A 112,137-nucleotide genomic window follows, 5' to 3' on the forward strand; every position below is an offset into this window, starting at 1 on the left:
GGCGCGGTCGAGCGGGTGTACGCACTGCCCGCCGATGGCGCGCCCCTGGACGCCGCGGCCCTGGCCTCGGCGACGCCCGACGACCATGCCCGCTACTTCACGGCGTTCGTGTCGAGTCTGCTGTCGGAGTTCTCCCGCTATCTGAGCCGGGAGCGGATCGACTTCACCGCCGACGGAGTCGGCTACCACCAGCTTGTGCTCCACCTGACCGACGCGGAGCTGGCCACCTTCGCCGCCGACCTCAACCAGGTCATCGGTCCGTTGCTGAGCAACCAGCCGGGCGACGGGCGGGTCCCGCGCCTGCTGGCCACCATCTTGATGCCCGCCGACCAGCCGCCGGCCACCGACACCACGCAACCGAACCCTGAACGAGAAGAGCGCCCCAGCACGAAGAAAGGGAGTGCCTGATGGCAACTGTCACGATCACCAGCAAGCTGGTCGACATCCGGTTCACCGGATGGGAGCGGTTCTGGACCGGGCGGGAGAGGCTGACGATGCCGGTCGCCGCGGTGCGGCACGGACTGCTCGTGGCCGACCCGCTTCGGCTGGCACGCGGCGCCAGGCGTGGAATCGCGGTGTCCGGCATCGTCAAGATCGGCATCTGGGGCTTGTTCGGCGGCCCTCGGCAGCTGGTGGCGGCACGTCGAGGCGAGCCCGGGCTGCATCTGGTCCTTGACCGTGCGCTCGCCGGCGGCGAATTCGACGAGGTCGTGCTCTCCAGCCCGGCGGCGTCCGGCATCGCGGACACGATCGGGCATGCGATGGCGGCCCGCCGATGAGCGGTGACCGCCTCGCGATCGAGGTCTCCAACCTGACCAAACGGTACGGCGAGGTCACCGCCGTCCACGAGTTGACCTTCACCGTAGAACCTGGTCTGGTCACCGGGTTCCTCGGTCCGAACGGTGCCGGCAAGACCACCACGATGCGCATGCTGACCGGCCTGGTCACGCCGACCGCCGGCACCGCCACGATCGGCGGCCGGCCGTACCATCGGCTGCCCCGCCCGTCGGAGGCCGTCGGCGCGGTGTTCGACGCGAGTGCGTTCTACCCCGGCCACACCGCCCGCGACCATCTGCGCGTCTATGCCGCAATGGGAGGCTATCCGGACCGGCGGGTCTGCGACCTGCTGGACCTGCTGGGCCTCGCCGAGGCCGCCGACCGCCGCACCCGCGGGTTCTCCACCGGCATGCGGCAGCGGCTCAATCTCGCCACCGCGCTGCTCGGCGACCCCCGCGTGCTGCTGCTGGACGAGCCGGGCAACGGCCTGGACCCGGAAGGCATGCTGTGGCTACGCGGTTTCCTGCGCCGGCTGGCCGACGAGGGGCGCACGATTCTGATCTCCAGCCACGTGCTCAGCGAGATCCAGCAGCTCGTCGACGACGTGGTGGTGATCCGCCGCGGCCAACTCGTCGCCGCCGGACCCTGGTCCCAACTCGCCGGACCACCAGCGGTGCTGGTCCGCTCGCCCGACGCCGACCGGCTGGCCGCCGCTCTCGCAGCCGATCCGGCGGCCGGCCCCGTCTCACGCGTCGAGGCCACCGGAGCCGACCGGCTGCGGGTGCGCGGGCTCGACGCGCCGGACATCGCGGACTTCGCCGCCGCGCACCGGCTGCGGATATACGAGCTGGTCGCCGAGACTCCCAGCCTCGAGCAACTTTTCCTCCACCTGACCACGGACAAGGCGGCCGCCCGATGAATCGCCTGATCAAAGCGGAATTCCGCCGGCTGTTCGCCACCCGCATGTGGAGCGGGCTGCTGTTCGCCGCCGTGCTGCTCGGTGGCGGCTTGATGGGCGCGATGGCGCTGGTCGGGCCGGAGAACTTCGACCCGCCCGTGCCAGGACTGGATACCGAAACCGGTATCCGCTCGATCCTGGGGATTCTCGGCTATACCGCGTTCGTGCCGGCTGCCGTCGGCACCGTCGCCGTCACGTCCGAGTACCGGCACCGCACCGCCGCGGTCACGTTCCTGTTCGCGCCCCGCCGTTGGCAGGTACTGGCCGCCAAGCTCGCCACGTACGGCGTCGCAGGACTGGCGTATGGGCTCATCCTCGCCGGCACAGGCGCCGCGGCCCTGTTCACGGTCGCCGCCGCCCGCGGGGTCCCGCTCGGCCTGCCGACCGGTACCATCGTCGCGCTGCTTGCCCGCATCGGACTCGCCATGGTCGTGTACCTGCTGATCGGGATCGGCGTGGGCGCGTTGGTGCGCAACCAGATCGCGGCACTGGCCGTGGTGATCGGCTATCTCTACATGGGTGAAACGCTGCTCATGATGATCCCGGGCGTCAATCGGCTCTACCCGGTCCTGCCCGGGGGCGCCACCGCCTCTCTCACCGACTTCACCTACCTCGCCGACGCCATGTCGCAGGAACTCGGCAGCAGCGCCGTCCAACTGCTGCCGCCTGCCGCTGGTGCTCTTCTGCTCCTGGCATACGCACTCGCCGCCGCCAGCGTCGCCGTCGTCATTCCCATGCGCCGCGACATCACCTGACCAAGGGGGACAACCGGCGCACCCAGCAACAACACATGTGCAGGCTCAAGTGGGCGCCTCGAAGGAGCGACCGCGGCGAGGCGCGGTCTAGGTCGTTTGGGTCATCGGGCGGCGGGAGAGGGGCGACCGCCTCTTCGGGGCTCGTCGCCTCCCCGAGCAGCACGGCATAGCCCGACGAGTAGACCTGACAGGTCGGAAACGGGTAGAGCGCGCAGCCGCGGCTGGGCAGCTGCCGCGGGAACGATCAGCTGATCGCCTTGCCGCGTTCCCGGCGTCCGGTCGAGCAGGTGCCGCCACGCGGTCTCGCGGAGAGCTTTGTGGGCAGGGCGGGGTCGAACCGCCGACCTTCCGCTTTCAGATCAACGCAGCCGGGTGGTCGTGGCGGTGCCGGGCAGGGGTTGGGTCCGGAATGGCTCGCCGATGCGTGAGGTCGGGCGCGGCCGTTGCTACATGCGTTGCTACATGAGGCAGGTCTGATGCAGGCGACGCTCCCGAGCGCCGAGTGATACGGGCGCTTATGGTCAGCTTGCGATGTGAGCCTTCTCGTCCACATGTGGGTCTACGACAGCAACGAGCCCGGTGGTTATCGGATCCCCGATGCGCCCGAGGGGGTTTCGGAACTTGCCGGTCCCGAGTTCGCCCGGACGAAGCTGTGGGGTTCTGAACCCGCTCGCCGCCTCGGCGCGACGTTCTTGCCACAGCTTGCGGAGGGCGACCTGCGGGTCCAGCCGGGCGGCGTCGAAGCGTTCGCCGAGGAGTGTGCGGTGCTGACGGCCAACCTTGCCGTGTTGGCGGCGGCCTCAGGCTACGACGAGGACCGTATCGAGGGGTACTTGAGGAACTTCGTCAGCGCGGTGGATCGCGCACGTCAGGCCGGCGGAGGTGTCCTGATCTGGTGACGCCGACCGTCCGCCGTCTGGAAGACGGCCGTTGCTACATAACGATCTTCATAGCAGATGGTGGACTACAAAGACCCCGACCGGCGTTGCCGCTGGTCGGGGTCGGGCGGGGTCGAACCGCCGACCTTCCGCTGGACCTCCGGCGACGCACCAGATCAGGTGTCGGCTCGCACGAGCTGAATGCTGATGACCTCGTTCCCGTCGTGTGGCGTGACCACGTACCAGATGGTCACGCCGTCGGCGGGCAAGTGAAGTTCATAGGCACCCGGCAACGGATCGCCCGGCGGGAATGGGTCTGCGAGGGTCGGAACCGGCTCATCGAGGAGGTGGAAGATCGCACGCTGGACCGTCCATCGCAGTCGCTGAGGAAGCGCCTCTACCTGTTGCCACGCTTGCTCGGGAAAACGTATCTGCCGTTCAGGCACGAATTCCCCACGCCTCGGCCAGCTGTTCCCGCGTGAACACACGGACCTCGTCACCGGCTCCGGGACCGCGGTCCGCCCGCATCGTTGTCAACGCGACCTCGCGTGCAGCCTCACGGCGCAGACGCCTGAGCTCTGCCTGCATGGCATCGAACTCGACCCGGGGAATCGTGATCATCTCGGTCGCGTCGCTGGTCACGCTCTGCCTCCGCTCCCGCCAGGTCCTTGACTCAGCACCACCCAACGATACGCCCGCCCGAGAAGACTCCGGCAGGTCCGCGACCCGCCGGAGTTCGACCGTCCGCTTCCGGGCAGGTCGCCGTTGCTGCACGAATGGGCGTGGTGGCGGGCTGCGGACAGACAAAGACCCCGACCGCGTTTCCGCTGGTCGGGGTCTGTAAAGCCCGGCGAAGAGCTTTGTGGGCAGGGGCGGGGTCGAACCGCCGACCTTCCGCTTTTCAGCTCTGCGCAGCCCGGTGCTGACAGGCGATCCGGGCTGCGGTCTGGTCCGGCATAAGTCGTCGGCGAGCGCGGTTGTGCGCTGCCGTTGCTACACGCATTGCTACACGGCGCCTCGGGTCAGGCGATGGCGGTAATGTCGCCGTCCTCGAAGTAGATGGCTTGGTGGAGGCGGCCGCCCAAGGCGACGGCGTAGCGGGCGAGAACCTCCTGCCCCGAGACCTTGCCCTGCTCGATCTGCGAAACGCGACCCTTGGTGACTCCCATGCGGTCGGCGACCTGCTGCTGGGTCAGCCCGCGACCTCGGCGCGCCTCGGCGAGTCGGTGACCGGTGACCTCAGCCAGGAGCTCCTGCTTGCCAGCCGCGACCGCTTCCTCGCCGCCTGCCTGCTCGACGAGTTCGCCGCGGATGTCGCTCCAGCGCACGTAGCTGCTCATCGCTGGTCCCCCTCTTCCTTTGCCCGTTCTTTCAGGTAGACCTCGTAGCGCTGTTCCGCGAGTGGTATCGCCTCCCGGTACCAAGCGTCCCACTGCCCAGCCTTGTCCCCGGCGACAAGCAAGATGCTTGATCGCCAAGGATCGAAGACGAACAGGATGCGCATCGTCCCAGGTCGTAGCTCTTTGAGGTTGGCAAGCGACGAATGCGTGATGGTGTCGACTAGGGGGCGCCCAAGGCCGGGCCCGTTCTCCGCCAAGGCGTCGATCGCAAGCACGACCCTTGCCTTCGCTGACGGTTCCAACGAGTAGATCCATGCGCGGACTTCGTCGACAACGTAGATGCCCCACTCCGGTGTGGTCACGGAGACGAGTGTAGCGAAAGCTATACCGTCCCGACCGTCCGCTGCCGCCCAGAGCGCCGTTGCTACAGGGATGATCGCGATAACGGAGTACGGACAGACAAAGACCCCGACCGCGTTTCCGCTGGTCGGGGTCTGTAAAGCCCGGCGAAGAGCTTTGTGGGCAGGGGCGGGGTCGAACCGCCGACCTTCCGCTTTTCAGGCGGACGCTCGTACCGACTGAGCTACCTGCCCATAAACCCCAAAAGGGGTCGAGCGGTCCTGACGGGACTTGAACCCGCGACCTCCGCCTTGACAGGGCGGCGAGCACTCCAACTGCTCCACAGGACCTAGCTATACAACATGTACCACGTGCCCCCAACGGGATTCGAACCCGTGCTACCGCCTTGAAAGGGCGGCGTCCTGGGCCGCTAGACGATGAGGGCGGCCCCGCAATCATCGCATATTGCGCGAGTCGTGCGGTGTTGCTCCCATCCGGCCCCGCCGGAGGCTTTCAGAGCATACGTGACCCCTCCAGCGTTCTCCAAATGAGTATCCGCCCGTGGCGTGGCGGCGCCAGGATGCGCAGGTCAGACCGGCATTGCCACGAGCGTGAACTTGCCCTTCAGCTCCGGCAGGAGGGTCTTGTAGGCGGCCATCGTGGCGCTGCGGTCGCCTCCACCGTCGTGTGAAAGGACGATCGAGCCCGGCTTCGTGTTGTTCCTCACGTTCGAGCAGATGTGGTTGGTCATCTGCTGGCCGGACCACTTCTTGATGTTCCAGTCGGACGGGTCGACGCTCCAGCCCAGGGACTTCATGCCCAGCTCGGAGGCGATCTCGACCGCGGTGGGGGTGAAGTTGCCGCCGGGGTGGCGGAAGTACTTGATCTGGGCGTCGGGGACGGCCTTGTGGATCTCGTCGTTGGTCTTCTGCAGGTCGGCGCGGATCACGTCGGCCGACTTCTTGCCCAGGCTCTCGTCGTGCTTCCAGGTGTGGTTGCACAGCGTGTGGCCGTCCTTGACGATCTCCTGGACGTACTGCGGGTACTCCTGCACGTTCACGCCGATGACGCAGAACGTGGCCTTGATCCCCTGCTCACGGAGCATCGCGAGGATCTTCGGGGTGTCCGGGCCGGGGCCGTCGTCGAAGGTCAGGGCCACCGTGGAGTCGCCGGTGGTGCGGATGATCGACGAGGCCGGGGCGGAGGACGACGTCGACTCGGACGGGGAGGCCGGGGCCGAGGCCGACGGGGACGCCGAGGCGGAGGCCGAGGGCTTGGCGCTGGCGGAGGAACCGGTCGAGCCGCCGGCAGGACGTGCGCCCGGGTCGCCGCCGGCCTGGCCGGAGGCGCCCGGGTAGGACCCGGAGCCCGACTGCGCGTGCCACGAGGCCGCACGCGGAGTGGCGCTGGAGTCGCAGCCCGCGAGGAAGAGCGTGAACGCGCTGATCACCACCGCGGCGAGTCGTGCACGAGACATGAGGGGCTCCGAGGGGTCTTTGAGGTTTCTCTGACGGAGCCACACGTTACTGATTCGAGACCGTCGACGTCCTCCCGCGTTCGGCCCATGGCACGAACCCGGGAGTGGTGGCACAAGGGACTTTTACGTGGATGAGCGGTCGAGTACCGACGTCAGCATCCCGAGGGCCTCGCCGAGGGTGTCCGGAAGGACGACTCCCTGTGGTACGGACGGTCGCGGCCAGCCGGGGCCGCCGGCGGCGAGCACCAGGGGGCGGGCGCGCTCGGCCAGGATCGCCTCGAGCTGCTTCGGCGAGCCGGTGGACTGCAGCTGCGACCAGACGAGCACGGCCGCGGGGCCGGTGCGGCGCACGGCGGCCAGCAGCGCCTCGGAGGGCACGCGGGCCCCGAGCGAGCGGGCCGGCACCCCCTCGGCCGCCAGGGCCGCCGCGACCGCCTCGATCGGCAGGCTGTGCTGCTCGTCGTCGGCACAGGCCAGAAGAATGTCGATCGGTACTCCCGAAGGCGGCCGCGGCACCGCCCCGAGCACGGCGGAGACGCACCCCGAGACCAGGTGCTCGACCTCGACCAGTTCGCCTGTCACGGCGTGGCGATCCCCGATCCCGCACAGCACGGGCCGCAGCACGCCGTCCCACGCCGCGACCACCCCGAGCTCGCGAACGGACTCGGCGACGCGCTGGCGCACGGCGGGCGCGTCGAGGCGCAGCGCCGCCCGGTTCAAGCCGCGCACCGCCGCGGCGAGACCCGGGATCGGGCCGCCGGCCGGCGACGGGCGCGCCGTCGGGCGCCGGGCCCAGCGCGCCGCCTCGGCCGGGGCGACGCCCTCGACGATCAGGCGCTGCATGAGCTCGAGGCGCTGGATGTCCTGCTCGGTGTACCGCCGATGATGCCCCGGCTCGTGCAGCGACGGGCCCATCCCGTACCGCTGGTGCCACGTGCGCAGGGTCGTCACCGCGACGCCGAGCCGCCGGGCCACGGCCCCGGCCGAGTAGGCGGCGGCGCCGTTCATCTCGCGGCCGACCGCCAGACGTCGAGGACTCCGGCGAGCCACGGCGAGTAGAAGTCCGGGAACCGGCTGATCCGCTCGGCGAGCTCGTCCGGCGCCACCCACTCGGTCTCGGCCACCTCGGCCGGGTCGGCGTGGACCGGGCCCTCGAACGGGCCGGTGAGCACGTGGTCGTACTCGAACTCGACGCGCCCGGAGTCGGGGTCGGCGGCCTGGTACACGTACACCCCGACCTCCCGCAGTGGCGCGGAGACGCCCAGCTCCTCGTCCAGCCGGCGCGCGGCCGCGGTGACGACGGACTCGCCGGGGCCCGGGTGCCCGCAGCACGAGTTGGCCCAGCGCAGCGCGAACCGGGTCTTCACCGCGGCGCGCTGCTGGAGCAGGACCCGGCCGTCGGGCGCGACGAGCAGCACGGAGAAGGCGCGGTGGAGCCGGCCGGGGGCCTGATGGGCGGCCTCGACGGTCGCGGTGCCCTCGGCGCGGCCGTCGGCGGCGACGAGTTCGACCAGTTGCTGTTCGCGTGACAAGACTTCAGGACTCCCCCGTGACACGGCTCGCTGCGAGGCGGCCGGAGATGAGCACCATGGGCACGCCGACGCCGGGCTGCGTGCCCGAGCCGACGAAGACCACATTGGACAGTGTGGGGTGGAGGTTGCCCGGCCGGAAGGGGCCGGTCTGGCGCAGGGTGTGGGCGGCGGCGAACGGGGTGCCGGCGGCCATGCCCTGCCCGGCCCAGTCGGCGGGCGTGATGAACCGGGAGACCTCGATGGCGTCGCCGAATCCGACGTACCCCCGCTGCTCCAGCGTCTCGATGAGCTCGCTGCGATAGATGCCCGAGAGCGCGCCCCGCCAGTCGAGCAGCGGGGCGGTCAGGTTCGGCGTCGGGGCGAGCACGTAGTAGGTCTGGCGCCCGTTCGGGGCGAGCGACGGGTCCGTGCGCGTCGGGTTGGTGACGAGCAGGGACGGGTCGCTCATCAGCCGGCCCTGGTCGATGACCTCGTCGAAGGTCTCGCGCCACGACCGTCCGAAGTGGATGTTGTGGTGCGCGATCGCGCCGTAGGCCTGGCGCGAGCCCACGTGGAGCACGACGCAGGACGGCGAGTACCGCAGCGGGCCCAGCAGCGGGCTGCGCCATCGCGCCGGGGGCAGCAGGTCGCGGTACGCCACCGGAAGGTCGGGATTGAGCACCACCACGTCGGCGGGGAAGCGGCGGCCGTCCGAAGTGGACACGCCGATCGCGCGTCCGTTCGCGGTCTCGACGCGGCTCACCTCCGCGCCGTAGACGATCTCGACGCCGTGCTTCTCCGCGACCCCGGCGAGCGCGCGGGACACGGCGTGGATGCCGCCCTGCGGGAAGTAGACCCCGGCGACGGAGTCGAGGTAGGCGATGACCGCGTAGAGCGCGAGGGCCTGGTGGGGCGCGACGCCCGCGTACATCGCCTGGAAGGAGAAGATGCGGCGGGTGCGCGGATCCTTGAAGTACGAGTCCACCTTGGACTGCAGCCGGCCGAACCCGCCGCGGCGGATCAGCCGCCACAGGTTGGCCGTGACCAGGTCCCGCGGGCGGTCGAGGTTGCGGTCGATGAAGTCGTGGCGCTCCAGCTCCCACAGCTCGCGGGCGTGGTCGACGAAGCGGAGGTAGCCGTCGGCCTCCCGCGATCCGCAGACCCGCGCGACCTCGCCGGCCATCCGGGCGGTGTCCGCGATGACGTCCAATGTGGACCCGTCGGGGAAGTGGGCGCGGTACGCCGGATCGAGCTTCGACATCGGCAGCCACGCCGCGAGGTCCTCGCCGACGGTGCCGAGCAGGTCGGCGAGCAGCTCCGGCATGGTGAGCACGGTCGGGCCGGTGTCGAACTCGTAGCCGTCCAGGACGAGCCGCCCGGCCCGGCCGCCGGGCTGGTCCTCGCGCTCCAGCAGGGTGACGGTGCGCCCGGCGGCCGCGAGACGGATCGCCGCGGCCAGGCCGCCGAGCCCGGCGCCGACGACCACGACCCGATCCGTTCGGCCGCCAACGGTTCGCATGTCGTCCCCCAAGTGCGTTTCGGGTGGCTGTGCCGTCCAGCGTAGCGTAGGCTCGGGATTGCGTCGATTGCTGCGTCGATTTGGCGCACACCTGGAGGAAGTATGGATGCGTCCCTGGCCGCCGCCTACGAGCGGTGCCGCGAGCTGCACCGCTTTCACGGTCGCACCTACTACCTCGCGACGCGACTGCTTCCGGGGTGGAAGCGGCGGCACGTCCACGCGCTCTACGGGTTCACCCGCTACGCGGACGAGATCGTCGACCGCTGCGAGGGCGGCACCCCGCAGGAGCGCGCCGCCGAGCTCGCCGCCTGGTCGGCCGAGTTCCTGCGCGGGCTGCGCGGCGGGCACACCGACGACCCGCTGCTGCCGGCGGTGCTGCACACGATCCAGGTGTTCGACATCGACCTCGAGGACTTCCGCAAGTTCCTCGACAGCATGGCGATGGACCTGACCGTCACCCAGTACGAGACGTATGACGACCTCCTCGGATACATGGAGGGCTCGGCGGCGGTGATCGGCACGATGATGCTGCCGATCCTCGAGTCGTCCGACCGCGCCGCCGCCCGCGAGCCGGCCCGGCAGCTCGGCCTGGCCTTCCAGCTCACGAACTTCATCCGGGACGTGGCCGAGGACCTCGAGCGCGGGCGCGTCTACCTGCCCCAGCGCGACCTCGCCGAGTTCGGCGTCACCCGCGCCGACCTCGAGGCCGCGCTCACCGCCAGGCGAAGTTCGGACAAGATCAAGAGCCTGATTCGGTACCAGCTGAGCCGCGCCCGTCACCATTACGCGCTCGCCGCCCCGGGGATCCCGATGCTGGCGCCCACGTCGCAGTCGTGCATGCGCGCGGCGTACCGGCTGTACGGCGGAATCCTGGACGAGGTCGAGGCGCAGGACGGCGACGTGTTCGCGCGCCGGGCCACGGTGCCGAAGTGGAAGCGGCTCGCGGTGGCGCTGTCGTGCGTCCTGGCGCGCCCGGGCGCCCCGATGCCGGCTCCGGCCCCCGCGGAGATTCCGCTGCAGCGGGACGGGGCGGCGTTGCTGGATCTGCGCGGTACGGCCGCATGAACACGTGCGTCGTGCTCTTCACGCGCGACCTGCGCGTGCACGACAACCCGGCGCTCGCCCAGTCCGTGCGCGCGTTCGAGGCGGTGGTGCCGCTGTTCGTGCACGATTCCTCCCTGGCCGCCGGCGCACCCCGCGCGCGGTTCCTGCGCGGGGCGCTCGACGACCTGCGGGGCGCGCTGCGGCAGCGCGGCGGCGACCTGGCCGAGCTGCGCGGCGACCCGGTGCGCGAGGCCGTCCGCGTGGCCAGATCGGCCGGCGCGTCGGCGATCGCGGTCGCGGGCGACGTGAGCGGGTATGCGCGCTCGCGCGAGCAGCGCCTGGCCGCGGCCTGCGAGTCGGAACGCCTCGCGTTCAGAACCTTCCCCGGCGTGACCATCCTGCCGCCGGGCGAGGTCCGGCCGGGCGGGGGCGGCTCGCATTACAAGGTGTTCACGCCCTACTACCGCGCGTGGACGGCGGCCTCGTGGCGGGCCCTGGAGACCACCCCGCTGCGCGTGGTGCTGCCCCCCGACCTGCCGAAGTCCTGGTTCAAGAGCACCACGGGCTCGGACGGCGAGACGGCGGCGCGCGAGCGGCTGACGTCGTGGCTCTCGCGGCTGGAGTCGTACGCGGAGATCCACGACGACCTCGCGGCGGACCGCACGTCGCGGCTGAGCCCGTACCTGCACTTCGGCTGCCTCTCCCCGCGCGAGGTCGCGGAGCGGACCCACGGCCGCGAGGGAGCCGAGCCGTTCGTGCGGCAACTGTGCTGGCGGGACTTCTACCACCAGGTGCTGCACTCCTTCCCGGACCTGCGGCACAAGGCGTACCGCGCCGGCGCCGACGACCGCTGGCGCGACGAGAAGGACGCGCTGCAGGCCTGGCGGGAGGGGCACACGGGGATCCCGGTCGTCGACGCGGGGATGCGGCAGCTGCTCGCCGAGGGCTGGATGCACAACCGCGCCCGGCTCATCACGGCGTCGTACCTCACCAAGCACCTGAACTGCGACTGGCGGGCCGGCGGCGACCACTTCTTCGACCTCCTCCTCGACGGCGACATCGCGAACAACTTCGGCAACTGGCAGTGGGTCGCCGGCACGGGCAACGACACGAAGCCGTACCGCCGCTTCAACCCGATCCGCCAGGCCGAGCGCTTCGACCCGGACGGCGACTACGTGCGGCGCTACGTGCCCGAGCTCGCCGGCATCCCCGGCAAGGCCGTGCACGAGCCCTGGAAGCTCCCGGCCTCGGCGCATCGCGGCTACCCTTCCCCGCTGACGCTGGACGCACACTGACGCGGGTTGACGAGCCACCCGCGTGAGTTGTGATCGGCGCGCGCCCATCGGCTCGCGCGCAGGTCGACGCCGGCCGCGCGCAACGTGGCGCCGGGAACGCGCGTGGGCAGCAGCCCGTAGGCGTTGAGCGTCCGGTCGGCCGCGCTGCGGAACACGCACGGGAACACGTCCCGGCACGCCGAGCAGCGCTCGCCCGTGAGGGTCGGAAGGTGATGCCTGACGACCTGCTGCGCCGCCCGGACACCGGCCGCGGAGTAGCCCATGGTGTTGAACCACCTCTCGTGCGCGCACGTAGGTTGCGGTAGGAGGGCGGGCGCCCGAGCGGCCAAGGGTCAGTTGGCCGATCCGGACGCCCGCCCGTTTTCACCCGGCCGCGCGGACCCCTTGTCAGCACGCGGCCGGGGAATCGAGCGCTGCGCCGCATCACCAGGAACACCGGCGATCTTCCAACATGCACATGCAGAATCGCAATGACGTGTGGCCATAATGTGAGGTGAGCTGGACTCGCATCACCCGTCCGGGTGACGCCGGGGCCCCAAGTGCGCGACGGTCGACGGCCGCCTGCGCACGCCGCGGGTCGACAATGCCTGGGCGGCTGGCGGAGGATGTGGTTCCGCTCCTCGACGTCGGTAGGTGCCGTGACGATCCCCGAACCGCTCGCTGCCCCTGTCCCGCGGCAGCGACCGTCGGAGGAGCAGGAGCGCACCCCCTCCGTCTACGGCGGCGGCGCCCCCAGCCCGTGGTACCCCCCGCTCCAGCTCCCGCCCCAACCGGCCCGCGGCTACCTCTGGCCCATTCTCTCCGCGTTCCTCGTCGCCGCCACGCTGATCGCGCTCGCCGGGGCCGGCGCCACGGCCTGGGCGCTGCGCGGGCACGGCAACGCGCCCACCGCGGCCACCTGGGTCGGCGTCGACCCGGGCGCGATCGACGCGCTGCTGCGGCGGCGGGCCGAGGCCGTGCGCAAGCAGGACCAGTCCGAGTGGATGGCCGACGTCGACCAGACCGACGCGGGATTCGCGCAGCGGCAGCGGCAGGAGTTCGAGAACCTCACCAAGCTGTCGTTCGCCGAGCTCGGGTTCGAGCGAGCCGGTCAGCCGGCCGTGAAGATGGCGGCCTTCCTGCCGCCGGCGCTGCTCGAGCGGTACCACGCCGCCGTGAAGGTCGTGCCCGTCACCGTCCGGCATCGGATCGAGGGGGTCGACAGCAAGCCCGTGGCCACGCCCTGGCTGGCCGTGTTCGGGTACGCCGGGGGCCGGTGGCTCGTCGTCGGCGACGGGGTCGGCAAGGATCTGCCCACGGGCGAGGCCGGGCAGCCCTGGGACGCGTCCGGGCCGATCACCGTCGTGCGCAGCCAGCGGGTCGTGGCCGTGCTCTCGGCGGACAACGGCGGCGCCGGGCAGGGGCTGCTCGACCTCGCCGAGAACGCGCTGCAGCGGGTGGCCGTGGTGCGGCCGGGCGGGTGGGACGGGAAGGTGCTCATCACCGCCGTCGGGGACCGGAAGATCTTCGACACGTACTTCGCCGAGTCCCAGGACCGCATCGGGCAGGTCGCCGCCATCGCGGTGCCGTACTACTCGACCGTCGCGGAGTGGACGAACCGGCCGGCCTACGCCACCACGCGCATCGTGTTCAACCCGAGCGAGCTCACCGCGGCCAAGGCCGAGCTCCAGCACGATCTGACCCACGAGTTCACGCACGCGGCCATGGGGCCGGTCACCGGGCCCTACACGCCGCGCTGGGTGGTGGAGGGCTTCGCGGAGTACGTCGCCTACAAGGACGGGCGGTTCAGCGCGTCGGGCATCCGGCAGGCGCTCGGCGGCCTCGCGATCACGACGTTCCCGGACGACAAGCAGTTCTACGACGAGCCGCGCAACTACGTCAGCGGGTGGCTCGCGTGCCGGATGATCGCCGACAAGTACGGCCAGGACAAGCTCATCGCCTTCTACGAGGGCTTCCAGGGCATGTCCGAGGTCGAGTCGGTGGCCCGCTCGGTGCTCGGCGTCGGCCGGGTGCAGCTCGAGCAGCAGTGGCGCGACTACGTGGAACAGCAGCGGCGCGGGTGAACCGGTCACCCGCGCCGCTCCGCACAGAAGAACTAGGCCGGGGGCAGGCCGCCGTCGCCGTCGACGACCTCGTCCGGCGTGCCGTCCTGGTCGAGGTCGCTCATCGTGATGTCGACCTTGCCGTCGCCGTTGGTGTCGAACTGGAACAGGTCCGCCTTGCCGTCCCCGTCGGTGTCGATTGCCCACAGGTCGGGCTTGCCGTCGTTGTTCGTGTCGCCGACGAGAAGCTCCACGCGCTCATCGCCACGGGTCTCGACGGTCTCGTTGTCGGTCATCTGGTGGGTCCTCTCACCTGACAAAGGGGCAATCCGGTTCACCGTAGGCCTTGCGGCACCGACGCGCGAGCCCAGAACGTGACACCGTCAGGCCTTGACGCCCGAGGTCACCAGCGACTTGATGGCCATCGCGGACTCGTCGAAGCCGACCACGAGGATGCCGGTGGCGCCGAAGCTCTTGATCTCCCCGGCGATCGGGTCGAAGAGCTTCGGACCTTCCGATTTGTCGTACTTGTCCTTCGCCTCGTACTTCTTGACGAGAATGTTCTCGGGCCGGATGCCGGCGGACTGCAGGTCGGCCTTCACGCCCTCGGCCAGGCCGCTGCCGTAGTTGTCGTCGCGCGCGATGATCGCGACCTTGGTGTGCCCGTCGCGCATGATGATGTCCGCGACGGCCTTGGCCTGCAGGGTGTCCGGCGGCGAGGTGCGGAAGAAGAAGCCCTTGTCGTCGACCTTGGTGAGCGCGTCCGACGTCGCCGACGGCGAGATCATCACCCGGCCCGCCAGCGCGACCTGCGGGATCACGGCCGCGCTGACGCCCGAGGCGCCCGCGCCGATGATCACCGCGACGCCCTGGGCGATGAACTGCGCGGCGGTCGCCTTGGCGATCTCCGGGTTGGTGCCGTCGTCGCCCTCCACGACCTGCACCTGCTGCCCGAGCACGCCGCCGGCCTCGTTGATCTCCTTGATGGCGAGCTTGGCCGCGGCGAACATCGGCGGGCCCTGGAACGCGAGCGCGCCCGTCTTCGGCAGCAGCAGGCCGTACTTCAGCGCCGGCTTCTGCCCCTTCCCGCCCGCCGTGGACGAGGGAGCCGGTGGCGCGGTCTTGTCCTCGCTGGCCTGATCGCCCGCGCCGACGAACTCGGTCTTGGCGTCGTCGATCTTGTTGCTGGTGCCGAAGTTGAGCACGCCGTACATCGCCGCCGACGGCTCCCCGACGCTCGTGAAGCCGCTGCTGCGCATGGAGACGCCGCGGTACTTGAAGTCCTTGCCCGACTTCGCGGCGGCCAGGCACGCGGCCACCCCGTCGCAGGTGTTCTCGCCCGTGGTGACGCCGATGATCTGCTTGGCGATGACGGCCGGGTCGGCCGACTTGCCGGTCTCGGCGGCCAGGGCGGCGATGACCACGGCGTCGTAGGACTCGCCCGCGTAGTTGAAGTCGGTCAGCGTCGAATCGATCGCCTTGACGCGGCGCTTGAAGTCCTCGCTGAGCGGCGTGAGCGGAGTTGTTCCTTTCATGCCGTTCAGGACCGCCGGGGAGTCCTTGAGCGCGTCTCCGAACGAGTTGGCCATGTTGCCGTCGGTGCCGTACAGCCGGATGTCGGCCGCGGCAACGGCGTCGTCGTCACTCTTCGTGCCGGAGGCGCAGCCGGATGCGGCGAGCAGCACTCCTATCGCCGTGATCGCTCCCACGATGGCGGTGGCCGACCGTGCGCGCATTGGCGTCTCCTCCCCAAAGGCCTCCCCAAAGATGCCGTGCGCACCTTAGCGCGGGCAACCCCCGGGTTTCAGCGGGGGCGCGGGTACGCTCCCGGGTATGGCTGATCAAGAATCCGTGACCACGAGCGAGACGCCGGGCGGCCTTTCGATGGAGGGTCATCTGCCCGAGCGGATGGGGATCGTGATTCTGGAGGCGTCGCCCGAGCGGGTCGTGGCGACCATGCCGGTCGACGGCAATACTCAGCCGTACGGCCTGCTCCACGGTGGCGCCTCGGTCGTCCTTGCCGAGACGCTCGGCTCGATCGGGGCCGCCATGCACGCGGGCCGCCTCTACAACGGGGTCGCGGTCGGCATCGAGGTGAACGCGACCCACCACAAGTCCGCCAAGCGCGGGCTGGTGACCGGCGTGGCCACGCCGCTGCGGCTCGGAGGCCTGATTGCCAGCTACGAGATCGTCGTGACGGACGAGGACGGCGAGCGCATCTGCACCGCGCGGCTGACCTGCGCGCTGCGGCGGGGATGAGCCCGGGGTCACCCCGCGAATCCCTCCAGGTGCACGCAGGGGCTTGACGGCGCGACATACGGTTGCGGCGTGGATGACCCGGGAGACGAGACGTATCAGGACGCCGCACAGGTCCTGGCCTCAGCACTCGCGGGCGACGAGGACGCGGTGACCAACACCTTCGACTCGGTGGTGGACCGGCGCGGCATGAGCGCCGCGTACGACGTCGCGTGGCGCCTGGCCGGCGAGATGGTGGGCGACAACCTGGCGCGCGGCCCGTGGCGGCTGGACTTCCCGGACATCGACGATGCTAACTACGACAAGCGCTGGGTGGCGCGGTTCGTGAGTGCGTACGTCAACGAGGACGCCCCGAGCGCCACGGCCCTGTTCACCGTGGCGCTGGTCGACGGCAAGCTGCCGGAGTGCCTGCTGACGCTGGCCGGCTCGGCCGTGGCCACCCTGAAGCGGCGCGGCGCGGCCTGACGGTTGTGCTCGAACCGTGCTCAGCCGCGGGTCGAGAGCTCCGCGGTCAGCACGTTGGAGAGCACGGCGCCGTCGTTGCGGACCTGCCGCAGGTACCACCGCTGCAGCGGCGTGCGGGTCTGCGTGAACTGCCACCCGCCACGGGGGCTGTCGATCTGGCCCAGGCGCCCGATGGCCGCGTTGAGCTGGAACGAGTCGAGGTTCTTGGTCGCGTCCGTGATCGCCTTGTCCAGCACGGCGGCCGCGTCGAAGGACGACATCGCGAACGTCGAGGGCACCGAGCCGAACGCCTTCTGATAGTCGGCGATGAACCGGCGGTTGGCCACGTTGTCCAGGTCCGGCGAGTAGTTGAGCGCCGTGTAGATGTCGCGCGCGGCGTCGCCCTGCTGCTTGAGCACGTAGCCCTCGGTCAGGCTGCCGGTGCCGAGGAGCTTGAAGTCGGCGGGGAAGTGCATGTTGCGGTACTGCTTCACGAACTCGATCGCCGCGGCGCCGTTGAACAGCGCGTACATGCCCTTCGCGCCGGACGTCTTGACGGCGTTCAGCATCGCGGTGAAGTCCTTGGTGCCGTAGGCGACCGTGCGCGCCTGCCCCGCGATCTGACCGCCGACGCTCTTGTACGTCTCGACGAAGCTGGCCACGTCCTCGTCGCTGCCGGCGGGGTCGGTCTGCCCGCAGATGGCGAGGCCGCCGTCGACGTTGCCCGCGGCCCACCGCGCGATCGCGGTGCCGGGCTCGTCCGACACGAAGGACGTGCGCCAGATGTACTTCGGGCCGAGCGTCTGCAGCGCCTTCGGCGACGCGTTCGACCCGATGAGCGGGATCTTCGCGTTCTCGATGTCCTCGCGCATCGCGAGCATCGCGGCCGGGTTGGCCACGCCGGTGATCGCGAGGACCTTCTCGTCCTTGATGAGCTTGTTCGCGGCGGCCTTGCCACTGTCGGCCGTCTCGCCCTCGTCCGCCTTCACGAGCGTGACCTGACGGCCGCCGAGCTTGCCCTCGTGCTGCTGGAGATAGAGGCTGAAGCCGTTGTCGAGCTCGTTGCCGAAGTCCTTGAACACACCGGTCTGCGGGACGATCATGCCGATCTTGATCGGCGGGCCGCTCGGCACGGCGGTGCTGTCGGTCGAGTCGTCGGAGCTGCTGCAGGCGGACAGGAGCGGCGCGGCCATGCCCGCCGCACCCGCGGCCGCGAACAGCCGGAGCGCCTGGCGGCGGTTCAGGTGGGACACGTGCTTTTCCTCCCCGGGACCCCGCGCTACGCGGGCGTCGACTGGCCCGCGCTCCTCGCGAGCCACGAGCCTACAACCCACGGTGCGTTCTACCGCCATCGCGCCGGACAGTCAATCGCCGTGCGCCGCCCCGCCCCTGGTCAGGGCCGCTGCTTCGCCGCCGGTGTCCTGTTTGCGTCGCCGTCGCCGGCCGCGTCCCTGGTCAGCGCCGGTCAGTCGCCGCCGTTGGACTCGCCCCTGGTCAGTGTGCCGAAGGCGGCCAGAACCGCGGGCCAGGCCCCGGACCGGGGATCGATGACGCCGAAGTGCTCCACGCCGGCCAGCTCGACGAGGGTGGCGTCGTCGCCGGCCCGGCGCGCAGACCGGCAGTAGTCGCGCGACAACTCCACGGGCACGATCTCGTCGAGCGTGCCGTGCACGACCACGGTGCGCACGCCCGAGGGCAGGTTGCGCATCGGATCCGCCGACCGGTACGCCTCCGGCACCGCGTCGGGCGCCCCGCCCAGCAGGTCGGCCACGGCCCCGGAGTCGAGATCGAGCTCGTACGCGCGGGTAAGGTCGGCCACCGGCGCCAGCGCCACGACTCCGCCGACGGCGTCGGGGGCGACGGAGGCGTACCACAGCGCGAGGTGCCCGCCCGCCGAGTGACCCGCGAGGATCGGCCGGTCGACCGACACGGGCAGCAGGCCCCGGTGCGCGACCTCCTTCGCCAGCTGGTCCGGCACCGCCACCGCCGCCGCGGCCACGTCGGAGAACGTGCCGGGCCATCCCCCGCCGGGCTGACCGATGCGCCGGAACTCGATCGTCGCGACGGCATAGCCGCGGGCGGCGAGGTCGGCGGCGAGCGGCCCGGCGTGCGCGCGATCCCACTCGTGACGCCAGAACCCACCGTGTACGAACAGGACGAGGGGCGCATCCGGCACGGCCGGCAGGCGCACATCCGCGACATGATCCGGGTGCTCGCCGTAGCGCAACGTGAAGTCCGGCGCCGGGGCGGGGCGGCTCAGCACGTCCCGGGGATCGCTCGTCACCGGGAGACGTTATCGCGTCACGAAGGGTGGCAACAGTGGCCGGATCGGCACCCCTTCTTGGTTGCCCCCGGAGGGCGTGGGTAAGACTTGGAGCCATGGCAGAAGAGGCGCAGGACGAGTCGCGAACCGTGCTCGTCGTCGGCCCGGACGGGCGGCCGCTGGGCACGATGTCCACCGGCGACGACGACAACGCGGAAGACCCGAGCAAGCTGATCGAGCAGCCGGCCAAGGTGATGCGCATCGGCAGCATGATCAAGCAGCTGCTCGAGGAGGTCCGCGCCGCCCCGCTGGACGAGGCCGGCCGCCAGCGACTCAAGGAGATCCACCGCCGCTCGATCACCGAGCTCGAGGACGGCCTGGCCACCGAGCTGCGCGAGGAGCTGGAGCGGCTCTCCCTGCCCTTCGACGACGACACGACCCCGAGCGAGGCCGAGCTGCGCATCGCCCAGGCCCAGCTCGTCGGCTGGCTGGAGGGGCTCTTCCACGGCATTCAGGCCGCGCTGGTCGCCCAGCAGATGGCGGCCCGGGTCCAGCTCGAGCAGATGCGGGGCCGTCCCGCCCTTCCCGGGGCACCGGGCGTCCCGCCCGGCCAGCCGGGCAGCCCTTCGCCGTCGGGGACCGGGCAGTATCTCTGATACGGCTCTTCGCGGGCCCGACCGACATCCGGTCGGGCCCGCTTTTCGCTGCTCGGGCGGTTGGCGCGATATGTCGGGCGCTTCGCGCCCCGACATATCGGACTTATCGCCTGACGGGGTATGCGCGTCATAGGCCCGAATTCACGGCGCGCGGCGCACTGGTTGAGCAGATCGGGGAGCCGGCGTCGTGGCCGCGCGAAGGCCGCCGGAGGGCAGCTGAGAGAGCGGCCGGCGGATTTGGTCGGGGCGCCGGTGGGGCTTGAAGATGCGCATCCGCGGCGGTCGGAAGCCGCGAGTGCTGAGCCCGCCGGCGAGCAAGGAGCACAACGCCGGCCCGCCGCCGCGCTCCGCGCGAGACTCCCGGAGTGCGGGGCTCCCGGAGCGCGGTTTCAGAAGCTGAAGACGCGCTCGAGGTATTCGGCGACGCCGTCGTCCTCGTTGCTGTGCTTCGTCACGTCCGAGGCCGCCGCCCGCACCATCGGGTGGCCGTTCGCCATCGCCACGCCGCGGCCGGCCCACGTCAGCATCGGCAGGTCGTTGGGCATGTCGCCGAACGCGATCACGTCCGCCGCCTCCACCGAGTGCGTCCGGGCCACCAGCGCGAGCGCCGAGGCCTTCGTCACCCCCGCGGCCGACACCTCCACCATCCCGCTCGACGACGAGTTCGTCGCCTCCGCGAGGCCGGCCAGGCATGCGCCGACCCGGGCCGTGAACTCGTCGGGCGACTGCACCCCGGCGCGGACCAGCAGCTTCGCGGCCGGGCGGGTCAGCAGCTCCTCGGGGGTGCACGGCCCGACGGACTCGTGATCGGCCTCCCACGGGCCGACCGGGAAGCCGGGCTCGTGGCGCATCTGCCGGCCCCCGTCGCGCTCGACGGCGAAGACCACCCCGGGCACCTCGGCCCGCAGCCGCGCGCAGGCCTCGGCCAGGACGTCGGCCTCGAGCGGCTCGCTGTGCACGATGGTGTCGGTGGCCGGGTCGTAGGTCGCGGCGCCGTTGGCGCAGATGGCGAGGGCGGGGACGCCCAGCTGGGAGTACACAGGGAAGATCCAGCGGATCGGGCGACCCGTCACGAGGACGATCGCGACGCCGGAGTCGTGCAGGCGCCGGAAGACCGCGACCGTGCGCGGGCTCACCGTGCGGTCGTGGCGAACCAGCGTTCCGTCGAGATCCGTCGCGACCAGTCTCACGAGTTCAACATAGCGTCGCGACCGGGCGCGACGCCGTCCGCGGTGAGCGTCGTCTCGTCGGCGGCCCGTCTCACAGCTTCAACATGGCGTCGAGATACTTCGCCACGCCGTCCTCGTCGTTGGTGAGCGTGGTCTCGTCGGCGATCGCGCGCAGCTGGGGGTGGGCGTTGCCGACGGCGACCCGGCCGAACCCGGCCCACCGGAACATCGGGATGTCGTTGGGCATGTCGCCGAAGACCAGCACGTCGCCGGGGTCGATGCCGAGCGCGGCGGCCACGATCATGAGCCCGGTGGCCTTGTCGACGCCGGGCGGGCAGATCTCGATGTACCCGAGGCCGGCCTGCGTCACCGTGGCCATGTCGGGCGGGATGAGCCGCTGCGCGGTGGCGAGCAGGTCGTCGACGTCGCACGCGGGGTGGCGCGCGAAGCCCTTGATCACCGGGCCGGTCAGGCACTCGGCGCGCACCCGGGCCTCGACGGCGTCGTAGCGCCAGTTCGGGTCGGTGTCGCCCCACAGCGGAGCCTCGTGGTGGTCGCCGGCCTCGACGAGCACCGACAGCGTGCCGAGCTCCCGCTCGAGGCGGCCCAGCACGTCGGCGAGCACCTCGCCGTCGAGCCGCTCGTCGCGCAGGATGACCGGGTGCTCGGGGTCGCGCATGTCCAGCACCCGGCTCCCGCCGCCCATGACCAGGAAGTCCGCGGCCGGGATGTCGTGGCGCACGAGCTCGGTGAGCCGGGGGCCGCGGCCCGTCGCGCCGACCACGTGGATGCCGGCCGCTCTGGCTCGCTCGAGGACCTCGCGCGTGTATGGGCTGACCGTCTCGTCGCTGCGCACCAGGGTGCCATCGAGGTCGGTCGCGATCAGCTTGGGAAGGCTCGAACCGCGCATTGTTGCTGCTCCTTCCGCTTGAGCGGGGCAGCAACCGTACCTCTCGGATCCCGACCGGTGACAGGCTGCGAATAAAACTCGACCGAACGTTTACTGGAACGTCGTCGGTACGGGGGTCACCGTGAGCCCTGCCCGACCGACACCGCGAGACCGAACGCTCACTGGAACGTCGTCGGCACGGACGTCACCGTCAGCTCCAGCGGCTCGCCGCTCCGAGGCTCGTCGGCACCGCGGCGGGACCCCAGCGACACCGGCCGCACCGCGAGCACGAGCGCCGCGGCGAGCAGGACGAGGGCGGCGAAGGCCAGCGGGTACCCCGGCCCGGTCTTCGTCTGCGGGTTGGCCACGAGCAGGAACGAGAAGTCGGAGTTGCCCATGTGGTCGATGACCGTCTTGAACCCGACCAGCACCAGCAGGTTCGCGGCGAGCAGACCGCCGGCGACCGCGGCCGCCACCCGGCGCACCCCGGCGCCGCGCACCGCCAGGACCACGGCCAGCGCGGTCAGGGCGCCGGCGAGCGTGAGGAGGTAGACGGTGACGTGGGCGGCGCTGAGGTACGTCAGCGGCACGTCGACCGACCGCCGCACCGTCGAGTCCGGCGCGAGCACGAACTCCTCGTCCGTCGTGCCCGACCGGGAGCCGAGCGAGAACGACCCCCAGGGCATGTACTGCGCCGAGATCGCCAGCCCGAACCCGACCGCGAGCAGCCCGAGCGCGAACACGTTCGGCCGGCGCCGCTCCTCGACGGGTGCCGCGGCGATCGCCCTCGGCGGGTCCGCGGGCACGGGCGCGAGGATCTCCGGCATGGAGCTGGGCTGCTCAGGCATGCCCCGCATCGTAAGGGCCGGAGGTGTCCGACGGCAGCCTCGACAGGGCGCCGGCCCGGCCGATGGCGATCAATCCGCAGGCCAGGCCCATGAGCGGCAGCGACACGAGCCCGAGCCAGCCGCCCGCCGCCACGGCCGTGTCCGTCACCCGGCCCACCGCGGGCGCCTTGCCGTCGAAGGTGGTGATGAGGCCCACGACCACGAACGCGGTCACCAGCGACAGGATCGGGCCGGCCACCCCGGCGAGCTTGCGTCCCCGGTCGACGCCCATGGCAGCGGTACCGACCAGCGCGAACAATGAACCGAGGAACAACACGTACCAAAGACCGTGCGGCAGGTTCAGGACCGTGACGCTCTCCACGCGCGACTCCGCACGCCGCCCGGAGCCGGTCACGACCAGCTGCCGCATCCACGGCACGAAGATGGACGCGCCCCCGCCGACCAGGCCGAACAGCGCCATCACCCCGCCGATCCGCACCAGTTTGCGTCCCATCGACTTTACCCCCATCCGTCTGCCGGGCTCGTCCCACGAGGGACACGGGATGGGCTAGCGTCTGGTTCATGCCTACTCGCACTTCATCTGCTCGCTGGGAGGGAGACCTCCGGTCCGGCTCCGGCACGGTCTCCACCGGTTCGGGCACCTTCCAGGGCAACTACTCGTTCCCGTCCCGTTTCGAAGAGGGCAAGGGCACCAACCCCGAGGAGCTCGTGGCGGCCGCGCACGCCGCGTGCTACTCGATGGCGCTGTCCAACGGCCTCGCCAAGGCTGGTTTCACGCCGACGTCGGTCGAGACGTCCGCGGCGGTGCAGTTCGGTGCGGTCGAGGGCGGCTTCGCCATCACCCGGATCGACCTGACCACCCGCGGCGACGTGCCCGGCATCGACGCCGCCGAGTTCGAGAAGCAGGCCCAGGACGCCAAGGCCGGCTGCCCGATCTCCAAGGCCCTCGCGGCCGTCGAGATCACGCTCGACGCTCAGCTTGTCTGAGCCTTTGCGCAAACGTTCTTGAGAGGGTCCCCGTTTTCGGGGACCCTCTTCGCATGCCGGTGCAGATGAGCAAGGAGCGCTTCGAGGAACTCGTCGGGGAGGCCCTCGACGAGGTGCCCGAGGAGCTGCTCGATCTCATGGACAACGTGGTGATCCTGGTCGTCGACGACGCGCCCCCGGAGGATCCGGACCTGCTGGGGCTCTACGAGGGGCACGCGCTGACCGAGCGCGGGTGGGACTACGCCGGCGTTCTGCCGGACCGGATCTCGATTTTCCGCAAACCGATCCTCGCCATCTGTGACGATGAGGATGACGTGGTGGACGAGGTCGCGATCACCGTGGTGCACGAGATCGCGCACCACTTCGGCATCTCCGACGAGCGGCTGCACGCCCTGGGCTGGGACTGATAACCGACGGAACACCCGGCCTCGATGGCCCCGTTTGCGTCAACCATCTACCGTCACTGTGCGGTTCAAAGTACGTCTCCGAGAGGACTACTCACGATGCGCAGTGCGCTGTTCGCCGCCGAAAACATGGAGAAGGAGTCGCAGCAGCCCGGCCTGCGGCTGCAGAACTCCAAGCTGCTCAAGGCCGAGCTCAACGGCGAAATCATGGCCCGCCAGGGGGCGATGGTCGCCTACCAGGGGCAGGTCCAGTTCAAGGCGCTCGGCTCGGGCGGCATGGGCAAGTGGCTCAAGTCCAAGCTGACCGGCGAGGGCGTGCCGCTGATGTCGGTCTCGGGCCGCGGGGACGTCTTCTTCGCCGATCGGGCGGCGGACGTACACCTCATCGACCTCGACCAGGGCGACGCGATCTCGATCAACGGGGCGAACGTGCTCGCCTTCGAGAGCTCGCTGCAGTACGACATCAAGATGGTCCAGGGCATGGGCATGATGTCCTCGGCCGGCCTCTTCAACTGCGTCTTCACCGGCCGCGGCCGGCTCGCGATCACGACCAAGGGCACGCCGGTCGTGCTCACCGTGGACCAGCCCACCTACGTCGACCCGCAGGCCGCGATCTGCTGGTCGGCGAGCCTGCAGACCGGCTACCACCGCGCCGACCAGATCGGGCTCGGCACCCTGATCGGCCGCTCCACCGGTGAGGCCTTCACGATGAGCTTCGCCGGCCAGGGTTTTGTGGTCGTGCAGCCCTCCGAGGAGCCCCCGCCCGGTGCCGGCCAGCAACAGCAGCAGCAGGGCGGCGTTCTGGGCGGCCTGCTCGGCAGCTGACACCAGCTCGATAACGGCCCCGAGACCAGCAGGTCGCGGGGCCGTTGTCGTTCGCTACGCTGCCCGTCGTGCGAGGTGACATCTTCAAGGCCGAGAACATGGCCCAAGCCCCTACCCAGGCAGGCATGAGTCTGCAGCACTCCAAGTGCGTCAAGTACGCCGTCAACGGCGAGGTCCTGGCCCGCCAGGGCGCGATGATCGCGTTCCGCGGCAACCTCGGCTTCGAGGTCAAGAGCCAGGGCGTCGGCAACTTCCTCAAGCGCGCGGTCACCGGCGAGGGCGTATCCCTCATGGCGGTGCGCGGCCAGGGCGAGGTCTGGTTCGCCTCCGGGGCGGCCGACTGCTTCATCCTGGACATCGAGCCCAACGACGCCCTGTCGATCAACGGCCGCAACGTGCTGTGCTTCGACCCGTCGCTGCGCTACGACATCCAGATGGTCCGCGGCGCCGGGATGTTCGGCGGCGGCCTCTTCAACTGCGTCTTCACCGGCCAGGGCCGGCTCGCCATCGTCTCCGAGGGCGCGCCGCTCGTGATCCCGGTGACCCCGCAGGCGCCGGTCTGCGTCGACACCGACGCGGTCGTGGGCTGGTCGAGCAGCCTGCAGACCACCATCCAGAAGAACCAGAGCCTCAAGTCGATGCTGCGCGGCGGCTCCGGCGAGCTCTTCCAGCTGGCGCTGCAGGGCCAGGGCTTCGTGATCGTGCAGCCCAGCGAGGGCAAGCCGGCCCCGGCCCAGTCCAGCAGCGGCGGCGGCCTGCTGGGCAACGTCCTCGGCGGCTGACCCCCCGCAACGCGACAGCACCTCGCGCGGCGCCGCGTCCCTGAGGGACGCGGCGCCACCGCGCGAGGGGGCTAGGAAGTCTCGCCGAGCCGGACCCGCGACAGCCAGGAGGCGGCGTCGGCGAAGTCGGCGTCGGACAGCCCCGCGGCCGGCCGGGGCGGCGGGTCGCTGTGCGGGGCCCGCGCATACGAGCCCAGGAAGCGCACGTCGGCGCAGATCCGCCGCAGCGCCTGCAACGCCTCCCCCATCTGCAGATCCGCGACGTGCCCGCCGCAGTCGAGGAAGAAGACGTACCGCCCCAGCCGCTCCCCCGTCGGGCGCGACTCGATCCGGGAGAGGTTGATGCCCCGGACCGACAGCTCGGTGAGCACCTGCAGCAGCGCCCCGACGCGGTCGTGGGCGATGTAGACCGCGAGCGTCGTGAGATCGTCCCCGGTCGGCGGGGGCGGCGGCCCGGGCCGGGACACGAGCGCGAAGCGCGTCATCGCGTCCGGGTTGTCGGCGATGTCCGTGGCCAGGATGTGCAGCCGGTAGCGCTCGGCCCCGATCTGCGCACAGACGGCCGCGTCGAACTCGCCCTCGGCCGCGCCGATCGCCGCCGTCGCGTTGGACAGCACGTCGACCACGGTCGCGTTGGGCGTGTGCGCGCGCAGCCAGTCGCGGCACTGCGTCCCGGCCTGCGGGTGCGCCGCGACCGAGCGGATCTCGACCAGCGGGCGGGCCTCCCGGGCCGCGAGCACGAACTGCACCGGCAGGACCACCTCGCGGGTGATCACCAGCGGCTCCCCGGCGGCCAGCTCGTCGAGCGTCACGCCGACCTGGCCGCCGATCGAGTTCTCCAGCGGCACGAGCGCCGCGTCGGCGTCGCCGCTGCGCAGCGCGTCGAGGCACTCGGGGACGCTGCGGGCGGGGCTCAGCACGCCGCGCTCGGCGGCCGGAATGGTCTTGAGCGCCTGCTCGGAGAAGGTGCCCTCCGGACCCAGGAACACGAACCGCGTCGGCGGTACACCAGGCATACGACCAGCCTAGTTAATGCCGGTCAGTTGCAGTCGACCGCATCGAGGAATGCGACGGGCGCCGTCGCGCGCACCTCGACCCTGCACGGGCCGGTGCCGACGGCGAGCGAGTCAGTTGCAGTCGACCGCATCGAGGAATGCGATGGGGGCCGTCGCGCGCACCTCGACCGTGCACGGGTCGGTGCCGACGGTCACGACGGTGAGCGAGCTCGGGCTGCCCTTCGTGATCACCCGCAAGGGCTCGCTGTCGGTGACGCTCAGGATGGTAAACTGCCACACCCCCGCACACACCGGCTCCGTCTGCACCTTCACGGCGCCGCCGGAGGGCAGGTTCGGCCGCGCCTTGCGCACCGCCGCGAGGACCTGGGCCCCGCTCGGCCTGCCGTTGCAGTAGCTCACCTGCGTCTCCGGGAACCCGGTCGGGCTCGGGCTCGAGTTCGGCGACGTGAGGGGGTCGGCCGGCGCCGTGGTGGTCTCGGGGGTCGGCGGCAGCACCGGGACGAGCGGCTGCTGGCTGAGCAGACTCGGCTTGACGGTGGGCGCGGCCGGGGGCTCCTCGTGCCGGCAACCGGCCAACAGGCATCCAAGGCCGACGATCGCCAGCAAGGCCGCCGGGGTTCGCATGCGCCCATCGTAGGAGGGCCCGCGCGGGGCCGGAAGGAGCGGGCCCCGGTCAGGTTCGATCTTCGCGAGGCATCAACGAATCTGACTGGATGCTCAGGTGGTCACGCGGTGCCCGGCCGCGCCCAGGGCGGCCAGCGCCTCGTTCAGCCGCACGGCCGGGACCAGCAGATAGTCGGTGTCGAAGGTCGAGAAGGCGAAGATGTTCACCCGCGCGTCCGCCAGTGGCGAGATGATCGACGCGAGGATGCCCGTCAATGCCAGCTGCACCGGTCCGGCCACCCGGAGGCAGCGCCACGGCGTCTCGACGGTCGCGCCCGGGGGCACCCGGTCGGCCGGGCAGAGGATCGACACCTCCTCCGGGGTCCACGTCACCGAGAGGACGGCATCGCCGGACATCGCGGCCTCGGCGAACCCGGCGGGCATGGCGGATCCGGCCGGCAGACGGCAGATCGCGTAGTCGCCCGGAAGGAGCGCAAGGTCCAGCATGACAAGAGATTACGGTCTGAACGCGCTCCGTGGCGGCGTGCGTGACGACAGTAACTCCGTATTGACGACTCCTCGCCGCAACCGGCAGTGAGCTCAGTTGATCAGCGAGAAGAAGGTGAGCGACCCGACCGTCTTGCCGCCCTCGGTCAGCGGCGTGGCGATGGCGTCGAAGGTGCACGGCCCGGTGGCGCACTCGATGCGGATCAGCCCGCGCGCGAGGCGGCCCGAGATCAGCGCCAGCACTATGGGCATGCGGGCGACCTCGGTCTGCTCCAGCGGCTTGCCGTCGGCGAAGTCGAGCAGTCGCAGCACCCCGTCCTCCGCGAGCAGGGGCCGGTTCACCGGAGACTCGGTGAGGCCGAGCATCTGCTCGAACGACGCGGACATCGCCACCACGACCTGCTCGGCGTCGATCACCAGGCAGGCCTCGGCGGCACCGTCCACGGTCGAGCCCCAGCGCTCCAGGCCGGGTTCCGCGGAGGGAAGATCGGAGATGGAGAATTCGACGTGCTGCGGCACAGCGCCTCCTCAGGCACCGGTCGTGCGAATGCGAGCAGCCGGCAACCAAGCCCGATCGTGAATCTTCATCGCATCGCGTCCGGCCACCTCGAAGAGGCTACTCCGAGTGACCTCGCTTGTCAGTGCCCACCTGTTCACCGTCGCGGTACCACCGGTAGCCCTCGGCCACCGCGTCGTACCCCGGCTGGAACCAGGTCGCGGGGTGCACGGCCAGGTCGAACACCTTGTCGACGGTCTCCGCCGCGAGCCGCTGCCCGCGGGCGTTGAGCACGCGCGGAAGCTCGTGGTAGGCGGTGACCAGGCAGCCCTTGGGAACGCCGTAGAAGCTGATTTTTCCGCTACCGGCGAACGCGAGGACGGGCATCACGGGGATCGAGACCCCGGCACTGCGGGACAGCGCCTCGGTGGCGGCACGCGCCTCGCGGCGGGCCTCCTCGACGTAGCGCGGCCGCTTGCCGTCGATCTGGACCACGTCGCCGGCGAACGCGACCCGGCTGCGTCCGTGGTCCTTGACCGTGACGGCGAAGACGCCGCCCGGCCCGACCGCCAGGAAGCCGGTGCGCTCGGCCCCGCCGAGCTCGCGGAGGTCCAGGACGTGCCACTCGTCGCCGAGGTGGCCGATGAGAGAGCCGATCCGGCGGTACTGACGGCTGTGCGCCGCCTCTTCCCGGCGCGTCTCGCGCTCTGCCCTGCGAGTTCGAACCCAGTCGATGGGGGTCGGCCGGCCCGCGTCGACGATGACGCGTTCTTCGAACCCTTCGGGCTGCGAATCTTGACCGCGGTACAGGACGTCGGTCATGTCGCACACCTCCGATGTCGCCGCTTCGGTTGCGTGTGTGTCCAAACACCGTACGTGAGGGCCCCCACGGTCGGCATCATCTAGTGGTCGGAATGACATGGAGTGACTGGGATGAATGCCGCATTCACGACCCTTCATGAATTTCACATAGCGACAACCAGACGATATCGGATCGACCGTTAGGGTGACCCCATGAGTGTCGACACGGAGGTCGGGCGCCTGGTCACGGTGCTGTTGCACCGCCCGGGAGCGGAGCTGGCCCGGCTGACGCCGCGCAACAACGACTCGCTCCTCTTCGACGGCATTCCGTGGGTCGGCCGGGCGCAGGAGGAGCACGACATCTTCGCCTCCGCATTGCGCGCACACGGCGTCGAGGTGCTCTACGTGGCGACACTGCTCGCCGAGGCGCTCACGATCGAGGCGGCGAGGGCCGAGGTGAGCGCCGCGGTGCTGGCCGACTACCGGCTCGGCGACACGCTGCGCGAGCACGTCGCGGCCCACCTGTCCGACCTTTCGCCCGCGGAGCTGGCCACCACGCTGGTGGCCGGGCTGAGCCGCGCCGAGATGGGCCTGGACGGGCGCGACGGCGGGCTGGTGCACGCGCTCATGGAGCCGGGCGAGTTCGTCATCGACCCGCTGCCCAACCTGCTGTTCACGCGGGACTCATCCGTATGGGTCGGCCCGCGGGTGGCGGTCACGAGCCTGGCGATGCACGCGCGGAGCCGCGAGACCACGCTCACGCACGCGATCTATCGGCACCATCCCCGGTTCGCCGGCACGGAGCTGCTCTACGACCCGTCCCTGGAGCACCTGGAGGGCGGGGACGTGCTCCTGCTCGCCCCGGGCGTGCTGGCGGTCGGCGTCGGCGAGCGGACCCGCCCGGCCGGCGCCGAACGGCTCGCCCGGCGCTGCTTCGCCGCGGGGCTGGCCCACACCGTCCTGGTGGTGCCCATCGCCCAGGAGCGCGCCACGATGCACCTGGACACCGTGTGCACCATGGTCGACGTCGACGCCGTCGTGATGTACCCCAACGTCGCCACCAGTCTGCGGGCCTGGACGGTCACGGCCGAGTCGTGCACCGGCCCGGCCCCGTTCCTCACCGCCGCGGCCGCCGCGATGGGCATCGACACGCTGCGGGTGATCGACACCGGCCTCGACCCGGTGACGGCCGAGCGCGAGCAGTGGGACGACGGCAACAACACGCTCGCGATCGCCCCGCGGCTGTGCGTGGCCTACGAGCGCAACGTCGAGACCAACGCGCAGCTGGAGCGCCACGGCATCGAGGTCATCCGCATCCCGGGCTCGGAGCTGGGCTCGGGGCGGGGCGGACCGCGCTGCATGTCCGCCCCGATCCACCGCGATCAGGGGCTGTGAGGCCTACCGGAGGGGCTGCTGGCGCCCGATCAGGCCCTGCTTGGCCCGGCGCTCGGCGGAGGTCAGCGGGTCGGTGACCGCGAGCGCCTCCTGATAGCGCTTGGCGAACTCCGCCACCGGCGCCTCCCAGTGCTCGGCCGGGGTCTCGAACGGCAGGTCCCACACCGGGGCGAGGAGCCCGTGCGCGCGGAACATGCCCGCGAACTTGGTGTCGTCGCCGAGCAGCAGCCCGCCGCCGGCCGACAGGCGCGACAGCGCGTCCAGGGCGCGGTCCTCGTCGTCGCCGAGCACCAGGCGCACGTGCGAGCGGTCGGTGACCTGGCACCAGTAGGTGGCCGGGGCGGCGGCCAGCTTCACGGTGGGGAAGATGCTCGCGTTGGCCCGCTCGAGCGAGGCGCGCACGTTGGGGTCGTCGGCGGCGTTGTCGTCGAGCCAGAACTCGAACCCGGTGTGCACCGTGATCTCGAGCGGGGCGTTCTCGATGACGTCCTGGAGGCGGTCGCCGAGGCCGGGCAGGGCGGGGATGTCGACGGACTGGCCGCTCGGGGTCTCCAGGCCGCACTGCAGCGCCACGGCGAGGTCGCGCGAGACGTCGCCGGACTGCACGTGCCGCTGCAGCCCGATGAACACGCGCCCGTCGGGCTTGGTCATGGCCGGCCACGCCATCGGCAGGACGGTCGCGAGGGTGACCTGGCGCTCGCCGTACTTCTCGGCGAACGCGGGCGACAGCTTCAACGGGGCCGAGGCGGCCGGCACCAGCTCTCGCAGGGCAACCCACTCGGGCTCGTCGGCCAGGCCCTGGAACGGACGGCCGACGTACACGTCGCGGATCTTCTCGCGCTTCTCGCCGCCGGCGCGGCCACGGGGGGTCTTCGCACGCTTGCTCACGGCGATCCAGCCTAGGCCTTCACGCACCGCGACGCGCAGACACACCCACTACACGCGCATCACTCACCCGCGCAGGTCCCACAAATCCGGCATATCGGACGGTCAGAGGGTCGCCCAGACGCATTGACCGAGGCCGTCGCGCTCGACGCCCCAGCCGGTGGACAGGGCGGCCACGATCGTCAGGCCGCGGCCGTCGATGGAGTCGGGGCCGGCCACACGCAGCTGCGGGCCGGCGGGCGAGCCGCCGTCGGTCACGCGGATCTCCAGGGTGCCGTCGACCAGGAGGCGCCAGGCGACCCGGATGACGTCGCCGGGCAGCGGGGCCGCGTGCCGGACCGCGTTGCCGACCAGCTCCGCGGCGATCGCGATGGCGTCGTCGAGCCGGTCGGCGGGGACGAGGGCGTCGAGCTCGTCGGCCAGGCGGTGCCGGGCGACGTGGGCGCCGCGGGCGTGGTGGGGCACCACGACGCACCAGGCGCGCGGTTCCGCGACGGTTGTGGACACGCTCTCAAGCCTCCCCGGGGCCGTCGGCGTCAGCTCGGGGCAGTCGCACCTCGGCGACGGTCCCTCCCCCTCGACGTGGTCGCAATGATACCCATCCATGTTGACGCTCGACGATCCGGCGAACCAGGTACAAGCCCAGGCCAACCCCGCCACTCGTGCGCTGGTCGCCGGTCTCCAACTGCCAGAACCGGTCGAAGGCGCGCTCGACGTGCTCCGGCCTGATGCCGATACCCCGGTCGGACACACGAAACCAGACCGTTTGCGGGTCGGCACCCGCTGTCAGCTCGATCTGTACCCAGTTCGGGGAATACTTACCAGCATTTGTCACCAATTCCGCCAGTACGGTGGCCAGGCTCGCCCGGTCCCCCCTCGTCTTGGGCAGCACGGCGGGCACTTCCACGCTCAGGTGCCGCCGCTGGTCGGTGTTGAGCTCCTCGACCGCGGCGACGAGCGACTCCACCAGGTCGAAGGGCAGCAGGGTGGTCGACTCGACGCCGGAGCCGTCGTCGCCGACCGCGTTGAGCAGACGGTCCACGAGCCGGCTGAGCTCGCGGGCGCGCTGCCCGACGACCTGGATGGCCTCGCGGCGGGCGTCCTCGGGCAGGGACTCCCAGTGGTCGACGAGCGTGTCGGCGTATCCCCGGATCACCGTCACCGGCGTGCGCAGCTCGTGGCCGGTGAGCGCGATGAACAGGTCGCGGCCGTCGGGCGGCTGCTCCGGGCGGGCCCGGAACGACACCGAGAGGTCCTCGGAGCCGGGCACGCGGGCGGTGCGGATCTCGATCCAGACGCCCGAGGGCAGCTTGTGGGCGATCGTCGCGTCGCCGGCCGGCAGCGGGAACGGCCACGGCTCCCCGAGCACCGTCTCGGCGGGCCGGGAGGTCAGCAGGGCCGCGGGCGGGTTCCAGGAGCGCACCCGGTGCTCGGGGTCCAGCAGCGCGAACGGCTCGGCCGAGGGGGTGACCGCCGGGCCGTCGGTGTAGACGGGCAGGCCGCGGCCCAGGCCGTACTGCAGCGCGATGAACGACGCCAGGAACCCCAGCGCGGCCCGTTGGCGCTCGTCGGCGGCCCCGTCGGCATCGGTGTAGCTCACGAAGAGCACCCCGGCGCCGGTGCCGTTGGCGGTGACCTCGGAGGCCATCACGCGGTGCAGGCCCCGGCTGTCGAGCTGCTGGCCGCCCGCGGTGCCGATGAGGCTGCTCGGGAACTCGCGGACCCGCGTGCCGAACTGCAGCAGGGCGCGCACCGCGGGGTGAATGAGGTCGATGGGGCGCCCGAGCGCCCACTCGAGGTCGCCGGCGGCCGCGACCACGCGACCGCTGTCGGCCGCGTATTCGATGAACGCCGCCCCGGCCGCGTCGGTGACCTCGGCCGCCACCTCGACCGAGCGCTGCAGGCCCGGAAGGCCGCCGCCGCCGGAGTTCAGCGCCTCCGTCACCTCGGCCAGGCCGGTGAACGCGCGACCGCCGGGGACGAGACCGCCGGACCCTTCCGCGGCAGCATCGACCATGGTGCGAGTCTGCCTCGCATCCGCCGGACGCGAAAGGTCGAGCTCTAAACTTGTCCGACTCAAGTCAGGCGGAATCCGTGGTCAAAGCCGAGGTCAGGGCCTATGTCCGGCCTCGCGCAGGCGCTCGATCACGTAGGCCGGGCGGTCGGAGATGATGCCGTCGACGCGAAGCTTCATCACCAGGTCGACCTCGTCCGGCTCGTTGACGGTCCAGACGTAGACCGGGTAGCCGCGCCGGTGCAGCCGCTCGACGAGCTCCGGCGAGGCGCGCAGGAGCCCCACCCCGGGGCCGCCGATCGAGCTGGCGGGCGGCAGCCACCCGATGCGGCTCGGCACCGACCAGACGTCGATGAGCATCACGGTGGGCAGCCCCGGCGCCCGCTGCCGGACGCGCTTGACGGCGTTGGCCGAGAACGACATCACGGTCACCTGCAGGGCGCGCTCGGGATCGGGGCGATCCAGGCCGTACCGCCGCAGCAGTCGCAACAGCGCCAGCTCGACCGCCCCGCCGTAGCGCACGGGGTGCTTGGTCTCGATGAGCAGGCGCACCGGGCGCCCCGCGTCGGTCGCGACACCGAGCAGCCGGTCGAGCGTGAGCAGCCTGCTCCGCCACTTGTCGTCGACCTGGGAGCGGTCGACGATCAGCCCGTCGGGCGACTCGGGCAGGTCGGCGCGCCAGGACGAGAAGTCGAAGCGGTCGAGCTCGGCGAGGGTCTGGGTGCTCACCCGGCCGCGCCCGTCGCTGGTGCGGTCGATGCGCGAGTCGTGCAGGCACACCAGGTGGCCGTCGCGGGTGAGCCGGACGTCGCACTCGAGCCCGTCGGCCCCCTCCTCGATGGCGAGCAGGTATGCGTCCAGCGTGTGCTCCGCGTGCCGGTGCGACGAGCCACGATGCGCGAAGACCAGCGGCCGCCAGGAATCCGGCGGCTCAGACGACGCGGGGAGCACCGCCGTCCTCGCTCACCATGGCGCGGCCCGCCGCGGCCCAGCTCTGCATGCCGCCGTCGAGATTGATCGAGCGGTCCAGCCCGTTCTGGTGCAGGAACGCGACCACCTGCGCGGAGCGGCCGCCGACGCGGCAGACCACGACCACGTCGCGATCGGTGGGGAGGTCGCCGAGCCGCGCCGGGATCTCCATCATCGGCACGTGGACGGCGCCCGGCGCGTGGCCGGCCGCCCACTCGTCGTCCTCGCGCACGTCGAGCAGAAAGGCCTCGTCGGGAACATCTCCGGCCGCGACGGCCGGAATGGAGCTTCGCCTGAACACCAAAACAGGCTACATGTGGTTGACCCACGTGGGGTTTTCGACCGCCCAGGAGTCCAGCAGGTCGTCGCGTATGGCCGTGTAGAGCCCCTCGGACTCGGGCAGGGCCACCACGTAGGAGATGCCGCCGATGTCCTGCGGCTCGGACGGCACCTGCAGGCCCATCAGGTTGCCGGGCCGCACGTTGCGCAGCGCGAACATGAGGTCGGCCAGCGAGACGCCGTTGGTGTCGACGGTCAGCGCCTGACCGATCGCCCGGATGAACTTGTCCAGCGCGATCGGGTTGGTGGTGAGGTCCTTCTCCTGCGCCTTGTCGAGCATCGCCCGGATGAACTTCTGCTGGTTCTTCTGGCGGTCGTAGTCACCGTTGGCGAGGCTCTTGCGCTGCCGCACGAGGTCCAGCGCCTGCCACGACTCGAGGTGGTGGCAGCCGGGCTCGTAGACGGCCGGGTGACCGCCGTTCGCGGGCGAGAGGTAGTTGCCCTTGTCGTCCCAGCCGAGGTGGATCGAGGTGACCTTCTGGTCGATGCACATGTCGACCCCGCCGAGCAGGTCGACCGCGGTCTTGAAGCCGTCGAAGTCGACGATCGCGGCGCCGTCGAACCGGATGCCGAGCACGTTGTGCAGGGTCTCGGCGAGCAGCTGCACGCCGCCCTCGCCCCCGCCGCCGTGCTGGAACGCGCCGTTGATCTTCTCGTGGGACGAGCCGCGGAAGCCCGTCGGCGCGAAGGCGGGGATCGGCACCCGCAGGTCGCGCGGGACCGAGAGCAGGTAGGCCCGGTCCATGGTGGCCGGGATGTGCAGGATGATGATCGAGTCGGAGCGCTGGCCGTCCTCGGGATCGAGGGCGCGCAGGTCCGAGCCGAGCAGCAGGAAGTTGAGCGGGCCGTCGATCGCGGTGTGGCGGGTCTCGTCGGGGTTGCCGGCGCGCGAGCTGTCGCCGAGCAGCGTCTTCTGGTTGATGCTCGCCGTGTAGCGCCGGTTGAGCACGTTCACCCCGACGACGGCGGTGGCCGAGAGCAGCACGACCACGAGTCCGAAGGCGATGAGCAGCCGGGCCCAGATGGGGTCGCGGCCGGGGAGCTTCACCCTGTTGGGTTTCCCGGCTCGCTTCGCCGCAATCGGGGATTCAGATGGCGCGGATTCGGAGGATTGCGCGCTTTTCGGGGTATTCTCACTCGCGGCGGTGACGGCGTCATCGGTGGACATGCCGGCCTGACCGTCGAGTTCCTGCTGCATTCGCTGCCCCCGAGCCAACCCGCCCGCGCGTCGGCGGGAATTCATTCGAGTCTACGTTCGCGGCCCCAGGCCCGCTGACCGAGCCACCCGGGCGTGGTCCCCTGTGTGGCCATCGATGGGCGATTTCTACTCGTTCACTCGGCATTCGGGCAATGAGATCTAGACGACAGCCCGGGCATGCAACCCCACTCACGGGGAGACATGCCCGGGCTTGCCCGATTTACGCGGTCTACTTGGTCTTGGTCGACGGCGCCGTCGAGGGCTTCGGGCCGTTGGTCGCCATCCAGTCGGACATCTTGTCGGTGCGGACGGCCTCGTAGAGCGAGGTCGCCTTCTCCTTGTCCGGCACCACGACGTCCTCGCCGCCGATCTTCTTGCTGCCGTCGTTCGGGCTCACCATGAACGTGAGGTCGTCGCTGCGCAGGTTGCGGAACTGCAACGCCATGTCGGCCAGCGAGAAGTCCTTGTCGACGGTCATCGCCTTGGTGACGGCCTTGAGGAACGAGTTGAGCTTCGATGGGCTGGTCACCGTGCCGGAGCTGACGGCCTTGTCGAGGATGGCCTTCATCATCTCCTGCTGGTGACGCATGCGGGCGAAGTCGCCGTCGGGGAACTGGTAGCGCTGGCGCGCGTAGTCCAGGGCCTCGTCGCCGTTGAGGTGGTTCATGCCCTTCTTGAACTGCCGCTTCGGCGGGTGGATCGAGGTGATGTCCTTCTCGATGTTCATGTCGATGCCGCCGAGGGCGTCGATCACCTGCTTGAAGCCGCCGAAGTCGATGAGCAGCACGTGGTCCATGCGGACCTTGGTGTACTCCTCGATGGTCTGCACGGTCAGCGGGGTGCCGCCCCACGAGAACGACGCGTTGAGCTTGGCGTTCGTGTTGCCGTACTGCGTCGTCTTGCTCTTGGGGATGTGCACGTAGAGGTCGCGCGGCATCGAGATCAGGTAGGCCTTCTGGTGGTCGGCCGGGATGTGCATCATGATCATCGTGTCGGTGCGCCACTCACCCGGCTTGCCCTTGTTGTCGGGGTCGCGGGAGTCGCTGCCGAGCAGCAGGATGTTCAGCGCGCCGTCGGCCACCTTGGGCGGGCGGCCGTCGGTGATCTGCGAGAACGGGTCGTCGCGGTTCAGGCCGGCGTCGACGTTGCGGTAGTAGATGTAGCCGCCGACGCCGGCCAGCAGGGCCAGCACGACGATGCCGGCGCCGGCGACGAGCGCGATGCGGCCCCAGCGCGGACGGATCTTCTTGCGGCCGGAGTACTGGCCGCCGTTGCCCGGGGTGCGACCCGGGCGGTTGGGCGGCGGCGGCGAACCCGCCCGGCCGTACACGCCTGGCGACGCGGGGCTGGTCGGGGCGTTGGCTGCGGAAACTCGGGCGCGGGCGCCCGACGTCGGAGCGAGCGCGCCGGGCACCGAGGCGCGACCCGAGGAATTTGGGCCGCGTGAGGCAGGCGTGGTGGGCATAACACCACGATACGAACCTGGCGCCCTCGCGCCACGTAACCGCGACGGGCGCGGCACGAACCGGGGAGTGTCAGCGGCTGCGGAAATACTCGACCGTGCGCGCGAGTCCCTCCTCGGGCCCGACGACCGGCTCGTATCCCAGCAGCTCACGCGCCTTGGTCAGGTCGGGCCGGCGCCGCTCGGGGTCGTCCGCCGTCCGGGCGACGAGCGCCACGCGGGAGGAGCTGTCGCAAATCCGCACGATCGTCTCGGCGAGCTCGAGCATGGTCATCTCGTGCGTGGTGCCGCAGTTGATCGGGCCGGTCTCGTGGGAGTCGAGCAGCGTCAGGATGCCGCGCACGAGGTCGGAGACGTAGGTGATCGAGCGCGTCTGCGTGCCGGTACCGTGCACGGTGATCGCCTCGCCGCGCAGCGCCTGGGAGATGAAGGTCGGGATCGCGCGCCCGTCGTCGGGGCGCATGCGCTCGCCGTAGGTGTTGAAGATCCGCACGATGCCCACGTCGACCCCGCGGCCGCGGTGGTAGCCCATGACGGCCGCCTCCGAGAAGCGCTTGGCCTCGTCGTAGACGCTGCGGATGCCGATCGGGTTGACGTTGCCCCAGTAGGACTCCGGCTGCGGGTGGACCAGCGGGTCACCGTAGGCCTCGGACGTCGAGGCCATGATGAACCGGGCCCCGTCGGCCGCGGCCCGCTCCAGCAGCTGCAGGGTGGCCAGCGAGCCGACCCGCAGGATCTCCACCGGCAGCGACGCGAAGTCGGTCGGGCTGGCCGGGGAGGCGAAGTGCATGATCGCGTCGAAGCGCGCCGTGAGGGCGTCGACGGCCGGCAGCGGCTCGGTGACATCCGCCTCCACCAGGGTGAACTTGGGGTTCTCCTGGAGGTGCGCGACGTTGTCCTTACTCCCCGTGATGAAGTTGTCGACAACGACGACCTCGGCCCCTCGGGCGACCAGGGCATCCGCGAGGTGGGACCCGACAAACCCGGCTCCACCCGTCAGAAGGACGCGGTGACCCTCGCCGTAACGCTGCGCAACGACCATGACCGACAGCCTAGCGTGTCCCGGTGCGGGGCCCGGGGGCTCGGCGGCGCCCCCGGACCCGGCACACTTCGGTGAACTTCGTCAGTGCGCGCCGGCGCCGGTCATCGACCGGGCCTCCAGCTCGCTGTACTTGTCCGGGTCCCGCTCCTTGCTGGTCATCGCGCCGATGGCGGCGAAGATGAACCCGAGCGGGATCGAGATCAAGCCCGGGTTCTCCAGCGGGATCGGCGCCGCGGTGGTGCAGCTGAACAGCGCCGTGGCGTTGGACACCTCCTTGGAGGTCTGCGCCACCCCGCAGTCCTTGGCCTGGGACGCGGTGAGCGTCGCCGGGGTGCGGGCGTCGCTGACGCCGCCCCAGGAGATCGGGCTGAGCAGCACCACGCCGACGGCCGAGATGAGGCCGGCGTAGATGCCCCAGGTCGCGCCGCGGGTGTTGAACCGCTTCCAGAACAGCGAGAACAGAATCGCCGGCAGGTTCGCCGACGCGGCGATCGCGAACGCCAGCGCCACCAGGAAGGCGACGTTGAGGTTGCGGGCCACGATGCCGAGCACGATGGCCACGGCGCCGATGACGAACGCCGAGTACCGCGCGACGACGACTTCCTGCCGCTCGTCGGTCTGGCCCCGCTTGATCACGTTGGCGTAGAGGTCGTGCGCCAGCGACGAGGACGAGGCCAGGGTGAGCCCGGCGACCACGGCGAGGATGGTGGCGAAGGCGACGGCGGCGATGATCGCCAGGAGCAGCGATCCGCCGAAGTCGCCGCCGAGGTACCGCTTGCCCAGTTCCTGTGCCAGCTGCGGGGCCGCGGTGTTGCCGGCCGCGTCCTGCGCGACGATCGCCTGGCGGCCGACCAGCGCCGCGGCGCCGAAGCCCAGCGCCAGGGTCATCAGGTAGAACACGCCGATGAGGCCGATCGCCCAGACGACGCTCTTGCGGGCCGCCTTGGCGTTGGGAACGGTGTAGAACCGGATCAGGATGTGCGGCAGGCCCGCGGTGCCGAGCACCAGCGCGAGGCCGAGCGAGATCAGGTCCAGCTTGCTCACCAGCGTCGCCGTGGCGTTGCCGGCGAACTCGCGGCCGTAGCGCAGCCCGGGCTCGAGGAACGCGTCGGTCGGGTTGCGGCCCGACTTCGCCGCGGCCTCGCCGAGCAGGCTCGACAGGTTGAACTTGTAGTGCGCGAGGACGAGCAGGGTCAGCACGAGCGCGCCGATCATCAGCATGAACGCCTTGACGATCTGCACGTAGGTCGTGCCCTTCATGCCGCCGACCGTGACGTACACGATCATCAGCACGCCGATGAGCGCGATCGTGACGATCTTCGCGGTCTCGGCGCTCATGCCCATGAACGTGTCGCCGGCCTTGATGCCCAGCAGCAGCGCCACGAGCGCGCCGGCGCCGACCATCTGGGCGAGCAGGTAGAAGATCGACACGATGATCGTCGAGATGCTGCCCGCGGTGCGCACCGGCGCCTGCCGCATGCGGAACGCGAGCACGTCGGCCATCGTGTACCGGCCCGAGTTGCGCATCAACTCGGCCACCAGCAGCAGCGCGACGAGCCACGCGACCAGGAAGCCGATGCTGTAGAGGAAGCCGTCGTAGCCGTTGAGCGCGATGATGCCGGCGATGCCGAGGAAGCTCGCCGCCGACATGTAGTCGCCGCCGATCGCCATGCCGTTCTGGAAGCCGCTGAACGAGCGCCCGCCGGCGTAGAAGTCGGCGGCGGTGCGGTTCTGCCGGCTCGCCCAGATGGTGATGCCGAGCGTGACGCCGACCAGGATGACGAACAGCGTCAGGGTCAGCGTGCGCTGGGTCGTCACCGACGTCGCGGCGAGATACACCTGATCAGGCATCGCCCTCTCCCTCCGTCGCCGCGGCGGCCGCGGTGCCGGCGGCCGGCGCGCCCTCGATCTTGGCCCGCAGGTCGTCGGCCAGCGGGTCGATGCGACGCTCGGCGTAGCGCGCGTAGAGCCACGCGATCAGGAACGTCGACACGAACTGCAGGAGCCCGAAGATCAGGGCGACGTTGATGTGCCCGACGACCTTGGTGCTCATGAAGTCGCGGGCGTATGCGGACAGGAGCACGTAGAGCGCGTACCAGATGAGGAACGCGGCGGACACGGGAAAGACGAACTTGCGCAGCGTGCTGCGCAGGGCGTCGAACTCCGGCGTGCGGGCGACGGCGACGTAGCGGTTCTCGCCGATCTCCTCGGAAGCCGGGGTCTCGGTGCTCATGGTTGATCACCACCTGCCATTGGGGGGTGTGGTGCGGGTAACCGCGCACGGTAGGAACCCGGCAGGCATCTATAAAGATCTTTACCCGGCACCGGTACCGCACGTGCGCCGAACGGCACCGCCCGTGCGCCCAGTGACACCCGTCACACCGGTTACCGGTGGTATCGAAACGTTCTCAGCGGCGGTAGCGGCCGCGCTCGTGCACCAGCGGCTCCCCGTCGGCGTCGAGCAGCTCGACGTGCTCGATCTCCGCCTCCACCAGCAGCGACCAGCCCTTGGGCGCGGCCCCGGCCAGACGGCACCCGGCCCAGCTGCGCCCGAGCGGCACCGGCCCGAAGCCGGTGCGCTCCCACTCGCCGGTGGCGAAGAGCCCGCCCGGCGCCGGCATCAGCCCCGCGAAGCGGTCCGCGAGCTGCCGGTCGTCCGCGGCCAGCAGGCTCACCGCGAACCGCCCGCTCTCCTCGGCCGCCGCCCACAGGTCGCTCTCGTCGTCGACGAGCCCGAGCACCCGCCCCGGCTCGCCGTCCACGACGAGCAGCGACGAGACGGTCAGGCCGCGCTCGCCGTGGCGCTCGCTCGCGGCGGTCCACAGCGTGACGGCGGCAGGCAGCCGCCCGCGCAGCCGCCGGACGGGTGACTTGAGCTCGTCCGGCGTGGCGAACGGGTCGGAGGCGTGGATGCTCACGCCCCCATTGTCGCGAACTTCAGGCCCGCTTCGGGGTCACCGCGGCCAACACCTCCGGGGCGCGCCGCTGCAGCAGGTTGCCCGCGATCCGGGTGCCGACCCAGGCGATCGCGGAGCCCCACGCGAGCCCGATCGGCAGCACGACCCAGGTGAGCCCGTCGGGCAGCAGCGCGAACGCGGCGGCCACCGGCGCGGTCAGGATCCAGGTGCTGAACATGCTCACGAATGACAGCAGGCCCTTGGCCCCGCCCCGGCCGCTGTTCATCGCGAACGGGTTGGTGGACTCGGGCATCGGGTAGGGCGCCAGGACGGACGTGATGCCGGCGGCCCCGACCGAGATGCCGAAGGCGCACAGCCCGACCCCGACGGCCGCCGGAAGCTCGGCGGCGTGCCCGCTCAGGATCGAGGCGGCCACGGTACCGACCAGCAGCAGCGGAAACGCCAGGACACCCACGGCGACGGCGCGGGCCGCGAGCTCGACCTGACCGGGCACCTCCGTGAGCATGTGCAGCGCGTAGGCCGTGCCGTCGTTGCCGAACTGGTTCACCAGCACCAGGCCGACGAACGCGCCCGCGAACATCAGCGAGAACACGAGCGCGTGCTCGCTCAGCCCGGGCGTGCCCGAGCGGCCGCCGTTGGCGCCGAAGGTGAACGCGAACGGGATGACCACCGACGCGGCCAGCAGCGAGATGAGGCTCGCCCGGCGGCGGGGGTCCCGCAGCCAGTAGCGCATCTCCCGCGACAGCAGCGCCGTGAACCGCCCCGCCGGCAGGAACCGCACGACCCGCGGGATGAACGCGCGCACCGGGGCCTCGCCGGTCGCGGCCCGGCGGTTGGCGCCCGGGCCCGCGGCGCTGCCGATCATCGCCGACTCGATCGTCTGCTGCCACCACCACAGCAGCAGGACGATCCCGGCCACCCCGATGAGCAGCCGGACCGGGACCAGCGCCCAGTTGCCGTCGATGGCGTCCACGTACGCCACGTAGGGCGCCGCCAGCGGGGTCCACGACAGCACCTCGCCGACCAGCGTCGCCTGCCGCGACTCGCCGCGCTGGACGAGCGCGAAGACGAGCTGGAACAGCGGGTTGCACGAGATGCCCAGGAGCGCGATCAGCAGCGCGGCCAGGTCGCGGACCCGGCGCGAGCGCAGCATCCGCGCGAACGCGCTCGTCACCGCCCGGCTCGCGGCCACGCACACGCCGATGCCGACGACCGCGCCGAGCACCGCGACGATCGCGGGCGCGAGGCCGCCGTCGTACGCGGCTCCGATGACCGAGCCGAGGGTGGCCAGCAGCGTGACGGTCGGCGGGATGCCGACGAACGCGGCGGCGAGCATGCCGCCGATCAGCGTGCGGCGCGGCACCGGCAGCAGCGCGAAGCGCGCCGGGTCGAGGGTCTCGTCGACGCCGAAGAACAGCAGCGGCACGAAGACCCAGGCGAGCACGACGGCGGCCCCGGCGAACGCGGCCACGGTCGGGCGCAGGTGCCCGGTCGCCAGGCTGCTGGCCGCGAACGCGGCGAAGCCGCCGAACGCGGCCCAGAGCCCGAACAGCGCTCCGAGGATGAACAGGATGAGCCGCGAGTGCCGGCCGAACCGCTTGCGCGCCGAGTCGGCCGGGTGCGAGCGGCCGGGCCGCAGCGAGTTGCCCAGGATGCGCAGCTTGAGGCGGACGAAGTACGAGATCCGCGGTCGGCCCGTCGCGATCGGCTCGTGCGGGCGCAGCGTGGGCGCGTCGGGCGGTGCGGGCCGCGGTGCGGGCACGCCGACGGCGGCCGGGTGCGCGGTGTCCGGGTGCGCGGTGCCCATGTCCGGCCACAGCGGTCCCGAGTCGGCGCCGGGGCGGGGCTGCGGGATCGGGGCGTCGGAGCCGCCGGTCACAGCCACGACAGCTCCGCGCCCGTGGAGACGCGGCCGCCGACGATGTCGACGAAGACGTCCTCGAGCTCGCGGCCGCCGCGCACCTCGTCCGTGGTACCGACGATCTTGATCTGCCCGTCGGCCAGAATCGCGATGTGCGTGCACAGCTTCTCGACCACGGCCATGACGTGGCTGGAGAAGACGACCGTCCCGCCGTTGCGCACGTAGCGGATCAGGATGTCCCGGATGAGCGCGCCGGAGACCGGGTCGACGGCCTCGAACGGCTCGTCGAGCACGAGCAGCCGCGGCGCGTGCAGCAGCGCGCAGGCCAGGCCGATCTTCTTCTTCATGCCCGCGGAGTAGTCGACGACCAGGGTGCGCCCGGCGTCGGCGAGGCCGAGCACCTCGAGCAGCTCCGCGGCCCGGGCGTTGACGACGTCCTGCGGCAGCCCGCGCAGCAGCCCGGTGTAGGCCAGCAGCTCGCTGCCGGAGAGCCGGTCGAACATGCGCGCCGAGTCCGGCAGCGCGCCCAGGCGCCGCTTGGCCTCGACCGGGTCCGACCACACGTCGTGGCCGAGCACGTAGGCGTGCCCGGCGTCGGGGCGCAGCAGCCCCACGGCCATGGACAGCGAGGTGGTCTTGCCGGCGCCGTTCGGGCCGAGCAGCCCGAAGAACGATCCCGTCGGCACGTCGAGGTCGACTCCGGCGACCGCGACCTTGTCATCGAAGCGTTTGGTGAGCCCCCGCAGCGCGAGAGCCGAATTCGGCCCGCCTGTCACATTCTGAACGTAGGTCACGCTGTCCACCCTCGCCACTACAAACGCAGCGCATCGGGCGCGTGCAGGCGAAGCATGATCGCTCCGACGCCCGCGGGCAAACGGTGCCTTGTCAGCAGGGAGACCAGAATCATGACCAGAAAGGCTAAAGGCACCGACCATGCGGCCGGTTGGGTCGTGAGCACGCCGGCCCAGCCCTCCAGCGGGCCGCCCAGCACGGTGAGCAGCACCGCGGTCGCGGTCGCCCCGCCGCCGACGACGATCCCGGCGGCGGCGCCGATCGCGGTGAGCCCGCGCCACCAGATGCCGAGCACCAGCAGCGGGCAGAAGCTCGACGCGGCGACGGCGAAGGCGAGCCCGACGACCTGGGAGACGTCCAAGGTCGCGACGAACAGGGCGAGCAGGAGCGGTACGACGCCGGCGACCAGCGCGGAGCGGCGGAAGTCGCGGACCGAGCCGTGCCCGAGCACGTCCGTGGACAGCACCCCGGCGACGCTGGTGAGCAGGCCCGAGGAGGCCGAGAGGAACGCGGCGAACGCGCCGGCCGCCACGAGCGCGCTCAGCAGCCGGCCGGTGACGTCCCCGCCGAGCGCGGCCGAGGGCAGCAGGAGCACGACGGCGTCGGTGTTGCCGGTCATGAGCAGCTGCGGGGTGTAGATGCGGCCGAGCGCGCCGTACAGGGTCGGGGTCAGGTAGAACACCCCGACCAGGCCGAGCACGACGAGCGTGGTGCGGCGGGCGGCGGCGCCGTCGGCGTTGGTGTAGAAGCGCACGAGCACGTGGGGCAGGCCCATCGTGCCCAGGAACGTCGCCAGGATGAGCGAGTAGGTGCCGAACAGGTCCTGCGCGGACTCGCCCGGGCGCAGCCACTCGAGCGGGGAGTCCGCGGAGACGGCGGCCACCCGCGGTACCGCCGCCGCCTGGTCGAACACGAGAACCGTGCCCTCGGTGACGGTGTGCTCGCCGGGGGTGAGCACGAGGACGCCGTTGGTCAGCACGCCGTCGACGAGGCCGTGGCCGGTGACCGTCGTCGGCTCGGCAACCGTCAGCCGGGTGTCGTGGTCGATGCCGACGGTCGTCACGGCGGGGAAGCGGGGCCCGTCGGGCGCGGTCAGGGCGGGGCGGCCGTCGTGCTGCCACTGCATGATCAGGAACACGAAGGGCACGGCGAGGGCGGTGAGCTTCAGCCAGTACTGAAACGCCTGCACGAACGTGATGGAGCGCATCCCGCCGAGGGCCACGTTGAGCGTCACCACGACCCCGACCAGCAGCGCACCCAGGGCGTAGGGCGCGCCGGTCACCGTCTGCAGGGTGAGCCCGGCGCCCTGCAGCTGCGGCACCAGGTAGAGCCAGCCGATGAACATCACGAACGCGGTCGCGAGCTTGCGCAGCCGCTTCGAGCGCAGCCGCACCTCGCAGAAGTCCGGCAGCGTGAACGCGCCGGAGCGGCGCAGCGGGGCGGCGACGAAGAGCAGCAGCGCGAGGTAGCCGGCCGCGAAGCCCACGGGATACCACAGCAGGTCGACGCCGTGCTTGAGCACCAGACCCGCTACGCCCAGGAAGCTCGCGGCGGAGAGGTACTCGCCGCTGATCGCGGCCGCGTTCCAGGTCGGGCTGACCATGCGGGAGGCGACCAGGAAGTCGGACGTGGTGCGGGCGAAGCGCAGGCCGTAGAGGCCGATGGCGACGGTCGCGAGCGTGACGAGGACGACCGCCGTCACCGCGTAGGAGCTCACTTCTGGCCGCGGTCTTCGACCAGGGCCACGAACTCCTGCTCATTGCGCTCGGCCAGGTGCACGTAGACGGCGCCGACCAGGTAGAGGAACGGATACGCCAGCACGCCGAGCAGCAGCCACGGCAGCGACACCCCGAAGAGCCGCGCGTTCGCGACCGCCGGCACGACCGCGAAGAGCAGCGGCAGCCCGCCGAGCCCGATCGCGACCACGGCCGAGAGCCGCACGGCCACGGACAGCTGCGCGCGCACCAGCCCGCGGGCGAGCGCGGCGCCGACCGGGCTCTGCTCCTCCAGCTCCGCGCGGGCCCGCGCGGGGTGGATCGGGGCCCGGGAGACGTCACCGAGCACCACCCGGACACGCGGTGTCGACGGCTCCATGGACCGCAGTCTCGCAACGCGCGCGAAACAAAAGCAAGGGCCGACATCCCCCGTTTGAATGTCGGCCCGTGCCCCTTTTCTGGTATTTCCTTCAGTACCGCCGGTAGCAGGGGTAGTCCCCCGGCCCGATCGGTTCCGGAACGATCTGACGCGCGCGGGCCCGGCCGAGGTTCCATCCCCGCCAGTCGTCCCCGTCGTCGGCGAGGTCGCCGGAGATCCCCGACAGCGCGCACTCGCGCTGACCGGCGGGCAGCCGGTCGAGCTCGGGCGTCGCGTCGGCGGAGAGCGTGCTGAGGTACCAGATGTCGGCGTTGCTGCGATTCGCCCGCTCGACGTTGTGCGCGGCGATGAGCCGATCCGGGTTGAGCACCGCGAGCCCGAGCAGCACGACCACCCACAGCGCGACCCCGGCGCGGCCGAGCCACCTCGCCGACGGGGTGAGGCCGGCGACCATCACGAGCACGAACAGCGCGCCCAGCCACAGCTCGACGGCGCTGACGAAGACGCGCAGCCGCGTGAACCCGTACGCCTCCTCGTACACGTTCATCCGCCACAGCGCCGAGCCGACCACCACCAGCGAGCACAGCGCGAGCAGGCCGAGCAGCAGCCGGAGCAGCCCCCGGTCGCCCGGCGGCGCCTTGCGGACGGTCACACCCATGACGCACAGGGTGAGCAGGGTGATGACGAGGAGCTGCCAGAAGCCCTTGCGGGCGTATTCGGCGAACGTCAGCCCGACGGTCCGCATCACGTACCCGCGGTCGCCGAACAGCACCGTGAGCTGGACGGCCACGAAGACCGCGAAGAGCGCCAGCAGGGCCCCGACCGGCACCAGCCACTCGACCCGGCGCACGGGCCGGGCGTTCGCGTCCCGATCGCCGATCGCGGACGGGTTCGCCACGAGGAACGCCCCGCCCAGCGAGAGGCCGGCGGCCGCTGTCGCGACGAGCGCCCACCGCACGACGGTGCCGGCGTCGATCGACGGGATGACCGCGTCGACGACCTTGGCGAAGCCGGGATCGGCGCTGGCGAAGAGGGCGCCGAACACGATGACGAGCGCCACGCCGATGCCGATCGACAGGAGCAGCCGCAGCCCGTTGTTCCCGGCCCGCACCGCTTGAGGCTCCGCGGGCTTGGCGGGTTTGGCAGGGGCGGCCGGGGCGGCGTTGGCGCGCGGGCCGGGGCGGGTCACGCCCGCGGCCGACCAGGGCAGCGCCCGGAACGCGGCGAAGATCAGTGTGAACGGTGCGGCCAGGACGGCCGGGATGCGGCGGTGCCGGCCGACCGCGAGCGCCATGCAGCCGAAGGCGGTCAGCGCGCTCAGGGTGAACAGCCAGCCCGCGGCCCGGAAGAGGCCGACGCCGAGCAGGACCAGCGCGGCCGCGCACCACAGCACCGCCTCGATGCGGGCCCCGAGCCGGGCCGGCGCGCGGGTCACCAGGAGCAGGGCCAGGGGAAGCAGCACGCCGAGGCCCGCGATCGGCCAGCCGATGCCGGGGCGGTCCGGCGGGAGGGCGGCCGCGGCGATCACGGCGGCGGTGAGCGCGCCGTAGAGGACCGGGGTGCCGGCGGCGGGGGTGCGCGTCGGCCACGCCCGCTGCCACAGGGTGGGCGCCGGCGGGCCGAGGAGAACCGGGCTGATCAGGGCGGGATTCGGCAGCAGCGGCGTGATCGGGCGCGGAGGCGGGGGCGGGGGCGCCAGGGCGACCTGACCCGGCTGTCGGCTCGGCGGTTGACTCGGCTGTCGGCTCGGCGGTTGACTCGGCGGTTGGCTCGGCGCCGCGAACGCGCCGGGCTCGGCCCGGCCGGGTGTTCGAGGCCCGTCGGGAGTGCTTGGCGGGTCGGCCGGCTTTGAAGGCTGCTCAGGGGTTTCGGACATAGTCGGCTCCTGAAAATGCGCAAAAGGCGTAAATCACTGACAAGCGGGCGCGCGACGTTGCGCGGCCGGGGCTGGTGCCCGGTCACGAGAAAGGGAAGCGGAGCGTCAGGCGGGCAGAGTCACGCAGGCAGGGTCACGCGGGCAGAGTCACGCGGGCAGAGTCACGCGGGCAGAGTCACGCGGGCAGAGTCACGCGGATTCGGCAGCCCGGGAGGTTGTCCGGCTGCTCGACGACCGCGATGGTGCCGTCGTGCAGCTGGGTCAGCCACTGGGCGATGGCCAGGCCGAGGCCCGTGCCGCCGCCCGAGGGTCGGGCGCCGCGGGTGAAGCGCTCGAAGACGTGCTCGCGCTCGGCGGTCGGGATGCCGGGGCCCTCGTCGGCGACCTCGATCATGACGCGGCCGGGCTCGCGGCGGCCCACGATGGTCACCGTGCCGCCGTCCGGGCTGTGGCGCGCGGCGTTGTCGACGAGGTTGGTCAGGACGTGGTGCAGGCGCGCGCGATCGGCTTTGACCAGCGCGTTCTCCGGGAAGGAGCAGGACAGGTATTCGACCTTGTGCCCGGCCGCCACGGCCTTCACCTCGGCCTCGGCGACGACCTCGTGCAGCAGGTCCTCGATGTGGAACAGCTCGCGGTCCAGCGGCACCACCCCGGCGTCCAGCCGCGAGATGTCCAGCAGCTCGGTCACCAGCCGCCCCAGCCGCTCGGTCTGGGCCAGCGCGGTGCGCAGCGTGGCCGGGTCCGGCTCGGCGACGCCGTCGACGATGTTCTCGAGCATCGCCTGGAGCGCGGAGATCGGGGTGCGCAGCTCGTGCGAGACGTTGGCGATCAGCTCACGGCGCTGCTGGTCGGCCGCGGCGAGCTCGCCCACCATCTGGTTGAAGGCGACCGCGAGCTGGCCGACCTCGTCCTTGGACGTGGCGCGGACGCGGGTCGAGTAGTCCCCGCGGGCCATGGCGCGGGCGGCGGCGGTCATCTCGCGCAGCGGGCGCGTCACCCCGTGGGCGAGCACCTGGGAGGTGAGCAGGCCGGCGGTCAGCGCGATGTACGTCGTGTTCGGCGGAATCCACCCGATCCCGATCCAGAACACCCCGAGCCCGGCGCAGGCCGAGGCGAGCAGCAGCACCGCGAGCTTGAGCTTGATCGACCGCAACGGGTCGAGCGGCCGCGGGAGGAGGTCGACGATCGTCTTCAGCTTCATGCGGACTCCAGTGCGTAACCCACACCGTGGACCGTGCGTATGAGGTCGGCGCCGAGCTTGCGGCGCAGCGCCTTGATGTGGCTGTCGACCGTGCGGGTGCCGGAGGCGTCGGCCCAGCCCCACACCTCGGCGAGCAGCCGCTCGCGGGGCAGCACCGTGCGCGGCCGGGCGGCGAGGTTGACGAGCAGGTCGAACTCGGTCGGCGTCAGGTGCGCCTCGACGCCGGCCCGGGTGACGCGCCGCTGCGCCCGGTTGATCTCGAGGTCGCCGAGGACGATCGGGGTCTGGTTCGGGTCGGGCTGCACCTGGGCGAGGCGCTCGAGGCGGCGCAGCAGCACGTGCACCCGCGCGGCCAGCTCCCGCATCGAGAAGGGCTTGGTCAGGTAGTCGTCGGCCCCGACGGCCAGCCCGACGAGCAGGTCGTTCTCGTCGTCGCGGGCGGTCAGCATCAGCACGGCCACCGGCCGCTCGGCCTGGATTCGGCGGCACACCTCGAGGCCGTCGAAGCCGGGCAGCATCACGTCGAGCACCACGAGGTCGGGGCGCATGAGCCGGGCGGCGGCGACCGCGGCGGGCCCGTCGTGGGCCGTGTCGACGGAGAAGCCCTCGGCCCGCAGGCGCACCGCGATCGACTCCGCGATCATCCGCTCGTCGTCCACCACGAGCACGCGCCTGCGCTCCCCAGCTGTCATAAAGAGGAGCGTAGGGCCCGCACGTGCAGGCACTCAGTCGGCAATGTGCAGGAATTGTGGAGAACCTCAGCTCCAGGACTTCGCCGCTCGCACCAGGCGATCCTTCAGCTCCCGCGTGTGACGCCGGGAAACGGGCAGCTCGTGCTCGTCGATCAGCACGACATAACCGGTGTTGGTCATGCGCAGCTCGGTGATGAGCTTGAGCTGCACGAGGTACGACCGATGGATCCGAACGAACCCGGCATCCGCCCATCGCTCGGCCAGCGTGGCCAGCGAGACGCGCACGAGGTGCGAGGCGTCCGCCGTGTGCAGGCGCGCGTAGTCGCCCTGCGCCTCGACCCACCGCACCGACGAGCGCGGCAGCATCCGGGTCGTGCCCGCGAGCTCCACCGGAATCGTCGGGTCGTCCTGCCGGTCCCGGCGCGCGGCCACGGCCGGATGGGCGGGGACGAGCCGGGTGGCGAGCACCCGGCGGATGGACTCGGCGAGGCGGTCCGCGCGCACGGGCTTGCGCACGTAGTCGGCCACGCCGAGGTCGAACGCCTCGGCGGCGCGGTCGTCGTACGCCGTCACGAACACGACCGCCGGCGGCTTCGCGAACCGGCCCAGGACGCGGGCGAGCTCCATGCCGTCCAGCCCGGGCATGCGGATGTCGAGGAACACCGCGTCGACGTCGGCGTCGCGCAGCACGCGCAGCGCCTCGGTCGCGTCCCCGGCGCAGTGCAGGCGCCCGACGCGGGGGTCGGCGCGCAGCAGGTAGGCGAGCTCGTCGAGGGCGGGCACCTCGTCGTCGACGGCCAGCACGCGGAGAAAGCCGTGCTCAGTCAGAGTGCTCAATGACGGAGGCTTTGCCTCCGGTCCGAATTCGTTCAGCCTCAATGCGATGTCACCCCCGGGTGGAATTTGGGCACGCGCATGCTGACCTTGGTACCGGCGTCGGGCGCGGTCTCGACCACGACGCCGAAGCCGTCACCGAAGACCGAACGTAGCCGATCGTCGACGTTGCGCAACCCCACGTGCTGCCCGGCGTCGGTGGCATCGTCGGCGTTGAGCAGCGCGGCCGGGTCCATGCCGACGCCGTCGTCCTCGACGGTGATGTGGCACTCGGCCCCGGCGTCGCGGGCGACGATGCTGACGGTGCCCATGCCCGGCTTGCGCGAGAGCCCGTGCCGCACGGCGTTCTCGACCAGCGGCTGCAGGCAGAGAAAGGGCAGGGTCACCGGCAGCACCTCGGGCGCGATCTGCAGCCGCACCTGGAGCCGCTCGCCGAAGCGGGCGCGTTCGATGGTGAGGTACCGATCGATCGAACGAAGCTCCTCGGCCAGCGTCGTGAACTCCCCGTGGGCGCGGAAGCTGTACCGCGTGAACTCCGCGAACTCCAGAATGAGCTCCCGGGCCAGCTCGGGGTCGGTGCGCACGAAGCTCGCGATGGCGGTCAGCGCGTTGTAGATGAAGTGCGGGCTGATCTGCGCCCGCAGCGCCCGCACCTCGGCCCGGGCCAGCCGCGCCCGCGAGGTGTCGAGCTCGGCCAGGGCGAGCTGGGTGCCGACCCATCGGGCGGTCTCGGCGGTCGCCTGCACCAGCCCCGGCGCCGGCGGCCCGTCGGAGAGCGCGACGAGCGCGCCCGCGCGCTGGGCCAGGGGCACCACCACCGCGCCCCGGATCGGACAGTCGACGAGGTCGCAGGGCAGCTCCCGGCCGCCGAGCACGGTCGGGCGGCCGGCCGCGACGGCCTTGACCGCCGCGGCGGCGGCGTGGTCGCGATGGTGCTCGCCGACGCCGTCGAACGCGAGGACGCTCCGGGCGTCGGTGAGCGCGATGCCCGCGGCTCCCGTGAGCGTGCGCAGGTGCCGGATGGCCTTGCCGGCCGCGGCCTCGGTGAGCCCGTTGCGCAGCGGCTCGGCGGCGAGTTCGGCGATGTGCAGCACGTCGTACGTCGCGCGCTGGGCCGCGGTCGCGATGGCCCGTCGGCCCCGGTGCCTGATCACCGCGTAGACGGCCCCGCCGAGCGCGCACACGAGCACGACGACGATGAGTCCGGCGGCGAGGTTGGCACCCACGCGGACATCGTGGTCCACCGGGCCGCTCGAGCGGAAGAGCACTCAAGAACCGGGCGAATACCCGGACGGGGTATAAGTCCGAAAAGTCCGATCACGCAGTGTCGGACTTTTCGATCACCGTCCCCGAGGAAGCGCAACGGGAGAGGCGGTCGCTCAGTAGGCGCCCTTGCGGAAGACCACGACCCAGATGGTCCGCCACATCGTGTGGACGTCCATCATCAGCGACCAGTTGTCGACGTAGTACAGGTCCAGCCGCACGGCGTCGTCCCAGCTCAGGTCGCTGCGCCCGGAGACCTGCCACAGGCCCGTGATGCCCGGGCGCACCAGCAGCCGCCGGCGCACGTCGCCGAGGAAGTCGCCGTCCTCGGCGGGCAGCGGCCGCGGCCCGACCAGCGACATCTCGCCCATCAGCACGTTGATCAGCTGCGGCAGCTCGTCGACCGAGGACGCGCGCAGCCAGCGGCCGACCCGGAACACGCGCGGGTCGTTCTTCATCTTGAAGAGCAGCCCGTCGCTCTCGTTCTCGTCCTTGAGCGTCGCGAGGCGGTCCTCGGCGTCGACGTACATCGTGCGCAGCTTCCAGACCCGGAACGTCTTGCCCTCGCGGCCGATGCGCGGCTGGCGGAAGAAGATCGGCCCGGGGTCCGACAGCTTGATGGCCAGCGCGATGAACGGGAAGAACGGCAGGACGAGCAGCAGGCCGAGCAGCGCGAGGATACGGTCGATGATGTTCTTGAACAGCCAGCCGACGCCGGAGAGCTTGGGCTCCTCGACGTAGAGCAGCGGGATGCCCTCGATCGGGCGGATGTGCACGCGCGGCCCGGCGATGTCGGTCAGCTGGGGCGCGACGGCGAGGTCGATGCCGGTGCCCTCGAGCTGCCAGGCGAGCCGCCGCAGCTCCACGGGCTCGGAGCTGGCCGAGCCGCAGACCGCGATCGTGTCGGCGTTGAGCTCGCGGACGAGGGAGAGGATGTCGCGGCCGGCGTGCACGGGCACCGGGGTGACGGTGCTCGGGCGCGGCGCGTAGCCCTCGGTGAGGTGGATGCCGACCGGCACCAGCCCGGAGGCGGGGTCTCGCGCGATCGCCGCGTGCACCTCCAGCGCCTCCTGTAGCGTGCCGATGAGCAGCATGCGATGGGTCGCGAGGTGGAACTTCGTGCGGGCGAAAGCCAGGCCGCGGCGTGCTATGTAGCGGAACACGAGCACGAAGATCAGGCCGAGGACCAGTGCGGCGCCGACCGAGAACCGGGACAGCTGGATCTTGAAGGCGAACGCGGCGAAGGCGACGATCGCCACGACGGTCCAGGACGCGCGCACGACCCGCTTGAACTCGTCCGTGCCGGTGCCGAGGTAGCGGCGGTCATACGCGCCGTGGCCCCACAGGACGCCCAGCCACACGGCGGGCAGCAGCACGTAGACGATGAGGCCGAAGAGGCCCGGCTCGTCCTCGAAGCCGACGTTGGCGTTGGCGAGGGTCGCCTGGGCGATCAGGGAGGACAGCGCCACCGCGCCGACGTCGAGCAGAACCAGGATGGCCGCGTAGGGCCGGTGCCACCGCGCCGCCCGTTTGGTCCGCTGCCAGCCCGATCGCGGCACACCGTTCGGACCCACGGGAGCCGCGGCATGATCGGGAAGAATCTCGAAGCTGTCGAGTTCACCCAAGGTCGATCTCCGGCTCGGCGGGGTGGCCGGACGTTGGAGACTAGCGGTCACCTCAGTGCGTCCTCTCGCGCCGCGACCCAGAAGGCGCGGCACAGCTCTGCTCGGCCGGTTTCGACAAAGTCCGTGGTCGCTGCTGGTTCACGGACACCGGAAAGCACGTCCAAAGTGTCCCATGGCAGCCGGAGCAACCGATGACGACCGGCCGACACTAGTTGCTGAACGTATTCGCTGTCGAGAGCACTGGCGTAGGCCGGACAGAACTCCGCGTGACAATCACCCCGAGTAGCGCAGCACCCACCAAAGCACACAGAAGCGGCACGAGACTGCCGAGCGGAGGGGTCCAGGCGCCGCCGAACGGGTCGAGACCCGCGGAGATCCCGCGCTCGAAGCGGGTCATCACGCGAGCCAGGGCATAGAGCTGCATCGGTACCGTGAGCGCGGCGGCGACGAGCACCACGCGTTCCCGCCAGGGTGAGGCCGACAACCACGCTGAGTAACCAACCGCCGCCGGAGCGAGGAGGACCACGCCGACGCCGAGGGGCATCACGTAGCGGCCGTGGGCGAAGTGGCCGACCTTCGGCGCGAAGTACAGCTCCAGCGCCACCAGCAGCGCCGCGCTGCCGAGGAAGGCGGTCCCGATGCCGAGCCGCAGCCGCCGGTCGCCCAGCACGAGGGCGGGCAGGACCAGGGCGGCGCACAGGAGGTACCACAGCCCGATGACGGCGATCGAGATCGTCGTCTCGCCGTAGTTGAACTGGCCCACGATCTGGCGGGCCCAGAACTCGGCGCGGTCGTGCGCGATGTCGGACAGGATCGCGCCCGTGCTCGTCGGCGGCACCGGCCGGCCCGGCACGAGGTCGCTGCCGCGGGACGCCACGGCCGCCCAGAACACGGCGAACGCGGCGCCGAGCGCGGCCGGGACGGCGAAGGCCCGCCGCAGCAGCACCCGCGGATGCTGCCGGGACACGAGCAGCGCCACGGCGATGGCGGCCAGCGCGAAGAACGGGCCCAGGTCCCGGACGGTGAACAGCAGCAGGGCCCCGACCCCGGCGAGCGCGAACCGGCGATGCAGCAGCGCCACGAAGAGCAGCACGGCCGCGGCGATCTCCAGCCCGTTGGGGTTGATGGAGCCGGCCAGGTTCGCGAGCATCGGGGTCACCACGAGCACGACGGCGAGCCGCTCCAGCCGGCCCGGCGCGATCGCCAGCGCCGCGGCGAGCAGGGCGGCCGCGAGCGCGGCGGACAGCAGCCGGGCCCAGATCAGGCCGGTGCCGTCGGGGCTGATCCGCAGCGGGAGGCCGACGAGGGCGTAGTAGACCGGGCTGTACCGCGCGGCCGCGCTCGGCACCAGCGTGTCGGCCCGGTCGCCGGTGGCCACCAGGCAGCTCGCCGGGTGGTAGTCGGGCTTGTCGATCCAGGTGCAGTCGGCGTTGTCCGGCAGCAGGCTGCGCGGGCCGGTGAACGCGCTGGTGTCGATGCCGCTCGCGTCCGTGGCCCGCTCGTGCGGCAGCCACTGGCCCGTCCACACCGCGTAGGCGCGGACGAGATGCTGCTTCTCGTCGTAGGTCCCGTTCACCGGCAGGGCGAGAGCCCAGGCCGCACCGAGGAGGAAGAACGCGGCGAAAGCCACGAGAAACGCACGACGCACGCCGGTCAGCGTACGAGCTTCGACAGGCGACGGTCCGCCAAGGGCTTCCCGTTGGTCTGGCAGGTGGGGCAGTACTGCAGCGAGGTGTCCGCGAACGAGACCTCCCGGACCGTGTCCCCGCAGACCGGGCACGGCAGCCCGGTGCGCGCGTGCACGGCCAGCCCGGAGCGCTTCTCGGACTTGAGCGTGGCCGCCTTCTGCCCGACCGAGCGCGCGACGGCGTCGGTGAGCACGGTGCGCATCGCCGCGTGCAGCCGGGCCATCGCCTCATCCGTGATCTTGTTGGTGAGCGCGAACGGGGACATCTTGGCGGCGTGCAGGATCTCGTCGGAGTAGGCGTTGCCGACCCCGGCGAGGATCGTCTGGTCGGTGAGGACGCCCTTGATCTGGCCCCGGCGCGAGCGCATTGCCGCCGCGAACTCGTCCTCGCTCACGGCCAGGGCGTCGGGCCCGAGGCGGGACACGCCGGGCACGAGCCGGGGGTCGGTCACGAAGTAGGCCGCGAGGCTCTTCTTCGTCCCCGCCTCGGTCAGGTCGAAGCCGGACTCGTCGTCGAGGCGCACCCGCAGCGCGATCGGGCCGGACCCCGGCTTGAGCGGGGTCTTGGCGTTGAACGTGTCGCGGTAGTGCAGCCAGCCGGCGCGGGCCAGGTGCGTGACCAGGTGCAGGTCCTCGCCGACGTGAATGTCGAGAAACTTGCCGTGCCGGGAGGCGCCGGTGATCGGCTGTCCGGCCGCGGCGGTGATCGGCGGGTCGAAGGTCTTCAGCGCGCTGAGCGAGGAGACCTCGATGCGGTCGATGATGTGGCCGGCGGCGCGCTCCCGCAGGAACGCGGCGAGCGCCTCGACCTCGGGAAGCTCGGGCACCCGTACAGTCTGCCTCACCCCGGGGTCCGTACGCTTTGTTCACCATGAAGGTCGTCGTCGCCCACAACCGCTATGCGTCCGGTCAGCCCTCCGGCGAGAACGTGATCGTCGACGCCGAGATCGCGCAGCTCGGCGCGGCCGGGGTCACCGTGCTGCCGTTCCTGCGCAGCTCCGACGAGATCGGCACGTTCTCCACGGCCCAGAAGGTGCTGCTGCCGCTGTCGCCGATCCGCAACGGAGCGTCGCAGAAGGCGCTCGCCGAGCTGCTGAAGAGCGAGAAGCCGGATGTCGTACATCTTCACAACCCGTATCCACTGCTGTCACCGACGGTGGTGAAGACGGCCCACGCGCACGGCGTCCCGGTCGTGCACACGGTGCACAACTACCGGCAGGTGTGCGCGCCCGGCCTGTACTTCCGCGACGGCCGCATCTGCACCGAGTGCCGCGGCAAGGCGTTCCCGCTGCCGGCCGTGACCCACACGTGCTACCGCGGCTCGAAGGCCCAGTCGGCGGTCATGGCGGCGACGCTGGCCTACCACCGCGGCACGTGGAAGCAGGTCGACCACTTCGTCGCGCTCACGGACCGCATCGCCGCGCACCTGGCCGACTTCGGCATCCCGGCCGAGCGGATCACCGTCAAGCCCAACGGCATCCCCGACGCGGGCGCGGCCCCGGATTCCGGCGAGGGGTTCCTCTACGCCGCCCGGCTCAGCCCCGAGAAGGGCCTGGAGCTGCTGCTGGACGCCTGGTCGCGGCACCCGGACGGGGCGCTCGGCCCGCTGCGGATCGCGGGCGACGGCCCGCTGCGCCCGCTGGCCGAGAAGGCCGCCGCGACCCGCGCGGACGTCACCTACCTCGGCGCCGTCGACAACGCGGCGGTGCGCGCCGAGATCGCCCGGGCGGCGTGCGTGATCGCCGCCTCCACCTGGCACGACGTGCTCCCCACGATCGTCCTCGAGGCGCTGTCGGGCGGGCGGCCGGTGCTCGTCACCGACCGGGGCGGCCTGCCCTACCTGGCCGGCGACGCGGGCTGGGTGGTCGAGCCGGAGCCCGCCGCCCTGGCCGACGGGCTGCTCAAGGCCCGCGAGGGCGCGGCCGCGCTGGCCCCCGTGGCGCGGGCCCGCTTCGAGACGCAGTTCGCCCCGGACGTGCTCATCTCGCGGCTGCTCGACGTGTACCGCGGCGTCATCGGCTGACCAGCGGGTCAGACGTTCTGCGGGGCGGCCGGCCTGGACGGGGCCGGGGTTCCGGCGGGCGGGCCGACCCAGCGCAGGGCGTACATGTAGAGGATCACCATGCAGATCAGCCCCGCGGTCGAGCCCGTCAGCAGGCCCCACGCGGCGCCGTGCAGCCCGCCGTAGTCCGCGCCGAGCGTCAGGCCGCTCAGGGAGACGACGGCGAAGACGACGTACTGCAGGAACAGCATCCGCGCCCGGTGCATCCCGCGCATGGCCGCCGTGAACGGCACCTGCAGCAGGTAGACCGCGCCCTGCAGCGCGATGGGCAGGGCCAGCGGGGCGGCCTCGGAGAACTTGTGGGTGTGCACGAGGACGAAGGACACGATCGGCCAGATGATCAGCACCATGAGCGCGCCCAGCACCGCGAACGCGGTCGCGAGCGTGCGGGTCTGACGGCGCAGGGCGGCCGCGGCCTCGACCCCCTCCGGGCCCGGCTTGGCCGCGTCGGCGGCGTTGCGCGAGGCCCTCGGCACCAGCAGGCTCTGGACGGCCGTGATCAGGTTTTGTACCGGCTGCAGCTGCACCGTCTGCACGAAGCGCAGGTTGCCCAGGTCGACCTTGGACAGGCGCCCGGCGACCACGAAACTGATCGCCAGCACCTGCACCTGGGCGACGATCGCGGTGATCGTGAACCAGCTCGAGAGGTGGCGGGTCTCCGCCAGCCAGGCGAGCGGGCTGCCCTGCCACGGCAGCCGCTTCTCGCGCAGCAGGTAGACCGTGATGCCCGCTGTCGCGCCGAGCCCCCAGACCGCGAGCAGGCCGCCGGCGCTGGAGCTGTGCGTGACGATCATGATCGCGACCATGACCGCCTGGGTGCCCGCCCACACGAGGTCGATGCCGAGCGCCTTGTCGGGCCGCCGGTCGGCCAGGTAGTCGCAGCGGGCGGTGTCGTGCAGCATGATCGGGATCATGAACGGGGCAAGCCAGATGAGATCGTGCAGGTCGATCTCGCCCCGGTTCGGCCACAACGCCCACAGCACCGCGAAGACGACGGTGGTGATGAGACCGGAGCACAGCGCGGTGGCCAGGCCGTTGCGGGCCAGGCGGATGCGCGGATCCCCGTCGTAGCGCGACGCGAGCGCGAGCAGGACGTCGCCGACGATGGCTCGGTTGAGGTACATCGCGAAGTATCCGACGGCGAGCGCCAGCGCCAGGGCGCCGAACTGCTCCTTCGGCAGCAGAATGCCGCCCAGGAGCGTGTTCGCCGAGTTGGCCGCGGCGATGACGACCTGGTCGAGCAGTCCCGCCCCGACGAAGCGTGACGCGCCGCGAAGACCCTGCAAGCGGCGCAGCAACGGCCGTGGCGTCACAAGCCGAGGGGGTCGCGAGCGAGGTTCACGACGTGCACCTTACGTGACCTACGGGACACCGGACCATCCGGTCTTTGAGGTAATTTTGAGGGTTTACCAGCTAACATCGAGAGGTTTGCCCTCGGCGTAGCCGGCCGCGCTCTGCACACCCACCGTGGCGCGCGCGGCGAACTCGGCCAGGTCCGCGGCGCCCGCATACGTGCACGCGCTGCGCACGCCGGCCACGATCTCGTCGAGGATGTCCTCCACGCCCGGGCGGCGCGGGTCGAGATACATCCGCGAGGACGAGATCCCCTCCTCGAACAGTGCCTTGCGGGCCCGCTCGTAGACGCTGTCGTCGGCGGTGCGGCGGCTCACGGCCCGGGCCGAGGCCATGCCGAAGTTCTCCTTGTAGAGCCGGCCGTCGGGGTCGCGCCGCGGATCGCCGGGCGACTCGTGGGTGCCGGCCAGCCACGACCCGATCATCACGTTGGACGCGCCCGCGGCGAGGGCCAGGGCCACGTCCCGCGGGTGGCGCACGCCGCCGTCGGCCCACACGTGCCCGCCGTGGCGCCGCGCCTCCTCCGCGCACTCGAGCACCGCGGAGAACTGGGGCCGGCCGACGCCGGTCATCATCCGCGTGGTGCACATGGCGCCGGGGCCGACGCCGACCTTGACGATGTCGGCGCCCGCGGCGAGCAGGTCGGCGGTGCCCTCGGCGGTGACCACGTTGCCGGCGACGATCGGCACGGACGGGTTGAGCGCCCGCACCGCGCGCAGGGTGCTGATCATCCGCTCCTGGTGGCCGTGGGCGGTGTCCACGACGAGCACGTCGACCCCGGCGGCGAGCAGCTTGTCCGCGCGGCCGGCGGCGTCGCCGGTGATGCCGATGGCGGCGCCGATGCGCAGCCGGCCCTCGGCGTCGACGGCGGGGGAGTAGAGCGTGGCGCGCAGGGCGGCGTTGCGGGTGAGGATGCCGACCAGCCGGCCGGCCGAGTCGATCACCGGGGCGAGGCGGTGGTGCCCGGCCGCCAGGCGGTTGAACGCCTCCTCGGGGGTCACGTCGTGGGGCAGGGTGAGCAGGTTGCGCGACATGACGCCGCCCAGCTGGCTGAAGCGGTCCACGTCGACGCAGTCGGCCTCGGTGACCACGCCGACCGGGCGGCCGTCCTCGACGACGATCACCGCGCCGTGGGCCCGCTTCGGCAGCAGGTCGAGGGCGAGCGAGACGGTCTCGGTCGGGCCGAGGGTGATCGGGGTGTCGTGCACGAGGTGGCGCTGCTTGACCCACGACACCGCCTCGCCCACGACGTCGATCGGGATGTCCTGCGGGATGATCGCGATGCTGCCGCGGCGGGCCACGGTCTCGGCCATGCGGCGCCCGGCGACGGCGGTCATGTTCGACACGATGATCGGGATCGTGGTCCCGCTGCCGTCACCCGTGGTGAGATCTACCTGCATCCGCGACTCCACGGCCGAGCGACTCGGCACCATGAAGACGTCGTCGTAGGTCAGCTCGTGCCCGGGCGTCTGGTCGTTGAGAAACCGCACGTTGCGCAACTGTATCTCCCCGCACCGGCGAGTGAGCGGGTCTTGAGACTTCGCGCCCGGCACGGGATCATGTGGCGTAACCGTGCCCTTGCGAGGAGTGATCACCATGCAGGTACACGAAGCGATGTCCACGGCCGTCGTGCAGCTCGGCCCCGACCACACCCTGCGGCAGGCCGCGGCGCTCATGGCGCGGCGGAAGGTCGGCTCGGCGATCGTCGCCGATCCCGACGGCGCTGGCATCGGCATCATCACCGAGCGGGACATTCTCAACGCGATCGGCACCGACCTCGATCCCGACGTCGAGCGCGCGGCCGACCACATCACCTGGGAGGTCGTCTACGCGAGCCCGTCGTGGACGATCGAGGAGGCCGCGGCCGCGATGGTCCGCGGCGGCTTCCGTCACCTGGTCGTGCTCGACGGCGACGATGTGTTGGGAGTCATTTCCGTGCGCGACATCATGCGAGTCTGGGTCCAGACGACGATCTCGGCGTGAATCTTGGCGCGCCGGGGCTCTCCGGCCGCAAGAACCTCGGAAACGGCCGGCTCACACCCCAGGTGGAGGGCGGGAACTCGGCTGAACGGCCAGCGGTCGCGTGCGTAGGCTGCCAGGCATGCAGCTGATTTCTTTCGCTCGTGGCGCGCCCAGTCTCGACATCATCAACGTCGACGGGCTCAAGGCCGCCGCGGTCCGCGCCTTCGAGACCGACCCGGCCGGCATCACGGCCTACGGCACGTCCGTGGGCTACCTTCCGCTGCGCACGTGGATCGCCGAGAAGCACGGCGTGGAGGCCGACCAGGTCATCGTCACCAACGGCTCGATGCAGGCCGACGCCCTGCTCTTCGAGCAGTTGGTGAAGCCGGGCGACGCCGTGATCGTGGAGAAGCCGACGTATGACCGCACGCTGCTGAACCTGCGCAACCTGGGGGCCGAGGTCCACCCGGTGACGCTGGAGGCGGACGGCATCGACGTCGCGGAGCTGCGTGCGCTGCTGGAGAGCGGGGTCCGCCCGGTCCTGGCGCACATCATTCCCAACTTCCAGAACCCGGCGGGTGTCACCCTGTCGGCGGAGAAGCGCACCGCGCTGCTGGCGCTCGCGCAGGAGTTCGGCTTCACGATCTTCGAGGACGACCCCTACGCGGAGATCCGCTGGCGGGGCGAGAAGCTGCCGTCGATGCTCGAGCAGGACACCGCGGGCGTCGTGGTGCACGCAAGCTCGTTCACCAAGACCATCGCGCCGGGCCTGCGGGTCGGCTACCTGGTCGGGCCGAAGGCGACGATCGGCGGCATCGCGAAGCGGGCCACGACGATCTACATCTCGCCGAGCATGGTGGCCGAGGCCATCGTGCACCAGTTCTGCGCCAGCGGCGACGTCACGCGCTCGATCGAGAAGGTCAGCGCGACGCTGGGCGAGCGGGCCCGCCTGCTGGGCGAGAGCCTGCGCAAGCACATCCCGGACGCCACCTTCGTGGAGCCGGACGGCGGCTACTTCCTCTGGGTGGAGCTGCCGGAGGACATCGACACCACCGAGCTCGAGAAGGTGGCGGCCAAGGACTTCGGCGTGGCCGTGGTCAAGGGCTCCGACTTCCTGCTCGACGGCGGTCGGCACTCGGTGCGGCTGGCCTTCTCGGCGGTGCTCAACGACGAGGTCGACGAGGGTGTCCAGCGCTTGGCCGCGGCGATCGAAGCCGTGCGCAAGTCGGCCTGAGGCAGCACAATCGCGCAGAAATACCCGTTCCAAGGAACCTGACACCAAACCGTGATGGTGGGGGTGGTTCCGCCGGCGGTACCGGATGGATCAAAATCCAGCCCGGCGCGCTTTCCAAAGCGAGCGCCGCAGGCATCACCCCCCGCCCCCCAACGGCACCGGGTGGGCCGACCGCGCCCCCACCCCCCCCACCTGCGGTCGGTCCGCCCGGTGCCAACATCGCGCGGGCCGGCCCCTCGTCCCACCCGGGAGGTCGAGATGGCCGACGAACAGCACCCCAACTCCGGTCCGCTGCAGCGCGCGCTGTCTCGGCCGGTGCGGGCGATGTCGCGGATGCTCAACAACTCCGCCCCGCCGGCGGCCAAGCCCGCGGCCGCGCCGGGCCACAGCGCGATCGTGGACTGCGCGCTCTACGTGGACGGCATCCGCCAGCCCGGCGAGCGCACCTACGCCGAGGCCCTGCACGCCGCCCGCCGGCACCGGGGCTTCGTGTGGATCGGGCTCAAGGAGCCGCAGGCCGCGGAGATGGCGGCGATCGCGGAGACGTTCCAGCTGCACGAGCTCGCGGTCGAGGACGCCGTGCAGTCGCGGCAGCGGCCGAAGGTCGAGCGCTACGGCGAGATGACCTTCCTGACCATGCGCACGGCCCGATACGTCGAGCACGACGAGCTGACCGACACCAGCGAGGTGGTCGAGACCGGCGACGTGCTGATGTTCATCGGCGAGCACTTCATCATCACCGTGCGGCACGGCGACGCCAGCCGCCTCGCGCCGGTCCGCTCGGGGTTGGAGCGTCGGCAGGAGGTGCTGGCCCGCGGCCCGTGGGCGGTCGCCTACGCGGTCGCCGACAGCGTGGTCGACACGCTCGTCGACGTCGCGCAGAACATCGAGGAGGACGTCGCCGCGGTCGAGGACCAGGTCTTCAGCCCCCAGGGCAACCGGGGCCGCCGCAGCGCCGACCGCATCCAGCGCGTCTACCAGCTCAAGCGCGAGCTGATGGAGTTCAAGCGGGCCGTGCTGCCGCTCCAGCGCCCGATGAACGGCCTGGTCGCGAGCCAGGTGGCCGATCTGCCGGACGAGATCCGCAGCTACTTCCGCGACGTGGCCGACAACCTGGCACGGGCGGTCGAGCAGGTGCTCTACCTGGACGACGTCATCAACTCGGTGCTGGCGGCCCGCCTGGCCCAGGTGAGCGTCGACCAGAACAACGACATGCGCAAGATCGCGGCGTGGGCCGCCATCGCCGCGGTGATCACGTCGATCGCCGGCATCTACGGCATGAACTTCGACTCCATGCCCGAGATCCACTGGGAATTCGGCTATCCGGGCGTGATGGCCCTGATGGTGGGCAGCAGCGGCGCCCTGTTCTGGGGCTTCCGCCGCAGCGGCTGGCTCTAGAGATACACAGGTGGCCCGTCCCCCGTGGCCGGGGACGGGCCAGTCCATGTGCGATCAGGCCGTGCTAGGAGCGGCTGTTCTTCGAGGCGGCGTACTCCCCGCCGCTCGTCGGCCCGTCGTTCGGGCTCTTGTGGCCGATCAGGTCGGAAGCGCGATCCTTCGCCTGCTCGCCCATCGTCTTGGCCTTGTCGATGCCGGCGTCCATCGTGGACTTGGCGGCACCGAGCATCGACCCCGTGTCGCCGGTCGTGCGCGTCGAGCCGTACTCGTCCCAGCTCTGCTCGTTGCGCCGGCGACGCATGAACGCGGCCGCGGCACCCACCGCCGCCCCGGCGACCACCAGGCCGCCGATCGCCATCGGCATGCGCCGTGACGACTTGCGCTCGTTGCGCGCGATCTTGTTCCGGCCCTTGCGGCTCATCTTCTCGGCCTTGCGCCCGGCCTGCTTCCCGCGCTCGCGCGCGATCACTATGACCGACTCCATGCCGCCCATGGCCCGGTTGACACCGCTGTCCAGCCGCGGCTTCACCGCCTTGCGAGCGGCGTCGACGCGTGGCGCCAAGGCGCCCGAAGCGCCATCGGCGGCATGCGCCGCGGCCATCCGCAGGTGATCCAGGCTCTCCCCGATCTCGTCCCGCATGAGCCGGGTGTGCGACTGCACCTGACGACGTCGAAACACTTGCTCCACCTCCCGAGGCGCGAAATCCCGTCCTTCCCCGGTTACCCCGATCCGACCAGGGGGAACCTCACGACCAGGACCGCTGGTGTTGATCCTGCATCGAACCGGGGGTCCGTACACCCCGAACCGGCAGAATCCCCGTCGGATACCGTGATGACGGAATGTCACCAAGGAAAGGGAGAACTGGTGGCCGAGCAACTGTTCGCGACGCTGCACACGAATGTCGGCGATATCCGGCTTGAGCTGTTCCCCACCCGCGCCCCGAAGACCGTGCGCAACTTCGTGGAGCTCGCCGAGGGCACCAAGGACTACACGGACCCCCGCACGGGCGAGGCCGGCAAGGGCCCGTACTACGACGGCGTCATCTTCCACCGCGTGATCAGCGGCTTCATGATCCAGGGTGGCGACCCGACGGGCACCGGCACCGGCGGCCCGGGCTACAACTTCAACGACGAGATTCACCCGGAGCTGCAGTTCAACCGGCCCTACCTGCTGGCCATGGCCAACGCCGGCGTGCGCTTCGGCCAGGGCACCAACGGCTCGCAGTTCTTCGTCACGGTCGGGCCGACCCCGCACCTCAACGGCAAGCACACCATCTTCGGTGAGGTCACGGACGAGGCCTCCCGCAAGGTCGTCGACCAGATCGCGACCACCCAGACCGGCCGCATGGACCGCCCGGTGAACGACATCGTGATCAACAGCGTCACGGTCGAGCGCACCAGCTGAACGACGCGCCGACGGACGGGACCGCGCGCCGCCGGGCATCGGGTGAGTGCTGGCTAACCTTGTCAGCATGACTCAGCCGCCGGCGAACGTGGTCCCCGTCTGCTACCGGCACACCGATCGCGAGACGTATGTCCGGTGCACCCGGTGCGACCGGCCGATCTGCCCCGACTGCATGAACGAGGCATCGGTCGGTTTCCAGTGCCCGGACTGCGTCCGCGAGGGGAACCGGACCCAGCGGCAGGCGCGCACGGCGTTCGGCGGCACCCAGGCCGGCACGGCCGGCACGGTCACCATCACGCTCATCGTGATCAACGTGCTGGTCTTCATCATCGGGATCATCAGCGCGGGCCGCGGCGCCGCGGGCGGCCTCGGCGGTGGCGGACTGGGCGGCCTGCTCGGCGGCTCGACACCGCTGCACGAGTGGGGCGCCGAGGTGCCCTACTTCACCGCTCGCGGCTCCGACATCCGGCTGCCCGGCCGCAGCGTCGCCGACGGTGACTTCTACCAGATCTTCACGTCCATGTTCCTGCACTTCGGGCTGCTGCACCTGGCGATGAACATGTGGGCGCTGTGGATTCTGGGCCGGCCCCTGGAGGCGGCGCTCGGACGGATTCGCTTCCTGGCGTTGTACCTGCTGTGCGGCCTCGGCGGCGGTGTGCTCGTGTTCCTCCTCGCCGCACCGAACTCACAGAGCGCCGGCGCCTCGGGCGCTGTCTTCGGCATGTTCTCGGCGCTCATCGTGATCCTGCGCAAGCTCAAGCTCAGCATCGCCAGCGTGGTGCCCGTGCTGATCTTCAACCTCGTGGTGACGTTCAGCTTCAGCAACTACATCTCCTGGCAGGCGCACGTCGGCGGGCTGATCGTCGGGGCGGTGGTGGCCGCCGGGTTCGCCTACGCCCCACCCAAACAGCGCACGGCCATGCAGGTCGCGACGGTGGTGGGCACCGTGCTGCTGCTCGGCGCGCTCATCGGCATCGGCCTGGCCCAGGTGCCGGCCGTGGGAACGGCCTAGGCGCGCCAGACCCGGCCCTGCAGCAGCGCGTCGGCGCCGACCCAGACGAAGTTCATCATGCGGGTCGCGGTGTGCTCCGGGTCCTCGTCCGCGTGGTCGGCGAGCCAGTCCGCGAGCGACTCGGCCGCGCCCACGTAGGCGAAGGCCATCGCGAGGAAGTCGTCGGCCACCGCGGTGCGGTTCGCCTCGGCCTGGGCCCAGGCGCCCTCGAGCAGCCCGGCGACGACCTCGACGATCCGGGTGCGCATCGCCGAGAGCTCGGCGGCGAAGGGCGGCTCGCTGCGGGCCTGGCGGTAGAGCACCTGCCAGCCGTCGCGGTGCGCGCCGACGAAGGCGAAGAACGCCCGCAGCCCGTTCCACAGCTGCTCGTCGGGGCGGGCGGTGGGCACGACCCCGGCCGCGACCGCCTCCATCAGCCGGGTCGCCTCGCGCTGCAGGCAGGCCAGGAACAGCTCGTCCTTGGTGCCGAGGTACGCGTACACCATCGGCTTCGAGATGCCGGCCACCTCCGCGATCTCGTCCATCGACGCGGCGTGGAACCCGCGCCTGGAGAAGACCTTGACCGCAGCGTCGAGCATCTGCTGCTCACGCACGACGCGGGGGAGCCGTTTCAGCATCTTGCCACCTTACCTACTCGTGCGTAAGGTTACGCACGAGTAGCTTATTCAGACGGAGGGTCCATCCATGTCCGACCTCGACGCCCTGGGCGACTTCAACAACGTCGACCCGAAGCAGTTCGCCGCCCTGGTCAAGGGCGCGCCGGACGCGCAGCTGGCCGACATCATGAACAGCCCGCAGCGCAAGACGATCCTGGACACGATCTTCTCCCGGTTCCCCGAGCTGTTCCGGGCCGACCGCGCGGGCTCGACCAACGCGATCATCCACTGGAACATCACCGGCGCCCCGGACGGCGGCACCGACTCCTACGAGCTGGTCATCGCGGACGGCGCCTGCAGGCTCTCGCCGAGCCCCGACCAGGAGCCGAAGCTCTCGATCACCGTCGGCCCGGTCGACTTCCTCAAGGTCGTCGCCGGCGTCGGCAACCCCATGATGATGTTCATGACCGGCAAGCTCAAGGCCAAGGGCGACCTCGGCCTCGCCGCCAACATCGCGAACCTGTTCGACATCCCCAAGGCCTGATGATCATGCCCGAGTTCTCGCTCGACCTGAACGAGGAACAGCGGGACCTTCGCGACTGGGTGCACGGCTTCGCCGCAGAGGTCGTGCGCCCGGCCGCCGCGGAGTGGGACGCCCGCGAGGAGACCCCCTGGCCGGTGATCCAGGAGGCGGCGAAGATCGGCCTCTACGGCTTCGAGTTCCTCGCCAACGCCTGGGCGGACCCGTCCGGCCTCTCGCTGTGCCTCGCCAACGAGGAGCTGTTCTGGGGCGACGCCGGCATCGGCATGGCCATCTTCGGCACCAGCCTGGCGGTGGCCGCCATCTACGGCAGCGGCACGCCGGACCAGATGGTGGAGTGGGTGCCGCAGTGCTTCGGCGACGCCGACGACCCGAAGGTCGCCGCGTTCTGCACGACCGAGCCCGAGGCCGGCTCCGACGTCGGCTCGATGCGCACCCGCGCCCGCTACGACGAGGCCGCGGACGAGTGGGTCATCAGCGGCCAGAAGGCCTACGCGACCAACGGCGGGATCGCCAACGTGCACGTGGTGACCGCCAGCGTCGAGCCCGAGCTGGGCTCGCGCGGCCAGGCCGCGTTCATCGTGCCGCCGGGCACGCCCGGGCTCGACGGTGCCAAGAAGCTCAAGAAGCTCGGCCTGCGCGCCTCGCACACCGCCGACGTCTTCCTCGACGACGTGCGGGTCCCCGGCGAGCTGGTGCTCGGCGGCCGGGAGGCGCTCACCGAGCGGCTCGCCCGGGCGCGTGAGGGCCGCAAGGCGCAGGGCCAGGCGGCGATGCGCACGTTCGAGCTGTCCCGCCCCGCCGTCGGCGCGCAGGCGCTCGGGGTGGCGCGGGCGGCGTACGAGTACGCGCTGGAGTACGCCAAGGGTCGCGTGCAGTTCGGCCGCCCGATCATCGAGAACCAGGCCATCGCGTTCGCCCTGGCCGACATGCGCATGGAGATCGACGCCGCCCGGCTGCTGGTGTGGCGGGCCGCGTGGATGGGGCGCAACAACCGCGTCTTCGAGGCCGGCGAGGGCTCGATGAGCAAGCTCAAGGCGGGCGAGGTGGCCGTGGCGGTCACCGAGAAGGCGGTGCAGATCCTCGGCGGGGCCGGGTTCCTGCGCGAGCACCCCGTCGAGCGCTGGTTCCGCGACGCCAAGATCTACACCATCTTCGAGGGCACCAGCGAGATCCAGCGCCTGGTGATCTCCCGCGCGATCTCGGGTACGTACATCCGCTGACCTCGCGCGGCTTCGGTCAGAGGGGTAGGTTTCGGACTTACCCCTCAAAGCCGAGCAATCATGAACGAGGAGTTCACCGCCGATGGACGCCGGATTCGTACTGCGCACGCTCGCCAAGCGCAAGGTGCTCAACCCGGCCGGCCCGGGCCGCGTCATCCGCCAGCTCAACGCGCTGCGCCGGTGGGGCTTCGGCCTCTACGGCGAGATGCGCTCCGCCGCCGCCCGCGACCCGGGCCGCACCGCGGTGATCGACGAGCGCCGCCAGGTCACCTACGGCGAGCTCGACCTGCGCGTCCGCCGCCTCGCCAACGGGCTGCGGGTCGAGCTCGGCGTGCGCCCGGGCGACCGCGTCGGGCTGCTCTGCGAGAACTCCGCCGCGATGATCGAGGCGATGATGGCCGTCGTCGCCCTCGGCGCGCAGGCAGTGCTCGTCAACACCGGCCTGGGCAACGCGCAGGTCGAGTCCGTCGCCCACGACCAGGGCCTGCAGCTGCTGCTGCACGACGAGGTGTTCCTCGGCATGCTGGCCGCGGTCCCGCCGACCCTGCCCCGGCAGTCGACCGAGCGGCTCGAGGAGCTGATCCAGCGCGCACCGGCCGAGGAGCTCGCCCCGCCGGCCGAGCCGGGCTCGATCGTCGTGCTCACGAGCGGCACGACCGGCACGCCCAAGGGGGCCCGGCGCCGCAACCCGGCCGGGCTCGGCCCGCTGGCCACGGTCGTGTCACGCATCCCGCTCAACGCCGGCGAGCGGATGTTCGTGGCCGCCCCGCTCTTCCACACCTGGGGGCTGGCCGCCCTGCAGCTGTGCCTGGCGCTGCGCGGCACCATCGCGCTGAACCGCCGCTTCACGCCCGCGAGCGCCCTGGCCTCGGTGAACACCCATGGCTGCACCTCGCTGTTCGCCGTACCGGTGATGCTCCAGCGCATCCTGGAGGCCCCCGCGACCGAGACCCCGACGCTGAAGGTGGTCGCGGTCTCCGGCTCGGCCCTGACCGGCCCGCTGGCGACCCGGTTCATGGACGTGCACGGCGACGTGCTCTACAACCTGTATGGCTCGACCGAGGCGTCCTGGGCGTCGATCGCGGTGCCGAAGGAGCTGCGCGCCGCGCCGGGCACCGCCGGGCGGCCCCCGCACGGCACGCGCGTGGCCATCCTGTCCTCCGCGGGCGCGCCGCAGCCGACCGGCGCCGTGGGGCGGATCTTCGTCGGCAACGACATGCTCTTCGAGGGCTACACCAACGGCACCGGCCGCGAGTACTACGGCGACCTCATCGCCACCGGCGACCTCGGCCACCTCGACGAGAACGGGCTGCTCTTCGTCGACGGCCGCGAGGACGACATGGTCATCTCCGGCGGCGAGAACGTCTACCCGGCCGCGGTCGAGGACGTGATCGCCGACCTGCCGCAGGTGCGCGAGGTGGCCGTGGCCGGCGTGCCCGACCCGGAGTTCGGCCAGCGCCTGGCCGCGTGGATCGCGCTGCACCCCGGCGAGCAGCTCGACGCCGACGCCGTGCGCGAATACGTGCGGCACCGGCTGGCCCGTTTCTCGGTGCCGCGGGACGTCTACTTCGTGCCGGCCCTCCCGCGCAATGCCACCGGCAAGATCGTTCGCCGTCAGCTTTTTCCCAGCTAGAGGCGTTATCGTCAACCGTCCAATGGACAACGTCTGGTTCGAACTGGCCCTGGTCCTCCTCCTGACTCTGCTCAATGCCGCGTTCGCCGGCAGTGAGATGGCACTCATCTCCCTGCGCGAGGGGCAGCTGCGCCGCCTCGAGCGCCGCGACGGCGCCGGCCGTGCGCTCGCCAGTCTCGCCCGCGACCCGAACCGCTTCCTGTCCACCATCCAGATCGGCATCACGCTCGCCGGCTTCCTGGCCTCGGCCACGGCCGCGGTCTCCCTCGCCGAGCCGGTCGAGCCGCTGCTGGGCTTCCTCGGCGGGGCGTCCGGCCCGCTCGCGATCGTGCTGGTCACCCTGGCGCTCACCTTCGTCACCCTGGTCATCGGCGAGCTCGCCCCCAAGCGGATCGCGATGCAGCGCGCCGAGGGCTGGGCGCTGGCCGTGGCCCGGCCACTGCGGGTGATCTCCATGCTGCTGCGCCCGGCCATCTGGGTGCTCGCGTCGGCCAGCGACCTCGTCGTCCGCGCGGCCGGGGCCGACCCGCACCGCCGGCAGGACGAGATCGGCCCGGAGGAGCTGCGCGACCTCGTCGCCAGCCAGCCCACCTTCACGCGACAGCAGCGCGAGATCATCTCCGGCGCGGTCGAGATCGCGGCGCGCAGCCTGCGGGCGGTGCTGGTACCGAGGCCGATGGTCTTCGCTCTTCAGACCGGAACGCCCGCCGCGCAGGCCGCCACCGAGCTGGCCGCGTCCGGCCACGCCCGCGCCCCGGTGATCGAGAACGGCGACCTCGACAGCGCGGCCGGGATCGTGCACTGGGCCGACCTCGTGCGGGCCGCTCCCGGCGCGACGGTCCGCGACGTCATGCGCCCGGCCCTGCTGCTGCCCGAGACGCTGCCGGTCGCCGACGCGCTCCAGCGGTTCAAGGCCGAGCGGCAGGAGATCGCGCTGGTCGTGGACGAGCGCGGGGCGATCGACGGCATCGTGACCCTCACCGACGCCGTCGCCGAGGTGGTCGGCGCGCTGCCCGGCCCCGACGCCGGCTCACCGGTGCGCCGCAACGCCGACGGCAGCGTGCTGCTGCCGGGCACCTTCCCCATCCACGACCTGGACGACGTGCGCATCCCGCTCGAGCTCGGGCCGGACGCGCCGTTCACCACGGTGGCCGGGCTGGTGCTGGCGCGCCTGGGCAAGCTGCCGACCGGCCCCGGCGAGACGGTGACCGTCCAGGACTGGCGGTTCACCGTCTCGCAGGTGCGGGGCCGGGCCATCACCGCGGTGACGGCCGAACGGATCGCTCAGGGCACGGTCGGGTAGAGCGTCATCTCCGGCGCGGTGGCCAGCTTGATCGCCTGCGCCTCGCTGATGAACGGCACGTTCGCGCTGCTGCCGGCCGCCGAGGACTCCACGGACAGGAGGATCTCCGTGCCGTCGGGCCGGGAGACCAGGACCCGGGGGCCGGAGGTGATCATCACGGGCAGGCCGTTCACCGTTTCGCGGCGGCAATCGCTGTCACACGGCACGTCCAGCCACTCGGCCTTGTCCTTCGGGTTGGCGTAGAGCCACACGCTGAGATTGAAGGCGTGGCCGTCCCGGTTGTAGTCCCACGACGCGAGGTAGGACACGGAGGCGGCGGTGGTGCGCACGAATCGCGGCGTCTGCCAGTCGTTGCCCAGCTCGTCCTGGAGGTTCCCGCCGAAGGTGGCGGAGAGCCGGGAGGTGGCCTGCTCGCAGGTCTCGGTCACCGGGTGCAGCGGCGGGTCGCCGTCGCCCCGCTTGACGTCGCACGGCGGCCGGGTCGTCATCGACCGCGAGCCGGAGGGCACGGTCGAGTGGGTCGGCAAGGCGCCCACCGGCGGGGCCAGGCTCTCGCCGAAGTAGCGCGGCAGCGTCGTCGCGCCGAAGGCGAGCACGGTCACGACGGCGGCGGAGCCGGCCACCCGCAGGCCGCGGGCGCGCCGGCGTTCGCCGGTGACGATCCGGTCGACGTCGATGGCGGTGGGCGGCGGGGCGTCGCTGGCGTCCCGCATGGCCTCTCTCAGGTCCACAACGCTTCTCCCTCGCTGAGGTGGGCCCGCAGCGACTCCAGCGCCCGGGCCGTCTGGCTCTTGACGGTCCCCTCGGTGCACCCGAGCGCCTCGGCCGTCTCCTCGACGGAGAGGTCGCAGAAGTACCGCAGGACCAGCACGGCCCGGCGGCGCGGGGGCAGCGAGCCCAGCAGGGAGAGCACGGCCAGCCGGCGATCGGCGTCGGGGCCGGGCGCGGACACGTCGGGCAGCACCTCGGTCGCCGTCTCCCGGCGCCAGGGCCGGCGGCGCTCGTCGAGCCAGGCGCGCATGAGCATGCGGCGGACGTACGCGTCCAGGTGCTCGAAGCGCGCGGCCCGCTTCCAGTGCCGGTACAGCTTCACCAGTACCGTCGAGACGAGGTCGTCGGCGGTGTGCCAGTCGCCGCACAACAGAAACGCGGTCCGGCGCAGGCGCTCGAGATTGCCGCCGACGTACTCGCGATAGGAATGCTCCGGCGTCATCCGTTTCCTCCCGTGTGGGTACGTGGAGGAAACGGCGGCAGCGACGGCCCGGGTTGCCTATGGCAGGGCGATTCTTCCCTCCGCCGCGGCGAGGGCGATGTCGGTGCGGAACTGCGCGCCGTCGAAGGAGATCCCGCGCACGATCGCGTAGGCGGCCTCGCGCGCCTCGGCCAGCGACTCGCCCAGCGCCGTGCACGCCAGCACGCGGCCGCCGGCGGTGACCAGCGCGCCGTCCGCGCGCCGGGCGGTGCCGGAGTGCAGCACCCCGGGCACGCCGTCGGCACCGGTGATCACGTCGCCCTTGTGGGCCGACTCGGGGTAGCCCGCGCTCGCCATGACCACGCACACGGCCGCGCCCGGGCGCCAGGCCAGCGGCGGGTCCTCGGCGAGGCGGCCGACCGCGGCGGCGTGCAGCACCCCGGCGAGCGGGGTCTCCAGCCGGGCCAGCACGGCCTGGGTCTCGGGGTCGCCGAAGCGGCAGTTGAACTCGATGACCTTCGGGCCGTCGGCGGTGAGGGCCAGCCCGACGTACAGCGTGCCGCTGAACGGCGCGTCCCGCTTGCGCATCTCGGCGAGGGTCGGCTGGACCACGCTCGCCATGACCTGCTCGACGAGGTCCGGCGGGGCCCACGGCAGCGGCGTGTAGGCGCCCATGCCTCCGGTGTTGGGGCCTTCGTCGCCGTCGAAGATGCGCTTGAAGTCCTGGGCGGGCTGCAGCGGTACGGCCGCCACCCCGTCGGTCACCACGAACAGCGACACCTCGGGCCCCGCGAGGTACTCCTCGACGACCACCCGCTCGCAGGCCGCCCCGTGCGCGAGCGCCACGGCGACGTCCTCGGTGACGACGACGCCCTTGCCCGCGGCGAGCCCGTCGTCCTTGACCACGTACGGCGGCCCGAACTCCTCCAGCGCCGCGGCGAGCTCGTCCGGCGTGGTGCAGACGAACGAGCGCGCGGTGGGCACGCCCGCGGCGCGCATGACGTCCTTGGCGAACGCCTTCGACCCCTCCAGCTGGGCCGCCGCCTGCGACGGGCCGAAGCAGGCGATGCCCTTGGCCCGCACCGCGTCGGCGACCCCGGCCACCAGCGGCGCCTCCGGCCCGACGACGACGAGGTCCGCGCCCGACTCGACGGCGAGCGCGGCCACGGCGCCGGGGTCCAGCGGGTCGACCGCGGCCAGCTCTCCCAGCGCGGCCATGCCCGGGCTTCCGGGGGCGCAGATGAGGGCGGTCACGGCCGGGTCGGCGGCCAGGGCGGCGGCGAGCGCGTGCTCGCGGCCGCCCGTTCCGATGAGGAGTACGCGCACCCGGACAGCCTAGATCAGCGGGTGCCGCACCACGTTTTCGTCCCGGCCCGGACCCACCCCGACGATGGACACCCGCGTGCCGGCGAGCTCCTCGATGCGCTCGATGTAGGCGCGCGCGTTGGCCGGGAGGTCCTCGAACGAGCGGGCCTGGGAGATGTCCTCCCACCAGCCCGGCAGCTCCTCGTAGACCGGGGTGGCGTGGTGGAACTCCGTCTGCGTCATCGGCATGTCGTCGGTGCGCTTGCCGTCCACCTCGTACGCCACGCAGATCGGGACCTTCTCGAGGCCCGAGAGCACGTCGAGCTTGGTCACGACCAGGTCGGTGATGCCGTTGAGCCGGGTGGAGTACTTCGCGACGACCGCGTCATACCAGCCGGTGCGCCGTTCGCGACCGGTCGTCGTGCCGTACTCCCGGCCGACCTTGCGCAGGTGCACGCCGTTCTCGTCGAACAGCTCGGTCGGGAACGGCCCGGATCCCACCCGCGTGGTGTAGGCCTTCGTCACCCCGATGACCTGGGTGATGGCGGTCGGCGGGATGCCCGCGCCCACGCACGCCCCGCCCGCGGTCGGGTTGGACGACGTCACGAAGGGGTAGGTGCCGTGGTCCATGTCGAGCATGGTGGCCTGGGCGCCCTCGAGCAGCACCGTGCGGCCCTGCTCCAGGCCCTTCCAGAGCACCTGACGGGTGTCGGTGATGTAGGGCCGCATGCGCTCGGCGTAGGTGAGGTACTCCTCCACCACCGCGTCGACGTCGATCTCTTTGCGGTTGTAGACCTTGAACAGCACCTGGTTGCGCTCGCGCAGCACGATCTCGAGCTTCTTGCGCAGGATGCCCGGGTCGAGCAGGTCCTGCACGCGGATGCCCATGCGCGCGACCTTGTCGCCGTAGGCCGGCCCGATGCCGCGGCCGGTGGTGCCGATCCGGGACGAGCCGAGGTAGCGCTCCACCACCCGGTCCAGGGCCCGGTGGTGCGGCATGATGAGGTGTGCGTCACCCGAGATCATCAGGCGGGACACGTCGACCCCGCGCTCGGCCAACCCGTCGATCTCCGTGAGCAGCACCTTGGGGTCGACCACGACCCCGTTGCCGATCACGATGGCCGCGTTGGGCCAGAGCGCGCCGGACGGCATGAGATGCAGGGCGAACTTCTGCCCGTCCGGCGTCACCACCGTGTGACCCGCGTTATTGCCGCCGGAGTAGCGCACGACGTAGTCGACGCCGCCGCCAATCATGTCGGTAACCTTGCCCTTGCCCTCGTCGCCCCACTGTGCGCCGATGAGCACGATCGCTGGCATGTCTGCTCGCCCTCCAAGGTCGGGCGACCCGCGTTCGCCCGGGGTGCCAGGCTAACAACCTTCGGAAAGGCAGGCTGACAACGGTGGTCGACATCGTGCTGCTAGCGCTCGGCGAAGACTCGCAGTGCGGCTGCGAAGGCGGCGCGTGCGGCACCCGTACTCCCATTCTTGCCTGCCGCGACGCCCTGCGCACGGCAAGTGCCGAGGTCCGGACGGTCGTGGCCCACGACGACAAGGAGATCGACGCTGCCCTCGCCGCGCTGCCCGAGGCGCGCGTGATCGTCGCCACTGCCGCCGACGGCCAGCTGCGGGCCGTCATCCGCCGGCTGGTGCGGATGTACGCCCCGGCGCCCAGCAAGCGCCCGGAAGACCTGCCGGGCGACCGGACCATCCCCGACCTCCCGCCGATCGGCGTGCTGCCCCTCGGCCCGGACGCGACCGACCTGGCCACACGGCTGGGCCTGCCCCGCTCGCCGGCCGACGTGGCCGCCGCGGTGCTGGGCGGCAACGTGCGCCGGCTCGACCTGCTGCGCAACGACGGCGGCTCGGTCACGCTCGACGGCGCCCTGATCGGCGGGGTCACCGCGGGCGGGACGGCGGGCACCTACCTGGCCCGCGTCGAGGTCGACGACGCCGTCCTCGCCGACGGGACCGAGCCCGTGCTCGTGTCCGTGGTCGCGAACGCGGCGCGGTACGCCACCGTCGACGGCCTGCCGCTGGTCACCGCGCCCGCCATGGACGACGGCGTGCTCGACGTGGCCGTCGCGGTCCCGGTGGCCTCGCGCCGGCTGTTCCGCCGGTCCCGCATGGAGATCCAGGTCCGCCGCGCCCACGGCCGCGCGGTGGCCATCCACCCCCGCGCGGACCTGCCGTTCGTCGACGACGGCGTCGAGGGCACCCTCACCCGGAAGCGATCGTGGTGGATGGAGCGCGGCGCCTGGGGCGTGTACGTCCCATAAGGCCTGTTTCATAGCTGAGGTGGGAGCGAGGCGGAGTCCAGATTTCGGCTGCGTGTGCCCCGCGGAGGCCTGGCTACCGGTGTTGTAACCCGGCCTTCGCGGGGTGCGCGCAGCCGGAATCTGGGCCCGCCGCAGCCCCGCCTCAGTTATGAAACAGGCCTTATGGCCCCCTTCTCCCGCTCGATCTCTCACATGTGTCGCAGTTCGAACTCGTCGCATACGGTGGTAGTGCACCGCGGGGAGGGATTCGAGCGTGAACGACATGGTCTGGCCGCCGGACGAGAACATCGACGGACGGCGGGGTGAACGCCCGGCATCGGGCGGGGGCGCCGCCGGGTCCGACCATGGCGGATCGCCCTGGTCGCAGCCGCCCGGCGCGGTCGACCCGCTGGCGTGGCCGCCGCCACCGCCGGGCGGCCCGAAGCCGGCGGACGAGGACGAGGGCGGGCTGCAGCACGGCCGCCCGGTGACCCACACTCCCGCGGGCGGCGAGCCCGTGTCCACGCCGGGCGGGGGCGGCATTCCGCTCCCGGGCGGTGGCATTCCGGTCAGTGGCGGCAACGGCATCCCTGTGGCGGGCGGCATTCCGGTGGGCGGCCCCTTCCAGGCCCCGCGCCCGCCCGTCTCGGGCCCTCCGTCGCACATCGCGGGCGCTCCCGGCCCGGTCTCGAGCCCTCCGGCCCCGCCCGTCTCGGCTCCTCCCGCGCCTCCGACTGCCTCCGCGCCCCCGGCTCCTCCGGCTGCTCCTCCCGCGCCTCCGGCTCGCCCTGCTGCGCCTCCCGCGCCTCCCGCGCCCCCTGCTGCGTCTCCCGCGCCCCCGGCTCCTCCGGCTCCCCCGGTTGCTGACGTTCCGACCCCGCCGCCCGCTCCTCCGGCGCCCGGCCCCTTCACGGCTCCTCCAGGCCCGCCTCCGGGCCCGCCGCCCAACGTCTACGGCCCCCCGCCGATGCCCGGGCCGCCACCTGGACCTCCGCTACCACCTCCCGGTCCGTGGCCGATGAACGGTCCGCCGCCGGCCGCACCCCCCATGCCACCGCCGCCGCACCAGGGTCCACCGCCGGGCATGCCGCCTGGTCAGATGCCACCTGGGCAGATGCCGCCTGGGCAGATGCCGCCGCCTCCTTACGGAGCGCCGATCGGTCACGCCCCGAACCCGAACGTGCCCCCGCTCCCGCCCCTGCCCCAGGAGAACTGGCACGACGGCAAGACCCCGACGGCCGAGGAGTTCGCCCGCCGCCGCCAGGCCAAGCCCGCCGACCCGATCGCGTCCCGCGGCGTGCGCGGCGCGCTCGCCAAGGGCACCATGGGCCTCGTCTCCGTGGCCCCCGGCCGGCGCGAGATCGAGTACCGCCAGGAAGTCGAGATGGTCCGCCGCAACTTCGGCGGCCTGCGCCAGGTCACCGTCGTCAACCCCAAGGGCGGCGCCGGCAAGACCGTGGCCGTGCTGCTGCTCGCGATGACGTTCGGGCAGAAGCGCGGCGGCTACGTGCTGGCCTGGGACAACAACGAGACCCAGGGCACCCTGGGCATGCGCGCCCAGCAGGACTTCCACCACCGCACGGTCCGCGACCTCATGCACGACCTGAAGAACTTCCACGGCTCGCAGGGCCGCATCGGAGACCTGTCGCAATACGTGCGGGCTCAGGGCGAGGGCATGTTCGACGTGCTCGCGTCCGACGAGTCGGCGACGGCGGGCGAGATGCTCACCGCCAACGCGTTCGGAGAGATCCGCGACGTCGTCAGCCGGTTCTACAAGCTGATCGTCGTGGACACCGGCAACAACGTGCGCGCCGAGAACTGGCAGGCCGCGATCGACGCGACCGACCAACTCGTCGTCACGATGTCGGCCCGCAACGACTCGGCCGAGACCGCCTCGCGGATGCTCGACCACCTCGAGCAGCACGGGCGGCAGCGGCTCGTGCGCCAGGCGGTGACGGTCGTGTCGATGCCGCCGAGCCGCAAGCACGTCCAGGTGCCCGCGATCACGCAGCACTTCGCGGCGCGCACGCGCACCGTGCTGATCGTGCCCTACGAGAAGTTCATCGACTCGGGCGAGCCGATCCGCTACCCGGGCCTGACGAACGCGAGCCGCGACGCCTGGCTCAAGGTCGCCGCGGCCGTGTCGGAAGGTCTCTGAACCAGCTGGGTCTCTGAATCAGCTGAGGGCGGCCACGGCGGCTGGGTCGCTGTCGCGCAGGAACGTCGCGCAGCGCTCGGCCTCCTCCGTCTCGCCGATCGCCCCGGCCGCCTGCCCGAGCGCGTGCAGCGCCCGCAGGAAGCCCTGGTTCGGCTCGTGCGCCCACGGCACCGGCCCGGCCCCGCGCCACCCGTTGCGGCGCAGCTGGTCGAGGCCGCGGTGGTACCCGGTGCGCGCATACGCGTAGGCCGTCACCGGCTCGCCGGCCGCGAGGGACAGCTCGGCCAGGCGCGCCCAGGCGGCGCTGTAGGCCGGGTGCTGCGCGGCGACCGCCTTGGCGGTCTCCTCGGAGTCGGACTCGGCCAGCTGTGCGGCGACGTGCGGCTCGGCTGGCAGCAGGGTGGGCGCGGGCTCGGGCAGGAGGTTCTGCATGCCGCAATTACACCAGAGAGGGCCTGACTGAACGGTTGAGCCCGCGTGACGCGCACGGAGGGTGTGACGGCGCGCGGGGACGGACTACAACTGGAAGTCCGGAGCCTCCCCAGGACCCGGTTCGCGATGGCCCGCTCCTTCCCGGATCGGGCCATCGCTCTTTGCGGGGGTTTGGCAGGATATGGGCGTGCCCACCCCGCCACCGCCCGATGTCGTCGCGCTGCACGATCACTCCCCGGATGAGATCGAGTCGCTCGAGGAGCTGCAGTTCCACCTGCGCCAGGGCACCATCGCCGGCAAGATCGTCCAGGGTCTCGACCTCTCCGCCGTCGACCTGGCCCGCATCGACGTCGCCGACTCGCTGTTCATCGGCTGCCACTTCGCCGCGCTCGACACCGTCGTGGACCTGCTGCTGCGCCGGGCCGTCGTGGTGCCCGAGTTCGCCGGCATCCCGTATCCGACGCACCCCTCCCAGCTCTACGTGCCCGAGGACCTCGCGGCGGGCTTCGCCTCCGACGGCTTCGACGGGATGTTCGACACGGTGGTGTACCGGCACTTCCGCGCCACGGGCGGGGCGACGCCGGAGATCCGCGAGGCGGTCGCCCAGCGGATGCACGACTCGGGCGTCGACAACGCGCTGGCCAACGTCACCGCCGGCTGGATCGCCGCACGGGGCCCGGCCGCGGCCATCGGCATCATGGGCGGGCACGCGGCGCTTCGGGGCGCGGTGGAGTACCGCAACGCCGCCGAGCTCGCGTGGCGCCTCGCGCGCGCCGACCGCCTGGTGGTGACCGGCGGCGGCCCCGGCGTCATGGAGGCGGCCAACCTCGGCGCGTTCCTGGCCGAGCACCCGCTCGAGACCGTGACCGCGGCGATCGACGAGCTCGCGGGGTCGCCCGATTTCCGTGACCATCAGCCGTACACCGCCGTCGCCCTGCGAATCCGCGAGCGCTACGGGCGCCCGGTCCCGCCGACGCCCGACTCGTCCGAGCCGGCCGACCAGGCCGCCGTCGACCCCGTCACCTGGGCCCGCCGCGGCGGCCTGGCCATCCCGACCTGGCTCTACGGCCACGAGCCGGCCAACCTGTTCGCCGCGAAGATCGCGAAGTACTTCTCCAACGCCATCCGCGAGGACACCATCCTGCGCCTGTCCCGCGGCGGCATCGTCTTCGCGCCGGGCATGGCGGGCACGGTCCAGGAGGTCTTCCAGGCCGCGACCAAGACCTTCTACGCCAGCGACGGTGCCAGTGGCCCCTTCGTCTTCCTCGACGTGGCGCACTGGACCGAGCGGCTGCCGGTCCGCGGCCTGCTCGAGCCGCTGCTCGCCACCTCTCCGGTCGGCGACCTGCGCCACCTGCTGCACATCACCGACGACGTGGCCGAGGCGGCGGAAATTCTGACCGCCTAAGTGAGCGCGATTCGCCATTACGCAAAGTGATGTGGCTGTTACGTTGGGTCAGATAGTGGTTTCAGAGAGGACCCAGACCCCATGCCGCAGCAACGATTCTGGCGAAAGCGCGCCGTCTCCCTCGGTGTCACCGCCGCCGCCGCAAGCGCCGTGATCGTCGGTGGTCTGCCGCACGTGGCGTACGCCGCCACACTGACCGGCACCATCGCGATCACCACGCCATCGACCGGCAAGCTGGCCGCGGGCACCGCCAAGCAGGTGCTCCTGCTCACCGTCACCGGCCAGACCCTGTCCGAGGCGCTGATCACCGGCGTGAACCTCGGCACCGACGCGAGCTGCCAGAACATCCCGACCTACATCGTCACCAGCCCGACCACAATCGCGGTCAAGACGCCCTCCGGCGGCTGCCCGGCGACCACCGCCACCGGCGGCGACGGCATCGACATCCTGTTCGCCGGCGGCAACACGCTGAGCAAGGCCAACGGCCTGTTCTTCATCACGCCGCCGGCCATCGCGGCGCTGGCCGACAAGCCGGTCATCAACGACAATAGCGCCCTGCTCGACCCCACCGCGCAGACCCGGCGGTTCGTGACCGCCGGCGGGCAGACCGTGCGCGTGAAGGCCGACTCGGCCTACGCGTTCGACCCGCGCACGTCGGCCGGGCTCGCCGTGACCTTCGGGGGCAAGCCCGCGACCGAGATCAAGGTCTACGACGCCTCGGGCACGCTGATCCCGGCCAACACCGCGTCCGCGCCGGCGGTCGGCAACTACCTGACGTTCAAGTCGCCGGCCGGCCTGACGACAACCGACGCGAGCCTGGCCATCAGCCAGGGCGGCGTCAGCAAGACGTTCGCGGTCGCCGACACCGGCGCGAACATCATCGCGGTGCCGACCGTCACCTCGCTGAGCGTCTCCTCGGGCCGCGCGAAGGGTGCGACCAGCACCGTCCTGACCACGAGCACGCTGGTCTCCAAGACCCTCGCCGACTACCAGGGCGGCTCGGCGACCTGGGGCGTCTACTTCTGCAACAAGCCGGCCGCGGTCACCGCGGTCAACACGGCCGGCACGCAGATCACCGTCACCACCCCCGACGTGACCAACGACGCCGACGGCCTCGGCACCAACGTCTACGCCGGCAGCTGCCCGGTCACCGTCGCGGACCTGACCGACAACGCCAACCCGGTCAAGGGCCCGGTCACCGCGGGCGGCTACTTCAACTTCCTCAACGAGTAGTCGATGGCCGAACGCGGAACGGCCCGGCTGGAGCGATCCAGCCGGGCCGTTTTCGTTGCTTGCTCGCAGAGCCCTACTTGGAGAGCGTGGTGCCCGTCGAGCGCAGGTGCTCACAGGCCTCGACGACGCGGGCGGCCAGCCCGGCCTCGCCGGCCTTGCCCCAGGCGCGCGGGTCGTACGCCTTCTTGTTGCCGACCTCCCCGTCGACCTTCAGCACACCGTCGTAGTTGCTGAACATGTGCGCGGCGACCGGGCGGGTGAACGCGTACTGCGTGTCGGTGTCGATGTTCATCTTGACCACGCCGTAGTCGAGGGCCTCGCGGATCTCCGAGAGCAGCGAGCCCGAGCCGCCGTGGAAGACCAGCGCCAGCGGCTTGTCCTTGCCGTACTTCGCGGCGACGGCGTCCTGGATCGTCTTGAGGATCTCCGGGCGCAGCTTGACGTTGCCCGGCTTGTAGACGCCGTGCACGTTGCCGAAGGTCAGGGCGGCCATGTAGCGGCCCTTCTCGCCCAGGCCGAGCTTCTCGACCATGGCCAGGCCGTCCTCGACGGTGGTGTAGAGCTTCTCGTCGATCGCGCCGACGACGCCGTCCTCCTCGCCGCCCACCACGCCGACCTCGATCTCGAGCACGACCTTGGCCGCGGCCGTCTTGGCCAGCAGTTCCTCGGCGATGTCGAGGTTCTCGCCCAGCGGCACCGCGGAGCCGTCCCACATGTGCGACTGGAACAGCGGCTCCTCACCCTTGGCGACGCGCTCGGCGGAGATGTCCAGCAGCGGGCGGACGAACTTGTCCAGCTTGTCCTTCGGGCAGTGGTCGGTGTGCAGCGCGATGTTCACCGAGTACTTCTTCGCGACCTCGTGCGCGAACGCGGCCAGCGCGACCGACCCCGTGATCATGTCCTTCACGGTCGGGCCGGAGACGTACTCCGCGCCACCGGTCGAGACCTGGATAATGCCGTCGCTCTCGGCCTCGGCGAAACCGCGGATCGCCGCGTTGAGCGTCTGCGACGAGGAGACGTTGATCGCCGGGTAGGCGAACGCGCCGGCCTTGGCGCGGTCGAGCATCTCGGCGTAGACATCGGACGAGGCGATGGGCATGACGGCGCTCCTTGACTGTTTGGATCGTGCGGTTTGGAGCCGGTAGACGCGAGCTCCACGCGGACCGCTCTGTCCTGCCACGGAGTATCTCGCAGTCCCGAGCATCGCTCGTAGCCGGGTGACCTGACCGGGAAATACGGGGGCGACCGGGCAAAGGGGGCGCAACAGTCGTACGGTGGAGAACGGCCAAGGACGGAAGCGAGCTACCGCAGCGAGCGACAGGGAGCCCGGCGATGACCCAGCCAGACGAGGAACTGCTGACCATCGAGGACCGTCTCGACCCGGACGTGCGCGACCCGGAGTCGTCGCCCGAGGATGCGGCCGAGCAGGCCCAGCCGGCGAATCCGCTGGACCGGCCGTACACACCCCACGCGCGGCCGTGGGAGGCGAACGAGTACGACGCCATCGAGCAGGACCGCGAGGTCGACCTCAACGACGAGTACTAGCGACGGCCGCTAGCCCAGTGTGAACTGGGGGTGCGCCGTCAACCAGGCGCCGACCCTTCCGTTGCGCATGGCCTCGTAGAGCCCGTCGCCCCCCGGCAGGGGCTCCGGCACGCCGTTCGACGAGCCCACCGGCAGCCGGATCGCCGACACCGCCGACGGGTCCACGCCCGCCATCCGCGCGGCCAGCGACGGCAGCGACGCGGTCCCGAGGTGCAGCTCGAGCGCGCCTCCGGCCGCGGCGAGCAGGGCGGGCAGCTTGGCCGGGTCGGCGGCGGCCTTCGCGAGCTCGGTCAGGTACTGATGCAGCACCCGATCATCGCCCGAGCCCAGCGACCGGCGCAGGTAGCCGACCGCCTCGCCCGGATCGTAGTGCCGGCATACGGGCGCGCAGAGGTCGACGCCGCCCGCGGCCCGGGTGACCGACTCGAGTCCGGCGATGTCGACGACCGCACCGCCGTCGAGGGTCAGCCCGGTCATGCCGGCAACCGCCTCGGCCGCGAGCTCGTACCCGCCGACCAGGTAGGCCCCGTCGGCGCGCTGCGGGCCGATCCCGGGCAGGTCGAGCAGGAGATCGCGGGGGATCACGACCTCGTAGGCGGTGCGCGCGGCCGGGTTCACGTGCAGCAGCACGATGGCGTTGGCCTTGACGCGCACCGGCGTGCCGGTGCCCCGGTCGATGCCGACGATCAGCAGGTTCACCGGCTGGCCGGGCTCGGGCGCGGCGGGCGGCGCCGCGTGGGGCCGAGCCACGATCGGCACCAGCAGCAGCGCGAGAGCGGAGCACAGGAAGGTGAGGCCGGAGAAGACCCAGCGCCGCAGCGCGCGCAGCCGCCGGGCCCCGGTCACGATCGACTCGCCCAGGTCGGGCGACGTGGCCGGGACCAGCTCCTCGTGGCGGGCGAAGGTCTCGCGCAGCAGGTCGTCCATCACGGCTTCGCACCCCCGTCCACGGTGACGGTGGGCGCGACGCTGGTGCGCAGGGTCGCGAGCGCCCGGGAGATCCACGAGCGCACGGTGCCGACCGGGCAGCGCATCACCTCGGCGATCTCGCCGTCGGTGAGCCCCTCGTAGTAGCGCAGGACGAGCGCGGCGCGCTGCTGGCGGGGCAGCCGCCCGAGCCACAGCCACATCTGGTCGCGCTCGGCGTGCCCGTCGGCGTGGTCGGGCTCCGGCACGCCGGAGTCGACCTCGACGCCGCGCAGCGCGACCCGGCGCAGCCAGGAGCCGCGGTGCAGGTCGACGTACGCATTCGTGATCATGCGCTTCACGTAGCGCTCGGGCATGTCGGCCGCCGCGATCCGCCGCCACTTGAGCTGCGCGCGGATCATCGTCTCCTGCACGAGGTCCTGCGCCGTGTGCGGATCGCCGGTCAGCATGACGGCGTAGCGCAACAGCGCCTGCAGCCGCGCCTCGACGAACTCCTCGAACGTCAACCCGACCCCTTCGCCTGTCCCCGACCCTATGACGCATCGAGGACGGGCGAACATTGCACTAGGGGATCAGCGGGGGGTAGCTCGGGTCGAGCAGCCCTCGGTCGCGCAGGGCGGTGTAGAGCGGCGTCGACTCGGGGTAGTGGCCCCAGTGGTGGTCGCCGTCGCCGACACCCACCCCGCCGAGGAGCTGCTGCTGGACCGGGTTCAGCCGGTTCCACCACGGCTTGTTGGGCAGGTCGGCGATCTCGTCGCGGATGGCGATCCAGCGGTACGTGTAGCCGAGGAAGACGCAGCGCCGGGTGATATCGGAGTGGTTGTCCGAGCGGGCGTGCCAGATCCGGCGGTCGAAGAAGACCACGTCGCCCGCGTCGACCTTGACCTGGATCGCGCCCGGCGGCGCCGGCCACGGCACGTCGCGCTTCGGCGGGCCGGGCAGCCAGTTGGTGGTGTGGCTGCCGGGGATGAGCGTCAGGTTGCCGCGGCCCTCCTCGGAGACGTCCGAGAGCCAGTACGCAAGCTTCACCGACAGCCGCGGCCGCGGGTCGGTCTCCAGCTCACGGTTCTGCCGCCCACCGTCCTGGTGCCAGTGCCACCAGTCCGGCTTCGCCGCCGGGACGGTCGGGTGCACGTCGAGGTGCGAGTGGTAGATGTGCACGTTCCAGCCGAGGATCGACCAGACCAGCGGGAGCGTCGCCGGGTGGTCGATGAGGCCGGCCAGCTCCGGGCAGCTCGTGACGGCACTGAGCAGGTGCAGCGAGCCGTCCGCCGCGCGCGGGTGCGTGGCGTGCGCGGCATCGAGCACCGACGCGTAGTGACGCACCTCGTCCGGGCTCAGCACGCCCTTCAGCACGAGGTAACCGTCCGTGTCGAACTGCTCCCGCTGCTCGCTCGTCATCGGCACCCAGCCGGTGCCGGCCGCCGGGCCGGCCGTCGTCGTGGCAGACATGCCCCGTTCTCCAGTTCCGGCGCCGAACACCGGCGCCTCCATCCGGAAGACGGTCGTGGAGCACAACTTCAGAGGTCGGCCGATCGGTCAGGGTCTTTTGGCCGATTCGGATGCAACGGAATCGACCGTTATGACGTCGGTGTGCCAGATATAACTACCCAGCGTCATCAGTCCAGCGAGGCGGCGAGGTAGCCGACCACCCGGCCCGGGGGGCCGCCCTCGTCGCCCGACGTGGCCCGGTGCAGCTCGCGAACCGTCGATCCGCGGCCTCGGGCCCACGCCAGCAGACCGCGCAGCGCGTACCGCCCGCAGGCGTCCCGCTCGCCGATGTCCCCGGGTTCGAGCCGCGCAACGGCGTCGATGGTCCGCGCGTCGGCCGCCCGGGCCTGCTCCTGTGGCAGGAAGTGCGAAAGATCGGTGCTGCACAGCACGATCGATCCGGGCTCGTCGACGGCGGCCAGCAGCTCCGCGACCGCGTCCGCCTCGGCGAGCCCCACGCATATCGGCAGCACCTTCGAAAGCCCGAGCAACTGCAGAAACGGGAGTTGTACCTCCAGCGAGTGCTCGGGCGCGTGCGGTGCGTCGTCCGCCCGAGCCAGCCCGGCCGCGACGAGCTTGCCGGCGCCCTGCGTGTCGAGCGTCACAGCACCCAGCGGCGTCGACCACTCGGCGAGCGTCGGCACCGCGGCCCCTCGCAGCGGCACCCGGTGCGCGGGGCCGAGGAGGACGATGCGCTCGGCCGGGCACCCCTCGAGCCGGCGGTACACGTGCGCCGCCGTCGGACCCGACCACCGGTAACCGGCGTGCGGGACGATGTACGCGCGGGATCCGTCCTGCTCAGGCGGTACAGCTGCCAAAAGCTCTTCCACCGTGGCGCGCAGCTCCCTCGGGTCGGCCGGGTAGAAGCTGCCGGCCACGGCGGGCGGCCTCATCCGATGGCCACCGGCAACCGGCGGCGTCCCCAGCCCCCGGCCGGCCCCTCGAACACGCCCGGCACCGCGAACCCGCACGCGGTGCAGCGCCCGTCGTCGGTGAGCGCGTACGCGACCAGGTCGTACCAGTCGCGCACGACCGCGGCCGCCCCACAGCCCGGGCAGCGGGTCGTCTGGCCCTCGGGGTCGTGGATGTTGCCGGTGTACACGAACCGCAGCCCCGTCTCCAGCGCGATCCGCCGCGCCCGGCGCAGGGTCTCGGGCGGGGTCGCGGGCACGTCGCGCATCTTGAAGTCGGGGTGGAACGCGGAGAAGTGCAGCGGCACGTCCGGCCCCAGGTGCTCCAGCAGCCAGTCGCACTGCTTGCGCAGCTCCTCGTCGCCGTCGTTGCGGCCCGGGATGAGCAGCGTGGTCACCTCGAACCAGACGTCGGTCGTGCGCAGGTACTCGAGCGTCTCCAGCACCTTGTCGAGCCGCGCGAACGTGATCTTGGAGTAGAACTGCTCGCTGAACGCCTTGAGGTCGATGTTCGCCGCGTCGATGTGCCGGTAGAACTCCTCCCGCGGGGCCGGGTTCATGTATCCGGCCGAGACCGCGACCGATTTGATCCCGCGCTCGCGGCACGCGTCGGCGACATCCATGGCGTACTCCATGAAGATCACCGGGTCGTTGTAGGTGAACGCGATCGAGCGGCAGCCCAGGCGCTCGGCCTCGGCGGCGAGCTGCTCCGGGCCGGCGGCCGAGCCGAGCGTGTCCACCTCGCGGCTCTTGGAGATGTCCCAGTTCTGGCAGAACCGGCAGCCGAGGTTGCAGCCCGCCGTGCCGAAGGACAGCACCGGCGTGCCCGGCAGGAAGTGGTTCAGCGGCTTCTTCTCGATCGGGTCCACACAGAATCCCGAGGACTTGCCGTAGGTCGTGAGCACGATCTCGTCGCCCTCGCGCTGCCGGACGAAGCAGAAGCCGCGCTGGCCCTCGTGCAGACGGCAGTTGCGGGGACAGACGTCGCACTGCACCCGACCGTCTTCGAGCCGGTGCCAATGCGCGGTCGTGACCACCGCCATACTCCGAGCTTAGCTTCGCAAGGACGCTCCCGTACCCTGGTGACCCGTGGAAGAAAAGACGCGCGCCCTGGGCGACCTGCTCTCCCTCAACCCTCTCGACGCGAAGGGGCTGCTGAGCACGTTCGGCGTGATCGGCGTCTGGCTCATCATGTTCGTCGAGACCGGGCTGCTGGTCGGCTTCTTCTTCCCCGGCGACTCGCTGCTGTTCCTGGCGGGCGTCGCCGCATCGCCGGTGGCCAGCGAGCTGGTCGGCACCCACATGAGCCTCACCCAGCTGCTCATCGGCGCCCCGATCTGCGCGATCGCCGGCGCCCAGCTCGGCCACTACCTAGGCGCCCGCTACGGCCGCAAAATGTTCGACCGGCCCAACTCACGGATCTTCAAGCGGGAGTACGTCGAGAAGGCCGAGCACTACTTCGCGAAGTTCGGCCCCGCGAAGGCGGTCGTGCTCGCCCGCTTCATTCCGATCGTGCGCACCTTCCTCAACCCGGTCGCGGGCGTCGTCGGCATGCCGGCGCGCCAGTTCTTCATCTGGAACGTGGTCGGCGGCATCCTGTGGACCGACGGCATCATCCTGGCGGGCTGGGCGCTGGCCAAGCAGATCCGCGACGTGATCCCGGACGGCCAGATCGACAAGTACCTCCTCCCGGCCGTGGTCCTGATCGTGCTGATCTCGGCGCTGCCGATCTTCATCGAGATCTTCCGCGGCTGGCGCGAGCGCAAGCGGGGCAAGGGGACCACGACGGCCCACCTCGCCGCCGACCCGGCGAACGCCCCGACGGAGGTCTTCCCGGCCGTGCCGCCGACGGACCGCCCGGGCAACCACCGCGTGCGCGATTAGTTACATCGAAATCACGTTGAGTAATTCGATTTCACTCGATGTGTTAGGGTGTAATTGATCGGTACGGCACCCTCTGGACCCACGACTCTCTGAGTTGCGACGTTCGGATCAGGGCCTGGAGGAAGACGTTGCCGGTCTTCTCCGGGTCCTGATCCAACTGCTCCTGCTTACTACTCCTGGTTCCGCTTCTGCGCCGGCCCGTCGTCGCCGCGAGTTCGAGCCGCGCTGGTCCTCGCGGTAGCGATCCTTGAGCGAGCGGCGGGCGGCGAGCATCGGCTCGTAGAGCCCGCATAGGTCTCTCGACGCGGCCTTGGCTGCCGACGTCGCGCTCGTTGGCCGGCCGCGCTGCCCTGCGGGGTGCGTCGACTCGCGGCGGGTGTGCTGAGGCCGCGGCTCGTGAAGGCATCCGGGTCGCGGGCCGGCGCGGCGCCAACCGCCCGTCCGACCACGCGGAAATCCAGCGCCTCCGGTGGCGCGGCCTTGGCCGCCGACACCGCGATCACCAGCCGGGCCGCGCTGTCCCGCGGCGTGCGTTGACCCGCAGCGGGCGCGCTGAAGCCGCGATTCGTGAGGGTGTACGGGCCGGCGCGGCGGCCAGGATCGCCGCCGACTACCTGCTCAACCACGCGCTCAACCACGCGGGAGTCCAGCGCCTCCGCCGACGCGACCGGCAGAGCGAGGCCTGACCGGCTCGACCGCCCGGATCTTGAGGCTCGCGCGCGGTCGCTGCGGAAATCGGGCCCGACGGCCGCGAAGAGGAGTCACACGCCACCGCACGCACGGCATCGACCGCGCGAAGGGTCAGCCCGGCCGGCTCAAGGATCAGGCAGTGGCTGCGGGATCGTCCAGCCAGTCCGTCGGCAGCGAGGCCGGCGCCACGCGAAGCGTCAGGGCGCTGTACGTCAGCCGCGCCGCCTCCTCGAGGTACAGCGCGCGCTTGTGCGCCAGCTCGACAGAGTCCGCGACAACAGAGCACCCATGCCGCGACAGCACCACACAGTTGGTCCCGTCCGCGCACGCCTCGGCCGCCAGCTTCCCGACCTCAGGTCGGCCCGGCGGCACGAACGGCGTAGTCGCCACCCGCCGCAGATAGAAGGCATGGTCGGTCGTGACCAGCCGGATCGGCTCGGCGATCGCATCGAGCAGCAGGACGCTCTGCGGGTGCAAGTGCACGACCGCGTTGACGTCCGGGCGGACGCGATAGGTGGCCAAATGGAGCCCGAGCTCCGAAGACGGCGCGACCCCCGAGTTGTCAAGGGTCGCGCCGTCGCTGATTCGGATCCGAACGAATGAACCGCGGTCGAGCCGGTCGAGCCAGGTTCCGGCCGCAGTTGCCCAGCATTCGTCCGTGCCTGGTGCCCGGGCAGAAAGATTGCCACCCGAGCCCACGACGAGTCCGGCCTGCACGACCGCACGCCCGAGATGGGCGAGCTGGTCGCGAAGGTCCCCGGCCGGGTAGTGCCCAGAGGCGCTACCCGACACTGCTAGCGAGGCGCCTTCTTGGTCGCGCGCTTGCGCGGCGGCGTCAGAAGGTCGGCGATGGTGCCGATGGCGGAGGGCACGAGGCGGTAGAACGCCCACACACCCCGCTTCTCGCGCTCCAGCAGACCGGCCTCGGTCAGGATTCGCAGGTGATGGCTCACAGTCGGCTGCGAGAGCCCGAGCGGAGCCGTCAGGTCACACACACACGCTTCGCCGTCGGGAGCCGACTGGATCAGGCTCAGCAGCCGGAGTCGGGCCGGGTCGGCAAGCGCCTTCAGGACGCCGGCCAAACGCTCGGCATCGGCGCGGTCAATTGGCTCGCCGGCAAGCGGCGAGATCTGGGGCAGGGTCATCTCAGCCAGCGCAGTTCCCACGTATTCCATCCTTCCACCAACACCATCGACCCGCCTGCATATGCGCAGGTCCGAATCGACAATTTTTCAGCCCTGTCGGCCGAGGTCGGCCAACGAAAACGCTGAGCGATAGCTCAGCCCCGCGGCGCGAACCGCCTTTTCCGCGCCTCTGTCGACGATAACGGCGCAACCGACCACATCGGCGCCCGCCTCTCGCAACGCGTCGACCGCAGTGAGCACACTTCCACCTGTAGTGGAGGTGTCCTCGACCGCGAGGACGCGCCGGCCGGCGACGTCGGGCCCCTCGACCCGACGCTGCAGACCATGAGCCTTGTCACTCTTACGGACGACGAACGCATCAAGCGGACGTCCTCCGCGAGCAGCCGCCGCATGCAGCATCGCGGTGGCCACCGGGTCCGCGCCGAGGGTCAGCCCTCCCACGGCATCGAACTCCCAGTCGTCGACGAGATCGAGGAGCACCCGGCCGACCAACGGTGCACCAGCATGGTGCAGCGTCAAACGACGAAGGTCCACGTACCAGTCGGCAACTTGTCCGGACGACAGCGTGACCCGTCCGTCGACCACGGCTAGGTCGCGTACGAGTTTCAGCAGGTCGTCACGGTCGGTCATGTCCGAAGCGTACGCGCTAAAGCTGCGCGGTGAATCGATGACCCGCACTCTCGGCGAAATTAATGGCCGTCAAGGGGACAAGGGTGAATACGAAGGTGATCGCAGCGATCACCACGAGTGACGCGAGGGGTGCCGGTGACAGGGGATAACGATGCACCGATGCCCTTAAGATGAATCCGAATCTTGCTCTCATTAGATCGTTGCAATGCTCGATGGGCACCTCTGACCTGCGCAAACAACCGAAAGTACCGCCCCGAGGCACCCGTACGCCTATGGGAGCGCTGCCAATCGGCCCATCAGCCGTTCGTACGTGACCACAATCATGTTCGATACACAGCAAACTCAATGCTTGCAGGGATGCACACATCGACGCTCACCGGTGCCAGGATGGGGGTTAATGCTCCTCATGCCCGATGCGTCCCCTCCCGAGCATCGCCGCGCGCTGAAGGAACCCGCGGGGTGCGTAGCGCATGAACGCCACCGCGATCTTGTACCTCCGGCCGGGCACGCTGACCGCCCGGCCCCGCCGCAGGTCCCCGAGCGCCGCCCGCACCACCCGCTCGGCGTCCAGCCAGATCCACGACGGCGCCCGGGACATGTCGATGCCGGCCGCCTCGTGGAACTCGGTGCGGACGTAGCCGGGGCACAGCGCCATGACCCGGACCCCGGTCCCTCGCACGAGCAGCGCCTGCGACTCGCTGAAGCTGGTGACCCAGGCCTTGCTCGCCGGATACGTCGAGCCCGGCATCAGCGCCGCGAACCCGGACGCAGACGAGACGTTGACGATCCCGCCCCGGCCCCGCTCGACCATCCCGGGCAGGGCGGCCAGCGTGAGGCGCATGACCGCGTGGACGTTGAGCCGCAGCAGCTCCTCCTCCAGCTCCGGTGTCGAGCGCAGGAAGGAGCGGTTGAGCGACCGTCCGGCGTTGTTCACGAGCAGGTCGATCGGGCGCCCCGGGTCGGTCAGCCGGGCCGCGACCGCGTCGGCGCCCTCGGCGGTGGCCAGGTCGGCGACCAGCACCTCGACCGGCCCGGGCAGTTCGGCGGCGAGGGCCTCGAGCCGCTCGCCACGGCGAGCGACGAGCACGAGCGCGTGGCCCCGGGCGGCGAGCTCGCGGGCGAAGGCGGCCCCGAGGCCGGCCGAGGCCCCGGTGACGAGTGCGGTGGGCATCGCGGCAGGGTAACGAACAAGGGGACCGGGCGAACCCGGTCCCCTTGTCACACGATCAGCCGTTCGGTGGCCCGTAGCCGGGCGGAGGCGGAGGCGGAGGCGGCGGGTAGCCACCCGGACCGCCGGGGCCGGGCGGGGGCGGCGGGAAGCCCCCCGGACCGCCGTAGCCGGGCGGGGGCTCCCACTGGGGCTGCTCCTTGCGGAAGTACGGGTGCGAGGCGGGCAGCGCCAGCAGGACGATCGGCAGCGCGACCGCGATGACGATCAGGATGCTGAGCACCGTGGTGACCGGCTGATACCAGCTGGGCACCGCCGAGTAGACGAGCTCCTGGTACTTGTCCCAGGTGGGCAGCTCCGGGCTGTTCTTGCGGGCCGTGTCCCAGAACGTCTTCGCGAACAGGGTCGTGCCGATGTTGAGAATGCCGCAGCACAGCGCGATGCCGCCGACGACCCAGGTCAGGACCCGGGCGACCTGGTTGCCGCGGCTCACGAAGTAGCCGAGCAGCACCAGGATCACGATGATGATGAAGCCGAAGATGACACCGACCGATGAGCCGATGCCGGTGGTCGTGGTCGCGCTGGTGTTCAGGCCGGCGCTCTCGTAGACCTTCTTCGTGCCCTCGGCGATCTTGCCGGCGTAGAGGAGCGAGAGTACGACCTGGATCACTTCGAGCCCCGCCGCCGCGAACAGCAGGGTCGACGCCAGGCTGACGGTGGACGGCCGGACGCGTGGCCCGGCCGGCACTGCGAAAGACATCGGGTTGGCTCCCCTCCCAGGAACGTTCCTGGGGATCACCGTATCGATGCGCCGCTAATCTCGCAGCCGCTCTTCGGCATACCGCGCGACCGTCGTGCTGCCCATGATGCAGCCGGTGAACGTCTTGACCTCGCCGCGCTGGCCGGAGAGCTTCTGCCAGGCCGAGCGCCCGGCCGCCGCGTCTGCGTGCGTCAGGAGCTCGGCGGCGTAGACCCGCCCGGCCGGAGTGGCCTTGTCGAGCAGCGCCTCGAGCCGCGGGCGCAGCTCGCCGGCGTGCTGGCGCAGGCCCTCCTCGACCGCGAAGTACGCCTTGGTGGCGGGTAGGAGGGTGCCGGCGATGCCGACGCCGCCGAACGCGAGCGTGTCGGCGTCGGCGAGCAGTCGCAGCTCCTCGTCGTACGCCTGCTTCTTCCACAGCATCAGCCGCACACCCTCCCCTAGTTCCGGCTAGCCGGCCCGCACCGTGAGCGTCTTCTTGTCGTCGGACAGGTCGACCAGCACCCGGTCCCCGTCCCGGATCTCGCCGCCCAGGAGTGCCTTGGCGAGCTGGTCACCGATCGACGTCTGGATCTGGCGGCGCAGGGGGCGGGCCCCGTAGACCGAGTCATACCCAAGACTGGCCAGCCAGTCACGTGCCGCGTCGGAGACATCGAGCGTGAGCCTGCGGTCGGCCAGACGGCGGCCGAGCGCATCGAGCTGAATCTCCACGATGGCACGCAGATCGGTCGGCGACAAAGCGTTGAACACCACCATGTCGTCCAGCCGGTTCACGAACTCCGGCTTGAAGTGGCCCCGCACGGCGGCGATGACCGCGTCGCGGCGCTGCTCCGGCAGGAGCGTCGGGTCGTCGGCGAGCACCTCCGAGCCGAGGTTCGAGGTCAGGATCAGGATCGTGTTGCGGAAGTCGACCGTGCGGCCCTGCCCGTCGGTGAGCCGGCCGTCGTCGAGCACGGCCAGCAGCACGTCGAACACGTCCGGGTGGGCCTTCTCCACCTCATCGAGCAGCACGACGGTGTACGGCCGCCGCCGCACCGCCTCGGTGAGCTGGCCGCCCTCCTCGTAGCCGACGTAGCCGGGCGGTGCGCCGACGAGCCGGGCGACGTTGTGCTTCTCGCTGTACTCGCTCATGTCGATGCGCACCATGGCGCGCACGTCGTCGAAGAGGAACTCCGCGAGCGCCTTGGCCAGCTCGGTCTTGCCGACGCCGGTCGGGCCCAGGAACAGGAATCCGCCGGTGGGCCGGTCGGGATCGGCGACGCCGGCCCGGGCGCGGCGCACCGCGTCGGAGACGGCCTGGATCGCCGCGTCCTGCCCGATGACCCGGCTGCGCAGCGAGTCCTCCATGCGCAGCAGCTTGGCGGTCTCGCCCTCCATGAGCCGGCCGGCCGGGATGCCCGTCCAGGCGGCGACCACGGCGGCGATGTCGTCCGCGGAGACCTCCTCCTTGAGCATCGCGCCCGCGGACTGCAGGGCGACGAGCTCGCTCTCGGCCTGCTGCAGGTCGCGCTGCAGGCCCGGGATCACGGCGTAGCGCAGCTCGGAGACCTTCTCCAGGTCGTTGTCGCGCTCGGCCCGCTCGGCCTCGAGCCTCAGCTGCTCCAGCTGCTCCTTGGTGTTGGAGATCTTCTGGATGTGCGCCTTCTCGTTCTGCCAGCGGTCGGTGAGCGCGCTCAGCGATTCGCGCCGGTCGGCGAGCTCGGCCCGCAGCCGCTGGAGCCGCTCGGCCGAGGCCTGGTCGGGCTCCTTGGCCAGCGCCATCTCCTCGATCTCGAGGCGGCGCACGTTGCGCTCGACCTCGTCCACCTCGGTCGGGCGCGAGTCGATCTCCATGCGCAGCCGGGAGGCCGCCTCGTCGACGAGGTCGATGGCCTTGTCCGGCAGGAAGCGGTCGGTGATGTACCGATCCGACAGCGCGGCCGCGGCGACCAGCGCCGCATCGGTGATCCGCACGCCGTGGTGGACCTCGTAGCGCTCCTTGAGCCCGCGCAGGATGCCGATGGTGTCCCCGATCGTGGGCTCGCCGACCACGACGGGCTGGAAGCGCCGCTCGAGGGCCGGGTCCTTCTCGATGTGCTCGCGGTACTCGTCCAGCGTCGTCGCGCCGACCATCCGCAGCTCGCCGCGGGCCAGCATCGGCTTGAGCATGTTGCCGGCGTCCATCGAGCCTTCGCCCTTGCCGGCGCCGACGACCGTGTGCAGCTCGTCGAGGAACGTGATGACCTGCCCGTTGGAGCCCTTGATCTCCTCGAGCACGGACTTGAGCCGCTCCTCGAACTGGCCCCGGTACTGCGCGCCGGCCACCATCGCGCCGAGGTCGAGGCTGACCAGGCGTTTGTCCCGCAGCGACTCGGGCACGTCGCCGGCCACGATGCGCTGGGCGAGGCCCTCCACGATCGCGGTCTTGCCGACGCCGGGCTCGCCGATGAGCACGGGGTTGTTCTTGGTACGCCGGGACAGCACCTGGATCACCCGGCGGATCTCGGCGTCGCGGCCGATCACCGGGTCGATCTTGCCGTCCCGGGCGGACTGGGTGAGGTCGACGCCGTACTTCTCCAACGCCTGGAAGGTCTGCTCCGGATCGGCCGAGGTCACCTTGCGGTCGCCCCCGCGGATCTGCGGGAACGCCGCGACCAGGGTCTGCTCGGTCGCCCCGGCATCCTTGAGCAGCGTCGCGACCTGTCCGCCGACGCGAGCGAGGCCCGCCAGCAGGTGCTCGGTCGAGGTGTACTCATCGCCCAGCGGGCGCGCGATCTGCTCGGCGGCCGCGATCGCGTTGGCGAACTCGCGGGCGACGTTGGGCTCCACGACACTCGAGCCGCGGGCGCTCGGCAGCCGCTCGACGGCGTGCAGGGCGGCACGGCGCACGTCGGCCGGGTTGGCCCCGACGGCACGCAGCAGTCCGGCGGCGGTCGATCCGCCCGTGTCCAGCAGCGTCAGGAGCAGGTGCCAAGGTTCAACGGTCGCGTGTCCGCGCTGGCTCGCCGCGTCCACGGCGGCCTTGATGACCTCGCGACTCTTGGTGGTCAGGCGTTCGGCGTTCATCGTTTGCTCGCAGACTCCTCGGTCCAGTGCGTCCTACAGGAGGTACGACACCCACGGGGTTGAGTCTATTCCACTCAACTCTGATTTGCCGAGCGTCACGGAACTATCGCGCCGAGACCCCCACGTGCACCCAGTCACATCCCTGGTCGCCGACGGTGCAGAGCCAGACGTCGCCGGACTGCTGGGCGGGGTACCCGAGAATCGTCGTGGCATCGATGCGCCGCAGCCGGAAGATCAGCCGGGCTCCCGTGTCGCGCACCCGCTGCCGCTCGTCGACGAGCCACACGCCCTGCCCGCTGGCGACGAGCAGCCGATGGCCGGGCAGCACCTCGGCGCTGAAGACCTGGGTGACCTCGCGCATCGCGGTCGACTCGCTCCAGGCGACCGCCGAGTTCGAGGCCGGGCCCGCCACCATGCGGGCCGCGAACTGGGCGCCGACCAGCCACACGTCCTGCCCGTCGGGCGAGACGACCGGCCGGACGACGGCGTCGGGCTGGGGCGCGATCGTGCTGCCCTGCGACTTCCAGGTGCGCCCGTGGTCCGAGCTGCTCCAGACGCTGATCGTGGTGCCGCCGGCGGGCGAGGAGCCGGCCGCGCCAGACGAGCGGGCGGTCAGCCAGAGCGTGCCGTCCGTGGCCGCGGTGAGGCCGGTCCAGTCGTGCTGGCCGGACGGGCGGGCCGGCAGCGGGGCCCGGTTGCCGTCGTCGCCCACCACCCACGGCTGGGCGTCGGCGCAGCCGTTCGCGGCGGGGTCCTGGCAGCCGACCGAGTACTGCGGATCGGCAAGGTTGAGCTCGACCGGCGGCGGGGTGAGCGGGCGGCGCTCGAAGGTGCGGCCGGTGTTGCGGGAGATGAAGTACCCGTCCGGCGCCGCCTTGAGGATCAGCACGTTGCCGCGGCCGAGGCGCATGTCGATGTCGAGCGCGTCGTTGAACGGCAGGTCGCGCGCCACCCAGCTGGCGCCGCCGTCGAGGGTGAGCGCGAGCCCGGCCTTGCACGTGGTCCCGGCCACGCACGAGGTGAACAGCGCATAGCCGGTGCCGGCGTCGGCGAACTCGACGCCGCGGGGCGAGGTGCCCTTCGGCACCGGCACGACGGTCTGCCGGTCCTTGGGATCGGTGCTCGGATAGGCGGTGGGCACGTCCTCGTAGGAGACGTCCCCGTCAGGGGTCTGCTCCGCCTGCGGGGTGCTGTTCGGCGCACACGAGCCCGCGCTCAACGTCGTGACCAGGGCGGCGGCGAGCGCGAGGACCAGGATGCGGCGGCGTCTCACCAGCGCCAGCGCCAGAACCTGCGCTGGTAGCGCACCCGCACGCTGCTGCTGCGCACCTCGCCGCCGATGCGGAAGACGATCCCGGAGCCGGTCGAGTCGTAGGCGGCGGGCACCTTCTGCTTGAGCGAGCTCGAGCGCGGCGCGATGCTGTCGATGTCGGCGGTCGCCCCGCGCGGCAGCACCAGTTCGATCGAGCTGGACCGGGCCTCCAGCCGCACCTCGACCAGCTGGGAGGTGAACTGGGCCTCGGTGAAGTCGAGCTTGACCGATCCGGCCCGCGTGCTGATGAGCAGCTTCCGCGGCACCGTCCAGCGCCCGACCCGCTTGAGGCTGGAGGCGTGGTTGCGGATCTCCTGCTGCTCCGGGGCGGCGATCGGGCCCTTCTGGGGCAGGTCCCCGACATACGGCTCGATCTCGCCGAACGTGCGGGACCGCAGCACGCCGTCGACGCGCTCCTCGAACTCGGCGAGCGTCAGCCGGCCCTCGGACACGGCGGCGTTGAGCTGAGCGACCACGAGCTCCCGCTCGGCGTCGGAGATGCGCATGTCCGGCCGGTCCTGGCTCACGACGACACTGTAGACCTCAGCGGGATCGAAAGTCTCTAGCGTCAGCTGAGGCGCCGGGGCTGGCGCACGAGGCCGCCCTCGCACCAGTCGTGGTATTCGAAGAGGTCGGGGCGGGCCAGGAGCATCCGCACGTTGTGCGCCCACGTGGCGAGCAGCTCGTCGCCGTTGTCCTCGGCCTGCTCGACGAACTTCTTCAGCCGCCGCTTCGGGTGGGCGCGGAAGTGCGTGCGGATGCCGTCGGCGGCGTAGATGTAGAGGCAGTGCAGGGCGAAACGGCGCGCCGGGCAGCCCGGGTCCATGGCCAGCTCGAAGAGGGTGCCGATCAGCCGGTCGCCGGCGACCAGCAGGTCCCAGTCGGGTGGCATCGTCGACAGCAGCGACGCGTCGGGGTGGTAGGCCCACGCGCGCAGCTCCGCCGGGGTTGGGTCGACCGGGTTCTCGAAGCCCCGGAATCCCGCCTCTGTCACGCTCACCGTCAGCTCCCGTGGCCAGCGGGTTATAACAACCGTCAGGGGTCCTTGGTTTGGCGACAACTTAGCCCGGCACCAGGTTGCATGGGAAGAGGGGAAGCGGGCGCTTACTTACGGTGAACCCGTACATAGACGGATTTGTCGCCCTATCGTGGGCCAAATACGAGGGGCGCCTCGCAAATAGCGAGACGCCCCTCGAGGTGACCACACCCCTTGCGCTTGCCGCCCCGGTCAGCCTCCGGAACGACCGCACCATTCCCTGATCCAGTGGTGCCCCTGCCGCGCGCGAGCCAAACGTCCGTCAGGAATTCTTGGCCGGACGCCACACCACGAGCGCGGTCTGATGCTGGTTGGACGGCACGAGATCGCGCCGCGGGAAGCCCGCCGCCTCGATCTGGGCCAGCCGGGTGCGCGTGCGCACGAGCTCGGCCTCGAGCTCGGCCACCCGCTGCCGCAGGTCGCCGACCATGCCCTCCAGCTCGATGATCCGCTTGATGCCGGCGAGGTTGACGCCCTCTTCCTGGCTGAGGCGCTGCACCTCGCGGAGCAGCGCGACGTCGCGCTCGCTGTAGCGGCGCCCGCCGCCGGCCGTCCGGCCGGGCTGCACCAGGCCCATGCGGTCGTACTGCCGCAGGGTCTGCGGGTGCATCCCGGCCTGCCGCGCCGCGATCGAGATGATCAGGACCTTGGCGTCGGAGACCGCCCCGAAGCTGATGAAGACCTCGCTCTGGATGTCTTCGTCATCGCTCATAACTACTGCGCTCCCGTGCGATCGCGTCGAGCCGCTCGCGAGGAGCCGGCGGCGCCGCGGCCGCATAGTCGGACAGAGCCTGCCGCGCCTTCTCGGACAGCTCGGCCGGCACGTGGACATCGATGGTGACCAGCAGGTCACCGACGTTGCCGTCGCGCCGGGCGACGCCCTTGCCGCGCACCCGCAGCGTCCGCCCGCTCGGCGTGCCCGGGGGCACCCGCAGCGTGACGGCCGCGTCGAGCGTCGGCACGCGCAGGTCGGCCCCGAGAGCCGCCTCCGCGAACGTCACCGGCACCGTCAGCGTCAGGTCGTCACCGCTACGGCCGAAGACCGGGTCGGGACGGACCTTGATGAGCACGAACAGGTCGCCGGGCGACCCGCCCCGGGCCCCCGGCTCGCCCCGTCCGGCCAGCCGGATGCGCTGGCCGTCGGAGACGCCCGCCGGGATGCGCACGTTGATCGTGCGGGTCTTGGTGACCCCGCCGGTCCCGTGGCACTCGGGGCACTTCTCGTCGACGATGGTGCCCACGCCCTGACACTCGCGGCAGGGCTCGGTGAAGCTGAACGAGCCCTGGTTGCTGCTCACGACGCCGAGGCCGCGGCACTTCGTGCAGGTCCGGGGGGACGAGCCGGGTGCCGCGCCGTTGCCGTGGCAGGTCTCGCAGGTGCCGGGCGTGCGCAGGGTGATCGGCAGCGTCGCGCCCTGCACCGCGTCGACGAAGTTGAGCACGACCTCGGTCTCGACGTCCCGACCGCGGCTGCGCCGTCCGGTCGCGGGAGCGGCGCCGCCACCGGAGAAGATCGAGCTGAACAGGTCCGAGAAGCCCGCGCCGCCGAAGCGCCGGTCCCCGCCGGCCCCCGCGGGGCCGGCGCCGCCACCGGCGGTCGACCCCGCGTTGCCGAACAGGTCGGTGAAGTCGAACCCGGGCCCGCCCGCGCCCGCCGGGCCACCGGCCCGGGCGTTGCGGCGGAACTGGCCCGCGCCGAACAGCGACCGCATCTCGTCGTACTCTTTGCGCCGCGCCGGGTCGGAGAGCACGTCATAGGCCTCCGACACCGCCTTGAACCGCTCCTCGGCCGCCGCGTTGTTCGGATTCCGGTCGGGGTGCAACTCCCGCGCGAGCTTCCGGTACGCCTTCTTGATCTCGTCGGTGGGAGCGGATTTGGTGACGCCCAGAACCGCGTAGAAATCCTTTTCCAACCAGTCCTTCGAACTCATTGCGCCACCTCCTCCAGGCGTTCGTCTACTCCGGGTCGGCGACCGCGACCAGTGCCGGTCGCAGCAGCCGCTCGCCGAGGAGGTAGCCGCGCCGCATCACGTCGATGCAGGTCGGCTCGGCCACCTCGGCCGAGGTCAGATGGGCCACCGCCTCGTGGCGGGTCGGGTCGAACGGGTCGCCCTTGGCCCCGAAGACGGTCAGCCCGAACTTGGTCAGCGCGGCGTTCAGCTGATCCGCCACCGCCCCGAACGGCCCGACCAGGTCGCCGTGATCGCGCGCCCGGTCGAGGTCGTCGAGCACCGGCAGCAGCGCGCCGAGCACGTTGGCGCTCGCCTGCTCGACCACCTGCGCCCGGTCGCGGTCGACCCGCTTGCGGTAGTTGGCGTATTCGGCGGTGACCCGCTGCAGGTCACGCGTCCGCTCGTCGAGCTCGGTGCGAAGGGCCGCCAGCTCCGCGCCCAGCCCGTGCTGGTGCGTGTCGTCGGTGGTGCCCTGCGCCGCCGCCTGATTCGGACCTTCGGCGGGGGCGTGCACCGTGAACTCCTCGTCCACGATCTCGCCCTCCACCGGCTTCTCCTCCTCCGGCTCCCCCGCGGCTCCCGCCGTGACGGTCTCGTCGACCGTCACGGCGTCGGCCTCAGGCGCCTCCGGCGCGGCCGGCTTCTTGGCATCCGTCACTTCTTGTTGTCCTCGTCGATGATCTCGGCGTCCACGACGTCCTCGGGACCGTTGCCGCCCGCGGCACCCGTGGCACCGGCCCCGCCGGGCGCGCCGCCCGCGGCACCGCTCGCGTCACCGGCGGACTGCTGGCGCTGCTGCTCGTACAGCGCGCTGCCGGCCTGCTGCGAGACCTGGGCGAGCTTCTCGTGCGCCGCCTTGATCCGCTCGGTGTCGTTGCCGCCGAGCGCGCTGCGCAGGTCGCCCAGCGCCTCGTTCATCTGCTCGCGGGACTCCGCGGGGATCTTGTCGCCGCTCTCGGCCAGGAACTTCTCGGTCTGCCACTGCAGGGCCTCGGCCAGGTTGCGGGTCTCGGCCTCCTCGCGGCGGCGCTTGTCCTCGTCGGCGTGGTCCTGCGCGTCGCGCATCATCCGCTCGATGTCGTCCTTCGGCAGCGCCGAGCCGCCGGTGATCGTCATCGACTGCTCCTTGCCCGTGCCCAGGTCCTTCGCGGACACGTGCACGATGCCGTTGGCGTCGATGTCGAAGGTGACCTCGATCTGCGGCACGCCACGCGGCGCCGGCGGGATGCCGGTCAGCTCGAAGGTGCCGAGGCGCTTGTTGTACGCCGCCATCTCCCGCTCGCCCTGGAAGACCTGGATGAGCACGGAGGGCTGGTTGTCGTCCGCCGTCGTGTAGACCTCGGAGCGCTTGGTCGGGATGGTCGTGTTGCGCTCGACCAGCTTGTGCATGATGCCGCCCTTGGTCTCGATGCCCAGCGACAGCGGGGTGACATCGAGCAGCAGGACGTCCTTGACCTCGCCCTTGAGCACGCCGGCCTGCAGGGCGGCGCCGACGGCGACGACCTCGTCCGGGTTGACGCCCTTGTTGGGCTCCTTGCCGGTGAGCTGCTTGACCAGGTCGGTCACGGCCGGCATACGGGTCGAGCCGCCGACGAGGATGACGTGGTCGAGCGTGGCGACGTTGATCCCGGCGTCCTTGATCGCCGACTCGAACGGCACCTTGGTCCGGTCGAGCAGGTCCTGCGTCATCCGCTGGAACTCCGAGCGCGACAGCTGGGTGTCCAGGTGCAGCGGGCCGTCGGGGCCGGCGGTGATGTAGGGCAGGTTGATCGACGTCGTGGTGGCCGCGGACAGCTCGATCTTGGCCTTCTCGGCCGCCTCGCGCAGGCGCTGCATGGCCATCTTGTCGGCCGACAGGTCGATGCCGTGCTGGCCGCGGAAGGTCTTGACCAGGTGGTCGATCACGCGCTCGTCCCAGTCGTCGCCACCGAGGTGGTTGTCGCCGGAGGTCGACTTGACCTCCACGACGCCCTCGGCGAGCTCGAGGACGGAGACGTCGAAGGTGCCGCCGCCGAGGTCGAAGACCAGGACGGTCTGCTCCTTCGAGCCCTTGTCCAGGCCGTAGGCGAGGGCCGCGGCGGTGGGCTCGTTGACGATCCGCAGCACGTTGAACCCGGCGATCTCGCCGGCCTCCTTGGTCGCGGTGCGCTGCGCGTCGTTGAAGTATGCCGGCACGGTGATGACCGCGTCGGTGATCTGCTCGCCCAGGTAGGCCTCGGCGTCGCGCTTGAGCTTCATCAGGACCCGCGCGGAGATCTCCTGCGGGGTGTACTTCTTACCGTCGATGTCGATGGCCCAGTTGGTGCCCATCTCACGCTTGACGGAGCGGATGGTCCGGTCCGGGTTGGTGACGGCCTGCCGCTTGGCGACCTCACCGACGAGCACCTCACCGTTGCGGGCGAAGGCGACGATCGACGGCGTCGTGCGCGCACCTTCGGCGTTGGCGATGACGCTGGGCTCGCCGCCCTCCAGGACACTGACCACCGAGTTGGTGGTTCCGAGGTCGATGCCGACCGCACGTGCCATAGCTGCTTGACCTCCATGGGGCAGTCGGCGTTTGACCGCCGGCCGCGAAGTTGAGTGACTGTCACTCAATAGTGCCACGAGTCGCTCGACCGTCAAGTGGAACCTTGAGTCTGTCTGACGCAACTCCGGCGGGGCCCGGGTGATTCCCGTGCGTCGTCGCGCTCGGTGGCATCGATGCTCACGCCCGTTGCATGGCGCTGACGAGCCGCATCATGGACGATTTACCCGTGACCACACAGGGCGAGTCGGTGTCCGCCCGGTCGACGGGTCCGACCCTTTCGTCGGATGCCCCATCGGCCGGTCGTCCACTGCGTCCGCGTGACGGCGACGATACCCCCGGTGACGTGCTGCAGGCGCGGCTGACCGAGCTGCGCGACGCGGTCCGGGTGACCCGATTCACACTGCCGCTGCCCAGCGCCGAGCGGGCCGGCACCGTGGCCACGGGCATGGTCGCCCAGCTCGACGACTACCTGCTGCCACGCCTCGAACGCCTCGACGCCCCGCTGCTCGTGGTGGTCGGCGGCTCCACCGGCGCCGGCAAGTCCACGCTGGTCAACAGCCTGGTGCGGACCCCGATCAGCCCGGCCGGGGTGCTGCGCCCGACCACCCGCGCGCCGGTCCTGGTCTGCCACCCGGCCGACATGTCGTGGTTCTCCCGCGCCAGTCTGCTGCCCTCGCTGGCCCGCACCAGCGGACCGAACGGCGACCACCGCTCGCTGCAGGTCGTCTCGGCCCAGGCGCTGACCCCCGGGCTCGCCCTGCTCGACGCGCCCGACATCGACTCGGTCGTGGACGCCAACCGGCAGCTCGCCGGGCAGCTGCTCGCCGCGGCCGACCTCTGGCTCTTCGTCACCACCGCGGCCCGCTACGCCGACGCCGTGCCCTGGAACCTGCTGCGCACCGCGCGCAACCGGGGCACCGCCGTCGCGCTGGTGCTCGACCGGGTGCCCGGCGGCGGAGCCGCGGACGAGATCGGCCCGCACCTGACCGAGATGCTGCGGCAGCAGGACCTGGGCGGGGTGCCGCTGTTCGTCCTGCCCGAGACCCGCCTCGACAGCCAGGGCCTGCTCGGCGAGGCGCAGATCGGCTCGCTGCACGGCTGGCTGGCCCGGCTCGCCCGCGACGCCGAGGCCCGCGCGGCCGTGGTGCGCCAGACCGTCGGCGGGGCCATCGACGCGCTCACCGTCGACGTGGTGATCCTCGCGGCCGCGGCCGAGGACCAGGTCGCGGCGGCCAGGACGCTGAGCGACGCGGTCCACGTCGCCTACCGGGCGGCCACCGAGTCGGTCGAGCACGGCATCCACGACGGCGCGCTGCTGCGCGGCGAGGTGCTGGCCCGCTGGCAGGAGCTCGTCGGCACCGGCGACATCATGCGCGCGCTGCAGGCCCGGGTCGGCAAGCTGCGCGACCGCGCGGTGGCCGCGATCACCGGGCGGCCGACGCCGGGGGAGCAGTTCCAGCAGGCCCTCGGCTCCGGGCTCGGGGTGCTGCTCAAGGCGGCCGCCACCGACGCCGCCGAGGGGGCCGGCGCCGCCTGGAAGGCGCATCCGGCCGGGGCCGCGCTGCTCGACGCCGCACCGGGGCTCGTGCACCCCTCCGAGGACCTCGACGAGCGCATCGACCGGCTCGTGCGCGACTGGCAGCGCTCGGTGCTGGACCTGGTCCGCACCGAGGCCGGCGACCGGCGGGTGGTCGCCAAGGCCAGCGCCTACGCCGTCAACGCGACCGGCCTGCTGGTGATGGTCAGCGTCTTCGCCGCGACGGCGTTCATCCCGACCGGGGCCGAGATCGCGGTCGCCGGCGGCACCACGATCGCGGCCCAGAAGGTACTCGAGGCGATCTTCGGCGACCAGGCGGTACGCTCGCTGGCCGAACGCGCCCGGCAGAGCCTCGCCGAGCGGGTCGCGGCCCTCTTCGCCGCCGAGGCCGACCGCTTCACCAGCGCCCTGACCGGCGCCGGCGTCGACGAGGAGCTCTCGCCCCGGCTGCGCGCGCTGAGCACCGCCATCCACAACGCCCGGCCGGAGGTGGACCGGACATGAACCCGAACGACCTCGTCCGGCGCGGTTCCAGCGCGGCCGTCCACAACGCCCGGCCGGAGGTTGAAAACATATGAGCCTGGTCGAGCGGGTGAAGCAGATGGTGCCGCGGCAGCCCGTCAACGCGGATCGGCTCGTCACGCGGGTCGAGGCGCTGCACCGGTTCGTCGGCGCGGCCGAGGGCCACGTGCCGGAGGGGCAGCTCGTCGCGGCCCGCACCGTGATCGACCGCTCCGGCGAACGGCTGCGGCTCTCCCGCGCCCACACCGTCGTCGCGCTGGCCGGTGCGACCGGGAGCGGCAAGTCGAGCCTGTTCAACGCGGTCTCCGGGTTCCAGTTGTCGCGGGTCGGGGTACGCCGCCCGACCACCGGCGTCGCCCACGCCTGCGTGTGGGGCCAGGCCGGCGCCGGCCCGCTGCTCGACTGGCTCGGCGTGCCCCCGAACCGGCGGTTCACCCGCGAGAGCGCGCTGGACGGCGACGACCAGGCGGCCCTGCGCGGGCTCGTCCTGCTCGACCTGCCCGACTTCGACTCGGTGCAGGAGCGCCACCGGCTCGAGGTCGACCGCCTCCTGCGCCTGGTCGACCTGGTGGTCTGGGTGCTCGACCCGCAGAAGTACGCCGACCGCGTCGTCCACCAGCAGTACCTCGCCCAGTTCCAGCGCCACCGCGACGTGACCGTGGTCGTGCTCAACCAGGCCGACCGGCTCACCCGGGCCGACTCGGAGCGCCTGATCGCCGACCTCGGCCGGCTGCTCGACAACGACGGCCTCGGCGGCGTGCCCGCCTTCGCGACCTCGGCCAAGGGCGAGCCCGGCCTGGGTCCGCTGCGCGGCGCGCTGGAGCGCACGGTCGCCGCCCGCCAGGCCGCGCTGCTGCGCCTCAACGGCGACGTCACCGACGCCGTCGCCGCCCTGCAGCCACTGGTCGTCTCCGGTGCCAAGGTCTCCGCGGGTGTACCGCCGCAGACCGTCGACCGCCTCGCCGCCGCGCTCGCCGACGCCGCGGGCGCCCCGATCGTGGCCGCGGCGACCGAGCGCACCTACAAACACCGGGCCGCCGCCTCCCTGGGCTGGCCGCTGCTGCGCTGGGCCCGCCGGATGCGCCCCGACCCGCTCAAGCGGCTGCACCTGGAGCCCGGGGCCGTCGAACGCCCCGAGGCCACCTCGCTGCCCGACTCCACCGCCGCGCAGAAGGCCGCGGTCACGCTGGCCGCCCGCGACGTCGCCACGAGCGCGGCCCAGGGGCTGCCGGAGCCGTGGCCGGCCGCGATCACCGACGCGTCGCGCTCGCGGGTCGACGACGTGCCCGACGCGCTCGATGTGGCCGTGGCCTCCGCCGACCTCGGCCTGGCACGCCGCCCGGCCTGGTGGCGGGCGGTCGGCGCGCTGCAGTGGCTCGGCGCCGCCGTCGCCTTCGCGGGGCTGGTCTGGCTCGCCGTGCGGGCCGTGTTCGCCCTGCTCGGCCTGCCCAACGTGAGCGGGCCCACGGTCGGCGCCGGAGTTCCGCTGGCCACCGTGCTGCTCGGCGGCGGCCTGCTCTTCGGTCTGCTGCTGGCCGTCGTCGTACGCCCCTTCGCCGCCATCGCCGCCCGCCGCGCCCGGGCCCGGGCCGAGCGGCGGATGCGCAACGCCATCGCCGGCGTCGCCCGCACCCACATCGTGGCTCCGGTGGAGGAGGTGCTGCGCTCGTACGATGACGCGCGTGACGCCCTTGCCGCCGCCGCTGCATAACCTCGTCCGACCGGTCCGCCGGCTCGGCTTCACCGCCCTCGGCCTGGTCAATCTCGCCTGGGGCGCCTGGGCGGTCGCGGCCCCGCGCCACTTCTTCGGCACGTTCCCGGGCTTCGGGCTGCACTGGACGGCGTCCTACCCGCCGTTCAACCAGCATCTGACCGTCGACCTGGGCGCCACCATGCTGACCCTCGCCACGCTGTTCTTCGGCGCCGCGATCGCCGACCAGCCCACGGTCAGCTGGCTCGCCGGGATCGCCACGGCGGTCTTCGGCACCCTGCACTTCGGCTACCACGCGCTGCACGCCGGGCACATGGGCACCGCCGACCGGGTGCTGAGCCTGCTGAGCCTGATCGGTGGAGCCGTGGTGCCACCGGCCCTTGCCGCGACCCATCGTCTGGACGCGACCCATCGTCTGGAAAGGTCCGAGTAATGGACCTGCAGTACCTACGGGAGCACCCGGCCCAGCTGCCCGTCTTCATCAAGCACCAGCGCATCCGCGAGACGCCGGTGCCGGGCGGCTCCATCTGCACCGCCCAGCGGCTCACCCTGGACGACGGCGGTTCGCTCTTCGCCAAGTCCCTCGCCGACCCGCCGCCGGGCTTCTTCGCCGCCGAGGCCGCGGGCCTGCGCTGGCTGCGGGAGGCGGGCGCCGCCCCGGTGCCCGAGATCATCGCCGAGCTGCCGGACCTGCTGGCCCTGGAGTGGATCGACCACGGCGAGGCCACGCGGCGGGGCGCCGAGGAGCTCGGGCGCGGGCTGGCCGGGCTGCACCGGGCGGGCGCCGACGCGTTCGGGGCGCCCTGGCCCGGATACATCGGCACGCTCCCGATGCCCAACGAGCCCTCGCCCGGCCCGTGGGGCCCGTGGTTCGCCGAGAACCGCCTGCGCCCCTTCCTGGAGGCGTCCACCGGCGCGCTCACCGGCGACGACGTCGCCGCGGCCGAGCGGGTGCTGGCGAACATCGAGGACTACGGCGGCGACGAGCCCCCGTCGCGCATCCACGGCGACCTGTGGCCGGGCAACGTGCTGTGGGACCACACCGGCCGGGGCTGGCTGGTCGACCCGGCCGCGCACGGCGGGCACCGCGAGACCGACCTGGCGCTGCTCGGGCTGTGGGGCGGGGTGCCGCACCACGATCGGCTCATCGCGGCCTACCGGGAGGCGTATCCGCTGGCGGACGGGTGGCAGGAGCGCGTACCGCTGCATCGTCTGTATCTGATGCTCGTGCACACCGCGCTCTTCGGGGCGGCGTACGGGGAGTCGGTTCGGGCGCTGCTTCGGGCGCTCTGAACCGGGTACCGTTTCGACCATGACCGAATCGGCGCACGAGCCACCCGGGGCCGGCCTGGCCGACCGGTTCGGGCGCGTTGCGACCGATTTGCGGGTGTCGCTGACCGACCGGTGCAATCTGCGCTGCACCTACTGCATGCCCGCCGAGGGCCTCGACTGGTTGCCGAACCCGTCGCTGCTCACCGACGCCGAGGTCGTCCGGCTCATCGACGTGGCCGTGCACCGCCTCGGCGTGACCGAGGTGCGCTTCACCGGCGGCGAGCCGCTCCTGCGCCGCGGGCTGGCCGAGATCGTCCGCGCGGTCGCCGCGCTGCCCGGCCGCCCGCGCATGATGCTCACCACGAACGGCATCGGCCTCGCCCGTCTCGCCGAGCCCCTGGCCGCGGCCGGGCTGGACCGGGTCAACGTCTCGCTCGACACCACCGACCCGGCCCGGTTCAAGGCGATCACCCGCCGCGACCGGCACGCCGACGTGGTCGCCGGGCTCGCCGCGGCCGCCGCGGCCGGGCTGCTGCCGGTGAAGATGAACGCGGTCCTGCTGCGCGGGGTCAACGACGACGAGGCCGCGCCCCTGCTGCGCTTCGCCCTCGAGCACGGCTACGAGCTGCGGTTCATCGAGCAGATGCCGCTGGACGCCGGGCACACCTGGCGCCGCGAGGAGATGGTCACCGGCGCCGAGATCCTCGCGCGGCTGCGCGCGGAGTTCACGCTCTCGCCCGATCCGGACGCGCGCGGCGGGGCGCCCGCGGAGACCTGGGTCGTGGCCGGGCACGCCGCGGTCGGCGGGGGACCGGCCCGGGTCGGCGTGATCGCCAGCGTGTCGAGCCCGTTCTGCGGCGCCTGCGACCGGACCCGCCTCACCGCCGACGGCGCGATCCGCTCCTGCCTGTTCAGCCAGGAGGAGACGGACCTGCGCGGCGCGCTGCGGGCCGGGGCCGGCGACGACGAGCTCGCCGACCTCTGGCGCAAGGCGATGTGGGCCAAGCCGGCCGGCCACGGCATCAACGACCCCAGGTTCCTGCAGCCCGCGCGGCCCATGTCTGCCATCGGAGGATGACCCAGTTGCTGCTCGTCCGCTACTTCGCGGGGGCCCGCGCGGCCGCCGGCGTGCCCGAGGAGAAGGTCGAGGCCACGACGCTGACCGATCTCGTCGCGGCCGTGACCGCCGACCGTCCGCGCCTGGCCGGCGTGGTCACCGCCTGCTCCTTCCTGGTCGACGGCACCGCCTGGCGGGACCGGGACGCGGCGCTGCCCGCGGCCGCGACGGTCGACGTGCTGCCCCCGTTCGCGGGCGGCTGAGCCGGTGATCGCCGTCCTCCTGGTGGTGGTGCTCGTCGTTGTCGGGGGCATCCACTGGTACCTCTGGAAACGCCTCGTCAAGGACACCACCCGCACCCGCCGGGCCCGCATCGTCGGCTCGGTCATCGCGGTGCTGCTGGCCCTGGTGATCCCGACGACCCTGGCGCTGTCGCGCACCCTGCCGCACTCGCGCCAGGCGATCGTGGCCTGGCCGGGGTTCCTCTGGCTCGCGCTGATGTTCTACCTGCTGGTCACGCTGCTGATCCTGGAGATCCCGCGCTTGGCGATCCGCCTCTGGCAGCGTCGCTCCGCACCGCCTTCACTCCCTCAAGTTTCACCCCCTCAAGCGGCAGCGCCGGACATTTCGGACGAGGATCCGTCGTTCGCCGCCGAGGCGCCGCCGAAGCCGGTCGCGGAGGAGCTGGGCTTCGACGCGAGCCGGCGCCTGCTGCTCGGCCGGTCGCTCGCCGTCACCGCGGGCGTGCTGTCCACGAGCGCCGTGGGCATCGGTGTGTACCAGGCCATGAGCGCCCCGAATCTCAAGCGCGTCCCGATCCGGCTGGCCAAGCTGCCCTCGAGCATGAACGGCTTCCGCATCGCGGTGGTGTCCGACATCCACCTCGGCCCGCTGCTGGGCCGCTCGCACACCGAGCGCATCGTGCGGATGATCAACTCGGTGGACGCGGACCTCGTCGCCGTCGTCGGCGACCTCGTGGACGGCAGCGTCGCCGAGCTCGGCGAGGCCGCCGAGCCGCTGCAGGACCTGCGCGGCAAGCACGGCAGCTTCTTCGTGACCGGCAACCATGAGTACTTCTCCGGCTACCAGGAGTGGGTCGACGAGGTGAACTCGCTCGGCGTCCGCGTCCTGCGCAACGAGCGCGTCGACGTGCTCGGGCTCGACCTCGCCGGGGTGAACGACCTCAGCGGCGAGGGCGTCGGCGACGGCCCCGACTTCGGCAAGGCGCTCGACGGGCGGGACACCAGCCGGCCCGTGGTGCTGCTCGCCCACCAGCCGATCCAGGCCCACGACGCGGCCCGCCACGGCGTCGACCTGCAGCTGTCCGGGCACACCCACGGCGGCCAGATGGTGCCGTTCAACCTGCTCGTGGGCCTCCAGCAGCCGGTCGTGGCCGGCCTCGGCACGGTCGACGGCACCCAGGTCTACGTCACCCGCGGGGCCGGCTTCTGGGGGCCGCCGGTCCGCTTCGGCGCGCCGCCGGACATCTCGATCATCGAGCTGCACGGCGCGTAGCCGGAAACGCGTGGGGCGCCTGTGACAGGATGCAGCGTGCCTTCGAACGCCGCTTCCGACTCGTTCGTCGCGGACCTGCACATCCACTCGAGGTACTCCCGGGCGTGCAGTCGTGACCTCAGCATCGAGACGCTCACCTGGTGGGCGCGGCGCAAGGGCATCGCGCTGCTCGGCACCGGCGACTTCACGCACCCGGCCTGGTTCGACCACCTGCGCGAGGCGCTGGTCCCCGCCGAGCCGGGCCTCTACCGGCTGCACCCGGACCGCGAGGCCGACATCCTGCGCCGGCTGCCGGCCCGCCTCGGCGTGGCCGACTCCGCCGTGCGGTTCATGCTGTCGGTCGAGATCTCCACGATCTACAAGCGCGGCGACCGTACGCGCAAGGTCCACCACCTGATCTACCAGCCCGACTTCGACGCGGCCGCCCGGTTCAACACCGCGCTCGGGCGCATCGGCAACCTGGGCTCGGACGGCCGCCCGATCCTGGGGCTGGACTCCCGCGACCTGCTGGAGATCACCCTGGAGGCGAGCCCGGACGGCTTCCTGGTGCCGGCGCACATCTGGACGCCCTGGTTCTCCGCGCTCGGCTCCAAGTCCGGCTTCGACGCGATCGCCGACTGCTATGCCGATCTCGCCGAGCACATCTTCGCGGTCGAGACCGGGCTGTCCTCCGACCCCGAGATGAACTGGCGGGTGTCGTCGCTGGACAAGTACCGGCTGGTGTCCAACTCCGACGCGCACTCGGCGCCGGCGCTCGCCCGCGAGGCGACGCTGCTCGACGGCGACCTGTCCTACCTCGGCGTGCGCGACATGCTGCGGACCGGTCAGGGGCTGGTCGGCACGCTCGAGTTCTTCCCGGAGGAGGGCAAGTACCACGCCGACGGCCACCGCGCCTGCGACGTGAACTGGCCGCCGGCTCGCACCCGCGAGGCCCAGGGCCGCTGCCCCGAGTGCGGCAAGCCGCTCACCGTCGGCGTGCTGCACCGGGTCGAGGAGCTCGCGGACCGGGCCGAGGGCTACACGCCGCCGGGCGCGCCGGGGGTCACGCACCTGATCCAGCTGCACGAGATCCTCGGCGAGATCAACGGGGTCGGGCCGAAGTCGAAGACCGTCGACGAGAAGCTCGCCGCGCTGGTCGCCGAGCTCGGTCCGGAGCTGTCGATCCTGCGCTCGGTGCCGGTCGAGGACATCGCGCGGGCCGGCGGCGAGCTGCTCGGCGAGGGCATCGCGCGGCTGCGGCGCGGGCAGGTGCGCCGGACGCCGGGGTTCGACGGGGAGTACGGCATCATCAAGCTCTTCGAACCCTCCGAGCTGCGGGGGAACGCGCACGAGGACGTGCTGTTCGACGTGCCGATGCCGGCCGTGCCCAAGCAGCGCAAGGCGGAGCCGGCCGCGAAGGCCCAGCCCAAGAAGCGCCGGGCCGCCCCCGCCGAGGCCCCGCCGCCGCCCCCGCCGATCTCCGCGCCGCCCTCGCCGCACGAGCCCCTCGAGCCGATGCTCGCCGGGATGGAGGAGGTCGGGACCGGGCTGCTCGACCGGCTCGACGCGCTGCAGCGGGTCGCGGCCTCGGCGCCCGGCGGCCCGCTGCTGATCGTGGCCGGCCCCGGCACGGGCAAGACCCGCACGCTGACCCACCGGCTCGCGTACCTCTGCGCCGAGCTGGGCGTGTATCCGGAGGAGTGCCTGGCGATCACGTTCACCCGCCGGGCCGCGGAGGAGCTGCGCGAGCGCCTGGAGGGGCTGCTCGGGCCGGTCACCGAGGCGGTGACGGTCTCCACGTTCCACTCGCTGGGCCTGTCGATCCTGCGCGAGAACGCGGCCGCGGTCGGGCTCACCCCGCAGTTCCGCATCGCCGAGGACGCCGACCTGCTGGCCGCGCTCGAGCCGCTGGGCGAGCGGGAGGCGCGCAAGGCGCTCGGCGCGATGGAGCCCACCACGCGGGAGACGCTGGCCAAGGCGCTGCGGGCGAAGGACCTGGTGTCGCTGGACGAGCTGCTCACGCTCACCGTCGACCTGCTGCGGGCGACGCCGGCGCTGGCCGAGCGGTATCGGGCGCGCTGGCGGTGGATCTTCGTGGACGAGTACCAGGACGTCGATCCGGTGCAGTACGAGCTGCTGCGGCTGCTCTGCCCGCCCGGCGGCAACCTGTGCGCGATCGGCGACCCGGACCAGGCCATCTACTCGTTCCGCGGCGCCGAGGTCTCCTTCTTCCTGCGCTTCACCGGCGACTTCTCCACGTCCGAGGTCGACGCCCGGGTGGTCCGCCTGACCCGCAACTACCGCTCGTCGGCGCCGATCCTGGCCGCCGCGGTGCAGGCGATCGCCCCGACCACGCTGGTGCCGGGCCGCCGGCTCGACCCGGCCCGCTTGGACCTCGAGGCGCCGGTCGTCGGGCTGTACCCGGCCACCTCGGTCGCGGACGAGGCGGACTTCGTCGTGCGTACCGTCGACGAGCTGGTCGGCGGCCTGTCGCACCGCTCGCACGACAACCGCGTCGACTCCCGGGCCACCGTGGGCGCGATGTCGTTCTCGGACATCGCCGTGCTGTACCGCACCGACTCCCAGGCCGCCCCGATCGTGGATGCGCTCAGCCGGGCCGGCGTCCCCGTGCAGAAGCGCTCGCACGACCGGCTGCTGGACCGCCCCGGCGTCGCCGCCATCGCCCGCGAGCTGCGCTACGCCGACGGCCTCGGCGGCTCGATCGCGGCCCGGGTCCGCCTCGCCGGGCAGGTCGTCGCCGGCCGCTGCGGCACGCTGGACAGCGACCTGA

At 71.6% G+C, this 112,137-nt stretch carries 115 protein-coding genes and 3 tRNA genes (2 of these 118 running past the window's edge); 41 read left to right on the plus strand and 77 right to left on the minus strand.

The features are described 5' to 3' along the window. From ABT369_RS20015 to ABT369_RS20035, 5 genes are all read left to right on the plus strand, one after another. Positions 1–408 carry the 3' portion of a helix-turn-helix domain-containing protein gene (locus ABT369_RS20015; RefSeq protein WP_350614042.1) on the plus strand. It extends 198 nt beyond the left edge of the window, so the window shows 408 of its 606 coding nt (coding positions 199–606); the start codon falls outside the window, past its left edge; it ends in the stop codon at positions 406–408. Beyond that, entirely contained in the window at positions 408–779 is a 372-nt protein-coding gene (locus ABT369_RS20020; RefSeq protein WP_350613818.1) for a hypothetical protein, read from the plus strand. The genes ABT369_RS20015 and ABT369_RS20020 overlap by 1 nt, the downstream gene beginning before the upstream one ends. Continuing rightward, positions 776–1,696 carry an ABC transporter ATP-binding protein gene (locus ABT369_RS20025; protein ID WP_350613820.1) on the plus strand — a complete coding sequence of 307 codons (921 nt, stop codon included), beginning with the start codon at positions 776–778 and terminating at the stop codon, positions 1,694–1,696. The genes ABT369_RS20020 and ABT369_RS20025 overlap by 4 nt, the downstream gene beginning before the upstream one ends. Continuing rightward, positions 1,693–2,490, plus strand: a complete 798-nt coding sequence (locus ABT369_RS20030) for an ABC transporter permease (RefSeq protein WP_350613822.1) — start codon at positions 1,693–1,695, stop codon at positions 2,488–2,490. The genes ABT369_RS20025 and ABT369_RS20030 overlap by 4 nt, the downstream gene beginning before the upstream one ends. A 533-nt stretch (positions 2,491–3,023) precedes the next feature. Further along, entirely contained in the window at positions 3,024–3,389 is a 366-nt protein-coding gene (locus tag ABT369_RS20035) for a hypothetical protein (protein WP_350613824.1), read from the plus strand. Positions 3,390–3,544: 155 nt separating this feature from the next. Here the strand turns inward: ABT369_RS20035 and ABT369_RS20040 are convergent, their stop codons facing one another. The 11 genes from ABT369_RS20040 to crtI all read right to left on the minus strand — a co-directional run bounded on the left by ABT369_RS20040 (position 3,545) and on the right by crtI (position 9,554). Then, positions 3,545–3,814: a hypothetical protein gene (locus ABT369_RS20040; RefSeq protein ID WP_350613825.1), complete on the minus strand. Its 270-nt coding sequence runs from the start codon at positions 3,812–3,814 to the stop codon at positions 3,545–3,547. Beyond that, a complete protein-coding gene (locus tag ABT369_RS20045; RefSeq protein ID WP_350613827.1) occupies positions 3,807–4,010 on the minus strand; it encodes a hypothetical protein in 204 nt (67 codons plus the stop codon). The genes ABT369_RS20040 and ABT369_RS20045 overlap by 8 nt, the downstream gene beginning before the upstream one ends. Before the next feature lie 380 nt (positions 4,011–4,390). Continuing rightward, complete coding sequence (locus ABT369_RS20050; RefSeq protein ID WP_350613829.1) at positions 4,391–4,708, minus strand: helix-turn-helix domain-containing protein; 318 nt, start codon at positions 4,706–4,708, stop codon at positions 4,391–4,393. Further along, positions 4,705–5,070 (minus strand): type II toxin-antitoxin system RelE/ParE family toxin, encoded by a 366-nt coding sequence (locus ABT369_RS20055; RefSeq protein WP_350613830.1) that lies wholly within the window; start codon positions 5,068–5,070, stop codon positions 4,705–4,707. The genes ABT369_RS20050 and ABT369_RS20055 overlap by 4 nt, the downstream gene beginning before the upstream one ends. Positions 5,071–5,227: 157 nt before the next feature. Next, positions 5,228–5,301: transfer RNA gene (locus tag ABT369_RS20060), tRNA-Phe, on the minus strand. 22 nt (positions 5,302–5,323) lie between these two features. After that, positions 5,324–5,397, minus strand: a tRNA-Asp gene (locus tag ABT369_RS20065). A 22-nt stretch (positions 5,398–5,419) separates the two neighbouring features. Continuing rightward, positions 5,420–5,492, minus strand: a tRNA-Glu gene (locus ABT369_RS20070). Between the two features lie 144 nt (positions 5,493–5,636). Then, the gene (locus ABT369_RS20075) at positions 5,637–6,524 is read right to left on the minus strand and encodes a polysaccharide deacetylase family protein (RefSeq protein WP_350613832.1); all 888 of its coding nucleotides are present in this window, start codon (positions 6,522–6,524) and stop codon (positions 5,637–5,639) included. A gap of 123 nt (positions 6,525–6,647) precedes the next feature. Continuing rightward, positions 6,648–7,532, minus strand: a complete 885-nt coding sequence (locus ABT369_RS20080) for a MerR family transcriptional regulator (RefSeq protein WP_350613834.1) — start codon at positions 7,530–7,532, stop codon at positions 6,648–6,650. Next, the gene (idi, locus tag ABT369_RS20085; protein WP_502891790.1) at positions 7,529–8,056 is read right to left on the minus strand and encodes an isopentenyl-diphosphate Delta-isomerase; all 528 of its coding nucleotides are present in this window, start codon (positions 8,054–8,056) and stop codon (positions 7,529–7,531) included. Before idi ends, ABT369_RS20080 begins: the two co-directional genes overlap by 4 nt. Positions 8,057–8,060: 4 nt before the next feature. Then, positions 8,061–9,554, minus strand: coding sequence for a phytoene desaturase family protein (crtI, locus tag ABT369_RS20090; protein WP_350613835.1), 1,494 nt, complete (start codon positions 9,552–9,554; stop codon positions 8,061–8,063). A 102-nt stretch (positions 9,555–9,656) separates the two neighbouring features. On the opposite strand from crtI, the gene ABT369_RS20095 reads away from it, so the two are divergent. Together ABT369_RS20095 and ABT369_RS20100 are read left to right on the plus strand one after the other, a co-directional pair. Then, entirely contained in the window at positions 9,657–10,619 is a 963-nt protein-coding gene (locus tag ABT369_RS20095; RefSeq protein ID WP_350613837.1) for a phytoene/squalene synthase family protein, read from the plus strand. Beyond that, positions 10,616–11,893, plus strand: coding sequence for a cryptochrome/photolyase family protein (locus ABT369_RS20100; protein WP_350613839.1), 1,278 nt, complete (start codon positions 10,616–10,618; stop codon positions 11,891–11,893). The genes ABT369_RS20095 and ABT369_RS20100 overlap by 4 nt, the downstream gene beginning before the upstream one ends. Here ABT369_RS20100 and ABT369_RS20105 read toward each other — a convergent pair. Then, a complete protein-coding gene (locus tag ABT369_RS20105; RefSeq protein WP_350613840.1) occupies positions 11,860–12,156 on the minus strand; it encodes a hypothetical protein in 297 nt (98 codons plus the stop codon). The genes ABT369_RS20100 and ABT369_RS20105 overlap by 34 nt on opposite strands. A gap of 375 nt (positions 12,157–12,531) precedes the next feature. On the opposite strand from ABT369_RS20105, the gene ABT369_RS20110 reads away from it, so the two are divergent. After that, entirely contained in the window at positions 12,532–13,956 is a 1,425-nt protein-coding gene (locus ABT369_RS20110; protein WP_350613842.1) for a hypothetical protein, read from the plus strand. 32 nt (positions 13,957–13,988) lie between these two features. Here ABT369_RS20110 and ABT369_RS20115 read toward each other — a convergent pair whose 3' ends face one another. Both ABT369_RS20115 and ABT369_RS20120 read right to left on the minus strand, forming a co-directional pair. Further along, positions 13,989–14,231 carry a hypothetical protein gene (locus tag ABT369_RS20115; RefSeq protein ID WP_350613844.1) on the minus strand — a complete coding sequence of 81 codons (243 nt, stop codon included), beginning with the start codon at positions 14,229–14,231 and terminating at the stop codon, positions 13,989–13,991. 87 nt (positions 14,232–14,318) lie between these two features. Next, positions 14,319–15,671, minus strand: a complete 1,353-nt coding sequence (locus tag ABT369_RS20120) for an ABC transporter substrate-binding protein (protein ID WP_350613846.1) — start codon at positions 15,669–15,671, stop codon at positions 14,319–14,321. Between the two features lie 97 nt (positions 15,672–15,768). On the opposite strand from ABT369_RS20120, the gene ABT369_RS20125 reads away from it, so the two are divergent. Both ABT369_RS20125 and ABT369_RS20130 read left to right on the plus strand, forming a co-directional pair. After that, positions 15,769–16,194: a hotdog fold thioesterase gene (locus tag ABT369_RS20125; RefSeq protein ID WP_350613848.1), complete on the plus strand. Its 426-nt coding sequence runs from the start codon at positions 15,769–15,771 to the stop codon at positions 16,192–16,194. 69 nt (positions 16,195–16,263) lie between these two features. Continuing rightward, entirely contained in the window at positions 16,264–16,656 is a 393-nt protein-coding gene (locus ABT369_RS20130; protein ID WP_350613849.1) for a hypothetical protein, read from the plus strand. A gap of 20 nt (positions 16,657–16,676) precedes the next feature. Here ABT369_RS20130 and ABT369_RS20135 read toward each other — a convergent pair whose 3' ends face one another. Beyond that, positions 16,677–17,888 (minus strand): ABC transporter substrate-binding protein, encoded by a 1,212-nt coding sequence (locus ABT369_RS20135; protein WP_350613851.1) that lies wholly within the window; start codon positions 17,886–17,888, stop codon positions 16,677–16,679. Positions 17,889–18,100: 212 nt separating this feature from the next. After that, positions 18,101–18,919: an alpha/beta hydrolase family protein gene (locus ABT369_RS20140; RefSeq protein ID WP_350613852.1), complete on the minus strand. Its 819-nt coding sequence runs from the start codon at positions 18,917–18,919 to the stop codon at positions 18,101–18,103. A gap of 95 nt (positions 18,920–19,014) precedes the next feature. Here ABT369_RS20140 and ABT369_RS20145 point away from each other — a divergent pair, with 95 nt between their 5' ends. Continuing rightward, complete coding sequence (locus tag ABT369_RS20145) at positions 19,015–19,554, plus strand: bacterial proteasome activator family protein (protein ID WP_350613854.1); 540 nt, start codon at positions 19,015–19,017, stop codon at positions 19,552–19,554. 389 nt (positions 19,555–19,943) lie between these two features. Here ABT369_RS20145 and ABT369_RS20150 read toward each other — a convergent pair whose 3' ends face one another. The 4 genes from ABT369_RS20150 to ABT369_RS20165 all read right to left on the minus strand — a co-directional run bounded on the left by ABT369_RS20150 (position 19,944) and on the right by ABT369_RS20165 (position 22,953). Beyond that, on the minus strand, positions 19,944–20,744 hold the full coding sequence (locus ABT369_RS20150; protein WP_350613855.1) for an HAD family hydrolase: 801 nt from the start codon (positions 20,742–20,744) through the stop codon (positions 19,944–19,946). A gap of 70 nt (positions 20,745–20,814) precedes the next feature. Next, positions 20,815–21,633, minus strand: a complete 819-nt coding sequence (locus tag ABT369_RS20155) for a Cof-type HAD-IIB family hydrolase (protein WP_350613856.1) — start codon at positions 21,631–21,633, stop codon at positions 20,815–20,817. A gap of 158 nt (positions 21,634–21,791) precedes the next feature. Beyond that, positions 21,792–22,460 (minus strand): hypothetical protein, encoded by a 669-nt coding sequence (locus ABT369_RS20160; protein WP_350613858.1) that lies wholly within the window; start codon positions 22,458–22,460, stop codon positions 21,792–21,794. After that, positions 22,453–22,953 (minus strand): hypothetical protein, encoded by a 501-nt coding sequence (locus tag ABT369_RS20165; RefSeq protein ID WP_350613859.1) that lies wholly within the window; start codon positions 22,951–22,953, stop codon positions 22,453–22,455. Before ABT369_RS20165 ends, ABT369_RS20160 begins: the two co-directional genes overlap by 8 nt. Before the next feature lie 68 nt (positions 22,954–23,021). Between ABT369_RS20165 and ABT369_RS20170 the strand changes: the two genes are divergently transcribed. The 4 genes from ABT369_RS20170 to ABT369_RS20185 all read left to right on the plus strand — a co-directional run bounded on the left by ABT369_RS20170 (position 23,022) and on the right by ABT369_RS20185 (position 25,458). Continuing rightward, positions 23,022–23,447: an OsmC family protein gene (locus ABT369_RS20170; protein WP_350613861.1), complete on the plus strand. Its 426-nt coding sequence runs from the start codon at positions 23,022–23,024 to the stop codon at positions 23,445–23,447. 59 nt (positions 23,448–23,506) lie between these two features. After that, positions 23,507–23,854, plus strand: coding sequence for a metallopeptidase family protein (locus tag ABT369_RS20175; protein ID WP_350614045.1), 348 nt, complete (start codon positions 23,507–23,509; stop codon positions 23,852–23,854). A 96-nt stretch (positions 23,855–23,950) separates the two neighbouring features. Continuing rightward, entirely contained in the window at positions 23,951–24,676 is a 726-nt protein-coding gene (locus ABT369_RS20180) for an AIM24 family protein (protein WP_350613863.1), read from the plus strand. A 125-nt stretch (positions 24,677–24,801) separates the two neighbouring features. Next, positions 24,802–25,458: an AIM24 family protein gene (locus tag ABT369_RS20185; RefSeq protein WP_350613864.1), complete on the plus strand. Its 657-nt coding sequence runs from the start codon at positions 24,802–24,804 to the stop codon at positions 25,456–25,458. A 71-nt stretch (positions 25,459–25,529) separates the two neighbouring features. Here the strand turns inward: ABT369_RS20185 and pheA are convergent, their stop codons facing one another. The 5 genes from pheA to ABT369_RS20210 all read right to left on the minus strand — a co-directional run bounded on the left by pheA (position 25,530) and on the right by ABT369_RS20210 (position 28,902). Continuing rightward, a complete protein-coding gene (gene pheA / locus ABT369_RS20190; RefSeq protein ID WP_350613866.1) occupies positions 25,530–26,474 on the minus strand; it encodes a prephenate dehydratase in 945 nt (314 codons plus the stop codon). Positions 26,475–26,585: 111 nt separating this feature from the next. Next, positions 26,586–27,098, minus strand: a complete 513-nt coding sequence (locus ABT369_RS20195) for a hypothetical protein (protein WP_350613868.1) — start codon at positions 27,096–27,098, stop codon at positions 26,586–26,588. 93 nt (positions 27,099–27,191) lie between these two features. Further along, the gene (locus ABT369_RS20200) at positions 27,192–27,584 is read right to left on the minus strand and encodes an ACT domain-containing protein (RefSeq protein WP_350613870.1); all 393 of its coding nucleotides are present in this window, start codon (positions 27,582–27,584) and stop codon (positions 27,192–27,194) included. Between the two features lie 93 nt (positions 27,585–27,677). Further along, positions 27,678–28,103, minus strand: coding sequence for a hypothetical protein (locus ABT369_RS20205; protein ID WP_350613871.1), 426 nt, complete (start codon positions 28,101–28,103; stop codon positions 27,678–27,680). 97 nt (positions 28,104–28,200) lie between these two features. After that, entirely contained in the window at positions 28,201–28,902 is a 702-nt protein-coding gene (locus tag ABT369_RS20210; RefSeq protein ID WP_350613872.1) for a hypothetical protein, read from the minus strand. Between the two features lie 192 nt (positions 28,903–29,094). On the opposite strand from ABT369_RS20210, the gene ABT369_RS20215 reads away from it, so the two are divergent. Further along, positions 29,095–30,276 carry an arginine deiminase gene (locus ABT369_RS20215; RefSeq protein ID WP_350613873.1) on the plus strand — a complete coding sequence of 394 codons (1,182 nt, stop codon included), beginning with the start codon at positions 29,095–29,097 and terminating at the stop codon, positions 30,274–30,276. 3 nt (positions 30,277–30,279) lie between these two features. Here ABT369_RS20215 and ABT369_RS20220 read toward each other — a convergent pair whose 3' ends face one another. The 23 genes from ABT369_RS20220 to ABT369_RS20330 all read right to left on the minus strand — a co-directional run bounded on the left by ABT369_RS20220 (position 30,280) and on the right by ABT369_RS20330 (position 55,855). Continuing rightward, a complete protein-coding gene (locus ABT369_RS20220; RefSeq protein WP_350613875.1) occupies positions 30,280–31,164 on the minus strand; it encodes a DUF5926 family protein in 885 nt (294 codons plus the stop codon). Positions 31,165–31,266: 102 nt separating this feature from the next. Beyond that, positions 31,267–31,668: an ATP-binding protein gene (locus ABT369_RS20225; RefSeq protein WP_350613876.1), complete on the minus strand. Its 402-nt coding sequence runs from the start codon at positions 31,666–31,668 to the stop codon at positions 31,267–31,269. A 4-nt stretch (positions 31,669–31,672) separates the two neighbouring features. Next, on the minus strand, positions 31,673–33,178 hold the full coding sequence (locus ABT369_RS20230) for a sensor histidine kinase (protein ID WP_350613878.1): 1,506 nt from the start codon (positions 33,176–33,178) through the stop codon (positions 31,673–31,675). A 93-nt stretch (positions 33,179–33,271) separates the two neighbouring features. Further along, on the minus strand, positions 33,272–34,126 hold the full coding sequence (locus tag ABT369_RS20235; RefSeq protein WP_350613879.1) for a glycerophosphodiester phosphodiesterase: 855 nt from the start codon (positions 34,124–34,126) through the stop codon (positions 33,272–33,274). After that, on the minus strand, positions 34,107–34,445 hold the full coding sequence (locus tag ABT369_RS20240; protein WP_350613881.1) for a rhodanese-like domain-containing protein: 339 nt from the start codon (positions 34,443–34,445) through the stop codon (positions 34,107–34,109). The genes ABT369_RS20235 and ABT369_RS20240 overlap by 20 nt, the downstream gene beginning before the upstream one ends. Positions 34,446–34,454: 9 nt before the next feature. Next, positions 34,455–35,531: an LCP family protein gene (locus tag ABT369_RS20245; RefSeq protein ID WP_350613882.1), complete on the minus strand. Its 1,077-nt coding sequence runs from the start codon at positions 35,529–35,531 to the stop codon at positions 34,455–34,457. Positions 35,532–35,910: 379 nt separating this feature from the next. Then, a complete protein-coding gene (locus tag ABT369_RS20250) occupies positions 35,911–37,146 on the minus strand; it encodes an LCP family protein (protein ID WP_502891791.1) in 1,236 nt (411 codons plus the stop codon). A gap of 70 nt (positions 37,147–37,216) precedes the next feature. Then, on the minus strand, positions 37,217–38,185 hold the full coding sequence (locus ABT369_RS20255; RefSeq protein WP_350613884.1) for an NAD-dependent epimerase/dehydratase family protein: 969 nt from the start codon (positions 38,183–38,185) through the stop codon (positions 37,217–37,219). Positions 38,186–38,266: 81 nt separating this feature from the next. Next, positions 38,267–40,036: a monocarboxylic acid transporter gene (locus ABT369_RS20260; RefSeq protein WP_350613886.1), complete on the minus strand. Its 1,770-nt coding sequence runs from the start codon at positions 40,034–40,036 to the stop codon at positions 38,267–38,269. Next, positions 40,029–40,418: a DUF485 domain-containing protein gene (locus tag ABT369_RS20265; RefSeq protein WP_350613887.1), complete on the minus strand. Its 390-nt coding sequence runs from the start codon at positions 40,416–40,418 to the stop codon at positions 40,029–40,031. Before ABT369_RS20265 ends, ABT369_RS20260 begins: the two co-directional genes overlap by 8 nt. 175 nt (positions 40,419–40,593) lie before the next feature. Further along, positions 40,594–41,103 carry a flavin reductase family protein gene (locus ABT369_RS20270; RefSeq protein ID WP_350613889.1) on the minus strand — a complete coding sequence of 170 codons (510 nt, stop codon included), beginning with the start codon at positions 41,101–41,103 and terminating at the stop codon, positions 40,594–40,596. Positions 41,104–41,122: 19 nt separating this feature from the next. Next, a complete protein-coding gene (locus tag ABT369_RS20275) occupies positions 41,123–42,988 on the minus strand; it encodes an ABC transporter permease (RefSeq protein ID WP_350613891.1) in 1,866 nt (621 codons plus the stop codon). Next, complete coding sequence (locus ABT369_RS20280) at positions 42,979–43,758, minus strand: ABC transporter ATP-binding protein (protein ID WP_350613893.1); 780 nt, start codon at positions 43,756–43,758, stop codon at positions 42,979–42,981. Before ABT369_RS20280 ends, ABT369_RS20275 begins: the two co-directional genes overlap by 10 nt. A gap of 17 nt (positions 43,759–43,775) precedes the next feature. Beyond that, positions 43,776–45,473, minus strand: coding sequence for a sodium/solute symporter (locus ABT369_RS20285; protein ID WP_350613894.1), 1,698 nt, complete (start codon positions 45,471–45,473; stop codon positions 43,776–43,778). Next, positions 45,470–45,850 (minus strand): DUF485 domain-containing protein, encoded by a 381-nt coding sequence (locus ABT369_RS20290; RefSeq protein WP_350613896.1) that lies wholly within the window; start codon positions 45,848–45,850, stop codon positions 45,470–45,472. The genes ABT369_RS20285 and ABT369_RS20290 overlap by 4 nt, the downstream gene beginning before the upstream one ends. A gap of 91 nt (positions 45,851–45,941) precedes the next feature. Further along, positions 45,942–47,726, minus strand: coding sequence for a DUF4153 domain-containing protein (locus ABT369_RS20295; RefSeq protein ID WP_350613897.1), 1,785 nt, complete (start codon positions 47,724–47,726; stop codon positions 45,942–45,944). Between the two features lie 175 nt (positions 47,727–47,901). Continuing rightward, positions 47,902–48,927, minus strand: a complete 1,026-nt coding sequence (locus ABT369_RS20300) for a HAMP domain-containing sensor histidine kinase (protein ID WP_350613899.1) — start codon at positions 48,925–48,927, stop codon at positions 47,902–47,904. Next, complete coding sequence (locus ABT369_RS20305; protein ID WP_350613901.1) at positions 48,924–49,619, minus strand: response regulator; 696 nt, start codon at positions 49,617–49,619, stop codon at positions 48,924–48,926. Before ABT369_RS20305 ends, ABT369_RS20300 begins: the two co-directional genes overlap by 4 nt. 66 nt (positions 49,620–49,685) lie before the next feature. Continuing rightward, a complete protein-coding gene (locus ABT369_RS20310; protein ID WP_350614046.1) occupies positions 49,686–50,447 on the minus strand; it encodes a LytR/AlgR family response regulator transcription factor in 762 nt (253 codons plus the stop codon). Positions 50,448–50,494: 47 nt separating this feature from the next. Then, a complete protein-coding gene (locus ABT369_RS20315; protein ID WP_350613902.1) occupies positions 50,495–51,679 on the minus strand; it encodes a sensor histidine kinase in 1,185 nt (394 codons plus the stop codon). Between the two features lie 153 nt (positions 51,680–51,832). Next, positions 51,833–53,341 carry a sugar transferase gene (locus ABT369_RS20320; RefSeq protein ID WP_350613904.1) on the minus strand — a complete coding sequence of 503 codons (1,509 nt, stop codon included), beginning with the start codon at positions 53,339–53,341 and terminating at the stop codon, positions 51,833–51,835. A gap of 208 nt (positions 53,342–53,549) precedes the next feature. After that, complete coding sequence (locus tag ABT369_RS20325) at positions 53,550–54,989, minus strand: DUF2142 domain-containing protein (RefSeq protein WP_350613905.1); 1,440 nt, start codon at positions 54,987–54,989, stop codon at positions 53,550–53,552. Between the two features lie 5 nt (positions 54,990–54,994). Beyond that, entirely contained in the window at positions 54,995–55,855 is an 861-nt protein-coding gene (locus ABT369_RS20330; protein WP_350614048.1) for an Fpg/Nei family DNA glycosylase, read from the minus strand. A 44-nt stretch (positions 55,856–55,899) separates the two neighbouring features. On the opposite strand from ABT369_RS20330, the gene ABT369_RS20335 reads away from it, so the two are divergent. Continuing rightward, complete coding sequence (locus tag ABT369_RS20335) at positions 55,900–57,051, plus strand: glycosyltransferase family 4 protein (protein WP_350613907.1); 1,152 nt, start codon at positions 55,900–55,902, stop codon at positions 57,049–57,051. A gap of 8 nt (positions 57,052–57,059) precedes the next feature. On the opposite strand, the gene ABT369_RS20340 is transcribed toward ABT369_RS20335, so the two are convergent. Together ABT369_RS20340 and ABT369_RS20345 are read right to left on the minus strand one after the other, a co-directional pair. Beyond that, complete coding sequence (locus tag ABT369_RS20340) at positions 57,060–58,376, minus strand: MATE family efflux transporter (RefSeq protein ID WP_350613909.1); 1,317 nt, start codon at positions 58,374–58,376, stop codon at positions 57,060–57,062. A 120-nt stretch (positions 58,377–58,496) separates the two neighbouring features. Then, positions 58,497–59,933 carry a GuaB1 family IMP dehydrogenase-related protein gene (locus ABT369_RS20345; RefSeq protein ID WP_350613910.1) on the minus strand — a complete coding sequence of 479 codons (1,437 nt, stop codon included), beginning with the start codon at positions 59,931–59,933 and terminating at the stop codon, positions 58,497–58,499. A gap of 106 nt (positions 59,934–60,039) precedes the next feature. On the opposite strand from ABT369_RS20345, the gene ABT369_RS20350 reads away from it, so the two are divergent. The 3 genes from ABT369_RS20350 to ABT369_RS20360 all read left to right on the plus strand — a co-directional run bounded on the left by ABT369_RS20350 (position 60,040) and on the right by ABT369_RS20360 (position 63,037). Further along, positions 60,040–60,426: a CBS domain-containing protein gene (locus tag ABT369_RS20350; protein ID WP_350613912.1), complete on the plus strand. Its 387-nt coding sequence runs from the start codon at positions 60,040–60,042 to the stop codon at positions 60,424–60,426. 118 nt (positions 60,427–60,544) lie between these two features. Beyond that, positions 60,545–61,639 (plus strand): aminotransferase-like domain-containing protein, encoded by a 1,095-nt coding sequence (locus tag ABT369_RS20355; RefSeq protein WP_502891792.1) that lies wholly within the window; start codon positions 60,545–60,547, stop codon positions 61,637–61,639. Positions 61,640–61,897: 258 nt separating this feature from the next. After that, positions 61,898–63,037 (plus strand): magnesium and cobalt transport protein CorA, encoded by a 1,140-nt coding sequence (locus tag ABT369_RS20360; protein ID WP_350613914.1) that lies wholly within the window; start codon positions 61,898–61,900, stop codon positions 63,035–63,037. Positions 63,038–63,101: 64 nt separating this feature from the next. Here the strand turns inward: ABT369_RS20360 and ABT369_RS20365 are convergent, their stop codons facing one another. After that, on the minus strand, positions 63,102–63,677 hold the full coding sequence (locus ABT369_RS20365) for a hypothetical protein (protein WP_350613915.1): 576 nt from the start codon (positions 63,675–63,677) through the stop codon (positions 63,102–63,104). Between the two features lie 225 nt (positions 63,678–63,902). On the opposite strand from ABT369_RS20365, the gene ABT369_RS20370 reads away from it, so the two are divergent. Together ABT369_RS20370 and ABT369_RS20375 are read left to right on the plus strand one after the other, a co-directional pair. After that, a complete protein-coding gene (locus ABT369_RS20370; protein WP_350613917.1) occupies positions 63,903–64,442 on the plus strand; it encodes a peptidylprolyl isomerase in 540 nt (179 codons plus the stop codon). A 67-nt stretch (positions 64,443–64,509) separates the two neighbouring features. Further along, complete coding sequence (locus tag ABT369_RS20375) at positions 64,510–65,454, plus strand: rhomboid family intramembrane serine protease (RefSeq protein WP_350613918.1); 945 nt, start codon at positions 64,510–64,512, stop codon at positions 65,452–65,454. Here the strand turns inward: ABT369_RS20375 and ABT369_RS20380 are convergent. Further along, positions 65,451–66,071, minus strand: a complete 621-nt coding sequence (locus ABT369_RS20380; RefSeq protein ID WP_350613919.1) for a TetR/AcrR family transcriptional regulator — start codon at positions 66,069–66,071, stop codon at positions 65,451–65,453. The genes ABT369_RS20375 and ABT369_RS20380 overlap by 4 nt on opposite strands. A 67-nt stretch (positions 66,072–66,138) precedes the next feature. Here ABT369_RS20380 and ABT369_RS20385 point away from each other — a divergent pair, with 67 nt between their 5' ends. The 4 genes from ABT369_RS20385 (at position 66,139) to ABT369_RS20400 (ending at position 70,750) form a co-directional block, all read left to right on the plus strand. Further along, positions 66,139–66,594, plus strand: a complete 456-nt coding sequence (locus ABT369_RS20385) for an SCP2 sterol-binding domain-containing protein (protein WP_350613921.1) — start codon at positions 66,139–66,141, stop codon at positions 66,592–66,594. Between the two features lie 5 nt (positions 66,595–66,599). Further along, on the plus strand, positions 66,600–67,814 hold the full coding sequence (locus ABT369_RS20390; RefSeq protein WP_350614051.1) for an acyl-CoA dehydrogenase family protein: 1,215 nt from the start codon (positions 66,600–66,602) through the stop codon (positions 67,812–67,814). A gap of 82 nt (positions 67,815–67,896) precedes the next feature. Further along, positions 67,897–69,447, plus strand: a complete 1,551-nt coding sequence (locus tag ABT369_RS20395) for an AMP-binding protein (protein ID WP_350613923.1) — start codon at positions 67,897–67,899, stop codon at positions 69,445–69,447. A gap of 22 nt (positions 69,448–69,469) precedes the next feature. Further along, complete coding sequence (locus ABT369_RS20400; protein ID WP_350613925.1) at positions 69,470–70,750, plus strand: hemolysin family protein; 1,281 nt, start codon at positions 69,470–69,472, stop codon at positions 70,748–70,750. Here ABT369_RS20400 and ABT369_RS20405 read toward each other — a convergent pair. Genes ABT369_RS20405 through ABT369_RS20420 form a run of 4 tightly spaced genes read right to left on the minus strand, consistent with a single transcriptional unit; the run spans position 70,732 to position 74,564 of the window. After that, complete coding sequence (locus ABT369_RS20405) at positions 70,732–71,481, minus strand: hypothetical protein (protein ID WP_350613927.1); 750 nt, start codon at positions 71,479–71,481, stop codon at positions 70,732–70,734. The two genes, ABT369_RS20400 and ABT369_RS20405, sit on opposite strands and share 19 nt — an antisense overlap. Beyond that, positions 71,472–71,963, minus strand: a complete 492-nt coding sequence (locus tag ABT369_RS20410) for a SigE family RNA polymerase sigma factor (RefSeq protein WP_350613929.1) — start codon at positions 71,961–71,963, stop codon at positions 71,472–71,474. The genes ABT369_RS20405 and ABT369_RS20410 overlap by 10 nt, the downstream gene beginning before the upstream one ends. A gap of 57 nt (positions 71,964–72,020) precedes the next feature. Then, entirely contained in the window at positions 72,021–73,268 is a 1,248-nt protein-coding gene (gene purD, locus ABT369_RS20415) for a phosphoribosylamine--glycine ligase (RefSeq protein ID WP_350613931.1), read from the minus strand. Positions 73,269–73,277: 9 nt separating this feature from the next. Beyond that, positions 73,278–74,564, minus strand: coding sequence for an adenylosuccinate synthase (locus tag ABT369_RS20420; protein WP_350613933.1), 1,287 nt, complete (start codon positions 74,562–74,564; stop codon positions 73,278–73,280). 83 nt (positions 74,565–74,647) lie between these two features. Here ABT369_RS20420 and ABT369_RS20425 point away from each other — a divergent pair, with 83 nt between their 5' ends. Then, positions 74,648–75,523: a diacylglycerol kinase family protein gene (locus tag ABT369_RS20425; RefSeq protein ID WP_350613935.1), complete on the plus strand. Its 876-nt coding sequence runs from the start codon at positions 74,648–74,650 to the stop codon at positions 75,521–75,523. Positions 75,524–76,682: 1,159 nt separating this feature from the next. Then, positions 76,683–77,660 (plus strand): MinD/ParA family ATP-binding protein, encoded by a 978-nt coding sequence (locus tag ABT369_RS57995; RefSeq protein WP_502891793.1) that lies wholly within the window; start codon positions 76,683–76,685, stop codon positions 77,658–77,660. An 18-nt stretch (positions 77,661–77,678) separates the two neighbouring features. Here the strand turns inward: ABT369_RS57995 and ABT369_RS20435 are convergent, their stop codons facing one another. Then, positions 77,679–78,092, minus strand: a complete 414-nt coding sequence (locus tag ABT369_RS20435; RefSeq protein ID WP_350613936.1) for a DUF3151 domain-containing protein — start codon at positions 78,090–78,092, stop codon at positions 77,679–77,681. Between the two features lie 181 nt (positions 78,093–78,273). On the opposite strand from ABT369_RS20435, the gene ABT369_RS20440 reads away from it, so the two are divergent. Then, the gene (locus ABT369_RS20440; RefSeq protein ID WP_350613937.1) at positions 78,274–79,500 is read left to right on the plus strand and encodes an LOG family protein; all 1,227 of its coding nucleotides are present in this window, start codon (positions 78,274–78,276) and stop codon (positions 79,498–79,500) included. An 81-nt stretch (positions 79,501–79,581) separates the two neighbouring features. Beyond that, positions 79,582–80,733, plus strand: a complete 1,152-nt coding sequence (locus tag ABT369_RS20445) for a hypothetical protein (protein ID WP_350613938.1) — start codon at positions 79,582–79,584, stop codon at positions 80,731–80,733. A gap of 73 nt (positions 80,734–80,806) precedes the next feature. Here the strand turns inward: ABT369_RS20445 and fbaA are convergent, their stop codons facing one another. Continuing rightward, a complete protein-coding gene (gene fbaA, locus ABT369_RS20450; RefSeq protein ID WP_350613939.1) occupies positions 80,807–81,832 on the minus strand; it encodes a class II fructose-bisphosphate aldolase in 1,026 nt (341 codons plus the stop codon). A gap of 233 nt (positions 81,833–82,065) precedes the next feature. Here fbaA and ABT369_RS20455 point away from each other — a divergent pair, with 233 nt between their 5' ends. After that, positions 82,066–82,278, plus strand: coding sequence for a hypothetical protein (locus tag ABT369_RS20455; protein ID WP_350613941.1), 213 nt, complete (start codon positions 82,066–82,068; stop codon positions 82,276–82,278). 9 nt (positions 82,279–82,287) lie between these two features. Here ABT369_RS20455 and ABT369_RS20460 read toward each other — a convergent pair whose 3' ends face one another. From ABT369_RS20460 to amrS, 5 genes are all read right to left on the minus strand, one after another. Then, on the minus strand, positions 82,288–83,205 hold the full coding sequence (locus ABT369_RS20460) for an LCP family protein (RefSeq protein WP_350614052.1): 918 nt from the start codon (positions 83,203–83,205) through the stop codon (positions 82,288–82,290). Then, on the minus strand, positions 83,205–83,711 hold the full coding sequence (locus tag ABT369_RS20465; protein ID WP_350613943.1) for a SigE family RNA polymerase sigma factor: 507 nt from the start codon (positions 83,709–83,711) through the stop codon (positions 83,205–83,207). Before ABT369_RS20465 ends, ABT369_RS20460 begins: the two co-directional genes overlap by 1 nt. Positions 83,712–83,769: 58 nt before the next feature. Continuing rightward, positions 83,770–84,657: a phytanoyl-CoA dioxygenase family protein gene (locus tag ABT369_RS20470; protein ID WP_350613945.1), complete on the minus strand. Its 888-nt coding sequence runs from the start codon at positions 84,655–84,657 to the stop codon at positions 83,770–83,772. Positions 84,658–84,824: 167 nt separating this feature from the next. Continuing rightward, positions 84,825–85,589: an AmmeMemoRadiSam system protein B gene (gene amrB / locus ABT369_RS20475; RefSeq protein ID WP_350613947.1), complete on the minus strand. Its 765-nt coding sequence runs from the start codon at positions 85,587–85,589 to the stop codon at positions 84,825–84,827. After that, entirely contained in the window at positions 85,586–86,650 is a 1,065-nt protein-coding gene (gene amrS / locus ABT369_RS20480) for an AmmeMemoRadiSam system radical SAM enzyme (RefSeq protein WP_350613948.1), read from the minus strand. The genes amrB and amrS overlap by 4 nt, the downstream gene beginning before the upstream one ends. A 46-nt stretch (positions 86,651–86,696) precedes the next feature. Here amrS and ABT369_RS20485 point away from each other — a divergent pair, with 46 nt between their 5' ends. Beyond that, positions 86,697–87,491 (plus strand): DedA family protein, encoded by a 795-nt coding sequence (locus ABT369_RS20485; RefSeq protein WP_350613949.1) that lies wholly within the window; start codon positions 86,697–86,699, stop codon positions 87,489–87,491. 822 nt (positions 87,492–88,313) lie between these two features. On the opposite strand, the gene ABT369_RS20490 is transcribed toward ABT369_RS20485, so the two are convergent. From ABT369_RS20490 to pyrE, 3 genes are read right to left on the minus strand one after another with little or no spacing between them, the layout of a single operon-like run. Then, positions 88,314–88,973, minus strand: coding sequence for a class II aldolase/adducin family protein (locus ABT369_RS20490; RefSeq protein ID WP_350613950.1), 660 nt, complete (start codon positions 88,971–88,973; stop codon positions 88,314–88,316). Between the two features lie 2 nt (positions 88,974–88,975). Next, the gene (locus ABT369_RS20495; RefSeq protein WP_033359976.1) at positions 88,976–89,356 is read right to left on the minus strand and encodes an ArsR/SmtB family transcription factor; all 381 of its coding nucleotides are present in this window, start codon (positions 89,354–89,356) and stop codon (positions 88,976–88,978) included. 57 nt (positions 89,357–89,413) lie between these two features. Next, positions 89,414–89,956 (minus strand): orotate phosphoribosyltransferase, encoded by a 543-nt coding sequence (gene pyrE / locus ABT369_RS20500; protein WP_350613953.1) that lies wholly within the window; start codon positions 89,954–89,956, stop codon positions 89,414–89,416. On the opposite strand from pyrE, the gene ABT369_RS20505 reads away from it, so the two are divergent. Continuing rightward, entirely contained in the window at positions 89,955–90,077 is a 123-nt protein-coding gene (locus ABT369_RS20505) for a hypothetical protein (protein ID WP_350613954.1), read from the plus strand. The two genes, pyrE and ABT369_RS20505, sit on opposite strands and share 2 nt — an antisense overlap. 273 nt (positions 90,078–90,350) lie before the next feature. Here the strand turns inward: ABT369_RS20505 and ABT369_RS20510 are convergent, their stop codons facing one another. From ABT369_RS20510 to dnaK, 11 genes are all read right to left on the minus strand, one after another. After that, a complete protein-coding gene (locus tag ABT369_RS20510) occupies positions 90,351–91,127 on the minus strand; it encodes an SDR family NAD(P)-dependent oxidoreductase (RefSeq protein ID WP_350613955.1) in 777 nt (258 codons plus the stop codon). Between the two features lie 55 nt (positions 91,128–91,182). Then, positions 91,183–91,884 (minus strand): hypothetical protein, encoded by a 702-nt coding sequence (locus ABT369_RS20515; RefSeq protein ID WP_350613956.1) that lies wholly within the window; start codon positions 91,882–91,884, stop codon positions 91,183–91,185. A gap of 54 nt (positions 91,885–91,938) precedes the next feature. Next, on the minus strand, positions 91,939–92,304 hold the full coding sequence (locus tag ABT369_RS20520; RefSeq protein ID WP_350613957.1) for a hypothetical protein: 366 nt from the start codon (positions 92,302–92,304) through the stop codon (positions 91,939–91,941). 27 nt (positions 92,305–92,331) lie between these two features. After that, positions 92,332–94,926 carry an ATP-dependent chaperone ClpB gene (gene clpB, locus ABT369_RS20525; protein ID WP_350613959.1) on the minus strand — a complete coding sequence of 865 codons (2,595 nt, stop codon included), beginning with the start codon at positions 94,924–94,926 and terminating at the stop codon, positions 92,332–92,334. Positions 94,927–95,029: 103 nt separating this feature from the next. Continuing rightward, positions 95,030–96,199, minus strand: a complete 1,170-nt coding sequence (locus ABT369_RS20530) for a beta propeller repeat protein (RefSeq protein WP_350613961.1) — start codon at positions 96,197–96,199, stop codon at positions 95,030–95,032. After that, positions 96,196–96,765, minus strand: coding sequence for a DUF1707 SHOCT-like domain-containing protein (locus tag ABT369_RS20535; RefSeq protein ID WP_350613962.1), 570 nt, complete (start codon positions 96,763–96,765; stop codon positions 96,196–96,198). The genes ABT369_RS20530 and ABT369_RS20535 overlap by 4 nt, the downstream gene beginning before the upstream one ends. 41 nt (positions 96,766–96,806) lie before the next feature. Beyond that, positions 96,807–97,238, minus strand: coding sequence for a hypothetical protein (locus tag ABT369_RS20540; RefSeq protein WP_350613963.1), 432 nt, complete (start codon positions 97,236–97,238; stop codon positions 96,807–96,809). Positions 97,239–97,536: 298 nt separating this feature from the next. Next, positions 97,537–97,986 (minus strand): heat shock protein transcriptional repressor HspR, encoded by a 450-nt coding sequence (locus tag ABT369_RS20545; protein ID WP_350613965.1) that lies wholly within the window; start codon positions 97,984–97,986, stop codon positions 97,537–97,539. Next, positions 97,976–99,205, minus strand: a complete 1,230-nt coding sequence (gene dnaJ, locus ABT369_RS20550) for a molecular chaperone DnaJ (protein ID WP_350613966.1) — start codon at positions 99,203–99,205, stop codon at positions 97,976–97,978. The genes ABT369_RS20545 and dnaJ overlap by 11 nt, the downstream gene beginning before the upstream one ends. A 25-nt stretch (positions 99,206–99,230) precedes the next feature. Further along, positions 99,231–99,884, minus strand: a complete 654-nt coding sequence (grpE, locus tag ABT369_RS20555) for a nucleotide exchange factor GrpE (protein ID WP_350613968.1) — start codon at positions 99,882–99,884, stop codon at positions 99,231–99,233. Further along, complete coding sequence (gene dnaK, locus ABT369_RS20560) at positions 99,881–101,752, minus strand: molecular chaperone DnaK (RefSeq protein ID WP_350613970.1); 1,872 nt, start codon at positions 101,750–101,752, stop codon at positions 99,881–99,883. The genes grpE and dnaK overlap by 4 nt, the downstream gene beginning before the upstream one ends. Positions 101,753–102,096: 344 nt before the next feature. Here dnaK and ABT369_RS20565 point away from each other — a divergent pair, with 344 nt between their 5' ends. The 8 genes from ABT369_RS20565 to ABT369_RS20600 all read left to right on the plus strand — a co-directional run. After that, entirely contained in the window at positions 102,097–103,794 is a 1,698-nt protein-coding gene (locus ABT369_RS20565; RefSeq protein ID WP_502891794.1) for a dynamin family protein, read from the plus strand. A gap of 70 nt (positions 103,795–103,864) precedes the next feature. Continuing rightward, positions 103,865–105,523 (plus strand): GTPase, encoded by a 1,659-nt coding sequence (locus ABT369_RS20570; protein ID WP_350613974.1) that lies wholly within the window; start codon positions 103,865–103,867, stop codon positions 105,521–105,523. Further along, positions 105,495–105,956, plus strand: a complete 462-nt coding sequence (locus ABT369_RS20575; RefSeq protein WP_350613976.1) for a hypothetical protein — start codon at positions 105,495–105,497, stop codon at positions 105,954–105,956. The genes ABT369_RS20570 and ABT369_RS20575 overlap by 29 nt, the downstream gene beginning before the upstream one ends. Beyond that, positions 105,956–106,816 carry a fructosamine kinase family protein gene (locus ABT369_RS20580; protein WP_350613977.1) on the plus strand — a complete coding sequence of 287 codons (861 nt, stop codon included), beginning with the start codon at positions 105,956–105,958 and terminating at the stop codon, positions 106,814–106,816. The genes ABT369_RS20575 and ABT369_RS20580 overlap by 1 nt, the downstream gene beginning before the upstream one ends. A gap of 19 nt (positions 106,817–106,835) precedes the next feature. Further along, positions 106,836–107,873, plus strand: a complete 1,038-nt coding sequence (gene moaA / locus ABT369_RS20585) for a GTP 3',8-cyclase MoaA (protein WP_350613979.1) — start codon at positions 106,836–106,838, stop codon at positions 107,871–107,873. Next, positions 107,870–108,115 (plus strand): MoaD/ThiS family protein, encoded by a 246-nt coding sequence (locus ABT369_RS20590; RefSeq protein ID WP_350613980.1) that lies wholly within the window; start codon positions 107,870–107,872, stop codon positions 108,113–108,115. The genes moaA and ABT369_RS20590 overlap by 4 nt, the downstream gene beginning before the upstream one ends. Before the next feature lie 4 nt (positions 108,116–108,119). Continuing rightward, positions 108,120–109,367, plus strand: coding sequence for a metallophosphoesterase (locus ABT369_RS20595; protein ID WP_350613981.1), 1,248 nt, complete (start codon positions 108,120–108,122; stop codon positions 109,365–109,367). 21 nt (positions 109,368–109,388) lie between these two features. Then, positions 109,389–112,137, plus strand: partial view of a UvrD-helicase domain-containing protein gene (locus ABT369_RS20600; RefSeq protein WP_502891795.1) — the 5' portion only. It continues 476 nt past the right edge of the window; 2,749 of the gene's 3,225 nt are visible here — the first part of the coding sequence; it begins with the start codon at positions 109,389–109,391; its stop codon lies off the right edge, out of view.

The organism is Dactylosporangium sp. NPDC000244 (assembly GCF_040300725.1).
GTDB lineage: Bacteria > Actinomycetota > Actinomycetes > Mycobacteriales > Micromonosporaceae > Dactylosporangium.

Excerpts from the sequence above, each read along its gene's own strand:
- ABT369_RS20020 (WP_350613818.1), top strand. The coding sequence starts at position 408 with ATGGCAACTGTCACGATCACCAGCAAGCTGGTCGACATCCGGTTCACC.
- ABT369_RS20025 (WP_350613820.1), top strand. The coding sequence starts at position 776 with ATGAGCGGTGACCGCCTCGCGATCGAGGTCTCCAACCTGACCAAACGG.
- ABT369_RS20030 (WP_350613822.1), top strand. The coding sequence starts at position 1,693 with ATGAATCGCCTGATCAAAGCGGAATTCCGCCGGCTGTTCGCCACCCGC.
- ABT369_RS20050 (WP_350613829.1), bottom strand. The coding sequence starts at position 4,708 with ATGAGCAGCTACGTGCGCTGGAGCGACATCCGCGGCGAACTCGTCGAG.
- ABT369_RS20075 (WP_350613832.1), bottom strand. The coding sequence starts at position 6,524 with ATGTCTCGTGCACGACTCGCCGCGGTGGTGATCAGCGCGTTCACGCTC.
- ABT369_RS20080 (WP_350613834.1), bottom strand. The coding sequence starts at position 7,532 with ATGAACGGCGCCGCCGCCTACTCGGCCGGGGCCGTGGCCCGGCGGCTC.
- crtI (WP_350613835.1), bottom strand. The coding sequence starts at position 9,554 with ATGCGAACCGTTGGCGGCCGAACGGATCGGGTCGTGGTCGTCGGCGCC.
- ABT369_RS20095 (WP_350613837.1), top strand. The coding sequence starts at position 9,657 with ATGGATGCGTCCCTGGCCGCCGCCTACGAGCGGTGCCGCGAGCTGCAC.
- ABT369_RS20100 (WP_350613839.1), top strand. The coding sequence starts at position 10,616 with ATGAACACGTGCGTCGTGCTCTTCACGCGCGACCTGCGCGTGCACGAC.
- ABT369_RS20105 (WP_350613840.1), bottom strand. The coding sequence starts at position 12,156 with ATGGGCTACTCCGCGGCCGGTGTCCGGGCGGCGCAGCAGGTCGTCAGG.
- ABT369_RS20115 (WP_350613844.1), bottom strand. The coding sequence starts at position 14,231 with ATGACCGACAACGAGACCGTCGAGACCCGTGGCGATGAGCGCGTGGAG.
- ABT369_RS20120 (WP_350613846.1), bottom strand. The coding sequence starts at position 15,671 with ATGCGCGCACGGTCGGCCACCGCCATCGTGGGAGCGATCACGGCGATA.
- ABT369_RS20125 (WP_350613848.1), top strand. The coding sequence starts at position 15,769 with ATGGCTGATCAAGAATCCGTGACCACGAGCGAGACGCCGGGCGGCCTT.
- ABT369_RS20145 (WP_350613854.1), top strand. The coding sequence starts at position 19,015 with ATGGCAGAAGAGGCGCAGGACGAGTCGCGAACCGTGCTCGTCGTCGGC.
- ABT369_RS20155 (WP_350613856.1), bottom strand. The coding sequence starts at position 21,633 with ATGCGCGGTTCGAGCCTTCCCAAGCTGATCGCGACCGACCTCGATGGC.
- ABT369_RS20160 (WP_350613858.1), bottom strand. The coding sequence starts at position 22,460 with ATGCCTGAGCAGCCCAGCTCCATGCCGGAGATCCTCGCGCCCGTGCCC.
- ABT369_RS20165 (WP_350613859.1), bottom strand. The coding sequence starts at position 22,953 with ATGGGACGCAAACTGGTGCGGATCGGCGGGGTGATGGCGCTGTTCGGC.
- ABT369_RS20170 (WP_350613861.1), top strand. The coding sequence starts at position 23,022 with ATGCCTACTCGCACTTCATCTGCTCGCTGGGAGGGAGACCTCCGGTCC.
- ABT369_RS20180 (WP_350613863.1), top strand. The coding sequence starts at position 23,951 with ATGCGCAGTGCGCTGTTCGCCGCCGAAAACATGGAGAAGGAGTCGCAG.
- ABT369_RS20185 (WP_350613864.1), top strand. The coding sequence starts at position 24,802 with ATGAGTCTGCAGCACTCCAAGTGCGTCAAGTACGCCGTCAACGGCGAG.
- pheA (WP_350613866.1), bottom strand. The coding sequence starts at position 26,474 with ATGCCTGGTGTACCGCCGACGCGGTTCGTGTTCCTGGGTCCGGAGGGC.
- ABT369_RS20195 (WP_350613868.1), bottom strand. The coding sequence starts at position 27,098 with ATGCGAACCCCGGCGGCCTTGCTGGCGATCGTCGGCCTTGGATGCCTG.
- ABT369_RS20200 (WP_350613870.1), bottom strand. The coding sequence starts at position 27,584 with ATGCTGGACCTTGCGCTCCTTCCGGGCGACTACGCGATCTGCCGTCTG.
- ABT369_RS20210 (WP_350613872.1), bottom strand. The coding sequence starts at position 28,902 with ATGACCGACGTCCTGTACCGCGGTCAAGATTCGCAGCCCGAAGGGTTC.
- ABT369_RS20215 (WP_350613873.1), top strand. The coding sequence starts at position 29,095 with ATGAGTGTCGACACGGAGGTCGGGCGCCTGGTCACGGTGCTGTTGCAC.
- ABT369_RS20230 (WP_350613878.1), bottom strand. The coding sequence starts at position 33,178 with ATGGTCGATGCTGCCGCGGAAGGGTCCGGCGGTCTCGTCCCCGGCGGT.
- ABT369_RS20250 (WP_502891791.1), bottom strand. The coding sequence starts at position 37,146 with ATGCCCACCACGCCTGCCTCACGCGGCCCAAATTCCTCGGGTCGCGCC.
- ABT369_RS20255 (WP_350613884.1), bottom strand. The coding sequence starts at position 38,185 with ATGGTCGTTGCGCAGCGTTACGGCGAGGGTCACCGCGTCCTTCTGACG.
- ABT369_RS20260 (WP_350613886.1), bottom strand. The coding sequence starts at position 40,036 with ATGCCTGATCAGGTGTATCTCGCCGCGACGTCGGTGACGACCCAGCGC.
- ABT369_RS20265 (WP_350613887.1), bottom strand. The coding sequence starts at position 40,418 with ATGAGCACCGAGACCCCGGCTTCCGAGGAGATCGGCGAGAACCGCTAC.
- ABT369_RS20290 (WP_350613896.1), bottom strand. The coding sequence starts at position 45,850 with ATGGAGCCGTCGACACCGCGTGTCCGGGTGGTGCTCGGTGACGTCTCC.
- ABT369_RS20295 (WP_350613897.1), bottom strand. The coding sequence starts at position 47,726 with ATGTCCGAAACCCCTGAGCAGCCTTCAAAGCCGGCCGACCCGCCAAGC.
- ABT369_RS20300 (WP_350613899.1), bottom strand. The coding sequence starts at position 48,927 with ATGAAGCTGAAGACGATCGTCGACCTCCTCCCGCGGCCGCTCGACCCG.
- ABT369_RS20305 (WP_350613901.1), bottom strand. The coding sequence starts at position 49,619 with ATGACAGCTGGGGAGCGCAGGCGCGTGCTCGTGGTGGACGACGAGCGG.
- ABT369_RS20335 (WP_350613907.1), top strand. The coding sequence starts at position 55,900 with ATGAAGGTCGTCGTCGCCCACAACCGCTATGCGTCCGGTCAGCCCTCC.
- ABT369_RS20350 (WP_350613912.1), top strand. The coding sequence starts at position 60,040 with ATGCAGGTACACGAAGCGATGTCCACGGCCGTCGTGCAGCTCGGCCCC.
- ABT369_RS20355 (WP_502891792.1), top strand. The coding sequence starts at position 60,545 with ATGCAGCTGATTTCTTTCGCTCGTGGCGCGCCCAGTCTCGACATCATC.
- ABT369_RS20360 (WP_350613914.1), top strand. The coding sequence starts at position 61,898 with ATGGCCGACGAACAGCACCCCAACTCCGGTCCGCTGCAGCGCGCGCTG.
- ABT369_RS20365 (WP_350613915.1), bottom strand. The coding sequence starts at position 63,677 with ATGCGGGACGAGATCGGGGAGAGCCTGGATCACCTGCGGATGGCCGCG.
- ABT369_RS20375 (WP_350613918.1), top strand. The coding sequence starts at position 64,510 with ATGACTCAGCCGCCGGCGAACGTGGTCCCCGTCTGCTACCGGCACACC.
- ABT369_RS20380 (WP_350613919.1), bottom strand. The coding sequence starts at position 66,071 with ATGCTGAAACGGCTCCCCCGCGTCGTGCGTGAGCAGCAGATGCTCGAC.
- ABT369_RS20385 (WP_350613921.1), top strand. The coding sequence starts at position 66,139 with ATGTCCGACCTCGACGCCCTGGGCGACTTCAACAACGTCGACCCGAAG.
- ABT369_RS20390 (WP_350614051.1), top strand. The coding sequence starts at position 66,600 with ATGCCCGAGTTCTCGCTCGACCTGAACGAGGAACAGCGGGACCTTCGC.
- ABT369_RS20395 (WP_350613923.1), top strand. The coding sequence starts at position 67,897 with ATGGACGCCGGATTCGTACTGCGCACGCTCGCCAAGCGCAAGGTGCTC.
- ABT369_RS20400 (WP_350613925.1), top strand. The coding sequence starts at position 69,470 with ATGGACAACGTCTGGTTCGAACTGGCCCTGGTCCTCCTCCTGACTCTG.
- ABT369_RS20410 (WP_350613929.1), bottom strand. The coding sequence starts at position 71,963 with ATGACGCCGGAGCATTCCTATCGCGAGTACGTCGGCGGCAATCTCGAG.
- ABT369_RS20420 (WP_350613933.1), bottom strand. The coding sequence starts at position 74,564 with ATGCCAGCGATCGTGCTCATCGGCGCACAGTGGGGCGACGAGGGCAAG.
- ABT369_RS20435 (WP_350613936.1), bottom strand. The coding sequence starts at position 78,092 with ATGCAGAACCTCCTGCCCGAGCCCGCGCCCACCCTGCTGCCAGCCGAG.
- ABT369_RS20440 (WP_350613937.1), top strand. The coding sequence starts at position 78,274 with ATGGGCGTGCCCACCCCGCCACCGCCCGATGTCGTCGCGCTGCACGAT.
- ABT369_RS20445 (WP_350613938.1), top strand. The coding sequence starts at position 79,582 with ATGCCGCAGCAACGATTCTGGCGAAAGCGCGCCGTCTCCCTCGGTGTC.
- fbaA (WP_350613939.1), bottom strand. The coding sequence starts at position 81,832 with ATGCCCATCGCCTCGTCCGATGTCTACGCCGAGATGCTCGACCGCGCC.
- ABT369_RS20455 (WP_350613941.1), top strand. The coding sequence starts at position 82,066 with ATGACCCAGCCAGACGAGGAACTGCTGACCATCGAGGACCGTCTCGAC.
- ABT369_RS20460 (WP_350614052.1), bottom strand. The coding sequence starts at position 83,205 with ATGGACGACCTGCTGCGCGAGACCTTCGCCCGCCACGAGGAGCTGGTC.
- ABT369_RS20470 (WP_350613945.1), bottom strand. The coding sequence starts at position 84,657 with ATGTCTGCCACGACGACGGCCGGCCCGGCGGCCGGCACCGGCTGGGTG.
- amrB (WP_350613947.1), bottom strand. The coding sequence starts at position 85,589 with ATGAGGCCGCCCGCCGTGGCCGGCAGCTTCTACCCGGCCGACCCGAGG.
- amrS (WP_350613948.1), bottom strand. The coding sequence starts at position 86,650 with ATGGCGGTGGTCACGACCGCGCATTGGCACCGGCTCGAAGACGGTCGG.
- ABT369_RS20495 (WP_033359976.1), bottom strand. The coding sequence starts at position 89,356 with ATGGAATACGTGGGAACTGCGCTGGCTGAGATGACCCTGCCCCAGATC.
- ABT369_RS20505 (WP_350613954.1), top strand. The coding sequence starts at position 89,955 with ATGTCCGAAGCGTACGCGCTAAAGCTGCGCGGTGAATCGATGACCCGC.
- pyrE (WP_350613953.1), bottom strand. The coding sequence starts at position 89,956 with ATGACCGACCGTGACGACCTGCTGAAACTCGTACGCGACCTAGCCGTG.
- ABT369_RS20510 (WP_350613955.1), bottom strand. The coding sequence starts at position 91,127 with ATGCCCACCGCACTCGTCACCGGGGCCTCGGCCGGCCTCGGGGCCGCC.
- ABT369_RS20515 (WP_350613956.1), bottom strand. The coding sequence starts at position 91,884 with ATGTCTTTCGCAGTGCCGGCCGGGCCACGCGTCCGGCCGTCCACCGTC.
- ABT369_RS20520 (WP_350613957.1), bottom strand. The coding sequence starts at position 92,304 with ATGCTGTGGAAGAAGCAGGCGTACGACGAGGAGCTGCGACTGCTCGCC.
- clpB (WP_350613959.1), bottom strand. The coding sequence starts at position 94,926 with ATGAACGCCGAACGCCTGACCACCAAGAGTCGCGAGGTCATCAAGGCC.
- ABT369_RS20545 (WP_350613965.1), bottom strand. The coding sequence starts at position 97,986 with ATGAGCGATGACGAAGACATCCAGAGCGAGGTCTTCATCAGCTTCGGG.
- dnaJ (WP_350613966.1), bottom strand. The coding sequence starts at position 99,205 with ATGAGTTCGAAGGACTGGTTGGAAAAGGATTTCTACGCGGTTCTGGGC.
- dnaK (WP_350613970.1), bottom strand. The coding sequence starts at position 101,752 with ATGGCACGTGCGGTCGGCATCGACCTCGGAACCACCAACTCGGTGGTC.
- ABT369_RS20570 (WP_350613974.1), top strand. The coding sequence starts at position 103,865 with ATGAGCCTGGTCGAGCGGGTGAAGCAGATGGTGCCGCGGCAGCCCGTC.
- ABT369_RS20580 (WP_350613977.1), top strand. The coding sequence starts at position 105,956 with ATGGACCTGCAGTACCTACGGGAGCACCCGGCCCAGCTGCCCGTCTTC.
- moaA (WP_350613979.1), top strand. The coding sequence starts at position 106,836 with ATGACCGAATCGGCGCACGAGCCACCCGGGGCCGGCCTGGCCGACCGG.
- ABT369_RS20590 (WP_350613980.1), top strand. The coding sequence starts at position 107,870 with ATGACCCAGTTGCTGCTCGTCCGCTACTTCGCGGGGGCCCGCGCGGCC.